The sequence below is a fragment of the Pseudomonas bubulae genome (genome assembly GCF_037023725.1).
GTDB lineage: Bacteria > Pseudomonadota > Gammaproteobacteria > Pseudomonadales > Pseudomonadaceae > Aquipseudomonas > Aquipseudomonas bubulae.
Map to the genome: position 1 here is coordinate 469887 of NZ_CP146077.1, position 112030 is coordinate 581916.

107 protein-coding genes, 2 tRNA genes, 1 other RNA gene and 1 pseudogene (2 of these 111 only partly in view) are annotated in these 112030 nt (G+C 58.9%); 52 read left to right on the forward strand and 59 right to left on the reverse strand.

Going from position 1 to position 112030, the window contains the following annotated elements:
* Nucleotides 1–704, forward strand: partial view of a PepSY-associated TM helix domain-containing protein gene (locus V6L81_RS02125; protein ID WP_338660450.1) — the end only. The gene continues 907 nt to the left of window position 1, outside the view; only the last 704 of its 1611 coding nucleotides appear in the window; the start codon falls outside the window, past its left edge; it ends in the stop codon at nt 702–704.
* Complete coding sequence (locus V6L81_RS02130; protein WP_095031414.1) at nt 701–1024, forward strand: DUF3325 domain-containing protein; 324 nt, start codon at nt 701–703, stop codon at nt 1022–1024. Before V6L81_RS02125 ends, V6L81_RS02130 begins: the two co-directional genes overlap by 4 nt.
* Nucleotides 1025–1030: 6 nt before the next feature.
* Here the strand turns inward: V6L81_RS02130 and V6L81_RS02135 are convergent, their stop codons facing one another.
* From V6L81_RS02135 to V6L81_RS02150, 4 genes are all read right to left on the reverse strand, one after another.
* Nucleotides 1031–1339, reverse strand: a complete 309-nt coding sequence (locus tag V6L81_RS02135) for an XRE family transcriptional regulator (RefSeq protein WP_095017778.1) — start codon at nt 1337–1339, stop codon at nt 1031–1033.
* On the reverse strand, nt 1332–1697 hold the full coding sequence (locus V6L81_RS02140; protein ID WP_153327163.1) for a type II toxin-antitoxin system RelE/ParE family toxin: 366 nt from the start codon (nt 1695–1697) through the stop codon (nt 1332–1334). The genes V6L81_RS02135 and V6L81_RS02140 overlap by 8 nt, the downstream gene beginning before the upstream one ends.
* A 215-nt stretch (nt 1698–1912) precedes the next feature.
* The gene (locus V6L81_RS02145; RefSeq protein ID WP_095000747.1) at nt 1913–3196 is read right to left on the reverse strand and encodes an OprD family porin; all 1284 of its coding nucleotides are present in this window, start codon (nt 3194–3196) and stop codon (nt 1913–1915) included.
* A 250-nt stretch (nt 3197–3446) separates the two neighbouring features.
* Entirely contained in the window at nt 3447–4142 is a 696-nt protein-coding gene (locus V6L81_RS02150) for a DsbA family protein (RefSeq protein ID WP_095024211.1), read from the reverse strand.
* 257 nt (nt 4143–4399) lie between these two features.
* On the opposite strand from V6L81_RS02150, the gene V6L81_RS02155 reads away from it, so the two are divergent.
* On the forward strand, nt 4400–6478 hold the full coding sequence (locus V6L81_RS02155) for a TonB-dependent siderophore receptor (protein WP_338660451.1): 2079 nt from the start codon (nt 4400–4402) through the stop codon (nt 6476–6478).
* A 105-nt stretch (nt 6479–6583) separates the two neighbouring features.
* On the opposite strand, the gene aguA is transcribed toward V6L81_RS02155, so the two are convergent.
* On the reverse strand, nt 6584–7690 hold the full coding sequence (aguA, locus tag V6L81_RS02160; RefSeq protein WP_130872325.1) for an agmatine deiminase: 1107 nt from the start codon (nt 7688–7690) through the stop codon (nt 6584–6586).
* A 284-nt stretch (nt 7691–7974) separates the two neighbouring features.
* Between aguA and rfbB the strand changes: the two genes are divergently transcribed.
* The 5 genes from rfbB (at nt 7975) to V6L81_RS02185 (ending at nt 13764) form a co-directional block, all read left to right on the forward strand.
* The gene (gene rfbB / locus V6L81_RS02165; protein WP_095000743.1) at nt 7975–9057 is read left to right on the forward strand and encodes a dTDP-glucose 4,6-dehydratase; all 1083 of its coding nucleotides are present in this window, start codon (nt 7975–7977) and stop codon (nt 9055–9057) included.
* Nucleotides 9058–9074: 17 nt separating this feature from the next.
* Nucleotides 9075–9947: a dTDP-4-dehydrorhamnose reductase gene (gene rfbD, locus V6L81_RS02170; protein WP_095020201.1), complete on the forward strand. Its 873-nt coding sequence runs from the start codon at nt 9075–9077 to the stop codon at nt 9945–9947.
* A gap of 146 nt (nt 9948–10093) precedes the next feature.
* Nucleotides 10094–11908 (forward strand): cache domain-containing protein, encoded by a 1815-nt coding sequence (locus tag V6L81_RS02175; protein WP_095017781.1) that lies wholly within the window; start codon nt 10094–10096, stop codon nt 11906–11908.
* Nucleotides 11905–13296 carry a sigma-54 dependent transcriptional regulator gene (locus V6L81_RS02180; protein WP_095000741.1) on the forward strand — a complete coding sequence of 464 codons (1392 nt, stop codon included), beginning with the start codon at nt 11905–11907 and terminating at the stop codon, nt 13294–13296. Before V6L81_RS02175 ends, V6L81_RS02180 begins: the two co-directional genes overlap by 4 nt.
* Nucleotides 13297–13308: 12 nt before the next feature.
* Nucleotides 13309–13764 (forward strand): thioesterase domain-containing protein, encoded by a 456-nt coding sequence (locus V6L81_RS02185; RefSeq protein WP_095017782.1) that lies wholly within the window; start codon nt 13309–13311, stop codon nt 13762–13764.
* A gap of 104 nt (nt 13765–13868) precedes the next feature.
* Here the strand turns inward: V6L81_RS02185 and cysQ are convergent, their stop codons facing one another.
* The gene (cysQ, locus tag V6L81_RS02190; protein ID WP_095000739.1) at nt 13869–14696 is read right to left on the reverse strand and encodes a 3'(2'),5'-bisphosphate nucleotidase CysQ; all 828 of its coding nucleotides are present in this window, start codon (nt 14694–14696) and stop codon (nt 13869–13871) included.
* Complete coding sequence (gene nudE / locus V6L81_RS02195; protein ID WP_095000738.1) at nt 14693–15259, reverse strand: ADP compounds hydrolase NudE; 567 nt, start codon at nt 15257–15259, stop codon at nt 14693–14695. Before nudE ends, cysQ begins: the two co-directional genes overlap by 4 nt.
* Before the next feature lie 87 nt (nt 15260–15346).
* Between nudE and yrfG the strand changes: the two genes are divergently transcribed.
* The gene (gene yrfG, locus V6L81_RS02200) at nt 15347–16009 is read left to right on the forward strand and encodes a GMP/IMP nucleotidase (RefSeq protein ID WP_095000737.1); all 663 of its coding nucleotides are present in this window, start codon (nt 15347–15349) and stop codon (nt 16007–16009) included.
* A 76-nt stretch (nt 16010–16085) separates the two neighbouring features.
* Here the strand turns inward: yrfG and lysM are convergent, their stop codons facing one another.
* On the reverse strand, nt 16086–16526 hold the full coding sequence (lysM, locus tag V6L81_RS02205; protein WP_095000736.1) for a peptidoglycan-binding protein LysM: 441 nt from the start codon (nt 16524–16526) through the stop codon (nt 16086–16088).
* A gap of 103 nt (nt 16527–16629) precedes the next feature.
* Between lysM and V6L81_RS02210 the strand changes: the two genes are divergently transcribed.
* The 5 genes from V6L81_RS02210 to V6L81_RS02230 all read left to right on the forward strand — a co-directional run bounded on the left by V6L81_RS02210 (nt 16630) and on the right by V6L81_RS02230 (nt 22760).
* A complete protein-coding gene (locus tag V6L81_RS02210) occupies nt 16630–17517 on the forward strand; it encodes a LysR family transcriptional regulator (RefSeq protein WP_095000735.1) in 888 nt (295 codons plus the stop codon).
* A gap of 94 nt (nt 17518–17611) precedes the next feature.
* Nucleotides 17612–18451 carry a formate dehydrogenase accessory sulfurtransferase FdhD gene (gene fdhD / locus V6L81_RS02215; RefSeq protein WP_095020114.1) on the forward strand — a complete coding sequence of 280 codons (840 nt, stop codon included), beginning with the start codon at nt 17612–17614 and terminating at the stop codon, nt 18449–18451.
* Nucleotides 18448–20796 (forward strand): FdhF/YdeP family oxidoreductase, encoded by a 2349-nt coding sequence (locus tag V6L81_RS02220; protein WP_095031419.1) that lies wholly within the window; start codon nt 18448–18450, stop codon nt 20794–20796. The genes fdhD and V6L81_RS02220 overlap by 4 nt, the downstream gene beginning before the upstream one ends.
* A gap of 326 nt (nt 20797–21122) precedes the next feature.
* Nucleotides 21123–21596: a glycine zipper domain-containing protein gene (locus tag V6L81_RS02225; protein ID WP_095000732.1), complete on the forward strand. Its 474-nt coding sequence runs from the start codon at nt 21123–21125 to the stop codon at nt 21594–21596.
* Nucleotides 21597–21836: 240 nt separating this feature from the next.
* Entirely contained in the window at nt 21837–22760 is a 924-nt protein-coding gene (locus V6L81_RS02230) for a hypothetical protein (protein WP_095000731.1), read from the forward strand.
* A 164-nt stretch (nt 22761–22924) separates the two neighbouring features.
* On the opposite strand, the gene V6L81_RS02235 is transcribed toward V6L81_RS02230, so the two are convergent.
* Nucleotides 22925–23389: an Lrp/AsnC family transcriptional regulator gene (locus V6L81_RS02235; RefSeq protein ID WP_095000730.1), complete on the reverse strand. Its 465-nt coding sequence runs from the start codon at nt 23387–23389 to the stop codon at nt 22925–22927.
* A gap of 127 nt (nt 23390–23516) precedes the next feature.
* Here V6L81_RS02235 and V6L81_RS02240 point away from each other — a divergent pair, with 127 nt between their 5' ends.
* The 6 genes from V6L81_RS02240 to V6L81_RS02265 all read left to right on the forward strand — a co-directional run bounded on the left by V6L81_RS02240 (nt 23517) and on the right by V6L81_RS02265 (nt 28992).
* On the forward strand, nt 23517–23852 hold the full coding sequence (locus V6L81_RS02240; protein ID WP_095000729.1) for a hypothetical protein: 336 nt from the start codon (nt 23517–23519) through the stop codon (nt 23850–23852).
* A gap of 106 nt (nt 23853–23958) precedes the next feature.
* Nucleotides 23959–25728, forward strand: a complete 1770-nt coding sequence (locus V6L81_RS02245) for a GspE/PulE family protein (RefSeq protein ID WP_317757351.1) — start codon at nt 23959–23961, stop codon at nt 25726–25728.
* Between the two features lie 95 nt (nt 25729–25823).
* Nucleotides 25824–26744, forward strand: coding sequence for an SPFH domain-containing protein (locus tag V6L81_RS02250; RefSeq protein ID WP_095000727.1), 921 nt, complete (start codon nt 25824–25826; stop codon nt 26742–26744).
* Between the two features lie 3 nt (nt 26745–26747).
* Nucleotides 26748–27197 carry an NfeD family protein gene (locus V6L81_RS02255; protein ID WP_095017786.1) on the forward strand — a complete coding sequence of 150 codons (450 nt, stop codon included), beginning with the start codon at nt 26748–26750 and terminating at the stop codon, nt 27195–27197.
* A gap of 66 nt (nt 27198–27263) precedes the next feature.
* On the forward strand, nt 27264–27578 hold the full coding sequence (locus V6L81_RS02260) for a DUF2388 domain-containing protein (protein ID WP_095000725.1): 315 nt from the start codon (nt 27264–27266) through the stop codon (nt 27576–27578).
* Nucleotides 27579–27849: 271 nt separating this feature from the next.
* The gene (locus tag V6L81_RS02265) at nt 27850–28992 is read left to right on the forward strand and encodes a DegT/DnrJ/EryC1/StrS aminotransferase family protein (RefSeq protein ID WP_095017787.1); all 1143 of its coding nucleotides are present in this window, start codon (nt 27850–27852) and stop codon (nt 28990–28992) included.
* A gap of 78 nt (nt 28993–29070) precedes the next feature.
* Here the strand turns inward: V6L81_RS02265 and gcvH are convergent, their stop codons facing one another.
* From gcvH to V6L81_RS02305, 8 genes are all read right to left on the reverse strand, one after another.
* Entirely contained in the window at nt 29071–29454 is a 384-nt protein-coding gene (gene gcvH / locus V6L81_RS02270) for a glycine cleavage system protein GcvH (RefSeq protein ID WP_095000723.1), read from the reverse strand.
* A gap of 62 nt (nt 29455–29516) precedes the next feature.
* Nucleotides 29517–30599 (reverse strand): glycine cleavage system aminomethyltransferase GcvT, encoded by a 1083-nt coding sequence (gcvT, locus tag V6L81_RS02275; RefSeq protein ID WP_095000722.1) that lies wholly within the window; start codon nt 30597–30599, stop codon nt 29517–29519.
* 153 nt (nt 30600–30752) lie between these two features.
* On the reverse strand, nt 30753–32369 hold the full coding sequence (locus V6L81_RS02280; protein ID WP_095000721.1) for an iron ABC transporter permease: 1617 nt from the start codon (nt 32367–32369) through the stop codon (nt 30753–30755).
* Between the two features lie 145 nt (nt 32370–32514).
* Entirely contained in the window at nt 32515–33516 is a 1002-nt protein-coding gene (locus V6L81_RS02285; RefSeq protein ID WP_095000720.1) for an extracellular solute-binding protein, read from the reverse strand.
* Between the two features lie 94 nt (nt 33517–33610).
* Nucleotides 33611–34828, reverse strand: a complete 1218-nt coding sequence (locus V6L81_RS02290) for a 2-octaprenyl-3-methyl-6-methoxy-1,4-benzoquinol hydroxylase (protein ID WP_179291770.1) — start codon at nt 34826–34828, stop codon at nt 33611–33613.
* 86 nt (nt 34829–34914) lie between these two features.
* Nucleotides 34915–36102 carry a 2-octaprenyl-6-methoxyphenyl hydroxylase gene (ubiH, locus tag V6L81_RS02295; RefSeq protein WP_095017789.1) on the reverse strand — a complete coding sequence of 396 codons (1188 nt, stop codon included), beginning with the start codon at nt 36100–36102 and terminating at the stop codon, nt 34915–34917.
* Nucleotides 36099–37421, reverse strand: coding sequence for a Xaa-Pro aminopeptidase (pepP, locus tag V6L81_RS02300; protein ID WP_338660452.1), 1323 nt, complete (start codon nt 37419–37421; stop codon nt 36099–36101). The genes ubiH and pepP overlap by 4 nt, the downstream gene beginning before the upstream one ends.
* Before the next feature lie 29 nt (nt 37422–37450).
* Nucleotides 37451–38008: a YecA family protein gene (locus V6L81_RS02305; protein ID WP_095017790.1), complete on the reverse strand. Its 558-nt coding sequence runs from the start codon at nt 38006–38008 to the stop codon at nt 37451–37453.
* A gap of 134 nt (nt 38009–38142) precedes the next feature.
* Between V6L81_RS02305 and V6L81_RS02310 the strand changes: the two genes are divergently transcribed.
* The 4 genes from V6L81_RS02310 (at nt 38143) to V6L81_RS02325 (ending at nt 39566) form a co-directional block, all read left to right on the forward strand.
* Nucleotides 38143–38352 carry a TIGR02449 family protein gene (locus V6L81_RS02310; RefSeq protein WP_095000715.1) on the forward strand — a complete coding sequence of 70 codons (210 nt, stop codon included), beginning with the start codon at nt 38143–38145 and terminating at the stop codon, nt 38350–38352.
* On the forward strand, nt 38349–38666 hold the full coding sequence (locus tag V6L81_RS02315) for a cell division protein ZapA (RefSeq protein ID WP_095038706.1): 318 nt from the start codon (nt 38349–38351) through the stop codon (nt 38664–38666). The genes V6L81_RS02310 and V6L81_RS02315 overlap by 4 nt, the downstream gene beginning before the upstream one ends.
* A 31-nt stretch (nt 38667–38697) precedes the next feature.
* Nucleotides 38698–38875: non-coding RNA, 6S RNA (gene ssrS / locus V6L81_RS02320), on the forward strand.
* An 85-nt stretch (nt 38876–38960) separates the two neighbouring features.
* Nucleotides 38961–39566, forward strand: a complete 606-nt coding sequence (locus tag V6L81_RS02325; RefSeq protein WP_095017791.1) for a 5-formyltetrahydrofolate cyclo-ligase — start codon at nt 38961–38963, stop codon at nt 39564–39566.
* A gap of 43 nt (nt 39567–39609) precedes the next feature.
* Here the strand turns inward: V6L81_RS02325 and V6L81_RS02330 are convergent, their stop codons facing one another.
* Complete coding sequence (locus tag V6L81_RS02330) at nt 39610–39759, reverse strand: hypothetical protein (RefSeq protein WP_095000712.1); 150 nt, start codon at nt 39757–39759, stop codon at nt 39610–39612.
* A gap of 196 nt (nt 39760–39955) precedes the next feature.
* On the opposite strand from V6L81_RS02330, the gene V6L81_RS02335 reads away from it, so the two are divergent.
* From V6L81_RS02335 to V6L81_RS02350, 4 genes are all read left to right on the forward strand, one after another.
* Nucleotides 39956–40405 carry an EVE domain-containing protein gene (locus tag V6L81_RS02335; protein WP_095000711.1) on the forward strand — a complete coding sequence of 150 codons (450 nt, stop codon included), beginning with the start codon at nt 39956–39958 and terminating at the stop codon, nt 40403–40405.
* 246 nt (nt 40406–40651) lie between these two features.
* Complete coding sequence (locus V6L81_RS02340; protein WP_095000710.1) at nt 40652–41617, forward strand: HlyD family secretion protein; 966 nt, start codon at nt 40652–40654, stop codon at nt 41615–41617.
* Nucleotides 41614–44346: a ribosome-associated ATPase/putative transporter RbbA gene (rbbA, locus tag V6L81_RS02345; protein ID WP_338660453.1), complete on the forward strand. Its 2733-nt coding sequence runs from the start codon at nt 41614–41616 to the stop codon at nt 44344–44346. The genes V6L81_RS02340 and rbbA overlap by 4 nt, the downstream gene beginning before the upstream one ends.
* Complete coding sequence (locus V6L81_RS02350; protein WP_095000708.1) at nt 44346–45464, forward strand: ABC transporter permease; 1119 nt, start codon at nt 44346–44348, stop codon at nt 45462–45464. The genes rbbA and V6L81_RS02350 overlap by 1 nt, the downstream gene beginning before the upstream one ends.
* 129 nt (nt 45465–45593) lie before the next feature.
* Here V6L81_RS02350 and V6L81_RS02355 read toward each other — a convergent pair whose 3' ends face one another.
* Nucleotides 45594–45998 carry a flagellar basal body-associated protein FliL gene (locus tag V6L81_RS02355; RefSeq protein WP_095000707.1) on the reverse strand — a complete coding sequence of 135 codons (405 nt, stop codon included), beginning with the start codon at nt 45996–45998 and terminating at the stop codon, nt 45594–45596.
* 62 nt (nt 45999–46060) lie between these two features.
* Nucleotides 46061–46432: a hypothetical protein gene (locus tag V6L81_RS02360; protein WP_338660454.1), complete on the reverse strand. Its 372-nt coding sequence runs from the start codon at nt 46430–46432 to the stop codon at nt 46061–46063.
* Nucleotides 46433–46791: 359 nt separating this feature from the next.
* Here V6L81_RS02360 and glpT point away from each other — a divergent pair, with 359 nt between their 5' ends.
* Nucleotides 46792–48147 carry a glycerol-3-phosphate transporter gene (glpT, locus tag V6L81_RS02365; protein WP_095017794.1) on the forward strand — a complete coding sequence of 452 codons (1356 nt, stop codon included), beginning with the start codon at nt 46792–46794 and terminating at the stop codon, nt 48145–48147.
* On the opposite strand, the gene V6L81_RS02370 is transcribed toward glpT, so the two are convergent.
* Nucleotides 48144–48791 carry a gamma-glutamylcyclotransferase gene (locus V6L81_RS02370; RefSeq protein ID WP_095000704.1) on the reverse strand — a complete coding sequence of 216 codons (648 nt, stop codon included), beginning with the start codon at nt 48789–48791 and terminating at the stop codon, nt 48144–48146. The genes glpT and V6L81_RS02370 overlap by 4 nt on opposite strands.
* Before the next feature lie 314 nt (nt 48792–49105).
* Between V6L81_RS02370 and V6L81_RS02375 the strand changes: the two genes are divergently transcribed.
* A complete protein-coding gene (locus V6L81_RS02375; protein ID WP_338660455.1) occupies nt 49106–49588 on the forward strand; it encodes a sn-glycerol-3-phosphate transporter in 483 nt (160 codons plus the stop codon).
* Here the strand turns inward: V6L81_RS02375 and V6L81_RS02380 are convergent.
* From V6L81_RS02380 to V6L81_RS02405, 6 genes are all read right to left on the reverse strand, one after another.
* Nucleotides 49585–50553 carry a CDP-6-deoxy-delta-3,4-glucoseen reductase gene (locus tag V6L81_RS02380; RefSeq protein ID WP_095000702.1) on the reverse strand — a complete coding sequence of 323 codons (969 nt, stop codon included), beginning with the start codon at nt 50551–50553 and terminating at the stop codon, nt 49585–49587. The genes V6L81_RS02375 and V6L81_RS02380 overlap by 4 nt on opposite strands.
* Complete coding sequence (ubiD, locus tag V6L81_RS02385) at nt 50553–52019, reverse strand: 4-hydroxy-3-polyprenylbenzoate decarboxylase (RefSeq protein WP_095000701.1); 1467 nt, start codon at nt 52017–52019, stop codon at nt 50553–50555. The genes V6L81_RS02380 and ubiD overlap by 1 nt, the downstream gene beginning before the upstream one ends.
* Nucleotides 52020–52088: 69 nt before the next feature.
* A complete protein-coding gene (locus V6L81_RS02390) occupies nt 52089–54083 on the reverse strand; it encodes an acyltransferase family protein (protein ID WP_338660456.1) in 1995 nt (664 codons plus the stop codon).
* Between the two features lie 121 nt (nt 54084–54204).
* Complete coding sequence (rho, locus tag V6L81_RS02395) at nt 54205–55464, reverse strand: transcription termination factor Rho (RefSeq protein WP_016783019.1); 1260 nt, start codon at nt 55462–55464, stop codon at nt 54205–54207.
* A gap of 233 nt (nt 55465–55697) precedes the next feature.
* The gene (gene trxA, locus V6L81_RS02400; RefSeq protein ID WP_016783018.1) at nt 55698–56027 is read right to left on the reverse strand and encodes a thioredoxin TrxA; all 330 of its coding nucleotides are present in this window, start codon (nt 56025–56027) and stop codon (nt 55698–55700) included.
* 120 nt (nt 56028–56147) lie between these two features.
* Nucleotides 56148–56855, reverse strand: a complete 708-nt coding sequence (locus V6L81_RS02405; protein ID WP_095000699.1) for a FadR/GntR family transcriptional regulator — start codon at nt 56853–56855, stop codon at nt 56148–56150.
* 257 nt (nt 56856–57112) lie between these two features.
* Here V6L81_RS02405 and V6L81_RS02410 point away from each other — a divergent pair, with 257 nt between their 5' ends.
* The 5 genes from V6L81_RS02410 to ppx all read left to right on the forward strand — a co-directional run bounded on the left by V6L81_RS02410 (nt 57113) and on the right by ppx (nt 61619).
* Nucleotides 57113–57898 carry a transporter substrate-binding domain-containing protein gene (locus V6L81_RS02410; RefSeq protein ID WP_095000698.1) on the forward strand — a complete coding sequence of 262 codons (786 nt, stop codon included), beginning with the start codon at nt 57113–57115 and terminating at the stop codon, nt 57896–57898.
* A gap of 21 nt (nt 57899–57919) precedes the next feature.
* A complete protein-coding gene (locus V6L81_RS02415) occupies nt 57920–58585 on the forward strand; it encodes an amino acid ABC transporter permease (protein ID WP_338660457.1) in 666 nt (221 codons plus the stop codon).
* Nucleotides 58582–59232, forward strand: a complete 651-nt coding sequence (locus V6L81_RS02420) for an amino acid ABC transporter permease (protein ID WP_169916205.1) — start codon at nt 58582–58584, stop codon at nt 59230–59232. Before V6L81_RS02415 ends, V6L81_RS02420 begins: the two co-directional genes overlap by 4 nt.
* Nucleotides 59219–59944 (forward strand): amino acid ABC transporter ATP-binding protein, encoded by a 726-nt coding sequence (locus tag V6L81_RS02425; protein ID WP_095017798.1) that lies wholly within the window; start codon nt 59219–59221, stop codon nt 59942–59944. The genes V6L81_RS02420 and V6L81_RS02425 overlap by 14 nt, the downstream gene beginning before the upstream one ends.
* A gap of 172 nt (nt 59945–60116) precedes the next feature.
* A complete protein-coding gene (gene ppx / locus V6L81_RS02430) occupies nt 60117–61619 on the forward strand; it encodes an exopolyphosphatase (protein ID WP_095027094.1) in 1503 nt (500 codons plus the stop codon).
* Between the two features lie 61 nt (nt 61620–61680).
* Here the strand turns inward: ppx and ppk1 are convergent, their stop codons facing one another.
* A complete protein-coding gene (gene ppk1, locus V6L81_RS02435; RefSeq protein ID WP_095000693.1) occupies nt 61681–63918 on the reverse strand; it encodes a polyphosphate kinase 1 in 2238 nt (745 codons plus the stop codon).
* A 454-nt stretch (nt 63919–64372) separates the two neighbouring features.
* On the opposite strand from ppk1, the gene V6L81_RS02440 reads away from it, so the two are divergent.
* Nucleotides 64373–64993 carry a DedA family protein gene (locus tag V6L81_RS02440; protein ID WP_086799407.1) on the forward strand — a complete coding sequence of 207 codons (621 nt, stop codon included), beginning with the start codon at nt 64373–64375 and terminating at the stop codon, nt 64991–64993.
* Here the strand turns inward: V6L81_RS02440 and V6L81_RS02445 are convergent.
* Nucleotides 64971–66209: a sterol desaturase family protein gene (locus V6L81_RS02445; RefSeq protein ID WP_150628911.1), complete on the reverse strand. Its 1239-nt coding sequence runs from the start codon at nt 66207–66209 to the stop codon at nt 64971–64973. The genes V6L81_RS02440 and V6L81_RS02445 overlap by 23 nt on opposite strands.
* Before the next feature lie 108 nt (nt 66210–66317).
* On the opposite strand from V6L81_RS02445, the gene elbB reads away from it, so the two are divergent.
* Nucleotides 66318–66983, forward strand: coding sequence for an isoprenoid biosynthesis glyoxalase ElbB (gene elbB, locus V6L81_RS02450; RefSeq protein ID WP_095017800.1), 666 nt, complete (start codon nt 66318–66320; stop codon nt 66981–66983).
* Here elbB and V6L81_RS02455 read toward each other — a convergent pair whose 3' ends face one another.
* Together V6L81_RS02455 and V6L81_RS02460 are read right to left on the reverse strand one after the other, a co-directional pair.
* A complete protein-coding gene (locus V6L81_RS02455) occupies nt 66984–67436 on the reverse strand; it encodes a YaiI/YqxD family protein (protein ID WP_016783011.1) in 453 nt (150 codons plus the stop codon).
* A 53-nt stretch (nt 67437–67489) separates the two neighbouring features.
* A complete protein-coding gene (locus tag V6L81_RS02460; protein WP_315262764.1) occupies nt 67490–69388 on the reverse strand; it encodes a cytochrome c/FTR1 family iron permease in 1899 nt (632 codons plus the stop codon).
* Nucleotides 69389–69760: 372 nt separating this feature from the next.
* On the opposite strand from V6L81_RS02460, the gene V6L81_RS02465 reads away from it, so the two are divergent.
* From V6L81_RS02465 to V6L81_RS02480, 4 genes are read left to right on the forward strand one after another with little or no spacing between them, the layout of a single operon-like run.
* Complete coding sequence (locus tag V6L81_RS02465) at nt 69761–71158, forward strand: COG3014 family protein (protein ID WP_095017802.1); 1398 nt, start codon at nt 69761–69763, stop codon at nt 71156–71158.
* A gap of 10 nt (nt 71159–71168) precedes the next feature.
* On the forward strand, nt 71169–71540 hold the full coding sequence (locus V6L81_RS02470) for a YcfL family protein (RefSeq protein WP_095000688.1): 372 nt from the start codon (nt 71169–71171) through the stop codon (nt 71538–71540).
* A gap of 35 nt (nt 71541–71575) precedes the next feature.
* Nucleotides 71576–72163, forward strand: a complete 588-nt coding sequence (lpoB, locus tag V6L81_RS02475; RefSeq protein WP_095017803.1) for a penicillin-binding protein activator LpoB — start codon at nt 71576–71578, stop codon at nt 72161–72163.
* 3 nt (nt 72164–72166) lie between these two features.
* A complete protein-coding gene (locus V6L81_RS02480) occupies nt 72167–72913 on the forward strand; it encodes a penicillin-binding protein activator LpoB (RefSeq protein WP_095024230.1) in 747 nt (248 codons plus the stop codon).
* A gap of 38 nt (nt 72914–72951) precedes the next feature.
* Here the strand turns inward: V6L81_RS02480 and V6L81_RS02485 are convergent, their stop codons facing one another.
* From V6L81_RS02485 to V6L81_RS02505, 5 genes are all read right to left on the reverse strand, one after another.
* Nucleotides 72952–73836 (reverse strand): LysR family transcriptional regulator, encoded by an 885-nt coding sequence (locus V6L81_RS02485; protein ID WP_095000685.1) that lies wholly within the window; start codon nt 73834–73836, stop codon nt 72952–72954.
* A 10-nt stretch (nt 73837–73846) separates the two neighbouring features.
* A complete protein-coding gene (locus V6L81_RS02490) occupies nt 73847–74536 on the reverse strand; it encodes a cysteine hydrolase family protein (protein WP_232527664.1) in 690 nt (229 codons plus the stop codon).
* Nucleotides 74537–74657: 121 nt separating this feature from the next.
* Nucleotides 74658–75290 (reverse strand): LysE family transporter, encoded by a 633-nt coding sequence (locus V6L81_RS02495; RefSeq protein WP_095000684.1) that lies wholly within the window; start codon nt 75288–75290, stop codon nt 74658–74660.
* A 100-nt stretch (nt 75291–75390) separates the two neighbouring features.
* Nucleotides 75391–75948 (reverse strand): mechanosensitive ion channel family protein, encoded by a 558-nt coding sequence (locus V6L81_RS02500; RefSeq protein WP_095000683.1) that lies wholly within the window; start codon nt 75946–75948, stop codon nt 75391–75393.
* A complete protein-coding gene (locus V6L81_RS02505) occupies nt 75948–77858 on the reverse strand; it encodes an ATP-binding cassette domain-containing protein (RefSeq protein WP_095000682.1) in 1911 nt (636 codons plus the stop codon). The genes V6L81_RS02500 and V6L81_RS02505 overlap by 1 nt, the downstream gene beginning before the upstream one ends.
* A 50-nt stretch (nt 77859–77908) precedes the next feature.
* Between V6L81_RS02505 and V6L81_RS02510 the strand changes: the two genes are divergently transcribed.
* Nucleotides 77909–78373, forward strand: a complete 465-nt coding sequence (locus V6L81_RS02510) for a TIGR02444 family protein (protein WP_338660458.1) — start codon at nt 77909–77911, stop codon at nt 78371–78373.
* Here the strand turns inward: V6L81_RS02510 and V6L81_RS02515 are convergent.
* The gene (locus tag V6L81_RS02515; RefSeq protein WP_095017806.1) at nt 78370–79326 is read right to left on the reverse strand and encodes an AlgP family protein; all 957 of its coding nucleotides are present in this window, start codon (nt 79324–79326) and stop codon (nt 78370–78372) included. The genes V6L81_RS02510 and V6L81_RS02515 overlap by 4 nt on opposite strands.
* Before the next feature lie 248 nt (nt 79327–79574).
* Here V6L81_RS02515 and V6L81_RS02520 point away from each other — a divergent pair, with 248 nt between their 5' ends.
* Nucleotides 79575–80240 (forward strand): FKBP-type peptidyl-prolyl cis-trans isomerase, encoded by a 666-nt coding sequence (locus V6L81_RS02520; protein ID WP_095000678.1) that lies wholly within the window; start codon nt 79575–79577, stop codon nt 80238–80240.
* A 59-nt stretch (nt 80241–80299) separates the two neighbouring features.
* Here V6L81_RS02520 and rsd read toward each other — a convergent pair whose 3' ends face one another.
* The 8 genes and pseudogenes from rsd to V6L81_RS02560 form a co-directional block, all read right to left on the reverse strand.
* Nucleotides 80300–80770: a sigma D regulator gene (rsd, locus tag V6L81_RS02525; RefSeq protein ID WP_095017807.1), complete on the reverse strand. Its 471-nt coding sequence runs from the start codon at nt 80768–80770 to the stop codon at nt 80300–80302.
* A gap of 190 nt (nt 80771–80960) precedes the next feature.
* Nucleotides 80961–81488, reverse strand: a complete 528-nt coding sequence (locus V6L81_RS02530; RefSeq protein WP_095017808.1) for a disulfide bond formation protein B — start codon at nt 81486–81488, stop codon at nt 80961–80963.
* Nucleotides 81489–81708: 220 nt separating this feature from the next.
* Complete coding sequence (locus V6L81_RS02535; protein ID WP_095000675.1) at nt 81709–82950, reverse strand: heme biosynthesis protein HemY; 1242 nt, start codon at nt 82948–82950, stop codon at nt 81709–81711.
* Nucleotides 82947–84074 (reverse strand): uroporphyrinogen-III C-methyltransferase, encoded by a 1128-nt coding sequence (locus V6L81_RS02540; RefSeq protein ID WP_095000674.1) that lies wholly within the window; start codon nt 84072–84074, stop codon nt 82947–82949. The genes V6L81_RS02535 and V6L81_RS02540 overlap by 4 nt, the downstream gene beginning before the upstream one ends.
* Nucleotides 84075–84090: 16 nt before the next feature.
* Nucleotides 84091–84858, reverse strand: coding sequence for a uroporphyrinogen-III synthase (locus tag V6L81_RS02545; protein ID WP_095000673.1), 768 nt, complete (start codon nt 84856–84858; stop codon nt 84091–84093).
* On the reverse strand, nt 84855–85796 hold the full coding sequence (gene hemC / locus V6L81_RS02550) for a hydroxymethylbilane synthase (protein ID WP_095000672.1): 942 nt from the start codon (nt 85794–85796) through the stop codon (nt 84855–84857). Before hemC ends, V6L81_RS02545 begins: the two co-directional genes overlap by 4 nt.
* A gap of 126 nt (nt 85797–85922) precedes the next feature.
* Nucleotides 85923–86669 carry a LytTR family DNA-binding domain-containing protein gene (locus V6L81_RS02555; protein ID WP_095000671.1) on the reverse strand — a complete coding sequence of 249 codons (747 nt, stop codon included), beginning with the start codon at nt 86667–86669 and terminating at the stop codon, nt 85923–85925.
* Nucleotides 86666–86797 (reverse strand): annotated as a pseudogene (locus tag V6L81_RS02560) (sensor histidine kinase); the annotation flags it as partial. The pseudogene V6L81_RS02560 and the gene V6L81_RS02555, both read right to left, overlap by 4 nt.
* Nucleotides 86798–87054: 257 nt before the next feature.
* Here V6L81_RS02560 and argH point away from each other — a divergent pair.
* Nucleotides 87055–88449, forward strand: a complete 1395-nt coding sequence (gene argH, locus V6L81_RS02565) for an argininosuccinate lyase (RefSeq protein WP_095000670.1) — start codon at nt 87055–87057, stop codon at nt 88447–88449.
* Nucleotides 88450–88592: 143 nt separating this feature from the next.
* Here argH and V6L81_RS02570 read toward each other — a convergent pair whose 3' ends face one another.
* Nucleotides 88593–89252, reverse strand: a complete 660-nt coding sequence (locus tag V6L81_RS02570; protein WP_095000669.1) for a glutathione S-transferase family protein — start codon at nt 89250–89252, stop codon at nt 88593–88595.
* A gap of 125 nt (nt 89253–89377) precedes the next feature.
* On the opposite strand from V6L81_RS02570, the gene V6L81_RS02575 reads away from it, so the two are divergent.
* Complete coding sequence (locus V6L81_RS02575) at nt 89378–89662, forward strand: hypothetical protein (RefSeq protein ID WP_016782995.1); 285 nt, start codon at nt 89378–89380, stop codon at nt 89660–89662.
* Nucleotides 89663–89669: 7 nt separating this feature from the next.
* Here V6L81_RS02575 and dibA read toward each other — a convergent pair whose 3' ends face one another.
* Nucleotides 89670–91592 carry a phosphodiesterase DibA gene (dibA, locus tag V6L81_RS02580; RefSeq protein WP_095017810.1) on the reverse strand — a complete coding sequence of 641 codons (1923 nt, stop codon included), beginning with the start codon at nt 91590–91592 and terminating at the stop codon, nt 89670–89672.
* A 149-nt stretch (nt 91593–91741) separates the two neighbouring features.
* On the opposite strand from dibA, the gene desA reads away from it, so the two are divergent.
* On the forward strand, nt 91742–92926 hold the full coding sequence (desA, locus tag V6L81_RS02585) for a delta-9 fatty acid desaturase DesA (protein ID WP_165446538.1): 1185 nt from the start codon (nt 91742–91744) through the stop codon (nt 92924–92926).
* A 79-nt stretch (nt 92927–93005) separates the two neighbouring features.
* Here the strand turns inward: desA and V6L81_RS02590 are convergent, their stop codons facing one another.
* From V6L81_RS02590 to gabD, 3 genes are all read right to left on the reverse strand, one after another.
* Complete coding sequence (locus V6L81_RS02590; protein ID WP_095031433.1) at nt 93006–94247, reverse strand: HDOD domain-containing protein; 1242 nt, start codon at nt 94245–94247, stop codon at nt 93006–93008.
* Between the two features lie 145 nt (nt 94248–94392).
* Nucleotides 94393–95676 carry a 4-aminobutyrate--2-oxoglutarate transaminase gene (gene gabT, locus V6L81_RS02595; protein ID WP_095000665.1) on the reverse strand — a complete coding sequence of 428 codons (1284 nt, stop codon included), beginning with the start codon at nt 95674–95676 and terminating at the stop codon, nt 94393–94395.
* Between the two features lie 177 nt (nt 95677–95853).
* A complete protein-coding gene (gene gabD, locus V6L81_RS02600) occupies nt 95854–97296 on the reverse strand; it encodes an NADP-dependent succinate-semialdehyde dehydrogenase (RefSeq protein WP_338660459.1) in 1443 nt (480 codons plus the stop codon).
* Between the two features lie 347 nt (nt 97297–97643).
* On the opposite strand from gabD, the gene V6L81_RS02605 reads away from it, so the two are divergent.
* The 5 genes from V6L81_RS02605 to V6L81_RS02625 all read left to right on the forward strand — a co-directional run bounded on the left by V6L81_RS02605 (nt 97644) and on the right by V6L81_RS02625 (nt 102327).
* Nucleotides 97644–97720 (forward strand) — tRNA-Arg (locus V6L81_RS02605).
* 184 nt (nt 97721–97904) lie between these two features.
* Nucleotides 97905–97995 (forward strand) — tRNA-Ser (locus tag V6L81_RS02610).
* 306 nt (nt 97996–98301) lie between these two features.
* Nucleotides 98302–98820: an RNA polymerase sigma factor gene (locus tag V6L81_RS02615; RefSeq protein ID WP_095017812.1), complete on the forward strand. Its 519-nt coding sequence runs from the start codon at nt 98302–98304 to the stop codon at nt 98818–98820.
* On the forward strand, nt 98813–99757 hold the full coding sequence (locus V6L81_RS02620; RefSeq protein ID WP_338660460.1) for a FecR family protein: 945 nt from the start codon (nt 98813–98815) through the stop codon (nt 99755–99757). Before V6L81_RS02615 ends, V6L81_RS02620 begins: the two co-directional genes overlap by 8 nt.
* Before the next feature lie 116 nt (nt 99758–99873).
* Nucleotides 99874–102327, forward strand: coding sequence for a TonB-dependent receptor (locus V6L81_RS02625; protein WP_338660461.1), 2454 nt, complete (start codon nt 99874–99876; stop codon nt 102325–102327).
* An 80-nt stretch (nt 102328–102407) separates the two neighbouring features.
* Here the strand turns inward: V6L81_RS02625 and V6L81_RS02630 are convergent, their stop codons facing one another.
* The 9 genes from V6L81_RS02630 to V6L81_RS02670 form a co-directional block, all read right to left on the reverse strand.
* On the reverse strand, nt 102408–103889 hold the full coding sequence (locus V6L81_RS02630; protein WP_095000662.1) for a YdgA family protein: 1482 nt from the start codon (nt 103887–103889) through the stop codon (nt 102408–102410).
* A 129-nt stretch (nt 103890–104018) separates the two neighbouring features.
* Nucleotides 104019–104663: an NADH:ubiquinone oxidoreductase subunit N gene (locus tag V6L81_RS02635; RefSeq protein WP_095000661.1), complete on the reverse strand. Its 645-nt coding sequence runs from the start codon at nt 104661–104663 to the stop codon at nt 104019–104021.
* 106 nt (nt 104664–104769) lie between these two features.
* Nucleotides 104770–106215: an efflux transporter outer membrane subunit gene (locus V6L81_RS02640; RefSeq protein WP_095000660.1), complete on the reverse strand. Its 1446-nt coding sequence runs from the start codon at nt 106213–106215 to the stop codon at nt 104770–104772.
* Nucleotides 106212–107114 carry an HlyD family secretion protein gene (locus tag V6L81_RS02645; protein WP_095000659.1) on the reverse strand — a complete coding sequence of 301 codons (903 nt, stop codon included), beginning with the start codon at nt 107112–107114 and terminating at the stop codon, nt 106212–106214. Before V6L81_RS02645 ends, V6L81_RS02640 begins: the two co-directional genes overlap by 4 nt.
* Complete coding sequence (locus tag V6L81_RS02650) at nt 107111–107320, reverse strand: DUF1656 domain-containing protein (RefSeq protein WP_016782973.1); 210 nt, start codon at nt 107318–107320, stop codon at nt 107111–107113. The genes V6L81_RS02645 and V6L81_RS02650 overlap by 4 nt, the downstream gene beginning before the upstream one ends.
* Complete coding sequence (locus V6L81_RS02655; protein WP_338660462.1) at nt 107317–109404, reverse strand: FUSC family protein; 2088 nt, start codon at nt 109402–109404, stop codon at nt 107317–107319. Before V6L81_RS02655 ends, V6L81_RS02650 begins: the two co-directional genes overlap by 4 nt.
* Nucleotides 109401–109832: a MarR family winged helix-turn-helix transcriptional regulator gene (locus V6L81_RS02660; protein ID WP_016782970.1), complete on the reverse strand. Its 432-nt coding sequence runs from the start codon at nt 109830–109832 to the stop codon at nt 109401–109403. Before V6L81_RS02660 ends, V6L81_RS02655 begins: the two co-directional genes overlap by 4 nt.
* 100 nt (nt 109833–109932) lie before the next feature.
* Nucleotides 109933–110190, reverse strand: coding sequence for a DUF2789 domain-containing protein (locus tag V6L81_RS02665; RefSeq protein ID WP_095000657.1), 258 nt, complete (start codon nt 110188–110190; stop codon nt 109933–109935).
* Nucleotides 110171–111787: a glycosyltransferase family 39 protein gene (locus V6L81_RS02670; protein ID WP_338660463.1), complete on the reverse strand. Its 1617-nt coding sequence runs from the start codon at nt 111785–111787 to the stop codon at nt 110171–110173. Before V6L81_RS02670 ends, V6L81_RS02665 begins: the two co-directional genes overlap by 20 nt.
* Nucleotides 111788–112024: 237 nt before the next feature.
* Between V6L81_RS02670 and V6L81_RS02675 the strand changes: the two genes are divergently transcribed.
* Nucleotides 112025–112030: the 5' portion of a GntR family transcriptional regulator gene (locus V6L81_RS02675; RefSeq protein WP_095017815.1), read on the forward strand. 693 nt of this gene lie beyond the right edge of the window; 6 of the gene's 699 nt are visible here — the first part of the coding sequence; its start codon is at nt 112025–112027; the stop codon falls past the right edge of the window.

The window sequence follows — 112030 nt, forward strand, 5'->3', positions numbered from 1 at the left end:
ACCGGGGCAACAGCGAACGGCTGCGTTTTGACGGTGTGAGTGGTGCTTTGTTGAACAGCCCACCCGCCCCTGCGATCAGCACGCCCAACGCGATCTATAACGTGTTTTCCAGCCTGCACCTGATCCGCTTTGCCGGTGCTCCGCTGCGCTGGTTTTTCTTTATCAGCGGGGTCGTGGGTACGGCAATGATTGCCACCGGGCTGGTGCTATGGGTGGTCATACGCCTGCCGGAACGGCAGAAACTGGGGCGCACACCCATCGGCCATCGTCTGGTCGAGGTGCTCAATGTCGGCACTGTTGCGGGTCTGCCGCTGGCCATTGCCGCCTATTTTTGGGCTAATCGGTTATTACCCGTGGGCATGACCCAGCGCAGCGCCTGGGAAATTCGCAGCTTCTTTATCATCTGGTTGCTGTGCCTGGTTCATCCACTGCTGCGCAGCCACAAACGAGCCTGGCTTGAACAGCTCTGGGTAGCTGCAGGGTTATTTGCAGCCTTGCCGCTGTTCAGTTTCGGTCTTGCACACAGCCATCTGCTGGCCAGCCTTGCACAGGGCCAATGGTTGCTGGCGGGCATGGACCTGACCTTGCTCGCCAGTGCAGCGCTGCTTGGCTACGCGGCCTGGAAACTCAACCGCCATCAACCGCTGCAACGGCCACAGCGCCAACCGCGTACGGTCAACACCCGACAAGAGAGCGCAGCATGATCTGGATATGCCTGGCGTTGAGTTTCAGTGGTTTCAGCGCACTCAGCCTGAGTACCGAGCGCCATCATGGGCAGGTGTTTGCAGACAAAGGCGGCCCGTTCAAGCGCCAGCTATTGCGCCTGCTGGGCTGGCTGCTGCTGGTTGGAGCGGTGATCCCCGGCGTTATCGAACTGGGCCCGTCAGTGGGTATCGCCTTGTGGGCGGCAGTGCTCAGCGTTGCGGCTGGCGGGCTGGTGATATTGCTGACATACCGGCCGCGCCTGATCGTGCCGCTGGCCGTTGCAGGGCCTTCAATGGCATTGGCGGTTTGGGTATTTTAGAACGCGTTATTTGTGCGCGAAGTTTTCTATTTTTACCTGACCATCCGGGAAAGTCGCGATGATTTCCAGCTCGCCACCCATGGCTTGAATGTAATTACGCAACGTACTGATATACATGTCAGTGCGCCGCTCCATTTTGGAAACTGCCGCCTGGTTGATATTCAGCGCTTTGGCCAGTGTCTCCTGGCTCAGCGCCTGAGCTTTGCGCAACTCGTGCAAAGGCATTTCCTGCAAATGCTGATGGTATAAAGCCTGGGTTTGCTCACGCGCCTCTGGGGACATGCGCGCTTCAAGTTCGGCAAATTTTTTAGCCATTTTCCTGGCCCTCTTCAATCAGTGTCTGCAAATGGACTTCGTAGAGAATTTCCGCCAAAGGGACATTCTCTTCATACCATCGGTCGTGACCGGTCTTGTCGCCGCCCGTCAACAGCAAGGCGCAGCGGCGTGGGTCAAAGGCATAAAGCACCCGGTAGGGGCGACCTCCATGCTGCACGCGTAGTTCGCGAAGGTTACCGTAGCGTGCCCCCTTGATATCGCTGCAATGGGGGAAGCGCAGGGCCGGACCGAGCAGCTCTAGCAATTTGACACTGGCCGCCACGCTGACCTGTTCCTTTTCACTGAGCGTTTCCCACCATAGGCCAAATTCGTCGGTGTACTCAACGTTCCATGTCATGCTCAAAATATGCCACCAAAGGAATATAATCTCAAGGGAATAATCTTAAACACTTCCGATAATGGCCAACTAGTTCTCGGTCCAACCCAAGTGTGAGTGATGGTTTCATCCGGATGCGTTCCTCACGCCGCGGTTAATCGCGGCCAAAAAAAACGCCCCGAACCAGTCGGGGCGTTTTTATTCAGATGTCCAACCTGTTCAACAGGTCGGTAGCATCAGAAAATGCTGATCGGGTAATCAACAAATACACGTACTTCGTTGCCGCCCACGTTGTACTCGCTGGCGTTGTTCGATACGCGCAACCACGAGCCACGCAGACGCACGCTCAGGTCTTTGACCGGGCCGCTTTGTACGACGTACTTGGCCTGGTTGAAGATTTCGCGCTCGGTACCACGGCCACGGTCGGAACCGTCGTCGATGTTGGTGCCGCGCACGTAGGCGATGTTGTAGGTCAGACCCGGAATACCAACGGCACCGAAGTCGAAGCCATAACCCAGCTGCCACGAACGTTCGTCCTTGGCATTGAAGTCGGACCAGTAGGAGTTGGCCAGCAGGATGGTGTTGCCACCGTCGCCCACGCCGCCTGCGTTGCGATAGCCGCCGTACGGGTAGCCGATTTCGCCGGTGCTGCTCTGGTACGCCAGGGTCACCGTGTGCGCGCCGAAAGCGTAGGTGCTTGCCAGGCTCCAGATCTTGTTGTCCTGGCCATCAACCTTCAGCACGTCACGGGCGTAGTCTTCTTTTACGTGAGTACGGTAGCCGTTGAAGTCAAACGTCAGGGACTGTTTGTCTTGCAGCGGGATTGCGTAGGTTACGCCCACGTATTGCTTGTTCAGCTCGTCTTCCATCTCGGAGCCGTACAGGGACGCCGACAGGTTGTCGGTGAACTTGTAGCTACCGCCGAACACGTTGATGCTTTTCAAGTCACCGCTGTCGCGTGCTTCAGCACTTTTACGCGACTCTGCAGTGAAGCGACCGACGTTGATTTCCAGACCGTTGATCTCCTTGGAGGTCAACAGGGTACCGGTGAAGCTTTCCGGCATCAGACGCGAGTTGTCATACATCAACACCGGCAGCGCAGGCATTTGATCGCCGTACTTGAGCACAGTGTTGGACACGCGAACCTTCACCGCAGCGCCAGCCTTGGCGATGTCGTCAGCCGCTTTACCGCTGGCGCCCTGCTTGAAGAAATCGATACCGCCCGCGCCGCTGTTGCCGCGACCGCCATCCAGACGCAGTGCGTAGATGCCGAAAGCATCCACACCCACACCTACGGTGCCCTGGGTGAAGCCCGAAGTGAATGTGCCGAGGAAACCCTGGCCCCATTCAGCTTTGTCTTGTTGGTGGTTTTTGTAGTCACGGCTGATGTAGGCGTTGCGCGCCAGTACATTGAGGTGGCTGTCTTCTACAAAACCTTTTGCGTCAGCTTGATCGTTAGCCATAGCCTGGGTAGCACTGAGTACGCCCAGAGCGAGAAGACCTATCCGTTTGTTCAACATATTATTTTCCTTATTTCTGAATAGAAGCGCGCTGTGGGGTTCAAGCTGAAACATTGAGTGGTGGTTGCTTCACATAAACAAAAAGACCCGCACGAAGACTGTGTGCAGGTCTTTCGAAAAGTTGGTGTATGGCTTATCGCCACAGGCGTTGGCAGGGATCCTAGCTGCCGTGAAGGCGAGGTGTCAATTTCGTGAAAAATTTGTTAATTGCCAAGGCTTTTCAAAGCTTTGACCGAAGTGTCAGAAATTGTTACTGACAACCATCCAGGCCACAGGCTGGCGCTGAAACGATTGTGTCTGTACCGGTGACGCCAGCGCACTGGCGCAACCAGGCAGCAAAAGCTTCAGGCTTGCCCAAATACGGCCCAAGGTCGATCACCTGATACTGGCCGGACTGCTCCAGTACAACAGTCGGAAAGCCCTGCCCAGCAACCCGGGACAACAATGCCCGGCTGGCCTTGAAGTGGGCCTGCGTTACATCGCCGCTCATCGCAGCGTAAGCGGCGCGGAATGCATCGACATCCAGGCCCATTTCGGTCGCCACTGCCAGCAATACGTCTTTATCGGCAATCCGCCGCCCTTCTGCGTAATGCGCCGTTTGCAGGCGCCCCAACAGCTCCAGGCCGCGCCCGGCCAATTGTTCGGCAACCAGCACGGCGGTGGTCGGCGGCGCCGAATCGAATACTGCCGTGGTGTCGCGCAGCAAGCCTTCGAAGTACCCCTCGCCAAATGGTTGCCCGGTGCATTGGGCAATGCGCTGGTCATGGGGCATCACGTAATCGCGCAGTTGCGCCGACACAGCTCGGCGATGTGCGCCTGCCATCATCCCGCCACCGTGGGCCACGACCGGCAAAATATCGCGCGCGGCGTCGATCAGCGGCTTGGCGCCATAGCACCAGCCGCACAGGGGGTCGTAGATGTAATGCAGGACAGGTGTAGCGGTCATGTAGGGCTCCGGGTCATCACTAAAACAGAACGCCAGCCTAGTCTTGCAGGGCCAGGGGAAAAACATCGGTATGCCTTTTAGTGTGTTGCGCGAACCGGGCGAATCAGGTGCTGTAAGGGCTGCAGGGCAGAGAAACAAACAGAAACATATTTGCAGGGCGCGCTATTGGTAATTCTTAACATAAGGCAACAAGAACCATTACCATTCACGCCCTAAAAATATAACGCCCCTCTCAACCGCCCGGACACCCCTCAACCATGCTCTCCCCCTGCCGTTTAACACCCTTGAATCTGGGGCTGTGTGCCTTGCTGTACGCCGGATTCAGTAACGCCACCACTGTGCTCCCGGAGCTGTCGATCAGCGCCAGCGAAGCTGAGGCCGATGACCCACGGGTCAAGGATGTCACCACCGCGACTCGCACCTCGACTCCGGCGCGTTATGTGCCGCAAGCCATCGACTCGGTAAAAACCAGCAACGTCCTCGATTACGGCATCAACAGCATCGGCGAAGCCCTGAGCGGGATTCCCAACGTCAGCAGCACTGCCGACACCCGTTTTGACAGCCTGCGCATCCGCGGCTTTGACGCCAGCAACGACTTTTATCTGGACGGTATTCGCGACGACAGCCAATACGTACGCGACCTGCACAATATCGAACGTATTGAAGTGCTCAAGGGCCCGGCGGCCGTGCTGTATGGCCGTGGCAGCCAGGGCGGGATCATCAACCGCGTCAGCAAGATGCCCCAGTCCGGCCGCCAGTCGAGCATTCAGGCCCAGGGCGGCAGCGAGGATTTGCGCAGCCTGTATGCCGACCTTAGCGCTGACCCGAGTGACACCGTGAGCCTGCGCCTGAACATGGGCAACGAAGACAAAAACAGCTTTCGCGATCACGTCAGCGCTAACCGTCAGCTGTTCGCGCCATCGATAAGCTGGCAAATTACCCCCGACCTGAACTGGCTGGTGCAATACGAATACAACCGCTACAACCGTACCCCGGATCGCGGCATTCCGAGCATCGACGGGCGCCCGGCGGATGTCAGCCGTGGCACCACCTACGGCGGGCAAAACGATTTTATCGACGATAAAGTCCAGAACCTGCGCTCGCGCCTCAGCTATGAACTGAGCGACAACTGGCAACTGCGCCATACCCTGGGCGTGTTCAAGCTCGACAGCCAGTTCGAAAACACCTACCTGACCGGCTACGACCCGAAAATCAACAAGGTCAACCGCCAGAGCTGGCAGCAGGACATGACCACCCGCAATATTTTCAACAACCTCGAAATCGAAGGCGGCTTTGACACCTTTGGCCTGGAGCACCGCCTGCTGACCGGGCTGGAACTCGGCAGCCAGCGCCGCGACCCCAAACTCTACAAAGCCGGGGGCGTACCGCCAGTAGATGTGTACAACCCCGATCGTAGCCTGCGCCCGACCGGGCCGATGGTAATTTCCAGCGACAACCACACCGAAGTCGAGAGCCAGGGCCTGTATGTCCAGGACCAGCTTCGCCTCAACGATCAATGGCAGGTACTGGCCGGCTTGCGTTACGACCGCTTTAACGTCGAGACCACCAACCATCTCAGGCCCTTGATCCCGACCGAAGAACGCCAAAGCCACAGCACCAGCCCGCGCCTTGGCGTGGTCTGGACGCCGCTGCAAAACCACTCGTTCTACGCCTCGTGGACCAAGACCTTCTCACCGGTGGGCGGCGGCCTGATCGGCATCACCCCCGGTGCTGCAGGCAACACCAACGACCTGAGTCCGGAGCTGACCAAGCAAAAGGAAATCGGCGTCAAAAGCGACTGGCTGGACGAGCGTCTGAGCACCACCCTGGCGGTGTATGAGCTGGAACTCTACAACCGCCGCACCAAGGACCCGGACGACCCGACCATCACCCTGCTCTCCGGCCTGCAACGCTCACGCGGCATCGAACTGACCGCCAGCGGCAAGCTGGGCGGCAACTGGTACATGCGCGGCGGCGTGGGTGTGCAGGATGCAACGGTGGTCAAGGACAACAACGGGCTTGAGGGCAAACGCATCAATGGCGTGGCCAAGCACAATGGCAGCCTGTTTATTACCTGGAAGCCGGAGATGGGCTGGTACGCCGAAACGGGCCTGACCCTGGTGGGCCAGCGTTATGCCGATAACCAGAACACCGTGGTATTGCCGGGCTACGGGCGCTGGGATGCGTTGGCGGGGTATCGCGAAAAAGACTGGGATGTGAGCGGTGCGCTGACCAACCTGACCGACCGTTACTACTATGCGTCGGCCACCAGCGCCGCGCAGATTATGCCGGGCGAACCGCGCAGCCTGGTGATGACGGGGACGTACAAGTTCTGAATAAGTACTGACCCTGTGGGAGCGGGCTTGCTCGCGATTGAATCACTGCGGTATGTCAGAGAGACCGCAGCGCATTTATCGCGGGCAAGCCCGCTCCCACATCCCTCAGATTTTGTACGGCGCAGGCTGCTGCTGGGTCAGGCAATGGATATTGCCACCACCCAGCAGCAACTCACGACCCGGCACCATCACCACTTCGTGCTGTGGAAAGATCTTTTGCAAGATGGCCTTGGCCTCTGCATCCATAGGGTCATTGAAGCTCGGTGCGATGATGCCACCGTTGACGATCAGAAAGTTCACATAGGAACCGGCCAGACGCTCAGTCGGATTACGGTCCTGGCTGCCAGCCACTTTATCAACACCGTCACACTCTTCCTGGGTCGCGTACATCGGCCCCGGGATCGGCATTTTGTGCACCACAAACGGCCGCCCCTTGGCGTCAGTGCTGGTCGCCAACACCTTCATCGCCGCATGGCAGCGCACGTAGTTAGGGTCACGCTCGTCGTCAGTCCAGGCCAGCAATACCTCACCCGGAGCAACGTAGCAGCAGAAGTTATCCACATGGCCGTCGGTTTCGTCGTTGAACAGGCCGTCCGGCAGCCAGATGATCTTGTCCACAGCCAGATGCGAGCGCAGCACGTCTTCGATTTCTTCACGTGACAGATGCGGGTTGCGGTTGCGGTTCATCAGGCATTCGGCCGTGGTGATCAGCGTGCCTTCACCATCGACGTGGATTGAGCCGCCTTCAAGCACAAAACCTTCGGTGTAGTAACGCGGGCAACGTTCGATTTCCAGTACCTTGCTGCCCACTTGCTGGTCACGGTTCCACGGGAAGTACAAACCACCGTCGAAGCCGCCCCAAGCGTTGAAATCCCAGTTTACGCCGCGCACTTCGCCACTGCGGTTGATCACGAAGGTCGGACCGCTGTCGCGTACCCAGGCATCGTCGCTGGATATTTCGACCACACGAATATTCGGCACATCGAGCTGAGCGCGGGCGTTTTCGTACTGGGCTGCCGACACCCCGACGGTCACCGGTTCAAAACGCGCAATGGCCTTGGCCACAGCCGCGTGCGCCGCCTGGGCCGGCTTGCCGCCCAGGCGCCAGTTGTCCGGACGTTCAGGCCAGATCATCCACGTCTGGGTCTGCGCAGCCCATTCGGCAGGCATGTAAAAGCCGTCAGCGCGCGGCGAACTGTGCAAAGTGGTCATCTGGACTCCTGGAAAACGTCTTGGGTTTTGAGTGCGAAACAAACAGGACAGTGGACGCAGCTCAGCTTTGCGTCAACGGCGAGCACACTTATAGCCGATAAATATCGACAACAAAAACACTTTATAAGTTTCAACGCGTATTTAAACCGTGAATAAACAGATATTAATCTGCATTTTTATCCCTACCGCTATTTTCCCGACAGCTCCCACTTGCACCCCCCGCCGCATCCCCACAAGCTATACCTCATACGTTTAAGTGCCTTCAGGGAATAAGGAATCACCACATGCGCATTTTAGTCACCGGCGGCGCCGGTTTTATTGGTTCAGCGTTGATCCGTCATCTGATCAAAAATACCGGGCATGAAGTGCTCAACCTCGACAAGCTGACCTACGCCGGTAACCTGGAATCGCTGCAAAGCATTGCCACCGATACCCGCTACGAATTCGTGCAGGCCGATATCGTCGATCAGGCAGCGGTCAGCGCGATCATTGCGCGTTTCCAGCCGCAGGCGATCATGCACCTGGCGGCCGAGTCACACGTTGACCGCTCCATCGATGGCCCGTCGGACTTTATCCAGACCAATATCGTCGGTACCTACAGCCTGCTGGAAGCCACCCGCGCTTACTGGTTGACCTTGCCTGAGCCGGAAAAAAGCGCATTTCGCTTCCACCATATTTCCACCGACGAAGTGTATGGCGACCTGCACGGCGTCGACGATCTGTTCACCGAGACTACCCCCTACGCGCCAAGCTCGCCGTACTCGGCCAGCAAGGCAGCGTCCGACCATCTGGTCCGCGCCTGGAACCGTACCTACGGTTTGCCGGTGTTGCTGACCAACTGCTCGAACAACTACGGGCCGTTCCACTTCCCGGAAAAACTGATCCCGCTGGTGATCCTCAACGCCCTCGCCGGCAAACCGCTGCCGGTGTATGGCAATGGCCTGCAAGTGCGTGACTGGCTGTTCGTGGAGGATCACGCCCGCGCCCTGCTGAAAGTCGTGACCGAAGGTGTCGTAGGCGAGACCTACAACATCGGCGGGCATAACGAGCAAAAGAACATCGACGTGGTGCGCAGCATCTGCGCCCTGCTCGAAGAACTGGCGCCCGAGCGTCCGGCGGGCGTCGCGCAGTTTGCCGACCTGATCACCTTCGTCCAGGACCGCCCGGGCCACGACCAGCGCTACGCGATCGACGCCGGCAAAATTGAACGCGAGCTGGGCTGGGTGCCCGAAGAAACTTTCGCAACCGGCCTGCGCAAAACCGTGCAGTGGTACCTGGACCATCTGGAGTGGTGCCAGCGCGTGCAAGACGGCAGCTATCAGGGCCAGCGCCTGGGCTTCACCGAGCCCAGGGACCTGATCGCGTGAATGACCTTAAAACCCCGCTGAAAATCCTTATCAGCGGCAAAACCGGTCAGGTTGCCGTTGAGTTGCAAAAGCACCTTGCCGGTCTGGGCAACCTGATTGTGCTGGGCCGCGATGTACTCGATCTGAGCCAGCCCGAGCAAATCCGTGCCCAGGTGCGGGCGCACAAGCCGGACTTGATCATCATTGCCGCAGCTCACACTGCCGTGGATCAGGCTGAAAGCGAGCCGGAACTGGCCTTTGCCATCAACGCCACCGCACCGGGTGTGTTTGCTGAAGAAGCGGCGGCCCTGGGCATCCCCTTGATTCATTACTCCACCGACTACGTGTTTGATGGCAGCAAACCTGCGCCCTACACCGAAGACGACGCCACCAACCCGCTCGGCGTATACGGCAAAAGCAAGCTGGCGGGAGAACTGGCCATCGCGGCGAGCGGTGCCCGACACTTGATCCTGCGCACCAGTTGGGTGTACTCGACCCATGGTAAAAACTTCCTGCTGACCATGCAGCGCTTGCTGCAAGAACGCCCGGAATTACGCGTAGTGGCTGACCAGATCGGCGCACCGACCTGGGCCGGCACCATAGCCCGAAGCACGCGGGCATTGATCGAGCGCTGGCAAGCCGGTGAAACCGGGGCATGGGGCACCTACCACCTGACTGCTCAGGGTGAAACTTCGTGGTTTGGCTTTACCCAGGCCATCGCCGCGCACCTGAGCGCCCAGGGCAAGGCCTGCGCGACGCTGGAACCCATTCCTGCCAGCGCCTACCCGACACCCGCAGCACGGCCGCAAAACTCACGCCTGGATTGCAGCAAGCTGGCCCGCGAATGGCAAGTCACCCAACCCGAATGGACCGCCGCGCTGAGCGATTGCGTGGCCGAGCAACCACGCTAACGCCAATCCCCTTGTGGGAGCGGGCTTGCTCGCGATGACATCACTGCGGTCTGCCTGACAAACCGCGCCGTTTGCATCGCGAGCAAGCCCGCTCCCACAGGGTTCGTTGGGTATACTGCAACGTATTCTTGCAGCGCAGCTCAACGATGATCACCTCTTCCTCAGTTCCTCGCAGACCCCGCTGGCGTAGCCTGGCCTTATTGGCGCTGTGCCTGGCGCCTTTGCTGTGGCCGCTGCAACACCTGGCCGAGCGCTATTACCGCAGCGAACTGGCCGGGCAAAACCGCCAGACGCTCGACCTGTACGTGGCCAACCTGCTGGGCACGCTGCATCGCTATGAGGTGCTGCCGCAGATTCTGGGCCAGTTGCCTGACCTGCGCGAGCTGCTGGCTGACCCGGAAAGCCCGCAAGCCCTGAGTAAAGCCAATCAGTTGCTCAGTGAAATCACCAGCCAGACCGGCGCTGAAGTCATGTACCTGGTGGATGCTCATGGTGACACTATTGCGACGTCGAACTGGAATAAAAGCGATAGTTTTATCGGACGTAACTTTGCCTTCCGCCCCTATTTCAGCGAAGCGATGCAAGGCAAGCTCGGGCGCTTTTTCGGCCAGGGCACGACCTCCGGAAAACGCGGCTACTACTTTGCCGCACCGGTTGAGGTAGACAACCAAAAGCTTGGCGTACTGGTGGTCAAGGTCGACCTCGACCACACCGAGCGACTCTGGGGCAAAACACCGGAACAACTGTTGCTGACCGACAGCAATGGTGTGGTCATTCTCACTTCGCGCCCTGAATGGCGCTTCAGGTCCACCCGTGATCTGTCTGAGGAAGAACGTCAGGCCATTTTCGCCATTCTCCCCTACCCCACCAGCGACCCCAAGCCCCTGGCGCTCGACCCTAGTGCCTGGCTGGTACAGACACAAACCATCGACGAAACCGGCTGGCAGGCGAACATTCTTGCCCCTCGCACATTGATCGACCGCTCGGTGCGCACCGTGCTGGCCATCGGCGGCGCCACCTTGCTGGTGGTCATGCTGTTGATCGGTTTGATGATGCAGCGTCGGCGTCATTACCTGGATCGCATTGCATTTGAAGCCAAGGCCCGCCGCGAGCTGGAAATGCGTGTGGCAGAGCGCACCAGCGACCTTGAAGGGCTAAACCGGCGTCTGCGTGAAGAGGTACTGGAGCGCGAACATGCGCAACAGGAACTGGTGCGCGCCCAGGACGATCTGGTGCAGGCAGGCAAGCTGTCGGCGCTGGGCACCATGTCGGCCAGCATCAGCCACGAACTCAACCAGCCGCTGGCGGCTATCCGCAGTTATGCCGAAAACGCCGAAGTGTTGCTCGACCACCAACGTATCGACGATGCCCGCGGCAACCTCAAGCTGATCAACGAACTGACCGGCCGCATGTCCTCCATCATTGCCCACCTGCGCGCCTTCGCCCGCCGCGATCGCCACGCACCGGAAAGCGTCGCCCTGCAACCGGCGCTGGACGATGCCCTGGCGTTGCTGGCCAAGCGTCGACGCAGCATGGAAGTCGAACTGATCCGTGACTTGCCCGCCGCCACGCTCTGGGTTGAAGCCGGTGAAACACGCCTGCGTCAGGTACTGGGTAACCTGCTGGCCAACGCCCTCGATGCCTTGACCGAAAAAGGCCCGCCCCGGCGCTTGTGGCTAAGTGCCCAATCCACGCCGGAAGGCGTCACTGTGTACATTCGCGACAACGGCCCGGGTTTTTGCATGGAAGCGCTGGGCCGCGCCGGTGAGCCTTTCTATACCACCAAGACCCGTACTCAGGGGCTGGGCCTGGGGCTGGCCATTTGCGACACACTGATCCGCGCCTTTGGTGGCGAATTGTTGTTCGCCAACCACAAAGAAGGCGGCGCCTTAATTACCTTACGCCTGCGCGCAGGTGCGCCAGGTGTGAGCTTGCAAGCTTCAGAGGACTCCAGGTCATGAGCCAGCCCATCGATCCGCACGTTCAGGTCATCCTGATCGATGATGACCCGCATCTGCGCCAGGCTTTGTATCAGACCCTGGACCTGGCCGGGCTCAAGGTGCTGCCACTGGCCGAAGCCAACGGCCTGGCCGAGCGTATCGGCCGGGACTGGCCGGGTGTGGTAGTCAGCGATATCCGCATGCCGGGCATGGACGGCCTTGAGCTGCTGGCGCAACTGCATGGCCAGGACCCGGAACTGCCGGTGCTGCTGATTACCGGTCACGGCGATGTGCCGCTGGCGGTGCAGGCCATGCGTGCAGGTGCCTATGACTTTCTCGAAAAGCCCTTTGCCAGTGACGCCCTGCTCGACAGCGTGCGTCGTGCTCTGGCCTTGCGCGCTCTGGTTATGGACAACCGCAGCCTGCGCCTGGCTCTGAGCGATCGCCAGTTGCTGAGCTCGCGGCTGGTGGGGGTATCACCGGCCATGTTGCGCTTGCGCGAGCAAATCGGCGCTCTGGCCGCCACCAAGGCCGATGTGCTGATCCTCGGCGAGACCGGCTCGGGCAAAGAAGTGGTTGCACGGGCGCTGCATGATTTATCGGCGCGGCGTAACGGCCCGTTTGTGGCGATCAATGCCGGGGCCCTGGCTGAATCCGTGGTTGAGAGCGAACTGTTCGGGCATGAGCCTGGGGCCTTTACCGGCGCGCAGAAGCGGCGCATTGGCAAGTTCGAGTTCGCCAATGGCGGCACCCTGTTCCTCGACGAAATCGAGAGCATGAGCCTGGACGTGCAGGTCAAATTGCTGCGTTTGCTGCAAGAGCGCGTGGTCGAGCGCCTGGGTGGGAACCAGCTGATCCCGCTGGATATACGGGTGATCGCCGCCACCAAGGAAGACCTGCGCCAGGCCGCCGATCAGGGCCGCTTCCGCGCCGACCTGTATTACCGCCTCAACGTAGCGCCCTTGCGCATCGCCCCCCTGCGTGAGCGGGGTGAAGATGTGCTGATGTTGTTCGATTATTTTGCCGGCGAAGCCAGTGTGCGCCATGACCTGACGCCCAACGTGCTGCAACCGGCGCAGCGGGCTTTATTGTTGCGCCACACCTGGCCTGGCAACGTGCGCGAGCTGCAAAACGTCGCCGAGCGCTTTGCCCTGGGCCTTGAATTGGCTCTGGATAACTCCGCTGAAGGCCAGCCAGCAGCGGGCAATGAAGTAGCTGGCGGCTTGAGCGAGCAGGTCGAGCACTTCGAGAAAAGCCTGATCGCCGCCGAGCTTGAACGCACCCACAGCTCCATGCGCAGCCTGGCCGAAGCACTGGGTGTGCCGCGCAAGACCCTGCACGACAAGCTGCGCAAGCACGGGCTGAACTTCGACAGCGCCAGCCATCCACACCCAGATGAACTTGATTAAAGAGGCCGCAGCATGAACCGCGACAGTCGTTATCTGGAGTCAGTTCTTCATCACGACATCCCGCTGACCCGGGAAATGGGTCTCAAGGTACTGGGCTGGCAAGACCGGCAGTTGCGTCTGCAGTTGCCGCTTGAAGCCAATATCAATCACAAGAGCACCATGTTCGGCGGCAGCCTGTACTGCGGCGCAGTGCTGGCGGGCTGGGGCTGGCTGCATTTGAGCCTGCGCGAAGCGGGAATCGAAGACGGGCATATCGTGATTCAGGAAGGTCATATCAGCTACCCGCTGCCCGTGACCGAGGACGCCATTGCGGTATGTGATGCGCCAGATGATGCGCAATGGAACAGGTTTTTGGCCATGTACAAACGCCACGGCCGCGCGCGGCTGACCCTGGAAACGCGGGTAGTCAATGTTCAGGGCGGGGAAGATGCGGTGAGGTTTAGCGGGCAGTACGTGTTGCACCGCTAACTCGATTTTTGTGGGAACGGGTTTGCTCGCGATGGCCGCGGCGCGGTCTGGCTGAAAGACCGCAGCGTTTGCATCGCGGGCAAGCCCGCTCCCACAGGGGTGGACTAGCGTTGTGCCAGATCCAGCAATTTTTCACGCCACGGCGCCTGCGCCGGCAACGCCAGAAACGACTGATTGAGCAGCGACTCACGGGCCGGATAACTGAACGGTTCACCATCCAGTTGCAGCACCACACCACCAGCTCCTTCCAGCACACCCTGAGCCGCCGCCGTGTCCCACTGCGAAGTCGGCGCCAGGCGCGGATAACAATCAGCCGCTCCTTCAGCCAGCAAACAGAACTTCAAGGAACTGCCCACGCTGACCAACTTCAATTCGCCCAGATGCTCACTCAGACCGGCCAGCAAGTGCTCCTGCTCAGGACTGGAATGGCGGCGGCTGGCGACTACGGTCAACGCCTCACCCGCAGGCGGTGTGTTTCGCACGCTGATGGGCACAGGTTCATCGCCCTCCGCCCGCCAGGCCCCCAGGCCCGCGCCGCCGTAGTAGCAACGACCGCTGGTGGGCATGGATACCACGCCAAACACCACACGACCCTGCTCGATCAACGCAATGTTGACGGTGAACTCTTCACTGCCGCAAATGAATTCCTTGGTGCCATCCAGCGGGTCAACCAACCACCAGCGCGTCCAACCCGCGCGCACGTCTTGCGCGATATTGGCGTCTTCCTCCGACAGTACCGGAATACTCGGGGCCAGCGCGGTGAGGCCATCAAGCAGGATGTGATGGGCGGCCAGATCAGCGGCCGTGACTGGCGAATCATCGGCCTTGGCACTGACTTCAACGCCCGCTCGCCAGAACGGCAAAATCGCGTCGCCAGCGGCATGGGCCAGTTTGATCACGCCTTCAAGCAAAGGATGGGGCAAGACACTCACGGCTGGAATGCTCCACGCTGGGTCAGCAGATCGCGGGCCAGATACAGCGCGGCCAGGGCACGACCTTCGCTGAATTGCGGGTTAAGCACCAGGCTCGACAGCTCACGCAGGTTGACCCGATCAACGCGCATCGGCTCAGGTTCGTCGCCTTCCAGATGTTCTTCGTAAAGATCGGTAGCCAGGACCACCTGAATTTTTTGACTCATATAGCCGGGGGACAGGGACAGCTCGGTCAAATGCTCGAGCTGGCGAGCACCGAAACCGGCCTCCTCCTTGAGCTCTCGTTCAGCCGCAGCCAACACATCTTCGCCCGGCTCGATCAGGCCCTTGGGCAGCGAAACTTCGTATTCATCAGTGCCGCCGCAATATTCTTCAACCAGAATCGCGTGCTCAGCATCGATCATGGCCACAATCATCACTGCGCCATAACCGTTGCCGCGCCCCACCAACCGTTCGTAAGTGCGCTCTACTCCATTGGAGAAGCGCAGTTGCACTTCTTCAACCCGAAACAATCGGCTACTGGCAACAATTTCACGGGCAAGTACGGTGGGTTTTTGGCGCATAGCGGCTCCTCAATATGAACGGGGTACTATACCCCGGCTTTTCCGATTGTCTGTGTCGGAAATTTTTACCTGTGGGAGAAGTTTTGCATGACCGTTTTACCTTGGCGCGACATTGATACCGTGCTGCTCGACATGGACGGCACGCTGCTCGACCTGCACTACGACAACCATTTCTGGCTGGAGCACCTGCCCCAACGCTATGCCGAGCTGCATGGCATCAGCCGGGCGATGGCGGATCTGGAACTGACGCCGCTATTTGAAGGCAACGCGGGCCAGTTGAAATGGTACTGCCTGGATTTCTGGAGCCGCGAGCTGAAGATCCCGGTGCGCGAACTCAAACTCGAAACCGCTCATCTGATTGCCTTGCGCCCCGATGCCGATACTTTTCTGGCAGCCATCAACAAAGCTGGCAAGCGGGTGATCATGATCACCAACGCGCACCGTGATTCGCTGTCGTTGAAAATGGAGCGCATTGAGCTGGCCCCGTATTTCGAGCGACTTATCAGTTCCCACGACTACGGTTATCCCAAGGAAAGCCCGGCGTTCTGGGATGCCCTGCAAGCAGATATCGGTTTTGACCCAGCCCGCAGCCTGTTTATCGACGATACCCTGCCAATTTTGCGCAGTGCCCGTGATTTTGGGGTGGCTCACTTGCTGGCAGTGAAACAGCCCGACAGCCAAAAAGGCCCGAAAGACACTGCAGAATTTGCTGCGCTGGGGGACTATCGCGAGTTGCTGGAAGGGCTGTGAATCTCTGAACCCGTGGGAGCGAGCCTGCTCGCGAAGTGCATTCGCGAGCAGGCTCGCTCCCACAGGGTAAAACGGTTTACTCGGGAATACGCAGCGTCTGGCCCGGATAGATTTTGTTCGGGTCCTTGAGCAACGGTTTGTTGGCTTCGAAAATCTTGTTGTACAGATTGGCGTTGCCGTACACCTGCAGCGAAATTGCGCTCAGGGTGTCGCCCTTTTTCACCACGACAAAACGCGAAGCCACAACAGCCGGGCCGGTCACGGTGATCTTGTCTTCAACACTGGCCACGCCTGCGATATTACCCGCCGCCAGAATGATTTTTTCTTTCTCTTCCTGGGTGGCCACTTCACCGCTGACTGTCACTTTGTCGCCTTCCACGGTAGCGGTGATGTTCGGATTGCCCAAGCCCACTTCCTGTACGTGCTTCTTGAGCTCCTCGCCCGCATTGGCGTTGCCCGGTGTCAGCAGGTCGATCAATTTTTCGCCGGCTTCTTTCACAAAGCTGAAAATACTCATACATCACGCTCCTAGGTTGGAAGATCCAGACTCAAGAGCGTAGACCATCTACGCCATGTGCAAGCGCGCTAGAATCGCCCGCTGAATTGCACCCGGAGCGACGATGGACATCAAACAGCTGAAATTCCTCATTGCCCTCGACGAAACCCGACATTTCGGTCAGGCCGCCGCGCGTTGCCATATCACGCAGCCCACCCTGTCCATGCGTTTGCGCAGCCTTGAACAGGAACTGGACTTGCAACTGGTCAATCGCGGACAGCGCTTCGAAAGCTTTACCGCACCTGGCGAGCGGGTGCTGGCCTGGGCCCGTACCGTGTTGGCCGCCTACGACGGTTTGCAGGCCGAAGCTGCTGCCTGTCGCGGTAACCTGATCGGTACTCTGCGCCTGGGCGTGGTGCCGCTGTCGAGTTTTGACCCCCTGCCGCTGTTGCAGCGTCTGCATCAGGAACATCCCGATCTGCGCTTCGAATTGTCAGCACTGAGCTCGGAACAAATCCTTGAGCAACTGGCCAGCAACCGGCTGGACGTGGGTGTCTCTTATCTTGAACGCCTTGACCAGGAACGTTTTGACTCCCTGGCCCTGGGCGAAACCCGCATGGGCCTGCTATACGACCAGCGGTATTTCAACTTCGGTGACCAGCCGCTTAGCTGGGAGGCGCTGACCAGCTTGCCGCTGGGCCTGCTCAGCAGCGGCATGCACTTTCGCCAGTCCATCGACCACAACTTCCACAGCCGGGGGCTTACGCCACAACCCCTGTTGCAAACCGATGCCGTTCATCAACTGTTACAAGCTGTCCACGGCGGGCTTTGTTGCGCGGTGATGCCCCTTGAGGGCGGGCTGGAAGCCCTGACCGACCACCTGCGCCTGCACCCCATAGAAGATGCACGCACCTTGGCCCGCCTGGGTTTGATCATGCGTCGTGAGGCACCGCGCTCAGCGCTGGCCGAAGCCTGTTTCGCGCTTTATCAGAAATCACCAAGCTCTTCTTGATCGACGCCATCTATCAATAGATCAGCACTAGCGATTAGACGCGACACTGTGTCGCGCCTAGGCTTAGAGCTCAATTGATTGTCGGTACTGCCTTATGAACGCCAAGCGCCCTCTGTGCGCGGCGCCTGCTTCTGTCACGCCCGCGCCTGCTGCCAGCCAGAGCTATGACTACGTCAACCTGGACCACAGTGGTGGTGCGCAAACTGCACTGGCCGAAGAGGTCGCCCTGGCGATTGCCTATAACGGCATCAGTCAGGCCGTGATGCTGGTCACACCCACTGACCTTGAGGACTTTATCGTCGGCTTCAGCCTGGGCAGCGGCATCATTCAAGACGCCAGCGAAATCTACGACCTCAAACTGACCGGTGCAGGGTCTGCCCAATACGCTCAGGTCGAAATCGCCAGCCGGGCGTTCTGGAACCTCAAGCAGCAACGCCGCCAACTGGCCGGCACCAGTGGGTGCGGGCTGTGTGGGGTGGAAGCGGTGGAACAGGCCTTGCCCGATCTCCAGGTATTGCCCGGCGCGCCTTTGCCACCGGCGCAGTGGCTGGAAGGCCTGCGCCAGCGCATCAGCGACTTTCAACCCTTGGGCCAGCACTGCGGCGCCGTACACGCTGCAGTCTATATGGACGGCCAGGGCCAACTGCTGCTGGGTCGTGAAGACATAGGCCGGCACAACGCCCTCGATAAATTGATCGGTGCTCTGGTACGCCAGCAAATCGATCTGACGGGTGGCACAGCAATCGTCACCAGCCGTTGCAGCCTGGAACTGATTCAAAAAGTGCTGCGCGCCGGCATCCAGACCCTGATCAGCCTGTCCTCGCCCACGGGCCTGGCGCTGCAATGGGCGCGGCGGCACAACCTCAACCTTATTCATCTGCCACAAAAAAGCGCGCCCAGGGTCTACAGCCCCGCGCAGGAGAAACAACCGTGAGCACACACCATCAAGCCGACAAAACCCCGACTCCCCGCTACAAGCCCTACAAAGGCCCGGCCGGTGGCTGGGGCGCGCTGATCAGTGTGGCGCAAGCCTGGTTGACCAGCGACAACGCACTGAAAAACCTGCGCATGATGCTCAAAACCAACCAGAACGGCGGCTTCGACTGCCCGGGCTGCGCCTGGGGTGATTCGCCGGAAAGCGGCCTGGTCAAGTTTTGCGAGAACGGCGCCAAGGCAGTGAACTGGGAAGCTACCAAGCGCCGGGTCGATGCGGCGTTTTTCGCCAAGCACAGCGTCAGCGCGCTGCTGGAGCAAAGTGATTACTGGCTCGAATATCAGGGCCGCCTGACCGAGCCCATGAGCTATGACCCGGAAACCGACCGCTACGTCCCCATCAGCTGGGATGCCGCCTTCGCCTTGATCGCCAGGCACTTGCTCAACCTGGCCAGCCCCAACGAAGCCGAGTTCTACACCTCGGGCCGGGCCAGCAACGAAGCGGCGTATTTGTACCAACTGTTTGTGCGCGCGTTTGGCACCAACAACTTCCCGGATTGCTCGAACATGTGCCACGAGGCCAGCGGCGTGGCCCTGGCGCAAAGCATCGGCGTGGGTAAAGGCACCGTGACCTTTGATGATTTCGAGCACGCGGATGCGATTTTTGTATTGGGGCAAAACCCCGGCACCAACCACCCGCGCATGCTCGAACCACTGCGCGAGGCGGTCAAGCGCGGCGCCCAGGTAGTGTGCGTCAACCCGCTCAAGGAGCGCGGGCTGGAACGTTTCCAGCACCCGCAGCATCCGTTGGAAATGCTCACCAACGGCGACCGTCCGACCAACACGGCCTACCTGCGCCCGGCACTGGGCGGCGACATGGCGCTGTTGCGCGGCATGGCCAAGTTCCTCCTGCAGTGGGAGCGCGATGCCCAGGCCGCAGGCGAACCGGCCGTGTTCGATCATGCATTTTTGAATGAGCACACTGCGGGCATTCTCGATTACATCTCCAGCCTCGACGACACCTCGTGGGACCATATCGTGGAGCAATCGGGCCTGACCCTTGTTGATATCGAACGCGCCGCACGCATGTACCTCAAGGGCAAGAACGTAATCATGTGCTGGGCGATGGGCATCACCCAGCATCGTCATTCGGTGCAGACCATCCAGGAAATCGCCAACCTGATGCTGTTGCGCGGCAATATAGGCCGCCCCGGCGCCGGCCTGTGCCCGGTACGCGGCCACAGCAACGTACAGGGCGACCGCACGATGGGCATCAACGAACGTCCGCCGGTGGCCTTCCTCGATTCGTTGGAGCGTCGCTTCCAGTTCAAGGTGCCCCGTGAAAACGGCCACAACGTGGTTGAAGCCATCCACGCCATGCTTGAAGGCCGAGCCAAGGTGTTTATCGGCCTGGGCGGCAACTTCGCCCAGGCCACTCCAGACAGCCCGCGCACCGCACAGGCCCTGCGCAATTGCGCCCTGACTGTACAGATCAGCACCAAGCTCAACCGCAGCCACCTGATGCACGGCAAACAAGCGCTGATCCTGCCATGCCTGGGCCGTACCGATATCGACATTCAGGCAGAAGGCCCGCAAGCGGTGACCGTGGAAGACTCGTTCAGCATGGTCCACGCCTCCAATGGCCAGTTGCAGCCACTGTCCAGGCAGATGCGCTCGGAGCCCGCAATCATTGCCGGCATTGCTGCGGCCACACTGGGCACCCACCCGATTGACTGGAACTGGGTCGTCGCTGACTACCGACGCATTCGCGACTTGATTGCCGACACCATTCCCGGTTTCAAGGACTTCAACACGCGCATCGAACACCCGGGCGGCTTCTATTTGGGCAACTCGGCCGGTGCGCGACAGTGGAACACGCCGTCCGGGCGCGCCAACTTCCGCCCCAACGCACTGCCTCAAGACCTGGTAGATGCCCGCACCCGCGCCACAGGCCGGCTGCCCGACCTGATCTTGCAGTCCATGCGCTCTCACGATCAGTACAACACCACTATCTATGGCCTCGATGACCGCTATCGCGGGGTCAAGGGCCAGCGTGATGTGCTGTTCGTCAACGAAGCCGACATCATCCGCCTGGGCTTCAAGCCGGGGCAGAAGGTCGATATCGTTTCGATCTGGGATGACCGGCACGAGCGCAGGGTGAAAAATTTCACCCTGCTGGCGTTTGATATTCCTGCCGGGCAAGCTGCGGCGTACTACCCGGAGGTCAACCCGCTGGTGCCTCTGGAAAGCACGGGCGATGGCAGCCATACGCCTACGTCCAAGTTCGTGGCGATTTGCCTGGAGGCAGCCAGCCCGTCAACGCTGATCATGGCTAAGGCCAGCTGAGCACTTTTTGTTCGTTTGTGGTGGGAGCGGGCTTGCCCGCGATGGCATCTCCGCGGTTTGACCGTCATCCCGCGGTGCCTGAATCGCGGGCAAGCCCGCTCCCACATTCAAGCAGCGCGCCTCTGAACTGCGGCCACAAAAAAGGCCGTTTTCCTACGAAAACGACCTAACCGAACTAGCTAACAGACCCTCGAAAACAGATTAAGTTCCCTAGTAAAAACAACAACTTATAGAATTGTGTACAACTCGTGCTACTCGTCGGATTTCGATTGTCACCAACCGCTTGCAGCCTCAGGATCGCGCCGTCATCTCTTTGAGGCTCATCCATGAAGCTCACCTCGATTCTCTTGTTGTCCCTTGGCCTGGTCAGTGGCGTAGCCTCGGCCGGTGGCACCACCGAAGCCGGTGTAGGCGGCGCATTAGGCGGGGTTCTTGGCGCCGTTGTTGGCCAACAGCTCGGCGGCTCGACCGGTTCTGCGATTGGTGCAGGTGTGGGTGGTGCGGCAGGTAGTGCCGTAGGTGCCGACAAACGCAGCCGTGGTGAAGCCGCCATTGGCGGCGCACTGGGTGCTGCAGGCGGTAACGTGCTGGGCCGCAGTGTCGGCGGCAGCACAGGCGCACTGGTGGGCTCGGCCGCTGGCGGTGGTGCCGGTGGCGCGCTGGGCAACTATATGGGCAATAAAAGCGACAGCGACGATCGCCGCTATCGTGACCGCGATAACCGTCGCTACTACCGCGACGATCATCGCGGCCGTGGCCACGCGTATGGCCATCGCAAAAACAAGCATCGTCACGACTGATGCGTACAACGGGAGCCGAAAGGCTCCCGTTTTTTTTACCTGCGCCTGCTCCGGGCAAATTGTTTCAATGCATTACGCCCGCCTGTTTTGCCCCTGATCATGCAATCTGCATGCACCGAAAAAACCAACCATTTGCAAGCCATTGAAAGATATGGAATTACCTGCAACACAGGGTTGGCACATCCCCTGCAATTACCTGAATGAACGCTGCACTTCCTACCATTCAGGAGCACAACAACAATGATCGGGACAACTGAACACTATCCCGCAGCCCTGCAAGATTCCTCCGGTCAATCCGGTGTTTCCTGGGCCGCCATCTTTGCCGGCGCCGCCACTGCTGCCGTCCTCTCCCTGCTGCTGCTGATGCTAGGGGCGGGGCTTGGGTTTTCTGCGGTTTCTCCGTGGGCCAATGAAGGGGTGGGCGCCAAAGGCCTGGGTATTACCGCCATCGTCTGGCTGGCCGTTACCCAGATCATTGCTTCCGGCATGGGCGGTTATCTGGCCGGTCGTTTGCGGGTCAAATGGACCAACCTGCATGGCGATGAAGCCTACTTTCGCGACACCGCCCATGGTTTTCTGGCATGGGCCGTGGCCACGCTGGTAACCGCTACCTTGGTTGCAGGCTCGGTCAGCAGCGTGATCGGCAGCGGCGTTCAAGCCGGGGCCAGCGTAGCTTCAGGCGCCGCAACGGCGATCAGCAGTGCAGCCGGCAGTGCCGCAGCCAACAATGGCGACAAAGGTTCGGACTATTTTATCGACAGCCTGTTTCGCGATGACCGCGGCACCGCTGTCAGCGAAGACGCAGCCCATGGCACCGTGGCCCGCATCTTCGCCCACAGCCTGGCCAATGACGGCCAATTGAGCAGTGAAGACCGTACCTACCTGGCCCAAATCATCGCCCAGCGCACCAACCTCAGCCAACCTGAAGCCGAGCAACGGGTCGACCAGGTCTACGCCAAGGCCCATCAGGCTGTTGAAGAAGCCAAGGTAAAAGCCAAGGAAGCCGCTGATACCGCTGCCAAGGTCGCCGCCTGGTCCACCTTGTGGATGTTTATCACACTGCTGATCGGCGCTTTCTTTGCCAGCCTGTGCGCCACCTTTGGCGGCCGTCGCCGGGATGCCGTGACGTATCTGACCCCCACCACCACAACCCCGCTGGTTTAACCCGGGCTATTCGTTGACTGGAGAATAAAATGCGCTCACTTCTGCTGTTTTTCCTCGGTATTCCAATTCCGATCATTATTCTGATTGCGTTGTTTGTTCACTGATAACAGTGCGCAAACCCAGCCGACGGCCTTCCTTGAGAAGGCCGTTTTGTTTTCCGGGATTCAGACCGGCAGGCAGGTGGTGGACTTGATCTCGGACAACGCCACAATCGAATTCACCTCTTGAATGCCCGGCACCATCGACAGTTTCTCAAAGAAAAACCGCTCGTAGGCTTCGATATCAGCCGTCACGATACGCAGCAGAAAATCTACCGCTCCCATCAGCACATAGCATTCCAGCACTTCGGGGAAACCGCGGATCGCGTCAGTAAACTCGGTGAAGTTTGAGCGACCGTGTGCATTGAGTTTGATCTCGGCAAAAATTTGCGTATTGAGGCCGATTTTCTTGCGATCGAGCAAGGTGACCTGGCCACGAATGATGCCCTCGTCCTTCATCTTCTGGATCCGCCGCCAGCAGGGCGATTGCGAAAGCCCCACCTTCTCCGCGATCTGCGCGCTGGACAGCGAAGCGTCCTCTTGCAGCAGCGCCAATATGCGTCGGTCGTAAGCATCCAGCTCGCTTTGCATAAAAATACCCATTAATGAATAAGCTGAGACTTGTTCGAGTCTATTTATCGTCAATTCAAAACATCTTAGATAAAAAAATTCTCCCGCGACGTGTAAATATTTCTCCAGTCTGAACAGGAGCCATTGCATGCCGCATCTTGAAGTCATTACCCACGCCCCTCGCCCCGACGTATGGGCCAGCAATGCAGCCCCTTGCCAGGTGCTTTTCCGTATCCAGGCCGAAGCCGATGCCGACGTGCTGTGCCGGGTGCTCAATCTGTTTGCCCTGCAGCAACTGATCCCGCAGCAAGTGGATGTGGTACGTGACGGGGACACCTTGAGCATTGACATCCGCAGTCACGAACAGAGCTGGCACCGTGCCCGGATCATCGGCGAAAAACTGCGCAGCCTGATCAGCGTCTTCGACATGCAGCTGCAACCCGTGCAGGCCGCCAAGGACCCGGCAATGCAAGCTTGCGGGTAATAGTTCGCAACCATTGGTGGCAGGCGGGCCAACACGGCGCAACTAGGCTTTATCAGGTACATGGCCAGACAAGGACCTGTCTGCGCCGATGCCTCAAGGAGCCGTTATGCGCATCACCCCGTCCCATGACCGGTGGCTGAACCTCAACAATCTGTTATCCGCGCTGTTGGCGCAAAATCGTATCCAGCAAAGCTGCGCCACGCAGGCAATGGTACGCAGTCGCGAAGCGTCCAGTGCCACCCTCCACCCCCTGGTATTTCTTGCGCAGCAACAATTCTGCGATCCCGATCGGGGAGGCAGGATTCTCGATCTTGAAACCCTCACTGCCTGGCTCGCCAACCATGCAGGGCAACCCTACCTGCGCCTTGATCCGCTCAAGGTCGATGTCGCCACCGTGACCGGAGCAATGTCCTTTGCCTTCGCCCAGCGGCATGGAATCATCGCGGTGGCGGCCGATGCCTCAGCCATCACAGTTGCCAACACCCAGCCCTGGGTCAGCAGTTGGGAGGCCGATTTGCGCCAGTCGCTCAAGCGCCCTATCAGACGTGTCATTGCCAACCCCCTGGAAATCCAGCGCCTCAACGTAGAGTTTTTCCAGCTGGCCAAATCGGTCAATGGGGCTGTACTCAACGATCAGAAGACCAGCCCGCCGGCCAATTTCGAACAACTGCTGACCTTGGGCGCAGGCGAGCGGGAACCGGATGCCAACGATGCGCACATCGTCAATATCGTCGACTGGCTGTTTCAGTACGCCTTTGAACAACGCGCCAGCGATGTCCACCTGGAGCCCCGCCGTGAGCAAGGTTGCGTGCGCTTTCGGATCGACGGCGTGCTGCATGATGTTTACCACTTCCCGCCACAGGTAACGATGGCCGTTGTCAGTCGCCTCAAGAGCCTGGGCCGGATGAATGTTGCCGAAAAACGCAAACCCCAGGACGGCCGGATAAAAACCCGCCTGCCCCAGGGTGCTGAAGTGGAACTGAGGCTCGCCACCCTGCCCACCGCCTTTGGCGAAAAAATGGTGATGCGTATTTTTGACCCGCAGGTCCTGCTCAAAGATTTCGACCAGTTGGGCCTCTCCCCGAACGACTTGCAACGCTGGCAGCACATGACCACCCGGCCCAACGGCATTATTTTGATCACCGGCCCCACCGGCTCGGGTAAAACCAGCACCCTGTATGCAACGCTCAAGCAACTGGCCACCCCCAAAATCAACCTGTGCACCCTCGAAGACCCCATCGAAATGATCGAGCCGGCGTTCAATCAAATGCAGGTTCAGACCAACATTGACCTGACCTTCGCCAACGGTGTGCGGGCGCTGCTGCGCCAGGACCCGGATATCATCATGCTCGGTGAGATACGTGATCTGGAAACCGCCGAAGTGGCTATTCAGGCTGCACTCACCGGGCATCTGGTGCTCTCGACCCTGCATACCAACGACGCTCCCGGCGCCATCAGCCGCCTGCAAGAACTCGGGGTTGCCCCCTATCTGATAAAGGCCACATTGCTGGGTGTCATGGCCCAGCGACTGGTCAGAACCTTGTGCCCGGAGTGCAAGACCGAACATCCGCCGGCTCCCGACGAATGGCAGGATTTTGCCCCGGCCTGGGCCGGGGCAGCACCGGACACAATCTGCCGGGCCGTTGGTTGTGCGCAGTGCCGCGAAACCGGTTACACCGGGAGGGTCGGTGTTTACGAAGTCATGGTCATAAGCGAAAAACTCAGGGGGCTGATTGGCCGCGAAACCGACCTCAACGCCATTCGTCGCCAGGCAGGTGCACAAGGAATGCTCAGCCTCAGGCTTGCTGCGGCCCTAAAAGTTGCAGACGGGGTGACCTCACTGCAAGAAGCACTGCGAGTCACCCCGCATGCTTGAGTTGTTTTGACTAAAATCCAGGGAGTTGGACAATTTTCTAGATCGCTACGCTTCACGCTCGTTTGTTTCTTACACCTCAAAAACAAGGAATGGTTATGCAAGTGGGTACTGTGATCCTGTTATTTGTCGCCCTGGCCATTGCCGTGCTCTTTATGGGCTTCAAGGTGGTGCCGCAAGGTTATCAATGGACGGTGGAACGCTTCGGGCGATACACCAATACCCTCAAGCCGGGCCTGAACATCATCATCCCGGTGATGGATCGTATCGGACGCAAGATCAACGTCATGGAAAGCGTGCTGGATATCCCCCCACAAGAAGTGATTACCGCCGATAACGCCACGGTACAAATCGATGCCGTGTGTTTCTTCCAGGTGGTCAACACGGCGCAAGCCGCCTATGAGGTCAACAACCTCGAGCATGCCATTCGCAACCTGCTGCAAACCAACATCCGCACCGTGCTGGGTTCCATGGAGCTGGATGCCATGCTCAGCCAGCGTGACGGCATCAATGAAAAACTGTTGCGCACAGTCGATGAAGCAACGGCACCGTGGGGCATCAAAATCACCCGTATCGAGATCAAGGACATCAGCCCGCCGGCCGACCTGATGGCCGCCATGTCCGGGCAAATGAAAGCCGAGCGTATCAAGCGTGCGCAAATTCTTGAAGCTGAAGGGCTAAGGGCCGCAGCAATCCTCACCGCCGAAGGCAAAAAACAGGCACAGATCCTCGAAGCCGAAGGGGGCCGCCAGGCAGCGTTCCTCGAAGCCGAAGCCCGCGAACGCCAGGCCGAAGCCGAAGCCCGCGCCACACAAGTGGTGTCGGAAGCCATTGCCTCAGGCAACGTGCAGGCGATCAACTATTTTGTTGCACAAAAATATATCGATGCGCTGGGCAAACTGGCTTCTGCCAACAACAGCAAGGTCATCCTCATGCCGCTGGAAGCCAGCCAGGTGATCGGCGCCGTGGGAGGCATCAGCGAAATCGTCAAAGCCACCTTTGATACCAGGAAGGCCTGATACATGTGGGAGTTTCTGCAAGACCTGAACTTCTGGGACTGGCTGGCTCTTGGCACGGTACTGCTGATTCTGGAGGTATTCGGCGCCGGTGGTTATCTGCTGTGGGTGGGCCTTGCTGCCCTGATTGTGGGCGGCTTGACGTTCCTGGCCCCGGAGCTGCCCTGGACACTGCAATTGCCGCTGTTTGGCGTGCTGGCGATCCTCACGGCGGTATTCTGGTGGCGGCGCCAACGTGGCACTGGGGAGAGTGGCGACCAGCCGAACCTCAACCGCCGCGGTCATGAGCTGATCGGTCGTACTTTTATCGTGCAACAGGCGATTGTCGAAGGGCGGGGCAAAATCAAGGTAGGGGACAGCGTATGGATGGCAGTAGGGCCTGACGCTCCGGTGGGAACATCGGTACGCGTAACCGAACAAAACGGAGCCGTGTTGAGCGTAGAAATTGTGCCGTAAGGTTACGGAACTCCTGCGCACTATTGGCAATCAAATACTATAGCTAATCTATCCGGAGTCACCGTCATGCGTCTCAAATATGCTGTTGCCGCTATCGCCTTGCTGTCCCTGCCTGTTGGTTCGGCCATGGCCGACAGCTTCTGGCGTAATGTGCTGTCTTCCGGCGCAACCACCGGGTCCACTTACCTGACCTTCAAAAAAGACCGCAAAGTCATCGCAGCTCAAGATGACGCCGGCAGTTTTGTCGCCAGTAACGGATCAATTCGTGGCCCGTACCTGGAGTCGGCCATGCAACAAGTGCGCGCCGATAACCCGAACCTGAAAGTCAGCGATATGGACCTGGCTAACGCGATTCTGGTTAAAAACGCCACGGCTGAGTAAACACCTCCATCTGTGGATTCTCTGTTGCAGGTCAAGCCTTATTGTGGGAGCGAACCTGCTCGCGAACGACCTTCGCGAGCAGGCTCGCTCCCACAGTTGCAGTTTTCCTGTAGCAGCTGCCGAAAGCAGCTGCTACGCAATACGGCCCTTGCTCATTCAGCCGCCATACAGAATTTTCACCAGCTGTGAGTGATCCTGCGGGTATGATCTTGAGCGCTATGCTGTTGCTCTTTGGTTACTCAAATTCACTCACATCGGACGTCATGCCTCTATGAGCTCGCTGCCTTTCCTGCCGTTTTCCAAACCCACCATTGATGAAGCCACCATTGCTGCCGTGGGCGACGTGTTGCGCTCGGGCTGGATCACCAGCGGGCCCAAGGTGCAGGCATTCGAAGCACAATTGTCCGAGTATTTTGGCGGGCGCCCGGTGCGCACTTTCAACTCCGGCACTTGCACCATGGAAATCGCTCTGCGCATTGCCGGAATCGGTGCTGGCGATGAAGTCATCACCACGCCTATTTCATGGGTCGCTACTGCCAATGTGATTATCGAAGTCGGTGCCACGCCGGTGTTTGCCGATATCGACCCGGTAACCCGCAATATCGATCTTAACAAGCTCGAAGCAGCCATTACCCCGCGCACCAAGGCCATCATTCCGGTGTACCTGTCGGGCCTGCCAGTGGACATGGACGCGCTCTACGCAATTGCCAAAAAGCATAACCTGCGCGTGGTTGAAGATGCGGCCCAGGCCCTGGGCTCCAGCTGGCAAGGTGAGCGCATTGGCGCACGCGGCGATTTCGTTTCTTTCAGTTTTCAGGCCAACAAGAACATCACCTCATCCGAAGGTGGTTGCCTGGTACTGAACAATGAAGAAGAAGCGCGGCTGGCCGAAAAATACCGCCTGCAAGGCGTTACCCGTACCGGTTTCGACGGCCTGGATGTCGACGTGCTGGGTGGCAAGTTCAATATGACCGACATTGCGGCTGCGATTGGTCTGGGCCAGTTCGCCCATATCGAAACCATCACCGCCCATCGTCGGGCGCTGGCCAAGCATTACTTTGAGTGCTTCGGGTCGGATTTTGAAGCGGAATACGGCGCGCAACTGCCGGTGGCGGATTTCAACAACACCAACTGGCATCTGTTCCAGCTCGTGCTGCCTGAGCGCAAGGATGGTCAACCGGCGCGGGCGACCTTTATGAAAGAAATGCAGGCATTGGGCGTGGGCATCGGTTACCACTACCCGCCAATTCACTTGCTCAGCCTGTACCGCGCGCAGGGCTTTAAAGAAGGGATGTTCCCGGTGGCCGAACGTGTCGGGCGCCTGATCGTATCATTGCCGATGTTTACGGCGATGACCAAGGCCGATGTAGAGCGTTCGGTAGCAGCGGTGAAAGCAGTTCTGCAAAACGCCTGACCTCCCTGTGGGAGCGAGCCTGCTCGCGAAGCTTGTTCGCGAGCAGGCTCGCTCCCACAGTTGAGATTCTTTTGCTCGTTACTCGCCGATTGCAGCCTTGTAGCCGGCAGCGTCCAGCAGTTTTTCCAGCTCGGCGGTGTTGCTTGGCTTGAGCTTGAAAATCCAGCTGGTGTACGGCTCGCTGTTCAGCGACTCAGGGCTGTCAGCCAGCGCTTCATTGACGGCAATCACTTCGCCCGACACCGGCGAGTAGATGTCGGAAGCGGCTTTTACCGACTCCACAACACCCGCGGTATCGCCAGCAGCGAATACTTTGCCAACTTCAGCCAGCTCAACAAACACCACATCCCCCAAGGCTTCCTGAGCGTGATCGCTGATGCCTACGGTAACCGTGCCATCTGCTTCCAGACGGGCCCACTCGTGACTTTCAGCAAAGCGCAACTCGGCAGGGATCAGGCTCATATTCAGTGTCCTCAAGTATAAATGTCAGCGGCATGCACTCTGTGCACGCCCGCCAGTAAACGTTAGATCAAGGCTTTGCCAAGACGAACAAAAGTCGGTTTGACTACGCGAACCGGGTACCACTTGCCACGAATCTCAACCTCGGCACGGTCAGCCGTTGCCATCGGAACTCGCGCCAGAGCGATCGATTTGCTTAGCGTGGGAGAGAAACTACCACTGGTGATCTCTCCTTCGCCAACATTGGCGATGCGAACCACCTGATGGGCGCGCAAAACACCCCGCTCTTCAAGCACCAAACCCACCAGTTTGAGCTGCACGCCACCGGCCTTTTCGGCCTCCAGCGCTTCGCGCCCCACGAACTTGCGTGAAGCAGGCTCCCAGGCAATGGTCCAGGCCATATTGGCGCAAAGGGGGGACACCGACAGGTGGATATCCTGCCCGTAGAGGTTCATGCCGGCTTCCAGGCGCAAGGTGTCGCGGGCGCCAAGGCCGATCGGTGAAATACCGGCGCCGACCAGATCGTTGAAAAAAGCCGGGGCCTGATCGGCCGGGAGCACGATTTCAAGGCCGTCTTCGCCGGTGTAGCCGGTGCGGGCAATAAACCAGTCGCCACAGCTCTGCCCTTCAAAGGGCTTGAGCTGCTGGATCAGTTGGGCACGGGCCTGGCTCACCAGCTCGGCGACCTTATGTCGCGCCTGTGGCCCCTGAATGGCCAGCAGGGCCAACTCTGGACGCTCCTGCAGTTGCACGTCATAGCCCTTAAGCTGAGCCTGCATCCAGGCCAGATCCTGATCGCGGGTGGCGGCGTTGACGATCAGCCGGTAACCGCCAGGCATCAGGTAGACGATCATGTCGTCGACCACGCCGCCCTGCTCGTTGAGCATGGCGCTGTACAAGGCGCGACCGGGGGTGTTCAGTCGTTCGACATCGTTGGCCAGCAAATACTGCAACCATTGCTTGGCCTGAAGCCCGGTGATGTCGATCACGGTCATATGCGAGACATCAAAAACCCCACAGTCGCGGCGCACCTCATGGTGCTCCTCAACCTGCGAGCCGTAATGCAAAGGCATATCCCAACCGCCAAAATCGACCATCTTCGCGCCTAGGGCGAGATGCAGGTCATACAGAGGCGTACGCTGTCCCATGGGTTTCTCCTTCCGGGCTTGGCGAAGGTGCGGACAGGCTGCGGAGCATTTCAAGCCAAACAAGCGGCTTTTTTACATCACGCAGAAACCTGGCCTGACAGACAGACCGCACCGAATGCCGCGCATTGTAGCCGCATGCAGGAGGACTGACACCTAACCGATGCGATGGGCCGAGCGTCGAATCAAACCGATGACCGGTAACAAACCGACCAGTACCAGGGTCAAGGCCGGCAGCGAAGCCCGCGCCCACTCACCCTCGCTGGTCATCTCGAAGATGCGTACGGCCAGCGTATCCCAGCCAAACGGGCGCATCAGCAAGGTCGCCGGCATCTCCTTGAGCACATCAACAAACACCAGCAGCGCAGCGCTCAAGGTGCCCGGCAGCAGTAATGGCAGATACACCTTGAAAAACAGTCGCGGGCCACTGACGCCCAAACTGCGGGCGGCTTCGGGCAAAGACGGACGAATCCGCGCCAGGCTGTTTTCCAGCGGCCCATAGGCCACGGCAATAAATCGCACCAGATACGCCAGCAACAGGGCCGACAGGCTGCCCAGCAGCAACGGTTTGCCCGCACCGCCCAGCCACCCCGAAACAGGGATCACCAGTTCGCGGTCCAGATAACTGAACGCCAGCATGATCGACACCGCCAGCACCGAACCCGGCAAGGCATAGCCCAGGTTCGCCAGGCTGACCCCGGCACGGATAGCCGGGGTTGGCGCCTGGCGTCGGGCAAAGGCCAGCACCAGCGCCACGCTGACGGTAATCAGCGCCGCCATTGCCCCCAGATACAGGGTATGCACGATCAAACCGACATAACGCTCGTCCAGATCAAAGCGCCCGCGCTGCCAGAACCACACCACCAGTTGCAACATCGGGATCACGAATGCACAGGCAAACACCAGCAGACACCAGCCACTGGCCAGCCATGCCTTGGGCCCGCTCAGGTGGTAAAGGGCAGTGACCCGTGGTCGCTCGTTGCTGGCACGGCTGGCCCCCCTGGCGCGGCGCTCGCCGTAGAGCACCAGCATGACCACCAGCAACAGCAAACTGGCCAGTTGTGCTGCCGTCGACAGACTGAAAAAACCGTACCAGGTCTTGTAAATAGCCGTGGTGAAGGTGTCGAAGTTGAACACCGACACAGCACCGAAATCAGCCAGGGTTTCCATCAAGGCCAGCGCTACGCCGGCACCAATTGCCGGGCGCGCCATCGGCAATGCCACGCGCCAGAATGCCTGCCACGGGCTTTGCCCCAGCACCCGTGCCGCTTCCATCAGGCCTTTGCCCTGGGCCAGAAACGCCGTGCGCGCCAGCAGGTAGACATAGGGGTAGAACACCAGAATCAGCACGGTGATCACCCCCCCGGTTGAGCGCACCCGAGGCAGCCGCAAGCCCATGCCGAACCACTCGCGCAGCAGGGTCTGTATGGGCCCGGCGAAGTCCAGCAAGCCCACAAACACAAACGCCAGCACATAGGCGGGAATCGCAAACGGCAGCATCAACGCCCAGTCCAGCCAGCGCCTGCCAGGGAACTCACAGAGGCTGGTCAACCAGGCCAGGCTTACGCCCAACAGCGTGACGCCGATGCCCACACCGACGATCAGTGTAAGGGTGTTGCCCAGCAGGCGCGGCATCTGCGTGTCCCACAAGTGGCTCCAGATCTGGGCATCAATGCTTTGCCAGGACAGCAGCAACACGCTCAGCGGCAGCAGCACCAGGGCAGCAATGACAAAAACCAGCGGGTACCAGCGACGTTGGGCAGGATGGGCCACGAAAAACTCTCGGAGGTGGATGGGACGACGTGAAAACAAATGTGGGAGCGGGCTTGCTCGCGATGCAAACACCGCAGTTTCCAATGAAACCCGGCGATGCTATCGCGAGCAAGCCCGCTCCCACAGGTATTACTTCAGATTTTGATCAGTTCCAGCCAGCACGGTCCATCATGCGGATCGCTTCAGCCTGGCGCTTGCCTGCCACTTCAACCGGCAGTGCATCGGCCTTGAAGCTACCCCAGCTCGCCACTTCCGCCGAAGGTGGAACGCTTGGGTTGGCCGGAAATTCCTGGTTTACGCCAGCGAAAATCGATTGGGCTTCAGGGGTGGTCATCCACTCCACCAATGCCTTGGCCGCTTCAGGATGCGGCGCGTACTTGGTCAGGCCAATACCCGACAAGTTGACGTGAACGCCACGATCCGCCTGGTTGGGCCAGAACAGCTTCACCGCCAGATCGGGCTTCTGCTTGTGCAGGCGACCGTAGTAGTAAGTGTTGACGATGCCCACGTCACATTGCCCGGCGTTGATGGCTTCAAGCACGGCGATGTCATCCGAGAACACGTCTGTGGACAGGTTGTTGACCCAGCCCTTGAGGATTTCTTCGGTTTTCTCGGCGCCATTCACTTCGATCATGGTGGCGGTCAGCGACTGGTTGTAAACCTTCTTGGCAGTGCGCAGACACAAGCGACCTTCCCAGTTCTTGTCGGCCAAAGCCTCATAGGTCGACAGTTCTTCTGGTTTAACCCGGTCCGTCGAATAGGCGATAGTCCGTGCGCGCAGGCTCAGACCAGTCCACTCGTGAGAAGAAGAGCGATATTGCGGCGGGATATTTTTGTCGATCACCTCGGAGGTGAACGGTTGCAGGATGCCCATTTGCTCAGCTTGCCAAAGGTTACCGGCATCCACGGTTAGCAACAGATCGGCGGTGGCGTTTTGCCCCTCGGCCTTGATGCGCTGCATCAGCGGCGCTTCCTTGTCGGTGATGAACTTGACCTTGACCCCGGTTTTCGCGGTGTAGGCATCAAATACCGGTTTGATCAGTTCGTCGATACGCGAGGAGTAAACCACCACCTCATCGGCAGCAGAAACACCGCTCGCAAAAACGGTCAGGGCCAGGGCAGTCAGTAGACGCTTGCGTGCCAACATGAGGGGCGGTCTCTCTTAATGCGAATCGGGCGTAAATGGTAGTGAATCACATTTGCCATCTCAACCTAACTCGCCCCGGAGGAGTTACCAGATGTTACGGCCTGGCCAACGGCGGCAGGTCGCCACTCAGGCCCAGTGCCTGACGCACAAACAGGGCCTTGGCCTCGGGCATTTTATCCACCCATTTCAAACCGGTGTTGCGCAACAGGCGGGCGGTCAGGGAGTCGGCCTGGAACAAGCGTTCAAAGCCCTCCATCGCCGCCATCAGCGCCAGGTTGTGGGGCATGCGCCGCCGCTCGAAACGGCTCAGCACACGCACATCCGCCAAACGTTCGCCACGGTCCACCGCGTGCATCAGCACATCGGCCAGCACTGCTGCATCCAGGAAGCCCAGGTTCACGCCCTGCCCGGCCAGCGGGTGGATGGTGTGCGCCGCATCACCGATCAACGCCAGGCCTTCGGCGACATAGCGTTTGGCATGGCGCTGGCGCAGTGGCACGCATACCCGTGGATCGGCACTCAGCACACTGCCAAGACGACCTTCAAAAGCCAGCTCCAGCTCACGACTGAACGCTGCGTCATCCAGCGTCATCAGGTATTGGGCTTGTTCGGGGGTGGTCGACCATACGATCGAGCACCAGTCCTGCTGACCGTCACGCTCGAGCGGCAAGAATGCCAGCGGCCCTTGGTCGGTAAAACGCTGCCAGGCGGTCTGCTGGTGCGGTTCTGCACACCGTACGCTGGTGACGATAGCGTGGTGCTGGTAATCCCACTCACGGGTTTCACAGCCGGTGAGGCGACGTACGGCCGAGTTGGCGCCATCAGCGGCAATCACCAGCGGCGCCCGCAAGGTGCGGCCATCGGCCAGGGTCAGCAGCCAGTCGTCGCCGGAACGGCGCATCTGCTCCAGGCGTGAATTGGCCAGCATTTCAATACAACTGCCCTGCAGGCACTCCAGCAGTGCGTCCTGCACCACACGGTTCTCGACGATATGGCCCAGCACGTCCGCATGCACGCTGGCTGCCGAAAAGTGGATCTGCCCGGTGCCGCTGCCATCCCACACGTGCATATGCGAGTACGGGCTGGCACGGCGGTGGATGATGCCGTCCCAGGCGCCCAGACGCTGCAAAATGCGCTGGCTGGCCGCCGACAGGGCACTGACCCGAGGCTCGAACGGCGCTTCGCTGGCAAACGGCTTGACGCTCAGCGGGCCACCGTCGAGCAGCAGGATTTTCAGCCCGCTGTCCTTGAGCGCCAGCGCCAGTGCGCTTCCGACCATTCCGGCCCCAACAATCAGCAGATCTGCGCGCATTTCCATGCTTTAAGCCTGTCTCGCTAGCGGCGTACGCCGCACCTGAAAAAATGGATCGACACGGGGCAAGCTCGCCCCGGTCGTCATCAACTGTCTGCGCGGGTGCCCAGGCCCATTGCCTGACGGGCAAACCAGCGCTTGGCCGGTGGCAACAGGTCAAGGCCTAGAAGGCCCAGGTTGCGACCAAAGGACACCAGTGGCTGCTCACTGCCAAACACCCGCGTCACCTTGTCGGAGAAGCCGATGGTCAGTTGCTGGTCGAGTTGCTGCGCCTGTTGATAACTCAGCAGGGTGGCGAAATCCCCGGGTTGCTTGTCACTGCCCAACAAGGCATCGGCCAGCGCCCGGGCATCGCGCAGGGACAGGTTGAAACCCTGTCCGGCAATCGGGTGCAGGCTGTGGGCCGCATTGCCCAGCACCGCCAGATGAGGACGTACCTGCTCCTGCGCTTCAATCAGCGTCAAAGGATACAGGTGCCGCGCCCCCACTTGTTTGAGGGTGCCCAGACGATAGCCAAATACGCCCTGCAACTCGCTGAGAAAGCTGCGCTCATCCAGGGCTGCCAGACGCTGCGCGTCCATCCCCAAACGCGTCCACACCAGCGCGCAGCGGTTGTCAGGCAATGGCAGCAAAGCCATCGGGCCTTCTTCGGTAAAACGTTCGAACGCCATGCCAGCATGGGGCTGGCTCGGCGTGATATTGGCTATCAGCGCGCTCTGGTTGTAGGGCTGCTGACGCACATGGATGCCCAGTTTCTCGCGCAACCCCGAACGCCCACCATCAGCCAGGACGGCGAGATCGCAGTCCAGCGTGGTTTCGTCGTTGAGGGTCAGGCGATAGCCATCATCCAGCGGTTGCATGTGGATAACTTCAGCCGGGCAACGCCAGCTGATCACGTCCGGGTCCAGGCTTTTCCACAGGCACTGGCCCAGCCAGGCGTTTTCGACCACATACCCCAGCGCCGGAACACCTTCTTCACTGGCCGACAAGCGAGCCGTCGAGAAGCGCCCGCGATCGGATACATGAATATCCTTGATCGGCTCACCGCGTTCAGCAATAGCCTGCCACAGGCCCAAGTGTTCATAGATCAGCCGGGCACCATAGCTGAGCGCCGAAGAGCGGGCATCGTAGCTTGGCTGATAGGCGTTGCCGGGGGCGAACGGCTCGATCAATACGATTTTCCAGCCACGGGCCCTGGCCCCGGCCTGCAACGCCAGCGCCAGGCTCGCCCCCACCAGACCGCCACCGATAATGGCCAGATTGACGCGGCTCATGCCGCGCCTGCCATCAACGCTTCGATCTCGGCGACAGTTTTTGGCACGTCGCCCGTCAGGATTTCACAGCCATGTTTGGTGACCACTACGTCGTCCTCGATTCGCACGCCGATGCCGCGCCATTTTTTCGCGACATCGAGGTTGCCGGGGCTGATATAGATACCCGGCTCGACGGTCAGGGTCATGCCCGCCTCCAGCACGCGCCACTCACCCTCGACCTTGTATTCACCCACGTCATGCACATCGAGCCCAAGCCAGTGGCCAGCACGGTGCATGTAAAACGGCTTGTAGGCCTCGCTGGCGATCAGTTCGTCAACGTCACCCTGCAATAGCCCCAACTCCACCAGCCCGGCGGTAATTACCCGGACTGTGGCTTCATGGGCCTGATTCCAGTGTTTATCAGGGGCAATTTCGGTAATTGCCGCCTCTTGTGCAGCCAGAACCAGCTCGTAGATCGCTTTCTGTTCCGCTGAAAAACGGCCGTTGACCGGGAACGTACGGCTTATATCGCTGGCGTAGCAGTCGATCTCGCAGCCAGCATCAATCAACACCAGATCGCCGCTTTTGAGCAGTGCATCATTCTCCTGGTAATGCAGGATGCAGCTGTTATCGCCAGAGGCGACGATCGAGCCATAGGCTGGCATTTTTGCCCCGCTTTTACGAAATTCGTAATCCAGCTCTGCCTCCAGGCTGTACTCATGCAAACCGGCGCGGCTGGCCTGCATTGCACGCACATGGGCGCGAGCCGAAATTTGCGCCGCATGGCGCATGACCTTGAGCTCTGCCGCCGATTTATACAGGCGCATGTCATGCATCAGATGATCCAGAGCAACGAATTCGTTGGGCGGCTGGGCACCGAGGCTGGCCTTGGAACGAATCGCGTTGATCCACTCCATCAGATTGCGATCGAATTCGGGATTGCCGCCCATCGCCGAATACACCCGGCTGCGGCCTTCGATCAGGCCCGGCAGGATGTCGTCGATATCGGTGATCGGGAACGCGTCGTCAGCACCGAAGTCGCGAATTGCGCCTTCCTGCCCGGCCCGCAGGCCGTCCCACAATTCACGCTCGGCGTTGCGCTCGCGACAAAACAGCACGTACTCGCCATGTGCCCGGCCCGGAATCAGGACGATCACGGCCGCAGGCTCGGGAAAGCCGCTCAGGTACTGGAAATTGCTGTCCTGGCGGTAAACATGTTCGACATCGCGATTGCGAATGGCCACCGCCGCAGCGGGCAGGATCGCAATGCTGTTGGGCTCCATCTGCGCCATGAGTGCCTTGCGGCGACGTGCGTATTCCGATTTCGGGATATGGATCATGGGCAGACGGTTTCCCTCTTGTCGATCAATCAGTGCAGCGAAGGCTTGGCTGGCGCGGCGTCAGCAGTTTTTTTGGTTTCGGTGAACAGCAACAGCGGCGCGACGCGCAGGTATTCCATCACTTCCATATAGTCGCTTTCGCCGTCTTCAGACTCTTCCAGGGCATCTTGCACCTGAGCGATGGCGGCCAGGTCGCGCAGCACTTCGTTGGCTTCATCGCTCAGCGAATAGGCGCGGCGGGTCAGACCGAAACCGGACAGGAAACCCTGGCACCACTGGCCCAGGGCAGCAGCGCGCTCGGTCAATGGTGCGTCGTCGGTCGGCAGCAACAGCACGACGGTCATGTCGTCACTGGTCAGCTCACCCTTGACCATCTCTTGCAATCCGATCAAGGCATTGCGTACGTTGTCTTGTGGCTCACCAGCCAACAGTTCGGCAGCTTCGACCAGCCAGGCGTCGGCATCGAAACCGGCACCGGCACAGCTGCGACCCAGCAGGTGGCCATGCAGTTCGGCAGGCGAGACGGAGTGGCCGTTGGCGGTCAGCAGGGTTACAAAGGCTTGATACGGGGAATTCTGAATAGGCATGGTCAGCTAGGCGCCAAGCGGCGCTATGTCTAGAATGGAGGGCTTGTATCCTAGCATCGGCAGCCGTGCCAGACCATCGAGGCGTCAACTCGTTTGACAGTCACCGCCCATCAGAAAATACACAGTAGGACACAATGGAAGACACCGACCTGCATGCACTGATGGCTAGACTCGAGTTGCTGATTAGCCGAGTCGAGCAACTTAACCGTCAAAACGCACTCTTAACTGCTCAGGAAAAGACTTGGCGCGAGGAACGCGCGCACCTCATTGAAAAAAACGAAATCGCCAGAAACAAGGTGGAATCGATGATTTCGCGCCTCAAAGCCCTGGAGCAAGACTCATGAGTTCAAGCAGTAGCGTCACCGTGCACATCCTCGATAAAGAGTATTCGATCATGTGCCCCCAGGAAGAACGCAGCAACCTGGTGAGCGCCGCCCGCTACCTGGACGGCAAAATGCGCGAAATTCGCAGCAGCGGCAAAGTCATTGGCGCCGACCGTATCGCCGTAATGGCTGCACTGAATATTACCCATGATCTGCTGCACAAGCAGGAAGTCGCCGAAGTTCAGACCAGCAGCACTACCCGAGAACAGGTACGCGACCTGCTCGATCGCGTTGATCTGGTGCTGGCCACTGATCCGAGCGAACGCCAAAGCTGATTCAAATCGTTACTTTGGGGTATACTCGCGCCACTCCCTGGAGTATTCGCCAGTTAGCGATGTCCCTGAGCCGATTCGCACTACCCTGGAGCTTGCACGTTGGGCCGGTGTGCATGTCCGCTAGACGGAAAGCCTTAAGGTCTACTGCAACTTCCACCTTGAACTTTCGGGTTCAAGGGCCAAGCCGACAGCGGTACGTCGGGGAGCCTGATTTCCTAGCGCAATGCCAGCCAACTGCTGGCATTGGCTTGCACGAGCCACCACCCGGTGTCTCGATCCTGAACAGCACGCCATATGAACGAACCTGCGCCGCCTTCCCGCCCGCAACTTCGCCGAATCCTGCGCAAAGCCCGCCGCGACCTGTCGCCCTGCGAGCAACGCCAGGCAGCCCGTGGCCTGTACCGGCAACTGGCGCAACACCCGCTGTTTCGCCGCGCCAAACACATTTCGCTGTACCTGCCCACTGACGGTGAAATCGATCCGCGCCTGCTCCTGCGCGAAGCTCAGCGTCGGGGCAAAATCACCTACCTGCCGGTTCTCAGTGCCTGGCCGAAAACTAAAATGGTCTTTCAGCGGGTCGCCCCCGGCGAAAAGCTGATCCCCAACCGTTTCCGCATTCTTGAACCCCGTATCAACCGCGCACGCCAACGCAAGGTCTGGGCGCTGGACCTGGTGCTGCTACCACTGGTGGGGTTTGATGCGACGGGGGGACGGCTGGGCATGGGCGGCGGTTTTTATGACCGCAGCCTGGCCTATCAGGCAAGACGCCAAAGCTGGCGCAAGCCGACACTGTTGGGGCTGGCCCACGAATGTCAGAAAGTGGCGTGCCTGGACCAGGCCAGTTGGGATGTCCCTTTGCAGGGCACGGTCTCGGACAGGCAGTGGTACGTCGCCCACTGACAATCAAGGCATCACTGACAAAGCGATGCCCAGGAATCAGTTTTTAGCGTTTGAAGGGTTGTACTTGCTGTTGCGCCAGCTCAATCGGCGCGTCTGTCGAATTTGACCAGAGACTTTGCGCGTAGCCTGTTGTAACCACACCCAAACCGAACAAAATAACCAGCATCCACAGTAAATCCGGTTTGCGTTTCATCGATTGCCCTCCTTCAGGCAAATCAACACGATGACAGCAACGGTTTTTGTTATAGGCCGTGCAGCAGCGTCAAGCTTAAAAGGCGGGCATTTTGCGGCAACACGCACACGCAAGCAAACGCTGACGTCAACCGACTGTCGGTTTAGCCAAATGTTGCCGGACAAAATAATCACAGCATGTTTCTGGAGTATAGAAGATGGCTTATTGGCTGATGAAATCCGAGCCTGACGAATTTTCGATCAAGGATTTGCAAAAGCTCGGCGAAGCTCGCTGGGACGGTGTGCGCAACTATCAGGCGCGCAATTTCATGCGAGCCATGGCGGTGGGTGACCTGTTCTTTTTCTACCACTCCAGTTGCCCCGAGCCAGGGATTGCCGGAGTAGGCCGAATCGTCCAGGCCGCTTATCCGGACCCGACGGCCCTGGACCCTGAAAGTCATTACTTCGACCCCAAGGCCAGCGTCGAGAAAAACCCGTGGAGCGCACTGCAGGTCGCCCATGAGCAGACCTTTCCCCGGGTGATCAAACTCGACTACCTCAAACAGCAAAGCGCTCTGGCCGAAATGCCGCTGGTGCAAAAAGGCAGCCGCCTTTCAGTGATGCCAGTGACGGGCGAGCAATGGGCTGTGGTGATGGGGTTGCTGTAAAGCGGATCGCTGTGGGAGAGGGCTTGGTGTGGGAGCGGGCTTGCTCTCGATTCAGACGGTGTGGTTTATCAGGTGAGCCGCAGCGATCCCATCGCGAGCAAGCCCGCTCCTACAACACTCCGGCTCTGCACCTGACAAGCAGCATCCGATTTTAGCGTCTACGCTCTGGACTTCCTTTGACTGGCATCAAGTCGCAATCGGCTTGAAACCGTCAAACTAGAGCGCTCTGTGACACAGGATGTTGGCATGTCTAGCAATCACCGTATTTCCCATTATTTCGTTATCCCTTTGGCTGTCTTGCTGATCGCAGCAGGCGGGTTCGGTTATTGGAAATCCCAGCACGACCGCCTCCCCGAAGGCATCAGCATGGGCAACGGCCGCCTCGAAGCCACAGAAGTGCAAATCGCAGCAAAAATCCCCGGGCGTCTGGCTGAAGTGCTGGTTGACGAAGGCGACCGGGTAACCCAGGGCCAACTGCTGGCCCGCATGGACACCCGCACCCTGGAAGCCAGTCGTGCGCAAGCTGAAGCCGAAGTGCTGCGCGCCCGCCAGACCCTGGCCGCCAACGAAGCCAACGTGCAACTGCGCCAGAGCGAAAAACTGCTGGCCAGCCAGGAACTCAAGCGCTTTCGCCAACTGTCCCAGCGCGGTTTTGCCAGCGGTCAGCAACTGGATCAGCAACAAGCCCGATTCGACACCAGCAACGCAGCAGTAGTCGCCGCCCAGGCCCAGGTAGCGGCTGCCAAGGCCGCGATTGGTTCATCCCAGGCTCAGGTCGCACAGCTGACCAGCGAAATTGACGACAGCAGCCTGCGCGCACCGATCAACGGCGTGATCCAGCTGCGCCTGGCCGAACCTGGCGAAGTCCTCGGCTCGGGCGGCCGGGTATTTATGATGATCGACCCCGGCGACCAGTACATGAACCTGTACATGCCCGCTTCGGTGGTCGGCAAATTGACTGTGGGTTCTGAGGCACGCATCGTGCTCGACGCCCTGCCAGACCGGGCGCTGCCGGCCAAAATCACTTTTGTCGCAGCCAAATCCCAGTTCACCCCCAAAGAAGTTGAAACCCGCGACGAGCGACAAAAACTGGTATTCCGGGTAAAGCTGCGCCTCACCGACCCGGGTGCCGTGCCCCAGGCCAAACCGGGCATGCCGGGTGCCGGTTATGTGCGAACCGCCGATGTACCATGGCCGGCTAATCTGCAATGAATGATCTGGCGCTAAACGCCAGTGGCATCAGCCACAGGTACGGCAGCCAGCAGGCGCTGCTGGACATCACGTTCAGCCTGCCCAAAGGCACGCGCTGCGGGTTGATCGGCCCTGATGGTGCGGGCAAGTCGAGCCTGCTGGGGCTGATTGCCGGGGTCAAGAAGCTCCAGGAGGGCACCCTTGAGGTGCTCGGCGGCCCGATTGATAACCGCCGGCATCGCAACACCCTGTACCCGCTGATCGCGTTTATGCCCCAGGGCCTGGGTGGCAACCTTTACCCGGAACTGTCGATCAGCGAAAACATCCGCTTTTTCGGCACCCTGTTTGGCCTGTCGAAAGACGACTGCGAGCAACGCATGGCCGAACTGCTCAAGGCCACCGACCTTGAGCGTTTTGCCGAGCGCCCGGCGGGCAAGCTCTCGGGCGGCATGAAACAAAAACTTGGGCTGTGCTGCGCATTGATTCACGAGCCCGACCTGCTGATCCTCGACGAGCCCACCACAGGTGTCGACCCGCTGTCACGCCGACGCTTCTGGGAGCTAGTGGAAGATGTGCGCCGCCAGCGCCCGCAACTGACGCTGCTGGTGGCGACGGCCTACATGGAAGAGGCCGAGCAGTTCGAACACTGCCTGATGCTTGATCGCGGCAAGTTGATTGCCACCGGTCTGAGCCAGGAACTGGCGGCAGTCACCACAACCGGCAAGCTCGACGAGGCCTTCACCCACTATCAGGGTGACAGCGGCCACAGCAGCGAGCCACTGGTGATTCCACCGCGCACCAGCGACAACAGTGATATCGCCATTGAAGCCCACGACCTGACCCTGAGATTCGGCGATTTCACCGCAGTGAACAACGTCAGCTTTGCCATTGGCCGGGGCGAAATTTTTGGCTTTTTGGGCTCTAACGGTTGCGGCAAAACCACCACCATGAAGGTCCTCACCGGGTTGATGCCGGCCACCGAAGGCAGCGCCAAATTGCTGGGCAACCCGGTGAACGCCAAGGATCTGGCCACCCGCAAGCGCGTGGGTTTCATGTCGCAAAGCTTCTCGCTGTACGGCGAGTTGAGCGTGCGCCAAAACCTGGTGCTGCACGCACAACTGTTTGACTTGCCCAAGGCCGAAAGCGAGCCGCGTATCGAAGAATTGATCGAGCGTTTCGATCTCGGCGACGTGGCCACACAACAGTCCGGCGAGTTGCCCCTGGGTTTGCGCCAGCGCCTGTCTCTGGCGGTGGCTGTGCTGCATCGCCCGGAAGTGTTGATCCTCGATGAGCCGACTTCGGGCGTGGACCCGGCCGCCCGCGATGATTTCTGGCGCTTGCTGATCGAGTTGTCCCGCGAGCAAGGGGTGACCATCTTCCTGTCCACACACTTTATGAACGAAGCCCAGCGCTGCGACCGTATCTCGTTGATGCACGCCGGCAAGGTGCTGGCCTGCGACACGCCCGATGCGCTACAACACCAGTTCCAGGGCGATACGCTGGAAGCGGCGTTTGTCACCTGCCTGGAACAGGCCCAGAACGACCAGGACGCCAGCGCGGCCTCTTCTCCCGAGCCTGTCGCCACGCCTGCGGTCAATTCGCCGCCACCGGTCAGCAAAAGGGGTTTCAGCCTGACCCGGCTGATTGCCGTGGCCAGTCGCGAATCCAAAGAGTTGCTGCGCGACAAGGTGCGCATGGCCTTTGCCTTGCTGGGCGCGCTGTTCATGATGGTGATTTTTGGCTACGGCATTTCGCTGGACGTGGAAAACCTCGCCTTCGCCGTCTACGACCAGGATCAGAGCCCGCAAAGCCGCGCCTATCTCGAGGCATTCCGCGGCTCCCGGTATTTCGAAGAACACACGCCGATCCGCAGTGCAGATGAGTTGCACAAACGCCTGCAACGCTCGGAAATAAAAATTGCCCTGGAAATCCCCCCGGGGTTTGGCCGGGATTTGTATGCCGGGCGCCAGCCTACGGTTGCCGCATGGCTTGATGGCGGCATGCCATTTCGCGCCGAAACCAGCCGCAGTTATGTGCAGGCCGTGCATCAGGCCAACCTGGAACAATTGGCCACATTGAGTAGCCAGGCACAAAACCGGCAAGCCTCAGTCAAACTGGAAACCCGTTTCCGCTACAACCAGGATGTGATCAGCGTCAATGCCATCGGCCCCGGCGTGATGGCGCTAATCCTGGCGTTTATCCCGGCCATGCTGACCGCGCTGGGCATTGTGCGAGAAAAAGAGCTGGGCTCCATCACCAACTTCTACGCCACACCCCTGACACGCCTTGAATTCCTGCTGGGCAAACAGGCGCCTTATCTGGCGGTGAGCCTGGTCAACCTGGCGTTGCTGGTGGCCATGAACCGCTGGCTGTTTGGCGTACCGTTCAAGGGCAGCGGCTTGACCCTGGCGCTGGGCGGGCTGCTGTATGTACTGTCGACCACCAGCATGGGCCTGCTGATTTCCGCCTTCACCCGCACCCAGATCGCCGCGATCCTGGGCACCATGATCATCACCAGCCTGCCGACCATTCAGTTTTCCGGGTTGCTGGTGCCGCGCTCCTCACTCGAAGGAGCCTCGGCGGTAATGGGCATGCTGTTCCCGGCCGGGCATTTCCTTGATATCGCAGTAGGCACCTTCACCAAAGCGCTCGACCTGCGCCAACTGTGGCCGCAATGCCTGGCATTGTTCGGCTTTTTTGTGGCGTTTACCGGGTTGAGCCTGATCATGCTCAAGAAGCAGGAGGTTTGATGCACAAGTTCTCGCACATCCTGCGCCTTGGCCTTAAAGAACTGACCAGCCTGCGCCATGACAGCGTGCTGCTGATGTTCTTGCTCTATGCCTTTACCGTGGCGATTTATATGCCAGCATCGAGCTCGATCATCGGCGTGCACAACGCCAGCGTTGCCATCATTGATGAAGACCATAGCCCTCTGTCACGCAAGCTCAGTGAGTCGCTGCTGCCCCCGGAGTTCAAAACCCCACAAGCCTTGCCTTATGACCAGCTCGATCAGGCCATGGATAACGGCCAATACACCTTTGTGATCAATGTACCGGCCAACTTCCAGGCCGACTTGCTGGCAGGCCGCCAACCCGGCCTGCAGGTCAACGTCGATGCCACCGCCATGAGTCAGGCCTTTATGGGCGCAGGGTATATCGGGCAGATTTTCCAGCGTGAGCTGCTCAACTATGCCGGCCAGGGTGACGCAGCGGCGAAAGCCCCGGCGTTGATCTCCAGCCGGGCATTGTTCAACGCCAATCTGGAAGGCGGATGGTTTTTGGCGGTGATCCAGATCGTTAACAACATTACCATCCTGGCCATTGTGCTGACGGGCACCGCGTTGCTGCGCGAGCGCGAACACGGCACCCTCGACCACTTGCTGGTACTGCCGCTGACGGCGCTGGAAATCATGCTGGCAAAAATCTGGAGCAACATGCTGGTGGTGGTGCTGTGCACCTGGGTGTCGCTGGAAGTCATCGTGAAATGGGCGCTGGGCGTGCCACTGTCGGGGTCGCTGACCCTGTTTTTGCTGGTTACCGCGCTGTACTTGTTTGCCAGTACCGCACTGGGGATATTCCTTGCGACCCTGGCCCGCTCAACACCGCAGTTCGGTTTGCTGGCCATCCCGGTGATCATCCCGATGCTCTTGCTCTCGGGCGGCAGTACGCCGCTGGACAGCATGCCTGTGTGGTTGCAATGGGTGATGCAGTGCTCGCCGTCGACCCACTTTGTAAGCCTGAGCGCAGCGATACTGTTTCGCGGTGCGGGTGTGAACGTAGTGTGGCCAGACTTGCTGGCCCTGGCCGGCATCGGCCTGGTGTTCTTCGCCATTGCCCTGGCGCGGTTTCGCAAGAGTCTGGCGTCGTAACCACGGGCACGGGTTATGTGGGAGCGGGCTTGCTCGCGACAGCTTCACCTCGACGTATCTGAAGTACCGAGGCGCTTGCATCGCGAGCAGGCCTGCTCCCACACAAAAGCCAAGCCCGTAGCTGCGCCTTTACTGAACGATCAAATTGTTGAACAACAGATCGTCCACCATCGGCTTGCCGGTTTCATCGCTCATCACCTGCCGGATCTGCTTCAAGGCTTCCTGGCGCAGCTTCTCCTTGGCCTCGACACTGCCCAGGGTTTCGCTGGTCTGCTGGGTAAACAACCCCACCAGTTGATTACGAATCAATGGGTCATTGGCTTTGACCGCCCTGGCTGCATCGGCACCCGTCACGCGCAAGGAAATATCAGCCTTGTACACCTTGAGCCTTGAACTGCCATCCAGACCGTAGTTACCCACAAATGGCGGGCTCAGACTGATGTAGCTGACCTTGTCGCCACCTTCCTGCGCCTCTTCCCCGACCGCCGCCATCGGCAAAGCCAGGGCCAGCATCAACATGATCCACGCTTTCACAATTCGCTCCTTCATTCGGTGTGGAGGCAAGCATACGGGGCTGCTTGAGGGCCTATCTAGCGTTATCGGCCAGCGGGTGACTTACTTGTGCCTCTGGTTGCCATCAGCAGTTTCTGAACGCTCGCGGGCAACATGTCCACAAATGGACGACTGCCTATGCGCCGGCAGGTCTTGACCACCTTTTCCACATCCCTCGATAGCTCGTACATGGCAGTCGATAGCTGGTCGCGTGAATACAGCCCGTCCTCAAACCCTTCAATCAACCGGTTGCGGGTTTGCCTGAACAGCGTCAACTCAGCCAGAGGCAGGTCGACCCCGCGACGCATATAGCCCCTGATTTCCCGGTTTAACTTCAGGCAGGTGACACTGTTGATATCTGGCGCAGGTTCGCCAGCCCACGCAGTAAACGCCACAAACCCCAGCACAAGCTTCATAGCCTTCCCCCGGCGGCGCACCCCCATAGGGCTGCAAAGGGGAAATTCTATTGATGTGCAGGCCAATAGCTCAGTCCTGGAGCTCCGATTCCAGCGTGGGATTGTTCCTATTGAACTTGCATTTAAACCCTACGAAAACATTTGTTGCCGCTGTATTCGCCGAGCCTGTGGATAGTTTTCAGATAGACCCGAGCAGCGAAGCCAGCCTGCTTAGGGTTTTATACCCAGGCGACATGTTCATAAGCGAAAATCGCATGTGGGATTTTTCCTTCAGCTCTAAAGGGCAAGGCCTGTCATTTTCAGTAACGAAAATGTAACGTTCGGCACCGCCGATATAACAAGAAATTTGGAGCTCTTGAATGTTTGCTTTTTTCCGACCTGCCGTACACCAGGCGCCTCTGCCTGAAGAAAAAATAGACAGCACTTACCGACGACTGCGCTGGCAAATCTTTGCCGGTATCTTTTTTGGCTATGCGGGTTACTACCTGCTGCGCAAAAACTTCTCTCTGGCCATGCCCTACTTGATCGATGAGGGCTACACCCGAGGTCAACTGGGTGTCGCAATGTCAGCGATTGCCATTGCCTACGGCTTATCCAAGTTCCTCATGGGGCTGGTGTCCGACCGCTCTAACCCGCGCTTCTTTTTACCCTTTGGCTTGATGATCTCAGCGGGAGTGATGTTCATTTTCGGTTTCGCACCTTGGGCAACATCCAGTGTGACCATGATGTTCATTTTGCTGTTTATCAACGGCTGGGCGCAGGGCATGGGTTGGCCGCCCAGTGGCCGTACCATGGTGCACTGGTGGTCGCAGAAGGAACGCGGCGGTGTGGTATCGGTGTGGAACGTGGCCCACAACGTGGGCGGTGGTCTGATCGGCCCGCTGTTTTTACTGGGTATGGCCTGGTTCAACGACTGGCACGCGGCCTTCTATGTACCTGCCACGGTGGCGCTGCTGGTGGCGCTGTTTGCGTTTGTCACCATGCGCGACACCCCACAGTCCGTTGGTTTGCCGCCGATCGAGCAGTACAAGAATGATTACCCGGCGGGTTACGACGCCAGCCATGAAGACGAATTCAGCGCCAAAGAGATCTTCGTCAAATACGTGCTGCGTAACAAAATGCTCTGGTATATCGCCCTGGCCAACGTGTTCGTCTACCTGCTGCGCTACGGCGTGCTGGACTGGGCGCCGACCTATCTGAAGGAAGCCAAGCACTTCACGGTGGACACCACGTCGTGGGCTTACTTCTTCTACGAGTGGGCGGGAATTCCGGGCACGCTGCTGTGCGGCTGGATGTCGGACAAGATTTTCCGCGGCAATCGCGGGCTGACCGGCATTGTCTTTATGTCGCTGGTGACCGTCGCAACCCTGGTTTACTGGCTTAACCCGCCAGGCAACCCGACCGTGGACATGATCGCGCTGTTTTCAATCGGCTTCCTGATTTACGGGCCGGTAATGCTGATCGGTTTGCAGGCACTGGAACTGGCACCGAAGAAAGCCGCAGGTACTGCCGCAGGCTTTACAGGGCTGTTCGGCTACCTGGGTGGCTCGGTGGCGGCCAGTGCGGCCATGGGCTATCTGGTTGACCACTTCGGTTGGGATGGCGGCTTTGTGCTGCTGATCAGCGCGTGCCTGCTGGCCATCGCATTCATGATCCCGACGCTGCGCCACAAGAACCAGGCCAGCGAAGAACGTGCGGTAACCGCTCCCGCTTAAGGCGCAATCGGTACGCAGCGCTTGAGCCGCGCCTCCAGGTTTCGATCTGGCATGGCGTGGCTGCGCAGGGCACTTACGGTCTGCTCGACATAATCGCGAGTAGTGCCGTAGCGCCCGCTGGCGTTGGCCAACACCTGGCTCAACACGTCATCCGGCAGGTTGCCCGCATAGCTGGGCAAATGCCGCTCCAGCACAAAGCCCAGGGCCTGCACCTGGCTGCCATCGTCCAGTCTGCACGTCAGCCAGTGCGGGCGATACGAGGGCACCGGCATTTCGCGAAGCCACAAGGCATGCAGTGAGGCGTCCAGGTTTTCTTCTGGCAAGCGATAGGCAAAGCCACTGCACGACCCCCCTCGATCCAGACCAAAAACCAGACCTGGCCACTGCGGTGTGCCGCGATGCTCGTGAGACCACAGATACAGCCCGCGATGGTAGCCATGCACCCGCCCACGCACGCGCTCGACCGCCGTGCACTCAGGGCGCCAGATCAATGAACCATAAGCAAATAACCAGACCGGCCCGCCCTGATGGCGCGCCATGGTGCTGTGCACGGAGTTGAGCAGTTGCTCTGGAGTCAACGGTGCCCCGAGATCAAGCTGCGGGGGGTAGATCGAGTTTAAACCTGCAGATTCAATAACAGTCATAACGGGGAAATGGATCCTGCAAACATGACGTAACAGAAACTAATCCACCAATCTTATATCACTGCACACTCAATGATCTGACCAACCGGACAGGCTGCTGACAGGCGCGAAACAGGATAATCAAGCCAGCGACTCAAACCAGGCGAGAATCCGTTACGCGCCAAATAAGCGCAAACACCCAATAAGAAAAAGAAAATTCCTACAAGCATATATGACATTGCTTAGGTACTGCCTACACCAATTAAAACAGGATAGGTACCTCTGGCTAGCTGTGCACCCTACGCACACTTCAAATAACCACCAGAAGGTGCAAAATGCGAAAAAAAGCTCTCTGCTGCTGTCTACTGATACTCGCATACGCCGGCACAACCCTGGCGCAAGACAATACAACACAGGACGACAAAGGGTTCTGGTACCTGCAAACCAGCGTATATACCCGACACTTTTCACCTGACTCCGAGCACAACAACAATCAGGATTTGATTGGTATTGAACGCAATGAAGCTTCGGGGCTGGTCTATGGAGTGGCCACCTTTCGCAACTCATTCAGCCAGCGATCGTTTTACACCTACGCGGGCAAACGCTTTGATAGCGACACTTATCCTGTTTACTTGAAGTTGACGGGCGGCCTGCTGCAAGGTTACCGCGGCGAGTACAAGAACAAGATTCCCCTCAATCGCTTCGGCGTTGCGCCGGTGATCATTCCCTCAGTCGGCGCCCACTACGGCCCGGTAGCCGCCGAGCTGGTGTTGCTCGGCTTCAATGCCGCCATGATTACCACTGGCGTGCGGTTTTAAGGTCGTGGGCAGTAGGCAAACACGTCGGCACGCATCTGGTGCGCGTCCATGCCGGCAGCTACCAACGCGTCAAGGGTGCCGTAGATCATCGCCGGCGAACCGCTGGCATATACATGCACACTGGCCAGATCGCTGATGTCTTCGCACACGGCTTCATGCAGCATGCCGCAGCGCCCTTCCCAACCACACAAATCACTCACTACCTTATGCAGGAACAGGTTGGGGGTTTTCTCCCATTCGGCCCATTCATCCAGGGTGTAGAAGTCTTCCGGGCGACGCACGCCCCAGTACAAATGCACCGGATGCTTGAAACCCTTGGCACGGCAATGTTCGATCAGGCTGTGCATTTGCGCCATGCCGGTGCCCGCAGCGATCAGCACCAACGGCCCGTCCGGCAATTCAGACAAGTGCGTGTCACCAAACGGCAGCTCCAGGCGAACCATCCTGTTGCGCTGCAATTGCTCGATCAGCTTGCGGGCGCTGTCTTCACGCACCAGTACATGCAACTCCAGGTCGCGCCCCGAGTGCGGTGCGCTGGCCAGCGAGAATGCCGACTTGTCCCCGTTTTCACGCTCCAGCATCACGTATTGCCCGGCGTGATAACGCGGCGGCTTGCCCGCAGGTGCGCGCAAGCGCACCCGCCACACATCGCCACCCATATCGACACACTCGGTCAACTGACACGCCAGGCTACGCACCGGTAATTCTCCCAACGCAAGCACGCCATCCCACAACACCACACAGTCTTCAAGCGGGGCCGCCAGGCAGGTATAAAACTCGCCATGATCACGCACGTCTCCCGCCTGCTCGACCTGGCCTTCAACCAGCAAGGCCGCACACACGTGGCAATTACCATTGCGACAGCTCTGCGGGCATTCATAGCCCAGACGCTGCGCCGCATCCAGAATTCGCTCGCCAGGCAAGGTTTCCAGTACCGCACCTGAAGGCTGCAAGGTTACACGCATCAATCTATTCCTAATTGATTCCAGATGTCATCGATGCGGCGAGTGACCGCCTCATCCTTGACGATGACCCGACCCCATTCACGGGTGGTTTCACCCGGCCATTTGTTGGTTGCATCCAGGCCCATCTTCGAACCCAGGCCGGAAACCGGTGAGGCAAAGTCGAGATAGTCGATTGGCGTGTTGTCGATCATTACCGTGTCGCGCTTGGGGTCCATACGCGTGGTAATGGCCCAGATGACGTCGTTCCAGTCGCGGGCATTGATGTCGTCGTCAGTCACGATAACGAATTTGGTGTACATGAACTGGCGCAAAAACGACCACACACCCAGCATTACGCGCTTGGCGTGCCCCGGATACTGCTTTTTCATGGTCACGATGGCCATGCGGTACGAGCAGCCTTCGGGCGGCAAGTAGAAGTCGGTGATTTCAGGGAACTGCTTTTGCAGGATCGGTACAAACACTTCGTTGAGCGCCACGCCCAAAATTGCCGGCTCATCCGGTGGACGGCCGGTGTAGGTGCTGTGATAGATCGGTTTGACCCGATGAGTGATGCGCTCGACAGTAAACACCGGGAAGCTGTCCACTTCGTTGTAGTAACCGGTGTGGTCGCCGTACGGGCCTTCGGGCGCCATCTCGCCAGGGTGGATCACGCCTTCAAGGATGATCTCGGCAGTGGCCGGCACTTGCAGGTCGTTGCCGCGGCACTTCACCAGTTCGGTACGATTGCCCCGCAGCAAGCCGGCAAAAGCGTATTCCGACAGGCTGTCGGGCACCGGGGTCACGGCGCCAAGAATGGTCGCCGGGTCTGCGCCCAGGGCCACGGATACCGGGAATGGCTGGCCGGGGTGTTTTTCGCACCAGTCACGGTAGTCCAGTGCACCGCCTCGGTGGCTCAACCAGCGCATGATGACCTTGTTGCGGCCAATCACCTGCTGACGATAGATACCGAGATTCTGCCGGTCCTTGTTAGGGCCTTTGGTCACGGTCAGGCCCCAGGTAATCAGGGGCGCCACGTCGCCAGGCCAGCAATGCTGCACCGGCAGCATGGCGAGGTCTACGTCATCCCCCTCAATGACCACTTCCTGGCACACCGCGTCCTTGACGACTTTCGGCGCCATGGCAATGATCTTGCGGAAGATCGGCAACTTGGACCACGCATCCTTCAGACCTTTAGGCGGCTCGGGCTCCTTGAGGAACGCCAGCAGCTTGCCGATTTCCCGCAGCTCGCTGACAGACTCGGCGCCCATGCCCATTGCCACGCGCTCTGGCGTGCCGAACAAATTGCCGAGCACCGGAATCGTGTGGCCAGTCGGGTTTTCGAACAGCAAAGCCGGGCCTTTGGCACGCAGCGTGCGGTCGCAGATTTCAGTCATCTCCAGGACTGGAGAAACGGGAATCTGGATGCGTTTCAATTCTCCGCGCTGCTCTAGCTGCTGCACGAAATCCCGAAGATCCTTGAATTTCATTGACGGTGGCACCCCTAAAATAGGCGTACATCCTACCTGCTATGCCGGCCGCTGGCAGCTTATCGCTGCTCAGCGGGCGGTATTGGCCTGCTCCGGGGCACGCAACGCCAGATCATCGAACAGCGGGGCCAATGCCGGGAGAACCAGGCGAGCGCCGATTTCGGACAAGTGATTGTCATCGGTATACAACGAATGACCGTCCTGTTCGGCCCGGCACAACCCCGAGGCATCACACAACTGCGGGGTCGGGTCCAGTACCTGCACATTGGAATCAGCAGCCGCGATATCGGCAAACAGCCGGTTGATAAACGCTTTTTGCCTGAGGTGGTCTTCAACCGGCATGCCGACATCGGCGGTTGGCTGGTGCAGCATCGCCAGGCGGCTCAGGCGGTACGGCGGATTGAACGGTTGCAACGGCGCCTCCTTCATCAGCCATACGCGGTACCCGGCCTTGCGCAGTTGCTCGACCTTCGCCCGCAAGCCATCGGCCAACCGTTGTTCGGCGACCGCGCGGTCATAGTGGCCATTGCCATCGCGCAACGCATGGCCGTGATCGCCCTTGGCATCGCCATACAAGTACAGGCTCCAGCGGGCTACCAGCAGGATGTCGCGCACTGGCTCGGTCGCCAGGGTGCGCTCAACACGACGATTGTAATCGGCGCACCGCGTACCGTGCTCCAGCCCCTCAAGCGGCAGGCAACCGGCCGAACTGGCCAACATCACATTGACGCCATGCTGGCGAGCGCTTTCTTCTAGTGCCGGGATCAGGGCCGTGGCGTGGCTGTCGCCCCACACCAGCAACTGAGCCGGCGCGGCGGGAGATTGTCCGTAACGGCAGAACGGCGTGTCGGCCGGGCTCTTGTCATCAGTGATGCAGGCCATCAGCTCAGGTCGCCATTCGCTGGCCCGCGCATATTGCAACGCCTGCTCGGACAAACGCGACGGCAGGCCATCGGTCCAGCGCAGCGCCTGGCCGGCGATACCCAACACCAGAATGCCCAAGCCCGCCGCGACGAGAATCTGACGACGGCCAGCCAATATTCGACGCTCACGAAACGGCGTTTCGACAAAACGCCAGGACAGATAGCCGAGGATCAACGTCAGCGCAATCAACCCGCCCGTCAGCACGGGACCAAACTCCTCCGCGCCGGCATAACTGCCAAACACGAAAACCGGCCAGTGCCATAAATACCAGGAATAGGAAATCAGCCCGAGCCCGACCATTAGCCGTGTGCTCAACACACGCCCGACCCAGGTGCTCTGATGCTCATTGGCCCAGATCAGGGCCACCACGCCCAGCACGGGCAGCAACGCCGCGGCACCCGGGAACGGTGTGCTGTTGTCATAGCCGAACACGGCAACAAGAATCAGCCCCATGCCCAACAGGCTGATAGCTTGCGCTGCCGCCGGGGTCAGGCGCTTCTGGCTGGCAGGCGCAATCGCCAGCATGGCACCGGCCAGCAGTTCCCATGCCCGCATCGGCAACAGGAAAAACGCTTTCTCGGGATGCTGGGCCACGGCCCAGACGCTGAGCCCGAACGACACCAGCAACAGGCTGAACAAAGCCAGCCGCCAGTGCTTGAAGCGGCTGGACAGCAGGGTCAGCAGCAAGGGAAAGACAATATAGAACTGTTCCTCAACCGCCAGCGACCAGGTATGCAGCAGCGGTTTTAGATCGCTGGCTGCATCGAAATAGCCCTCCTGGCGCATAAACAGCAGGTTGGAAACGAACATCACCTGGTAGCGCACCGAACGCCCCAGCTCTTCGTAGTCCTTGGGTGCCATCAGGAACCAGCCCACAGCCAGCACGGCGGCCATCATCACGAACAAGGCCGGCAGGATTCGCCGCGCGCGACGGGCCCAAAACTCGACAAAACTGAAGCGTGCCGCCTCACGCTGGCGCCAGATGATCGAGGTAATCAAATAACCGGAAATGACGAAGAACACATCGACGCCAACGAATCCGCCTGAAAAACCCGGCACACCAAAGTGGAACAGTACTACGGCAATCACGGCAACAGCTCGCAGGCCATCAATGTCCCTGCGATAAACAAGAGAAGTCATATACGCTCAATTTCGCTAATACATTGTTTTTATTGACCGAAGTTAAGCACAAACCTTCCTTTTTTTTGGCATAAAAAAAGGCGCCCTCGCGGGGCGCCTGATTTTTGTGCGAGAAACCGTGTTACTTGCGTTTCATCGACAAGAAGAACTCATCGTTGGTCTTGGTCTGCTTAAGCTTGTCGACCAGGAACTCGATGGCTGCAACTTCGTCCATCGGGTGCAACAGCTTGCGCAGGATCCACATGCGTTGCAACTCGTCGTCTGCAGTCAGCAACTCTTCACGGCGGGTACCGGAGCGGTTGATGTTGATCGCAGGGAAGACGCGTTTTTCAGCGATCTTGCGGTCCAGAGGCAGTTCCATGTTGCCAGTGCCTTTGAACTCTTCGTAGATCACTTCATCCATCTTCGAGCCGGTTTCAACCAGCGCGGTAGCGATGATGGTCAGCGAGCCGCCTTCTTCGATGTTACGCGCAGCACCGAAGAAACGCTTTGGCTTCTCAAGGGCGTGAGCATCGACACCACCGGTCAGTACCTTGCCGGAGCTCGGGATAACGGTGTTGTAGGCACGGGCCAGACGGGTGATGGAGTCGAGCAGGATCACCACGTCCTTTTTGTGTTCGACCAGGCGCTTGGCCTTCTCGATCACCATTTCGGCAACCTGCACGTGGCGGGTTGGTGGCTCGTCGAAGGTGGAAGCAACCACTTCGCCGCGAACGGTACGCTGCATTTCGGTTACTTCTTCAGGGCGCTCGTCGATCAACAGAACGATCAAGTGCACTTCAGGATTGTTACGCGAAATGTTCGACGCGATGTTCTGCAGCATGATGGTCTTGCCCGCTTTTGGCGGAGCAACGATCAGACCACGCTGACCTTTACCGATCGGAGCACAGAGGTCGATCACGCGACCGGTCAGATCTTCGGTGGAACCGTTACCGATTTCCATCTTCATGCGTACGGTCGGGAACAACGGGGTCAAGTTCTCGAAGAGAATCTTGTTTTTCGCGTTCTCGGGACGATCGTAGTTGATCGTGTCGACTTTCAGCAGTGCGAAGTAACGCTCGCCTTCTTTTGGCGGGCGGATTTTACCGACGATGGTGTCGCCGGTGCGCAAGTTGAAGCGTCGAATCTGGCTAGGCGAGACGTAGATATCGTCAGGGCCTGCCAGGTACGAGGCGTCAGCGGAGCGAAGGAAGCCGAAGCCGTCCTGGAGAATCTCCAGCACGCCATCACCGGAGATTTCCTCGCCGCTTTTCGCGTGCTTTTTGAGCAGGGAGAAAATCACGTCCTGCTTGCGCGAACGGGCCATATTTTCTATGCCCATCTGTTCGGCCAATTCGAGCAGTTCGGTAATCGGCTTTTGCTTGAGTTCAGTCAGGTTCATATAGGAATGACGTAATCATTTATGGGGAGGGAAATTAAGCTTTGGGCTTAATGAGGCCGCGCCGCAGAGAAGGCGACAGGATCGCGTACTAATTCGATAAGGAGTGCGTCGGCGACGGCTTGCAGGGGGCAATGGAGAAACCAGTGCGGGGCCGAATGTACCACTTGAGTTTCATAGCGTCTAGTCCTTGAGCCATGAAAAAGCCCCGCATTTAGCGGGGCTTTTATCGACGCTTAGATATTGGCGTCGAGGAATGCAGCCAACTGCGACTTCGACAGCGCACCGACCTTGGTGGCTTCAACGTTGCCGTTCTTGAACAGCATCAGCGTAGGAATACCGCGTACGCCGTGCTTGGCCGGGGTTTCCTGGTTTTCATCAATGTTCAGCTTGGCAACAGTCAGCTTGCCTTTGTAAGTCTCTGCGATCTCGTCCAGAACCGGCGCGATCATTTTGCAAGGGCCACACCATTCAGCCCAGTAGTCGACCAGTACAGCGCCTTCAGCCTTGAGAACATCGGCCTCAAAGCTAGCGTCGGTGACGTGTTTAATAAGATCGCTGCTCATGGAAGTCTCCGTGGTTGTAAGCAAAAACGTAGCACATCATAGCTGTCATCACCGCGTTCAGGAAGGTGAGGGACGATTGACTCTCACTATAGTGGTGCATGAGTGCAGATATCGCCCGTTTCAGGAGCCGTCGGGGGTGACGAAGGCGATCCCGGTTCGCGAGGCAGCCTGGCGAATGTGCTCGCTCATGGCCTTTTGTGCAGGGCCGCTGGCATGACGGGCCAGGGCCCGGAGGATTTTGCGGTGCTCCTGCCAGGTTTCCATGGCCCGCTCCGGGCGGATAAACGGCAGCTTCTGGCTTTCCAGAAAAATATCGCCACGGGTGATCAGCATAGTGGCCATTGCCTGATTGCCACTGGCACGCAGGATCAGTTGATGGAACTCGAAGTCCAGCTGCGCGGCACGCTCAAAATCCCCGGCGCGTAACTCATGGCGCATTGCCTCGACATTGTCCTGCAACACATCCAGTTCGTCGCGGGTCAAGCGCACCGCCGCCAGCCCCGCAGCGAAACCTTCCAGTGCGTATCGCAGCTGGAAAATATCCTGCGGGCAGGCCTGGGCTGCATAGGGCCAGTCCGTAACCGGAACAACCGGGACATCTGCTTGCGCGGCCTGCACATACACGCCTTTACCCGGCTGCACACTGATCACGCCCAGGGCACTGAGCGAAGATAACGCCTCGCGCAGCGATGCCCGGCTGACCCCCAACTGCACCGCCAGCTCGCGCTGCGACGGCAAGGCATCTCCCGGCGCAAAAGCGTTTTCGGCGATCAATTTACGAATGGCCAGCAATGCCACTTCGGGTACGGCCCGTGCGCTTGAATTCATCACAACTCGGCTTGATCGGCTCAGGAAAGGCGTAGTTGTAAAGCTATTGCCAACGCTCGGCAAGTCACGCCCCAAGCCGGTTCAAGCCCTGTGAGAAACGCCCGATAGAGGTGCAAAAAACGTCATCACTGTTCAGACCAGTCAGACCGCCGCATGCCTTTTGAAATCAGCCCTGGCGGTCATAAAAGCCCTGTTGGCATGGCCTGTGCTCTGGCTCAACGGCGCACACCACCGCGCGCCCTTTCCGGAGAATTGCCATGACCCAGCGTTACAGCGCCTTGATTTGCGCCTTGTTCGCCAGCCTGATGCTGAGCCAGGCCCCGGCCCACGCCAGTGACCTCGATGAGGTGATGGCACGCGGCACCCTCAAGGTCGCAGTCCCCCAGGATTTTCCGCCCTTCGGCTCGGTCGGCCCGGACATGCAGCCTCGCGGGCTGGATATCGACACCGCCAAATTGCTGGCCGATCAGCTCAAGGTCAAACTTGAACTGACGCCCGTAAACAGCACCAACCGTGTGCCCTATCTGACCACCGGCAAAGTCGATGTAGTGATTTCCAGCTTGGGCAAAAACCCGGATCGTGAAAAAGTCATCGATTTTTCCCACGCTTATGCGCCGTTCTACCTTGGCGTATTTGGCCCGCCAGACGCGCAGATCAAGACCCTGGATGACCTCAAGGGTAAAACCATCAGCGTGACCCGTGGCGCCATCGAAGACATCGAACTGACCAACGTGGCGCCAGCCGGCGTGACCATCAAACGCTTCGAAGACAACAACTCGACCATCGCCGCGTATCTGGCAGGCCAGGTGGACCTGATCGCCAGCGGCAACGTGGTGATGGTCGCCATCAGCGAACGCAACCCCAAGCGCATCCCGGCCATGAAACTCAAGCTCAAGGATTCACCGGTCTACGTCGGCGTGAACAAGGGCCAGCCCGAGTTGCTGGACAAGGTGAACCAGATTCTGGCCACGGCCAAGGCTGACGGCAGCCTGGAAAAAAACGCGCTGCAATGGCTTAAAGAGCCGCTGCCAGCTGACCTCTGACACTTTGCGACGGGGTCAATCATGGCTTATCAGTTCGACTTTTTACCGGTGCTGCAAAACAGCGACCTGTTATTACGCGGCGCCCTGTTTACCCTTGAACTGACAGCGATCGGCACAGTATTCGGCGTCAGCCTGGGGATTGTCGGCGCCGTGGTCCGGACGTGGAATATTCGACCTTTCGCTGCGTTGTTCGGGTTGTATGTCGAGTTGATCCGCAACACGCCGTTTCTGGTGCAGCTATTTTTTATCTTTTTCGGCTTGCCGGGCCTGGGTGTGCATATCAGCGAGTGGCAGGCCGCGGTGCTGGCGATGGTGATCAACCTGGGTGCCTATTCCACGGAAATTATCCGCGCAGGTATTCAGGCGATCCCCAAAGGCCAGCTGGAAGCAGCATCGGCACTGGCCATGAGCCGATTCGAGGCGTTCCGCCATGTGGTCCTGCAACCGGCGCTGGCCAAGGTTTGGCCAGCTCTGAGCAGCCAGATCATCATCGTGATGCTCGGCTCGGCGGTCTGCTCGCAAATTGCCACTGAAGAGCTGAGCTTTTTTGCCAATTTCATTCAGTCACGCAATTTTCGCAGCTTCGAAACCTACGTCCTGACCACCCTGATTTACCTGTGCATGGCCTTGTTGATCCGCCAGTTACTGAACTGGTTCGGCCGCCGCTACCTGAGCAGGAGTCGCTGATGGATTTCACGTTCTGGGACATCGTGCGTAACTTGCTGACGGGTTTGCAGTGGACAGTCGCCCTGTCTCTTGTTGCGTTTATCGGCGGCGGCTTTATCGGCTTGCTGGTGTTGCTGATGCGCATTTCCAAAAGCCGCTTCGCCCGCACTCTGGCGCGCGGTTATATAGAGCTGTTCCAGGGTACGCCCCTGCTGATGCAGCTGTTTTTGATCTTCTTTGGCATTGCCCTGCTGGGCATCGATATTTCGCCGTGGATGGCCGCGGCCCTGGCGCTGACATTGTTCACCAGTGCCTACCTGGCCGAGATCTGGCGCGGCTGCGTCGAGTCGATTGCCCACGGCCAGTGGGAGGCCTCGGCCAGCCTGGCACTCAGCCCGCTGGAGCAATTGCGCTACGTGATCCTGCCGCAAGCCTTGCGGGTCGCCATCGCGCCGACCGTCGGCTTTTCGGTGCAGGTCATCAAAGGCACTGCCGTGACCTCGATTATTGGATTCACCGAATTGACCAAGACCGGCAGCATGCTGGCCAATGCCACCTTCGAGCCTTTCATGGTCTATGGCCTGGTGGCTCTGGGTTACTTCCTCTTGTGCTACCCCCTGTCGCTCAGTGCGCGCTATCTGGAAAGGAGACTGCATGCCTCTGCTTAGAATTACCGCCCTGCATAAATACTACGGCGACCACCACGTGCTCAAAGGCATCGACCTGACGGTCGAACAGGGCCAGGTGGTCGCTATCATTGGCCGCAGCGGCTCGGGCAAGAGTACCTTGCTCAGAACCCTGAACGGGCTGGAGTCCATTAACGACGGGGTGATTGAGGTCGATGACGAATACCTGGATGCCGCCCGCGCAGACTTGCGAAGCCTGCGCCAGAAGGTCGGCATGGTGTTTCAGCAGTTCAATCTGTTCCCGCACCTGAGCGTGGGCGAAAACGTCATGCTGGCCCCGCAAGTGGTGCAAAAGGTGCCCAAAGCCAAGGCCGCCGAACTGGCGCGCCAGATGCTGGAACGGGTGGGGCTGGGCGACAAGTTCGACGCCTTCCCGGAGCGCCTGTCGGGCGGTCAACAGCAGCGGGTGGCGATTGCCCGGGCTTTGGCCATGTCACCCAAGGTGCTGTTGTGTGATGAGATCACTTCGGCCCTCGACCCGGAGCTGGTCAATGAAGTGCTCAGCGTGGTGCGCCAATTGGCCCGTGAAGGCATGACGCTGATCATGGTCACCCACGAGATGCGTTTTGCCCGTGAAGTTGGCGACAAACTGGTGTTTATGCACCAGGGCAAGGTGCATGAAGTGGGTGACCCCAAAGTGCTGTTCGCCAACCCGCAAACCCCGGAACTGGCGAATTTCATCGGAACGTTGTAGTCACTGACGAGGTACGAGGCTACGGGAATCGTAGAGCCTGAAAACACGAGGCCTCGGATAACAGCTAACCTCATTGCTTTCGTGCTCCACATCAAGGCAGGTGATATCACGCGTTGGCGCGAGCCTTTGATCGTGGCACGATGGCCGGGTTATCGACCGAGACCCCTCAACCATGCCCCAATCCCAAGCAAGGAATCCGTCCCTGATCGCCGCCATTGATCTGGGTTCTAACAGCTTTCACATGGTGGTGGCCAAGGCCCAGAACGGCGAAATCCGCATACTTGAGCGTCTTGGTGACAAGGTGCAGTTAGCTGCCGGCATCGACGAAGAACGCAAGCTCAGCGAAGAATCCATGCAGCGCGGGCTCGATTGCCTCAAGCGTTTCGCCCAACTGATCAACGGTATGCCGTTGGGTGCCGTGCGTATTGTGGGAACCAACGCATTGCGCGAGGCGCGCAACCGCAACGAGTTTATCGTGCGTGCCGAAGAGATCCTGGGTCACACCGTTGAAGTGATTTCCGGTCGTGAAGAAGCGCGCCTGATCTACCTGGGTGTGTCCCACACCCTCGCCGACACGCCGGGCAAACGCCTGGTGGCCGACATCGGCGGCGGCAGTACCGAGTTCATCATTGGCCAGCGTTTTGAGCCCCTGCTACGCGAAAGCCTGCAAATGGGCTGCGTCAGCTTTACCCAGCGCTATTTCCGCGACGGCAAGATCACCCCGGCACGCTACGCCCAGGCCTACACGGCTGCGCGTCTCGAAATCATGAGCATCGAGCACGCCCTGCACCGCCTGACCTGGGATGAGGCCATCGGCTCTTCGGGTACCATTCGGGCCATTGGCCTGGCGCTCAAGGCGGGCGGTCATGGTAACGGCGAAGTAAACGCCGAAGGCCTGTCCTGGCTCAAGCGCAAGCTGTTCAAGCTGGGCGACGCGGACAAGATCGACTTCGAAGGCATCAAGCCCGACCGTCGCGCCATCTTCCCGGCCGGGCTGGCGATTCTTGAAGCAATCTTCGACGCCCTTGAACTGCAACGTATGGATCACTGTGACGGCGCCCTGCGCGAAGGCGTGCTGTACGACCTTCTGGGCCGCCATCACCACGAAGACGTGCGTGAGCGCACCCTCAGCTCGCTGATGGACCGTTACCATGTCGATCGCGAGCAAGCGGCACGGGTTGAACGCAAGGCGCTGCGCGCCTTCGATCAAGTGGCCAAGTCGTGGGACCTCAAGGACGGTGTATGGCGTGAACTGCTGAGCTGGGCGGCCAAGGTGCATGAAGTCGGGCTGGACATTGCCCACTATCATTACCACAAGCACGGCGCCTACTTGATAGAGCACTCCGACCTGGCTGGTTTCTCACGCGAAGACCAGCAAATGCTCGCGCTGCTGGTGCGCGGCCATCGTCGCAACATTCCTAAAGACAAGTTCGCCGAATTTGGCGAAGACGGCATCAAGCTGATTCGCCTGTGCGTGCTGTTGCGCTTTGCGATCCTGTTCTACCACATCCGTGGTAACCAGGAAGCCTCGCAGGTGAAGCTGCGCGCCGAGGGCGATCACCTGGACGTCATCTTCCCCGACGGCTGGCTGGAACAGAACCCGCTGACCCAGGCTGACTTCGAACAAGAAGCGCAATGGCTGACCCGGGTCGGAATTGTGCTGACGGTTTCCTGACCGGGCACAACTCAAACCAACTGTGGGAGCGAGCAGGCTCGCTCCCACAGTCGTTACAGCGTTATACCGATGGCCCGGTACTCACGGCCAGTACCGGCAGGCTCAGACGCTCAAGCAGCGTGGCTTGCGCACTGCGCGGGTTCTGGTTGCCCGTTGGCGTATTGCGGATATACCGCCCGTCCGACTGAAGGCTCCAGCTGTGGGTGTTGTCCGTCAGATAGCACTCAAGCTCCTTCTTGACCCGCAGAATCAGCTTTTTACCCTCGACCGGGAAGCACGTCTCAACACGCTTATCGAGATTGCGCTCCATCCAATCGGCACTCGACAGGAACATCTGCTCCTCGCCGCCATTGAGGAAGTAGAACACCCGTGTGTGCTCCAGGAAGCGCCCGATGATCGAACGCACATGAATATTGTGCGAAACGCCGGCAATCCCGGGACGCAGGCAGCACATCCCGCGTACCACCAGATCAATACGCACGCCGGACTGACTGGCCTTGTACAGCGCACGGATGATTTTCGGATCGGTCAGCGAGTTGAACTTGGCGATGATATGCGCCGGTTTGCCTTCAACAGCGAACTGGGTCTCACGGGCAATCATGTCCAGCATGCCCTTTTTCAAAGTGAAAGGCGCATGCAGCAGTTTTTTCATGCGCAGCGTCTTGCCCATGCCGATCAACTGGCTGAACAACTTGCCGACGTCTTCACACAGCGCGTCGTCGGAGGTCAGCAAGCTGTAGTCGGTGTAAAGCTTGGCGTTGCCGGCGTGGTAGTTGCCGGTACCCAGATGCGCGTAACGCACGATCTCCCCCGCCTCACGGCGCAGAATCAGCATCATCTTGGCGTGGGTCTTGAAACCGACTACGCCATAGATCACCACCGCACCGGCAGCTTGCAGGCGACTGGCCAGTTGCAGGTTGGACTCTTCGTCAAAGCGCGCACGCAACTCGATCACCGCGGTCACTTCTTTACCGTTACGCGCCGCATCAACCAGCGCATCAACGATTTCCGAGTTGGCGCCGCTGCGGTACAGGGTCTGGCGTACGGCCAGCACATGCGGATCCTTGGCAGCCTGGCGAAGCAAGTCGACGACCGGAGTAAACGACTCAAACGGGTGCAGCAGCAAGATGTCCTGTTTGCTGACCACGCTAAAAATGTTCTCGCTGTTCTGCAACAGCTTGGGAATCGCCGGGGTAAACGGCGTGTATTGCAGCTCAGGGTGGCTGTCGAGGCTGGTGATGCTGAAAAGGCGTGTCAGGTTGACCGGACCATTGACCTGATACAACTCGGTCTCATGCAGGCTGAACTGCTTGAGCAGGTAGTCGGACAGATGCTTGGGGCATGTGTCGGCCACTTCCAGGCGTACGGCATCGCCGTATCGACGCGAGAACAACTCGCCACGCAGCGCACGGGCCAGGTCTTCAACATCTTCGGTATCAACCGCCAGATCGGCGTTACGGGTCAGGCGGAACTGGTAGCAGCCTTTCACCTTCATGCCTTGAAACAGGTCATCGGCGTGGGCGTGAATCATCGACGACAGGAACACATAGTTGTCGCCTGCCCCACCCACGTCTTCAGGCAGTTTGATCACGCGTGGCAACAGACGCGGTGCCGGGATGATCGCCAGGCCTGAATCACGACCAAAGGCATCGATGCCTTCCAGCTCGACGATAAAGTTCAGGCTCTTGTTCACCAGCAACGGGAACGGGTGCGTCGGGTCCAGGCCAATCGGCGTGATGATCGGCGCGATTTCGTCGCGGAAGAACTTGCGTACCCACGCCTTGATCTTGGTGTTCCAGTGCCGGCGACGGATAAAGCGCACCTGATGCTTTTCAAGCTCGGGCAACAGAATGTCGTTGAGGATCGCGTACTGGCGATCCACATGGCCGTGGACCAGTTCGCTGATACGGGCCAGCGCCTGATGCGGCTGCAAGCCATCGGCACCGGCCTGCTCACGGGCGAAGGTGATTTGTTTTTTCAGGCCTGCGACACGAATTTCGAAAAACTCATCCAGGTTGCTGGAGAAAATCAGCAGAAACTTCAAGCGTTCAAGCAGCGGATAGGACTCATCCAGCGCTTGTTCCAATACGCGAATGTTGAACTGTAATTGCGACAACTCACGATGGATGTACAGGCTGCTGTCATCAAGGCCAGGAACGGCAATCGCCGGATGCACCGCCGCGTGCGACTCGGCCGCAGCAGGCGCATGGGCTTGCTGTTCAGGCGGGGTTTCAGGGACTGGCTCAACAATCGGCTGAGCTTCAGTGGCAACGATTTCAGCAAGTCCTTCGGTATTCATTGAATGTTCCTGTAAGAGCGGGTTTGACTCTCGTAACAGTTAAGCGACACCAGCAGTCAAGTTGTCAGAATGCCATCAACGCCTGTGGGTTTAAACCGCTCCCGGGCGCTTTATGCGGGCCAGAGACTGGTTAGAGGCCGATTTGTCGAAATTGTTTCCTGATCAACCGACGCAGACACTGCGGGAGCGGACTTGCTCGCGATTCAAACACCGCAGAGTTTCAGATTGACTGAGTCAACCCCATCGCAGTCAAGCCAGCTCCCACAGGTTCGAAGCAATAATCACCTGCGCGCATGGTTATAACGCTTCGCCATGAACACTAGATGACAACGCTAATGATGTAGGTCAAATACACATGATTTGTAGGACTTGTTAACGCAAAGTCACATTTCGATACTTTCCCGAACGTCCCTTAAGGCGTAGGCTGCGCGTTCATTTCGCCAGCATCCAGACAATGCTCCAACAATTTCTTCAAGAATTCGGCTACTTCGCCCTGTTTCTAGGGACGTTCTTTGAAGGTGAGACCATTCTGGTTCTCGCAGGCTTCTTGGCGTTCCGCGGATACATGGACCTCAAACTGGTCATGATCGTGGCATTCCTCGGCAGTTATGCCGGAGATCAGCTGTGGTACTTCCTGGGGCGCAAGCACGGCCGCAAACTGTTGGCGCGCAAACCGCGCTGGCAACTTATGGGCGACAAGGCGCTGGAGCACATTCGCAGGCACCCGGATATCTGGGTCCTGAGTTTCCGCTTCGTCTACGGCCTGCGTACCGTCATGCCCGTGGCAATCGGCCTGTCAGGCTACCCTCCGGGCCGCTATTTGCTGCTCAACGGTATTGGTGCGGCTATCTGGGCCATTGCCCTGGCTACCGCCGCCTATCACTTTGGCGCCGTGCTCGAAGGCTTGCTGGGCAACGTCAAGAAATATGAGCTGTGGGTGCTCGGTGCCTTGCTCCTGATCGGCCTGTGCCTGTGGGCCCGACGCCGCTTCAAGAATGCACGCCTGGCCAGACAGACCGCTCTTGAAGAGAAAAACAAGAGCAACGCCGAAGTCAGCAACCCGCCAGCCGAGTGATACGGTTTCTGCACACGTAGAGCCCCATCACGCTCAACAGTGTGTAACTGGACAGGCCGACCCAGCCCAATGCGCTGGCCGGCCACAGACCGGCCACAGGGGCCAGCCAGACCAGTGGCAGGTTGAGCGCCAGGCGCAGCCACTCAAGTTTCAGCGCCCAGGGCCGGTTCTCCAGACCTGCCCCCAGCACAAACAGCCCCAACGCCATATACCCCCAGCCCAGCATCAGCGCCTGGGGCGACAACGTCTCGCCCAGATTCAGCAAATAACTGCCCAGCGCCAGATAAACTGCAAATTGCGCCGCGATATACACCTGTTGGCGCCGCGCCAGTGGCACCTCGAATTTTACAAACCGGCTCAGGTCCGGCTTGTTTATCGGGTACTTCGCCGCTACATCCGCCGGACGCCAGCCCGTGGGCATAAACCAGATCCGCAGCTTGTCCCGCCAGCGCTCGGTGCGCTGCGCATCAGCCAGCAACTGGCCATAGAACTGCCAGTTGGCCCACAGCGGATTCCAGCTTTGCAGCGGCGTGGTCACGCCGAAAATCACCGGTTCGGCGTCGTCTTCTTCCTGAAAAGTGCCGAACAAACGGTCCCAGACAATGAACACTCCACCGTAATTGCGATCCATATACAGAGCATTCTGCGCATGGTGAGCCCGATGATTGGAAGGTGTCACAAACAACCACTCGAACCAGCCCAGCTTGGGCACATGGCGGGTATGGACCCAGAACTGATAGAGCAGGTTGACGGTGGCCACGGTGACAAATACCGGCAGCGGCACACCCAGCACCGCCATTGGCAGGTAAAAGACCCAACCAAGCACAAACCCGGTGCTGGTTTGGCGCAGGGCGGTGGACAGGTTGTAGTCTTCGCTCTGATGATGCACCGAATGCGCGGCCCAGAGCACGTTGCGCTCATGCCCCAGGCGGTGGTGCCAGTAGTAGCAAAAATCGTAGAAGACAAACGCAAACAGCCACACCCACAGGCTGTCTTCGGGCAATTGCAGCAGCGCCAGATATTTCAGTGCCAGCGCGTAGGTGATCAGCCCCACGCCTTTGGTCAGCAAACCGGTGGTGGTCGACAGCACACCGGCGCTCAGGCTGCTGATAGTGTCAGCCAGGCGATAGGTGTGCATTGCGCGCCAGCGGTCGGCCAGCAGCTCGACAGCAATCAGCACAAAGAAAAACGGTACGGCATACAGAATCAGCTTCATGGCACACCCCGAGCGGTATTCCATCAAGCGTAGGCGCACTTGCTGCGAAACCCTATGGCATCAAGCGCCAAATCAGGCGACATTAATGCCATGAACAAGGAGATCGACATGACCACTAAAAAAGTTGCCGTGATTCTTTCCGGCTGCGGCGTCTATGACGGCGCCGAGATCCACGAAAGCGTGATCACCCTGCTACGCCTGGACCAGCGCGGCGCCAAAGTACAGTGCTTTGCCCCCGACATTGCACAACTGCATGTCATCAACCACCTGACCGGCGAGCCAATGCCCGAGTCACGCAACGTACTGGTGGAGTCAGCGCGGATTGCCCGGGGCGAGATCAAGGATGTTCGTGAGGCCAAGGTCGAGGATTTTGACGCCCTGATCATACCGGGCGGGTTTGGTGCCGCCAAAAACCTCTCCAGCTTTGCCACCGATGGTGCTGCGTGCTCGGTTCAGGCTGATGTGCTGAGCCTGGCCGAAGCCTTTGCCGAAGCTGGCAAACCGATTGGCCTGATGTGCATCTCACCTGCCATTGCCGCCAAGATTTATGGCCCAGGCGTGATCTGCACCATCGGCACCGACGCAGATACCGCTGCAGCCGTCACCAAAATGGGTGGCACCCACCAAGAGTGTGAAGTGTCGGAAATTGTCGAGGACAAGGCCCGCAAGCTGGTCAGCACCCCGGCCTATATGCTCGCCAAATCCATCAGCGAAGCAGCGTCAGGGATCAACAAGATGGTTGACCGCGTGCTTGAGCTGACGCAAAAAAACTGATCAACCCCGTGCCAGCCGGGTCAGGATACGGTCCAGGGCATTGGCGAACGCCTGCTTGTCGCGTTCGCCATAGGCACCCTGCCCGCCGCTGACCTGGCCTTGCTCGCGCAGATCGGTAAACAGATTACGCACCGCCAGGCGCTCGCCCATGTTTTGCGGGTCAAACTCCTTGCCGCGCGGGTCCAGCGCGGCAACGCCCTTTTTGACCAGCCGGTCGGCCAACGGCACATCGCTGCAAATCACCAGTTCGCCGGGCACGGCGTGCTCCACCAGATAATCATCCGCCGCATCCGGGCCGCTGGGCACCACAATCAGTTTGACCAGGGCGTAGGTCGGTTTGATCTGGCTCTGCCCTGCCACCAGCACCACCTCAAACTGACGCTTGAGAGCGAACTTGATGACCTGATCCTTTGCCGCCTTGGGGCAGGCGTCTGCGTCGATCCAGACACGCATAGAGAATTACTCCTGAGTGTTGCCGCTCCCACTGAGGGGAGGTGTATAAGGATTTAAGAAGCCTGCACCCGACGCTTTTCCGCCAGTTTGCTTCGGCCGTACAACACGATAATTGCCAAAATGGCTACGGCCTGCGCACTCAGCGAGTACGCATCTGCATGAATACCCAGCCAGTCGAAGTCGAAGAACGCGACAGGCCGCGTGCCAAAGATGCCCGCCTCTTGCAGCGCTTTCACGCCATGCCCGGCGAATACCACCGACAGGGCGCAGAGCAAAGCCGCGTTGATGCTGAAAAACAGCGCCAATGGCAATTTGGCCGAGCCACGCAGGATGATCCACGCCAGGCCCATCAGCAAGACCAGTGCCGTGGCGCCGCCCGCCAGTACCGCGTTGTGGCCCGCCGGGCCGGCTTGCAGCCACAGGGTTTCGTAGAACAGGATCACTTCGAACAGTTCGCGGTACACCGAAAAGAACGCCAGTATCGCGAAGCCAAAACGACCGCCACCGCTGACCAGGCTGCTTTTGATGTAATCCTGCCACGCGGCGGCGTGACGACGGTCGTGCATCCATACGCCCAGCCACAGCACCATGACGCTGGCGAACAGCGCAGTACAACCTTCCAGCAGTTCACGCTGGGCACCGCTGACGTCAATCACATAGGCCGCCAGCGCCCAGGTCGCCAGTCCGGCCACCAGGGCCAGACCCCAGCCGACGTTGACACTGCGCACCGCCGATTGCTGGCCGGTATTGCGCAGGAAAGCCAGAATCGCGGCCAGCACCAGAATTGCTTCCAGGCCTTCACGCAGCAAAATCAGCAGGCCGGAGATATAGCTCAAAGTCCAGCTCAGGCCATCGCTGCCCAGCAGCCCGGCAGATTCCTTGAGCAAGACTTTGGCCGCTTCCAGTCGCTGCTCGACCTGCTCGATCGGCAAGCCGTCCTGCAGCGATTGCCGATAGGCCATCAGGGCTTTTTCAGTGTTTTTGCGCACATTGGCGTCAACGTTATCCAGCGAGCTTTCAACGAGTTCAAAACCTTCCAGATAAGCCGCCACCGACAGGTCGTAGGCTTGCTCACGGTCACCGGTGCGGTAAGCCGCAAGGCTTTTATCCAGGGTGGCGCTGGTGTAGTCGAGCAGCTGCGCCGGGCCGCGTTTGACTTGCGGCGGCTGCGCCCGCTGGGCACGGAACGTTGCGGTCGCCTCGGGGCCTTCAGCCGCCAGCACTTCATTCGGGGTTTGACGGGCAAGGTCCGCCAGGTTGTAGGTTTTGTCTGCCTTGCTGGCACTCGGGTCGGCACTCAGCCCGGCGATGTAGGTGGCCAGGTCCCAGCGCTGACGCTCGTCCAGCTGATCAGCAAACGAAGGCATATCGGTGCCTTCAACCCCCAGGCCAAGGGTGTTGTAGATCGCGTAGAGGCTCAGCCGGTCCAGGCGCTGCGCGTCACGCAGGTTCGCAGGCGGCGGCGTCATACCGACACTGGCAGGGCCGTCACCGGCGCCGGTTTCACCGTGGCACACCGAGCAATGCTGGGCATAAAAGGGTGCGCCACGGGTAGGGTCAGGGGTAATGGCGGGGGCCTGGCTGACCTCGTAGGCCACCGCCAGTTTGGCACCCAACTGACGTGCTTCATGCGCAACGGCGGTGCCGTCTACACGCTGTTCGATGGCGCTTTGCAGGGCGTTCACGCCTTGCAGCAGCTCCTCACGCTCAGGGCGTTGCGGCAAGTCCGCGAGCAGGCCTTTGAGCACGGCCAGAAACTCGAGTTGCTCGCGGTATTCGGTCTCATCAATAACCTTGCCGTTTTCAACTGTAGGCGGATAGTCAGCACCAATGTAGTCAATCAGGTGCAGCGCTTGTGAGGCGCCTTCCGGGGTGTTGGCAGAGGCAACAAGGCTGCACAACGCGAGCACGGGCAACAATAGCCATGCCAAAAAACGCGAGCGGGAGGTCATCGATCAATCCGGATGGAAATGAGAAGTAACATATTGTTTACCGTTACTGGCCGCCGACTCAAGGCCCTCGTATGCGATCGCGCCGTAAATCAGCGAATTGCAATTCTGCGATTGAACTGGCTAAACATAGCGAGCCTTGCAGATTGATAGCCCCTTTATTGCAAGTGCTTGTGGGTTAACTATCGCCACAAATGTAGGCAATTTCCCAAAGTGATTAAACACAGCCATCACGCCCTGATTAAGGCTACTTCCCCTCCGCCGACGCTGCTAAAAATACCGATCCTTCACCACAACTGATCACCCGTACTCGGGCCCGGTCTCTGCGGTATCGACAAGTATTTATGGTTTAGACGCCCGGGGACACTCATACCCATGACCGCTCGCGCCCTTAACGCTCTCATTTTGAGCGTGCTCACCTTACTGACTGGATGCTCGGTATTTCGTAGTTATGACAGCGAACTGCAAGCCACCAACCAGCAGTTGTCGGCTGGCAATGTCGATGGCGCACTGGTCCTGCTCGAACAAAACAACAGCAGCCAGAACAAAGACCTTCTCTACTACCTGGAAAAAGGCGAGTTATTGCGCGCAAAGGGCGACCTTGCTGCAAGCCAGAAGGCATGGCGCAACGCTGACAAATTGATATATGCCTGGGAGGAGTCGGTCAGGCTCGATACCGCCAGGTACCTCGCACAGTTCTCCAGTTTTCTGGTCAACGACAAAGTCCGCCGCTATGAAGGCCATGACTACGAGAAAGTCTGGTTGAGTACGCAAATGGCTCTGAATCTGTTGAACCTTAACGATTTCGAAGGTGCCCGCACGGAAATCAAAAAAACCCATGAACGCGAAGCCCTGATCACTGAACTTCGGGACAAGGAATACTTGAAACGTGAGCAGGAAGCAGAACGCAGGGGAGTACGGGCCCGGCTCAAGGATTTGCGTGGCTACCCGCTGGAAAGTCTTGATGCACCCGACGTACTGGAGCTGAAAAATAGTTATCAGAGCGCCTTTAGTCATTATTTGGCGGGCTTTGTTTACGAGGCTTTGGGAGAACGAAGCCTTGCCGCACCAGGCTATCGAAAGGCCGCAGAACTGCGCCCCAACACACCTCTGATCGAGCAAAACCTGCTGAACCTGGACAAACCAGAGGCCCGCAGCGATGAAAGCGAAGTTCTGATAGTGCTGCAAAATGGCTTTGCACCGGCGCGAGACTCAATACGTCTCCCACTGCCATTAACCATCAGCAACAACCTCGTCATTACGCCGCTGTCATTTCCGGTGATCAGGCCTTACACCCCCAATACGCCCCTCACCCATGTCGTCGTCAACGGCCAGCTTCATCCCCTCACCTTGCTTAACACCACCACGACCATGTCGCGTCGCGCCCTGCGCGATGAACTGCCGTGGATCCTCCTGCGTAGCAGCGCGCGGGCTGTCACTCGAGGCGTCGCACAAAAACAACTCAATGACGACAACCCGCTGGCCGGCCTGCTTCTGGGAGTTGCTTCGACTGTTCTGGAAGACGCGGATACGCGCACCTGGCGCACCCTGGCAGACAACACATATGTGGTGCGTTTACGCCTCAACCGTGGTGAGCATCAAATTAGTCTGCCCGACATCCCGGGCAGTACGCCGATACGCATAAGGGCCGAACGCGGCTATCAGGTCATCACGATACGCACGATCGGTAATCGCGTTTTCCACCATGCCGCCGCTGGCAGTACTACACCCGTCACCCCCCCGCTGGCTTTCATAAGCCGACAAAAACCCTGAGGAACCCACGATGCGATATTTGCTCTCGGGCGCTCTGGCGCTGTTTTTACTGATCGGCTGCGCCACACCGTCACCTCCACAACCCAACAGTGCAGCAAGCAAGATTACGGTCATGGGCAAGTTCAAACATATCTCTGCCGGAGCGATCCGCGTAGCGCGTGTAAATGGCTTCATGACCGTAAACGCCCAGATGACCAACACCAGCCGCCACAACCGAATGGTTTATTACCGCTTTACCTGGCTGGGCAAGGACGGTTTTCCCGTTGCCAATGAAGAAGGCTGGAAAACCATCACCCTGTACGCCAAACAAAACACTTTTATTCCTGCTATTGCACCAGTGCCCCAGGCCAGGGATTTCCGTTTGGAAGTGAAAACGCCCTGAACCCATAACTTTTGTCACTCCTGGAGAGCTATTCCATGCTTGCACGCACTTCATTACTCGCCCTTATGCTGATTCTGATCAGCGGGTGTTCCAACACTTCGCCAGTCATCGGCGGCAAAAACATAGCTTATGGCGACACCAAGGCTGTGGAACTGATCACCAATGAATTTGGCTCGACTGACCTGCAGATGATCGCCGAAAGCATGACACGCTCCCTTGCGCAGTCCGGCATTCTTCAGGGAAGACCGGTGGTGCAGGTCTACGATGTGAAAAACAAAACCAGCGAGTACATCGACACCCGCCAGATAACAACGTCGATAAAAACCCAACTGATGAAAACTGGCACCGTTCGTTTTGCGAGCGACAACACCGACATGCAAAGCCAGGTCGACCAACTTCAGTTGCAAAACCAAAGCGGCCTGTACAAAAAAACGACGATCAGCAAGACCGGTAACATGATCGCAGCCAAATACCGCCTCGAAGGCTCCATTACCTCGATTGTGAAGCGCAGCAAGGACTTCAAAGATGTTTTCTACACATTCAACCTGCAACTGGTCGATCTCGAAAGCGGCCTGGCGGAATGGATGGACGACAAAGAAATCCGCAAAACAACGGAGCGCTAAGCGATGCGTATCTGGATATGCGTTATCAGCCTGCTCTGTATCTGGGAAGTTCAAGCTGCCCCCAAAATAGCCGTGACCGACCTGGCTTATGAGACCCGCGTACAGCAATACGTCCAGTCAACCACTGCACGTAACCGTTTTCAGTCCGGCCCGTACAACGCCAATGGCTCGGCGAGCTACCAAACGTACGAGAACCGCAACAGCTACATCCAGCAAAACGAGTTGCGCAATTTCAGTGGCGATATCAAAGGAAAGATTCTCAAATCCGGGTTGTTCCGACTGGTGCAGGCCACGCCTTACAAAGCCAGCGACAAAACGGATGTTTATGACGTCATCAAGCGCATAAAGGCCGGTCATTTCAAAGGCGCCGACTACGTTCTGTTTGGCACGGTGTCTGACATTGATTTCACCCGGGACCTCAACGCACTGGCCAATACCAGGAGTTATTCGGCGATACTGGGGTTGACGCTGGTTGCTGACTTCAGCCTGATCAACACCCGTACCCTTGAGGTCACCTCAGCATTCACTGCCATGGGTAAAGGGGAGGACATCAAACTGACAAACCGCCACGATCTCAGAGTGTCCCTTAACCGGCCCCAGGTTATACGCGACGTAGCCGCAACCCTTGGCGAGGACGTGGTACGGCAACTACAAGAGCAACTGACAGGCATTGCACCTCAGCCGCCAAAGAGCGCGCCAGCACCACTCAACAGACTACCCGAGGATGAAGCTGCGGTGATTCTGCGCTGAGCCCTGAGCACAAGCCAGTTGTCGCTCAACAGCCGAGATCAGACCGACGTGTAATGCTGAGCCATGAACTCGACAAAAACACGCACTTTGGGGGCCAGAAGGCGGGCGTGCGGATAGAGGGCAAAGTAATGACGCTGGCCTGCGTTGTAGTCGGGAAGAATCTGTACCAACTGGCCGCTTTGCAAGTTCTGTTGCACCGTCGCCCGTGTGAACGCGGCAATGCCCAGACCGGCCAACGCGGCGCTGTGGAGGGAGGTAATGGTGTCGGTTTTGAAACGTCCGTTGAGCGCCACCACCACGGTATCAGCCCGCGCCGAATTCAACCGCCACTCATTGCTCCCCGTAAAACCGAGTAACTGATGGGTAGCCAGCTCGTCGACCTGGCGTGGCAAGCCTTGGCGACTGACATAACCGGGTGCAGCCACCAGAATCAGATCGGATACGGTCAGTTTCTTGGCCACCAGCGAGGAGTCTTCCAGGGGGCCGCTGATGCGCAGTGCAAGGTCGAAGCGCTCAGCCACCAGATCAACAAAACGGTCCTCGCAGGACAGGTCTACCCGGATCTTGGGGTAGCGTTGCTGGAACCCGGGCAACCAATTGCCCAACTCCAGCGTCCCGATCACCAAAGGCACGCTGATACGCAGAGTCCCTGACGGTTCGCTGCCATCGTCGGCAACAGCCAACGCCGCTTGGTCGAGCCGCTGCAAAATGTCGAGGCAGGCCGCGTGATAGCGCTCCCCTGCCTCAGTCAGGCTCAAGTGCCGGGTTGTGCGGTTGATCAACCGCACACCGAGTTGTGCCTCCAGATGCTGTAAATGCCGGGACAATGTCGAAGACGTGGTTTCCCATTGCTCGGCTGCTGCCGAAAATCCACGATTCTCGACGATGCAGCAAAACGCCCGCATGGCCAGCAACTGATTCATCGATTGAGCTTCACTTTAGAGGCAATTTAACGATCTGCGCCGTAGTCATGACGTCGCCAAAGGTGTCTTCGACTGAAGCCAGGGCTGCGCGGTGCAGGCTATTTGCATCAATGCTCGAGCCGTCTGCCCGGGTAATACTGCGGGTAGCGGAAGCATCAGATGCTACCACGACCTGGTACCCCAGCGGCGCAGCGTCCCGAGCGCCGCCGGCCACGCAGGCATGGGTCATCAGGCCGGCAATAATTACCGTCTTGATGCCTTTTTCCTTCAGCAGGCGGTCCAGTTCAGTGCTGCCAAAAACGCTCACGGTGGTTTTTTGCAACACCGTATCACCCGCGCGAGGCAGCATCTGCGGGTGGAATTTCACACCTTCGCCGTCCAGCGCAAAAACCGCTGAGCCCGCCGGGGCGATATGCTGAATCTGATAAACCGGAATCCTGGCCTTGTCCGCGAATGCAATAAGCTCGCGAGCCTTGTTGAGTGCCTTCTGGCCGTCCGGGATCGGCAACCGGCCGGTGAAGTACTCCTGCTGAAAATCAATCACCAGTAAAGCCGTAGAGGCCGGGTCAAGACGATCAATCGGAACAGCGCCAGACATGGCACGGATAGTGGGGTTGGGATTGACGGCAGGCTCAGCCGCGATGGCTGAAGTTGCCGCCAGACTCAGACAGGCGAGCAATGAGGACAGTAGTTTGGGCATTGTAAAAGTCATATGAACCTCTGGTTTGGAATGATGCAACGGAGGGTAAAAGTCTAAAAAGACCGATACCTCGCAACAACGCCAGGGCGCGCATATGACTTATGCGCTTTTTGCACAGATTTCAGTTTGTAGCGCGATGCAACGTCGCCAGAAAACCCGCCGCGCCAACAAACAGACCGGCAAAGGTGCGGTTCATCCGGCGCTGTTGTTGCGGCGTACGCAGCAGACGCAGGACCTTGGACGCCAACCCTGTGTAACCGGCCATGACGATCAGGTCGACGCAGATCATGGTCACGCCCAACGTCAGGTATTGGGACACCAGCGGCGCTGCCGGGTTTACGAACTGCGGCAGCACCGCGAGCATGAACACCAGCGCCTTGGGGTTGCTGACGTTGACCAGAAAGCCGCGAAATACGAGAGCCAGCGGCTTGCCGATGGGACGCACGGCGGCGTCATCGCTCAGATCAGCCGGCAGGGCACGCCACTGTTTGACGGCGAGGTAAACAAGGTAAGCCACGCCGAACCATTTGATGGCATAGAAAGCGGTAGACGAGGCTGCAAGGATGGCGCCGACACCGGCTGCGACAATGGCGATTTGCAACGCCAGGCCCAGTTGCAGGCCCAGGGCATTCCAGTAACCGCGCCAGAAACCATACTGCAGACCGCACGACATCGAAGCAATCGCGCCAGCGCCGGGGGACAGGCTGATCACCCAACAGGCAGCAAAAAAGGCCAACCACGTTTCCAACGACATCGCACACCTCGGACAAGATCTGTAACAAGTCCCTTAAGCTAATGCGTTGGTTGAAAATTGACCACAAATTTCTGAGGGTAGTTTTGACTCTGCGGGAGCGTTACAGGTCGCTTTCTCGCCAGCGGCGTACCGAGCGCTGGAAGAACAGACTGTTGGGGACTTGCACCATGCTGCTACCACTACCCGATTCAGCGGGTTCTATCAGCGTGGTGTAAAGCAGATTGATGGCCACCACACGACCTTTGACGCCGGGCTTGTCCAGCGTGTCGAGCAACTCCACCACGTCGCCAATGCGAAACGGCCCCACGGTAAAGATCAACACTGCACACAGCAGATTGGAAAGCACGCTCCACATGGCGAAGAAGGCAATTGCCGCCACCGCCACAAAGCCCGACAGCGCCGTCCACAACACGGTGGCCGAAACCCCCAGACGCTCCAGCACGACGATCACTGCGCTGCCCATGATGAACCAGCGCAAGCCGCCGCGCAGCGGCATCATCAGCTGTGGCGGGAACGGATAACGCTCGCCCAGCCGCGTCAGGAAGCGCGCCACGACACGTTGGGAGAAGTAACCCGCCAACAGAATCAGCAAAATCTGCACACCGATCCACAGCGGTGCGATCAGTTCGGCGGGCACTGGCAAGTGCAGGGCTTCCATCAGGACAGGGCTTCCAGTTCTGCTTGCATGGACTCAAGCAATTCCAGCGCTTCCATCCACCGCTCTTCCAGCTGGCTTTCGAGCACTTTGAGCTTGGCCTGTTCCGCCAGCAGATCACGCAATTCATCTTTGCGCGCAGCTTCGTAAACGGCACTGTCGCCCAGGCTGGTTTCGATTTTCGCCAGCTTTTCGTTGACCTTGCCCAGCTCGCTCTCAAGCTTGTCAGCTTCGCGTTTATGCGGTGCCAGCTGCTGACGCAACGCTGCAGCGGCCTGACGTTGAGCCTTTTTATCGGTCTTGTCAGGGTTGACCAGCGTGGTGCTGACCGGCGCATTGCGCAAACGGTAGTCGGCCAGCCAGCGCGCGTAGTCTTCGAGGTCGCCGTCAAATTCCTGAACCTTGCCATCGGCAACCAGCAGGAACTCATCCGTAGTGCTCTTGAGCAGATGGCGATCGTGGGACACCACCAGCACCGCGCCGCTGAACTCTTGCAGAGCCATGGTCAGCGCCAGACGCATTTCCAGATCGAGGTGGTTGGTCGGTTCGTCGAGCAGCAACAGATTCGGGCGGCCCCAGGCTATCAATGCCAGCGCCAGGCGGGCTTTTTCGCCACCGGAGAAGTTCAGTACCGGCTCGTCGATCCGCGCACCCCGGAAGTCGAAACCACCGAGGAAGTCGCGCAGGGTCTGTTCGCGCTCGGTCGGCGCCAGACGCTGCATATGCAGCAACGGGCTGGCCTTGGAATCCAGTGAGTCGAGCTGATGTTGGGCAAAATAGCCAACCACCAGATTCTCGCCACGGGCCAACCGACCCGACAGTGGCTCCAACTCGCCTGCGAGGTTTTTGATCAGGGTCGACTTACCCGCGCCGTTTGGCCCGAGCAAGCCAATACGGGCGCCCGGAACCAGTTGCAGCTTGACCTTCTCGAGGATGGTTTTGTCGCCATAACCCAGGCGCGCATCGGACAAGTCGAGCAACGGGCTGGAGAGCTTGACCGCTTCGCGGAACACGAAGTCGAACGGCGAATCCACATGGGCCGCGCTCAGCTCTTCCATACGCTCAAGGGCCTTGATCCGGCTCTGCGCCTGACGGGCCTTGGTGGCCTGGGCCTTGAAGCGGGCGATATAGCTTTCCATATGCGCACGTTGCGCCTGTTGCTTTTCGTAGGCCTGTTGCTGCTGGGCCAGACGTTCGGCACGGGCACGCTCAAATGCGCTGTAACCACCGCGATAGAGGGTGATTTTGCGCTGATCGACGTGGGCAATGTTGTCGACCACGGCATCCAGGAAGTCCCGATCGTGAGAGATCAGCAGCAAGGTGCCAGGGTAATTCTTGAGGAAGTCTTCAAGCCAGAGAATGGCGTCGAGATCCAGGTGGTTGGTCGGTTCATCGAGCAACAAAAGATCCGACGGGCACATCAGGGCCTGAGCCAGGTTCAGGCGCATCCGCCAGCCACCGGAAAAATCGGCAACCGGGCGATCCATCTGTTCGTTGGTAAAGCCCAGTCCGGCGAGCATTTTGCGCGCCCGTGCATCGGCGGTGTAGCCGTCGGCGCTGTCCAGCTCGGAGTGCAGGCGCGCTTGCGCAGCACCGTCCTCGTCAGCTTCGGCCCTGGCCAGATCGGCCTGCACCTGGCGCAATCGCTGGTCGCCATCGAGCACATAGTCGATCGCAATGCGGTCGAGGGTGTCGATTTCCTGGCGCATATGGGCGATCCGCCAGTCGGCCGGGAGCAGACAATCCCCGGAATCAGGCGTCAACTCACCCAGCAGCAAGGCGAACAAAGTGGATTTACCGGCGCCATTGGCGCCGACCAGACCGGCTTTGTGGCCGGCGTGCAGGGTCAGCTCGGCGTCTTCTAGCAGACGTTGCGGGCCACGCTGTAAAGTCAGGTTCTGAAGTCGGATCATAATGGCGGCGGAGTCTACCAGCTTCCCTCTCAACTGGCGCGAATTGCACTATGCAGACTGACCTGTGGAATTACTGTTTGAACCTCTATGCCCGACCTGGGGTGGAGCAGGCCTTCCTGCAATTGCAGGACCAGGGTGTGGATGTGTGTGTGCTGCTGTGTGCAGCCTGGCTTGAGGAGCGCGGCGTGGCCTTCGACAAGGCGCGCCTTGGGCAACTGAATGCCTGTGCCGGACCCTGGCAGCACGAAGTGGTTCAGCCGTTGCGACAACTGCGAACACGCTGGCGCGAAGCAGCCGCGCACGACGATGCACTGGCGACGCTGCGCGTGCAGGTCAAGGCATTGGAGCTGGAGGCCGAACGGATGTTGTTGCGGCGCCTGGAATCCGTGACTCAGGGCTGGTCGAAAACGCAATCGCAGGATACCTGCGCCTGGCTGCAGAAGATGGCGGTCGATGCCGGTCACCCTGATTGCGACGCGCTGCATACGCTGCGCGTCGCAATCAATCGCGCTTAAGAAGCGCTGGCTGGGGTCGTAGCCGAGTTTGTAGCGGTTACCGGAGTTGACGCCGGGGTTGTAGCGGGTGCCGCGGCGGCGGACGTCACGGCGGGCTTGGCCGGAGCCGTGGCCGGTTTGGCAGCTGCTGGCCTTCTTGCGGCAGGCTTGGCTGCTGCAGGTTTAGCCGCTGCGGGTTTTGCCGCAGGCTTGGCCGCTGCAGGTTTGGCCGTTGCGGGTTTTGCCGCAGGCTTGGCCGTTGCGGGCTTGGCCGCTGCGGTTTTAGCGGCAGGTTTGGCCGCTGCAGGTTTAGCAGCAGGTTTGGCCGCCGCTTTTACCGGGGCTTTTGCTGGTACTGGTTTGGCTGCTGCGGGTTTGGCGGTCGGTTTTGCCGCAGCCGTTTTGGACACTGCCGGCTTGGCCGCTACGGTTTTTGCAGCAACTGGCTTGGTCGCAGGCTTAGCCGCCGCTACTTTGCCGGCAGGCTTGGCGGCTGCTTTGGCCGGAGCTTTGGCCGGAGCCTTGGCAACCCCTTTGGCAGCCGGTTTTTTCGCTGCCGCTGCAGGCTTGGCATCGCGACTCGACAAAGCCTTGCCAACAGCCTCTTTGACTCGACCGATACCTTGGGCCAACTTCAGGCTTTCTTGAGCATCACGTTTGAGTTGCAGAATATAAGTGCGCGTTTCGCTTTGACGGTCTTTGAGTGAGTCGAGCAGTTGCTCGAGCTCTTTGACCCCAGACTTGGCCTTGGCCTGAGCCTTGGATTTTCCGGCGTTGGCGGCGTCTTGCAGTTTTGCACGTGACTTGTGCAGTTTTTCCTGCGCTTTACCGCGCTGCTTTTCAAGCTTGGCGAGCAGTTTCTCAGCATCAGCCAACGCTTGGGAGCAAGCGTTTTCCAAATGCTCAAGCAGACTGCCTGAGAGCTGTTGGAGCAAGTGCAACGGCGTATTTACGGGCTTCTTATTGGCCGACATGGTTTACCTCCTGGCTGAAGTGAGTGCGGCTCATACTAGACCTCTGCAACTACCGCCGCTAGGGCATGTTGACACTAAGGATAGCTGCACGTTGCATGACGTCGAAAAACTTGTGCTGGATCAATCTTTAACGGCCAAGCCAGCTAAATTCAAAGAGTGCCCAAACGTCTTTTAGCCCCTTCGAATTAAAACATCGGTGCCGCTCGGGCGCTGGCATAATCGCTCGCACATCACGCCGGAGAACCCCCATGCCGCGTTACATGTTTTGGATGTTGTTGTGCCTTGCGCCTGTGGCTGACGCAGCCCCCTCTCCCTCCCCCGACGACGCCCGCGATCTGGCCTACAGCATGGGCGCCAGCCTGGGCGAACGCTTGCGCCAGGAAGTCCCCGAGCTTCAAATCCAGGCACTGATCGAGGGCCTGCACACCGCCTACCAAGGCAAACCGCTGGCCCTGACAGATGAGCGCATCGGCCAGATTCTGGCGCAGCATCAGGCTCAAACAGATCCCGGGCAGGCCTCGTCAGGCATCAACGCCGCCCTGAGCGCTGAAGAAGTTTTTTTGCTGGTCGAAAAACAGCAACCCCAGGCTCGCGAGCTGGCCGACGGCATCATCCTGACCGAACTAAAACCCGGCAAAGGCGCCAAGCCCGGCCCACAGGATTCGGTGTATGTGAGCTATGTGGGCCTACTGCCCGATGGCACCGTGTTCGACCACAGCACCCAACCACAATGGTTTCGCCTGGGCAGCGTTATCGCCGGCTGGCGCAGTGCATTGGTACAGATGCCGGTGGGTGCGAAATGGCGGCTGGCGATACCTTCAAGCCAAGCTTACGGCACCCAGGGGGCCGGGGATCTGATTGCCCCCAATACACCACTGGTGTTTGAAATCGAACTGTTCGCTACCCGAAAGTAACCGTCCCGGAAATAAAAAACGGCGCGCCATTGCGCACCGTTTTTTAAATGAATTGTTGCTTAAGCCTGAGCGGCTTCTTTCTGCTTGTGCGCGCTGTGCAGCACTTCGATCAAGCAGTCTTCAAGCTCAAAACGCTCATCAAGCAGAGCGCCCAAAACCTTGATCTCTTCTGCCAGCTTGTCACAGTCAGGGCGATGGGCCTTACCATCACAATGATCGTTGAAAGCCAGGGCGGCCTCCGTAATCACGTTGATACGCGGGTAGATGGTCTCTGCCAGGGCAAGCCCGCGCTCGTCATTGAAGGCCTTGGCCTCCTGATTGAGCTGCTCGTAAATCTCGAAATGGCCTGCGGACACATAGTCGACCAGCAGCTGGCAAAACTCTTTTTGAGGCCCGCGTTTGGGATTGTTTTGCTGCTCCAGCAGAGCCGCATAAGCCTTCACAAGTTTACGGCGCTCAAGCAACCAGCGGTCTACCAGTTGGTGGACGCCGTTGAATCGTTCCTGAGCACTCTCGCATCTTTCGAGCATGATGATCTCTCTTCCCTTGTGGGCCCATGCCACCCGACATCAGCCAGGCCTGTGTGAACCAAAACCTGCACGATTGCACGGGCATTGGGCGGCATAACTCCGTGATACGTGCGGGCCAGATTATGCCCGCTTGCCAACTGCTTCAAGGTACCCACGAGAGAAAATTCATACAAGTGTTTAATCCCAAGTGCTACTTCACGTCGCAGTCACGGGGTAATTTGTCCCTGGCAATCGAGCGACTGATCTGAAAGATGGCAAGAACAAGCAGCCCGATAAAGGCCAGCAAGCTCAACTCGGGAATGCTCAAGTCAAAGATGGTCCAGTGAATATGTGTGCAGTCCTCACTGCCACGATAAATCATCGAAATGATTTCACTCGGCGACATGTCGCGCCAGATGCACGCCAGCTCTGGCTGACAGAGCATCAGTTGATCTGGCGCCAGCTCTTGCAGCCATACCTGCCTCAAGGCACTCGCCGCGCCACCCAGCGCGAACAACATGGAGGCAAGGGAGTAACACAACATGCCAAAACCTTTGGGGCCATGGGCAAAAGCCACCAGGTTGACGAGGCAGAAATCCAGCAAGAAAAAACGCTGAACCTGACATAGCGAACAAGGCTTGAGCCCGGGCCCGTACTCGAGATAAAAAGTGCCGCCCATTACCAAGGCGCCTACTACAAAGGCTAAAAAGAAAATAAAACGTGAAGCTGCCAAGAACATGGCTTTTCCATGACAAAAGAGACAGTTGGTTACGGTAGATGAAAGCCATTAGCCCTTTCAAGGTGACCCTAAGCGGATAGTTCTCGAAGAAACCAAGGAAACCCCAACAGAAACACTAAGCCTTTAGAACAAATCATGTAGGAAAAGGCAGATTGCCCCTCGCTCGCTCAATACTGCAGGCAGCCCCACGTGTGCCGAAACACACGCCAGGCTGGCCTCTTCACAGGGTCGTGGCAGTGACTGGCAAGGGGGATGCGAGCAAACGCTCATCCAGCAAATTCAGCCCTTCCTGAAAAAGCTGATTACTGCGCCCCGTATCTCCCAACTGGGCCAGCAGTCGTGCCAGCTCGGCACAGGTTTCGGGGTTGCGCTCCACCTTGAGGCTGCTTTCAAGGTAATCCCGCGCTTTGCCCCACAAGCTGTTTTGCAGGCACAGGCGACCCAGGGTCAACAGCAGGCTGGCATCGCCGGGATGGCTCTTGAGCCAGCCTTCGGCGGCCTGCAACTGCTTCACCGGGTCACTGCCACGCAGCAGGCCATAGAGGCGCACAAGATGGCTGTCATAACTGCGCTTGAGCGCCCCGCGCAAGACTTCTTCGGCTTCAGTTTGCGCGCCCAGCTGGCGCAATTGCTCGGCATAGGCCAGCACGAGCGCGGGCTCCTGGCGCTGGGCCGAGGTAAGCTGTTGCCAGGCGCGTTGAAGTGACTGCAACCCCGCCTCGCCTTCGCTTTCACGCTGGGCCGCCAGGCTCAGATTCTGCCCCCAGGCCCGTCGCTCCAGCTCGGCCAGCTCCTTGGGCGGCAATACCTTGTCCTTGCGCAGCTCTGGCAACAGGCGGATCAACGCCGTCCAGTCGCCACGCTGCTGGTGCAGACGCTGCAGCTGGCGCAACACCTGAACATTGTGTGGATGGCGCTCGTGCATGGCCTGCAAGGTCACCAGCGCGCCCTCGGTGTCAGCACGGTCCACCTGCAACTGGGCATGGCTCAGGGCAATGGCCAGTTCGGCCTGAGGCTGGCGTTCCAGCGCTCGCTCCAGCAGGTTGTCGCTTTCTTCGTAGTGCCCCTGCTCGTTGGCCGCTCGTGCAGCCCCCAGGTAGTAGAGCAATGGCTGCGGCTCGGCTTCGGCGGCACGGGCCAGATGCTTCTGTGCGCTGGCCCAGCGGCCCTCGGCAAGGTCCATCTGGCCTTGCTCGATGGCGATCTGCACTCGACGGCTGCGGTTGCGCCGCGACCACGGGTTGACCAGCCCTGTAGAAGCCGTCACCAGCTCCACCAGCAGCTTGACTCCCCACACCAGCAGCCACAGGACGGCCAGCAGCGCGAGCGTTGCCCAGACACTGGATTCGTAACGGAAATTTTTATAGGCGATCAGCACATAGCCCGCATCTTCAGCAATTGCCAGGCCGATGCAGGCCGCAGCTGCAATCAACAAGAACACAATCACGTAGAAGCGCTTCATGGAAGTGCCTCCTGCGCCGGGCTGGCAGCCGCTTTGACCGGCTCTTGCGCACGCACATGCCGACGCTCAAGGTAGGCCTGTACCGCGCTCAAGGCAGCCGCAAGGTCCGGGGTTTTTACCGTAACCGGCTGCTTGCCGAGTTCAATCACTTGCTCGAGGATTTTTTTGCTCTGCGGGTTATCCGCATTGAAGTTGCCCTTGAGCACATCTTGCGCCTGCGCCAGGGCCTGGGTGTAAACCGACTCCTGGCCATTGAGCGCCGCCCACTGGGCTTGCTCCAGCGCCAGGCTCAAGGCCAGGCGAACCTGGGTCAGGCTTTGGCCAGCCAACAGGGGGCGCACATTTTTGTCGGCATTGAAGTCGATGCGGATGTAGTGCGAGATCTCCTCCCACCACCGGGACCAACGGCTCGCGCCATCGCCATCAGCGGTGAGGCTGGCCAGCGAGTCACCCTGGTTCTGATAGGCCGGGGCCAGCGCACTGAGTTGCGCCACTTGATCACGCAAGGCCGCCAACTGCAAAAACAGTCCGGTGCGGTCCGGCTGCTCAACACTGCGCAATGCAGTCAGGCTTTTGGCCAGTTGCTCACGAGCGGCGAATGAACCCGGATCGTTCTGCTCGCGCAAAATCGCGTCCGCGCCCTGTACCAGTGCCTGGGCGCTGGTGACGTCTTGCAGGGCCGACAAGCGCAAGGTGGCAAGACGCAACAAGTGCTCGGCCTCGGCCAGGCGCCAGTCTTTGCGGCTTTCGCCCAGCACGGTTTCCAGGCGCTGGTTCAGGCGCTGCTGATCGCCTTGCAGCTGCACGACCAATTGGCGCTGATTATCCAGTTCACTGGCCGAAGGCAGTTGGTTGAGCCGCGCCAGCAGCTTCTGCTCGCCCTGCTTGATCGAAAGCGTTTGCGCGGCCAGGGCCGGTACGTCGCTCAACTGCTCTGCGGTGGCAGCTTGCAGTTGACGCACCTGCCATACCCCCCAGCCGCCGACAGCAACACCGGCGGCGCCGAGCAACAGGGCGAAAACCGCCAGGCCATTGCCTCGACCCTGTGGTGCAGGTTCGGTTTTTTTAGCCGGCGCTTCTGGCGCGGGCTGCACGTGTTCTTTGGACAAGACTGTTTCGCTCACGAATCCATCCTTTGCATTAGAAAGCAGGTGCGGGATGCTCCCGCAGCGCCGCCAGCAAAGCCGTGGCGCTTGCACCACGACAATCCACAACATGTTGCGCCCCGGCGCTGCGAGCCAGCTCAGCAACCCGCGGGCTTGGAACAAACAACGGCAGGCACCCAAGCATGGGCCAGGAATCGCCTGCCATCTGCCGTAAATGTTCAAAACCCTGCCCACTGCTGACCACCAGCGCGTTCAGGCGTTCCACTTCAACCCGCCGGGACAGGGTTGCAGGCGGGTATGACGGCAGTACGCGGCGGTAGACTTCAAGGTAGTCGACCTGCGCGCCAATGCTGCGCAGACGATCCGCGAGCAACTCGCGACCACCCTCCCCACGCAGGATCAACACGCTGGGCTGATCCCCCCCCACTGCAGACTTGAACTCGGGCATCGCCAGCAGCGCCTCGCTGTCATCACCCCGTTGAGGGTAGCTAACATCGAGGCCGTAATCGGCGAGAATCTGCGCCGTCGCGGCGCCAACGCTGAACCACTTCTGCCGGGGCGCATGCGGCCAGTACTGGCTGACCAGCTCAAGCCCCAGGCGCGCCGCAGGCTTGCTGACCACAATCACTGCGCAATACCGGTCAAGACCCGCAATCAGCGCACGCTGAGCATCAGTCATAGTCAACGGGCTGATCGCCAGCAGTGGCAAGCTGCTGCTATATATCCCGGCAGCCGCCAGCTCAGCGGCCAGCGCGGCCGATTCCTCGGCTGGCCGGGTCAGCAGCAAGCGCCAGCCTGTCACTCGTGACCTGCCTCACCATAAACGGCTTTGAGAATATCCCCAGCCCCTTGGGCCAGCAGAGCCTCAGCCACTTGCACACCCAACTCACTGGCGTGTGCACGCGGCGCACGGGCGTCGGCACTGAGCAACACACCGCCACTCGGCTCGCCGACCAGGCCGCGCAGCCAGATTTGCTCGCCTTCAAGCACGGCATAACAGGCAATCGGCACTTGGCAGCCACCGTTGAGATGCTTGTTCAGCGCACGCTCGGCCGTAACGCGCACCGCCGTATCGGCGTGATGCAAAGGCGTCAGCAGGGCATGGATTTCGGGATCTGCGCTGCGGCATTCGATACCCACTGCGCCTTGGCCACCGGCTGGCAAGCTGTCTTCGATGCTGATGGGTGATGTGATGCGCTGTTCAAAACCGAGGCGAATCAGGCCGGCAGCCGCGAGGATAATGGCGTCGTATTCACCTGCATCGAGCTTGGCCAGACGGGTATTGACGTTGCCACGCAGAAAGCGGATTTGCAGGTCCGGACGGCGAGTCAGCAACTGGGCCTGACGGCGCAGGCTCGACGTACCGACAATGCTGCCCTGAGGCAAATCGTCGAGGCTGGCATAGGTGTTGGAAACGAAGGCGTCACGCGGATCTTCGCGCTCGCAAATGCAAAACAGACCCAGGCCTTCAGGGAAGTCCATCGGTACGTCTTTCATGGAGTGCACGGCGATGTCTGCTTCGTTTTCGAGCAGGGCTGTTTCCAGCTCCTTGACGAAGAGCCCCTTGCCGCCAATTTTCGACAGCGGCGAGTCCAGCAGCTTGTCACCACGGCTGACCATGGGCACCAGCGTCACCAAAATACCGGGGTGAGCCTGCTCTAAACGGGCTTTAACGTATTCGGCCTGCCAAAGAGCCAGGGCGCTTTTACGGGTAGCGATGCGGATTTCGCGAGAGGACATGGATCAATCCGTACTGAAAAGATACGGCTGATAATAACAGCTCAGCCAAAACAGCTTTGACTTGTATCAGAAAGTCCTCGGCCTCCCTGGCCCAAAAACGGCGTATCCACGCCTTTTGAGCACGAATTACAGTTGCTGCATCATCTTGCGAACACCCGCCACATGCCTGCGGCTCACAATCAGCGCATCCCCGTTCAGGCCGCGCAGGAACAGCTGGAAATGCCCAAGGGGCGTGCGTTGCAAGCGCTCGATGCGGTCTCGGGCCACCAGTGCATTACGGTGAATACGCACAAAGCGTTCACCAAACTCGTCTTCGAGTGCCTTGAGCGGCTCGTCGAGCAGAACTTCACCGCCAGCGTGACGCAATGTCACGTATTTGTGGTCAGCGATAAAGTAGATCACCTGGTCGATAGGGATCAGCTCAATGCCTTTTCGGGTTCTGGCACTGATATGACTGCGTGGGCCACTGCCGGTTTGCGCGGCAGGCCGGGTGAGTGCAGCCAGCTGGATGCGGTTGGGCCGGTGCGCCTCTTTCAGGGCAGCACGCAGGGCATCTGCGGTGACCGGCTTGAGCACATAGCTGACACCGCTCTCTTGCAGGGCCTGTACGGAAAACTCGTCAGGCGCCACGCAAAACACCACCGAAGGCGGTAGCTCGCGCTCGCACAATTTGGCTGCAACCTGCAACCCGTCGAGGCCTGGCAGGCGGATATCGAGCAAAACGACATCCGGTTTCAGGCTTTCGATCAGGTTAAGTGCCTCTTCGCCATTAGTGGCGCCAGGCTCCAGCAACGTATAGCCCCCGAGCGTGCTGAGCAAATGGCTCAAATGCTCGCGGGCCAGGGTTTCGTCATCAACGATCAGGACATTCATATAGCGCTGTATTCCTGCGTGAGTCTCGCACAAGGATAGCGTAGACAGGTGATGTGACGACTGTCACGGCGATCCACGCTAAGACTAGCGCGAAGGCCAAAAAGTGCCGCAAACCTCACAGCAATATTCACCTGCCTCGATTGCTCGATTTAATACCGGATACGTCTGGCAATCTACAAAGACCTGCTATGACTGATCCATACGACCAACTGTAGACGGTTGCCAAGGCGAAAGTATTCAAACGATACATTTCCTTTCGGAAATTTATTTATACCGCACTTCACACAAAAACCTGCCGAGCTGCGTCAACGCCATGAATGGCAACCCTGTTATGATTCGCGGTAATTATTTGTGTAACTCCCCTCAGCCGATTACGAGCGAATCCATGAGCACCGACAAGACCAATCAGTCCTGGGGCGGCCGCTTCAGTGAACCCGTCGACGCCTTCGTTGCGCGTTTCACCGCCTCCGTCACTTTCGACCAGCGCCTTTATCGCCATGACATCATGGGCTCCGTGGCTCACGCCACGATGCTGGCCAAGGTCGGCGTGCTGACCGATGCCGAACGCGACAGCATCATCGACGGCCTCAAAACCATCCAGAGCGAAATCGAAGCCGGTACGTTTGACTGGCGCATCGATCTGGAAGACGTGCACATGAACATCGAGGCGCGTCTGACCGACCGCATCGGCGTGACCGGCAAAAAACTGCACACCGGCCGTAGCCGTAATGACCAGGTTGCGACCGATATCCGCCTGTGGCTACGTGACGAAATCGATCTGATCCTGGCCGAGATCACCCGCCTGCAAAAAGGCCTGCTGGAACAGGCAGAGCGTGAAGCCGAGACCATCATGCCCGGCTTTACCCACCTGCAGACCGCACAGCCGGTAACATTTGGTCACCATATGCTGGCCTGGTTCGAGATGCTCAGCCGCGATTACGAGCGCCTGGTCGACTGCCGCAAGCGCACCAACCGCATGCCTCTGGGCAGCGCCGCACTGGCGGGCACCACCTACCCGATCGACCGCGAATTCACCGCACAACTGCTGGGCTTTGACGCCGTGGGCGGCAACTCGCTGGACAACGTCTCCGATCGCGATTTCGCCATCGAATTCTGCGCCGCCGCCAGCATCGCGATGATGCACTTGTCGCGCTTCTCCGAAGAGCTGGTGCTATGGACCAGCGCGCAATTCCAGTTTATCGACCTGCCCGACCGCTTCTGCACCGGCAGCTCGATCATGCCGCAAAAGAAAAACCCCGACGTGCCGGAATTGGTACGTGGCAAAAGCGGCCGTGTATTCGGTGCGCTGATGGGCCTGCTGACCCTGATGAAAGGCCAGCCATTGGCCTACAACAAGGATAACCAGGAAGACAAGGAACCCCTGTTCGACGCCGCCGACACCTTGCGCGACTCGCTGCGCGCCTTTGCCGACATGATCCCGGCGATCAAGCCCAAGCACGCGATCATGCGTGAAGCGGCGCTGCGTGGTTTCTCCACCGCGACCGATCTGGCCGACTACCTGGTGCGCCGTGGCCTGCCGTTCCGTGACTGCCACGAAATCGTCGGCCACGCTGTGAAGTACGGCGTTGAAACCGGCAAGGACCTGGCGGAAATGAGCCTCGAAGAACTGCGTCAGTTCAGCGATCAGATCGAAGACGATGTGTTTGCCGTACTGACCCTTGAAGGTTCGGTCAATGCCCGTGATCACATCGGCGGCACTGCGCCGGCGCAGGTGAAAGCGGCAGTAGTTCGCGGCAAGGCGCTGCTGGCCAGCCGTTAAACCTCAAAGCGGCGCCCCTGTGGGAGCGAGCCTGCTGGCGAAAGGTGTTATGGATAACGCGTTTTGCTGGATAAACGCGATGTTCTTGAGACCTTCGCGAGCAGGCTCGCTCCCACAATAGGGGGCGACACCCTGTGTACTGGTTATTTCTTGCTGCTGATCCACGCCAGAAACTGCGGCATGGCGGCGTCCTTGTCCGCGGCGATTTTCTGCACGTGCGGGTTTTGCTGCAGACGCTCCAGCAATGCCTTGGCACCCGGCATGTCGGCCAGCAGGTCGAGACCAAACACCTTGTGTGCGACGCCACAGGCCAGATCAACGCTGAAGGCGAAGTAGATATCCGCCACGCTCAGGGTCTCGCCCGCGACATAAGGCGCGAACTTGCCGTGACGGCCCAGGGAGGCGATACCGTCGAGCAGCTCGGTGCGGGCCTTTTCCTTGATCGCGTCGGGCACTTGCATGCCGAAAAACGCCTCGGGGTAACAGGCGCGGGCAGGCAACTCGATATACAGCTCGATTTCCTTGGCCAGTGCCAACACCTGCGCACGCTCAAACGGATCCACTGGTAGCAGCCTGAGGCCCGATTGGGTTTGCTCGATATATTCCAGGATCACGCTGGTTTCGTTGATAAAACCTTGTTCAACGCCCAGTGCCGGGACTTTGCCGCGGGGGCTGATGGCCAGCGCCTCAGGGGTCTTGCCAGCGAAAAACGGCACTTCTTCAAAGGGCACGCCCTTTTCCAGCAGCGCCAGCTTGACCATGTTGTAGTAGTTGCTGACTGCGAATCCATAAAGCTTGAGCATTACAAAGCCTCCAGGCCGTGTTGGGGTTGGCAGCAGCTGTTATAGAGCTTCGCCATCAGGCTGGCTAGCAGCATCAGCATCCTGAATACCGTTAGACTGCCAACCTTTACCCAAGGAGCCTGCCCATGAGCGAGCCAACCGATATCGACAACGAAGAAGAAGAGTTCGCCGAATCCACCCTGATTCAGGCGATTGAAAACCAGATTGAAAGCGACAACCCGCCTGCTGCCAAAGCCACGTTCAACAAACTGACCCTGGTCGGCTACGAGCGCGACGATATTCTGCAGATGATGGCCCATGTGTTGGCCGTGGAGATTGACGCGATCCTCGAAGAAGATCGCGCCTTTAACACTGAGTGGTACGAAGCCGCACTGCGCGCGCTGCCGACCCTGCCGCCAGAAAAGGACTAAGCCCGGTTCAGGGGCGAATTGCCGGCGCCCGCTGCCAGTCCAGATCCTTGGCAGGCATCGGACGCCCAAACCAGTAGCCCTGGCCCAGGTTGCAGTCAAGGTCGAGCAGGAACTGCGCCTGCTCAACCTGCTCTATCCCTTCGGCATGTACCTCCAGGCCCATGCTTTGACCCAGTGCGATAACCGCTCGCACGATCGCCACATCATCATTGTCCCCAGGCAAGCCGGCGACAAAGCCCTGATCGATTTTCAGCTTCTGCACAGGCAGGCGCTTGAGTCGAAGCAAAGATGAAAAACCGGTGCCGAAATCATCGATGGCCAGGCGCAAACCCAGCACCCGCAGACGATGCATCTGCTCCAGGGCCACTTGCGAGTTGTCCATCACCGCACTTTCGGTCACTTCAAGCTCCAGCAAGGCCGGATCCAGCCCGGTGTCTGCCAGTACCGTTGAAACCAGCGAAAACAGCTCGGGACGGGCAAACAGTCGGCTGGAAATATTCACCGCCACAAACGACAGTTCCACACCTGCAGCCTGCCACTGAACCATCTGCCAACAGGCTTGTTCCAGCACCCAGGCGTCAATCTCGGCGATCAACCCGGTACGTTCCGCGATCGGGATAAACTCACCCGGTGACAACAGCCCCCGCAGCGGGTGCTCCCAGCGCACCAGTGCTTCAACGCCAATCAGGCGGCTGGTTTTAAGGTTGTGCACCGGCTGGTAGTACACGCGCAGCTCGTGCTGCTCCAGGGCGCGGCGCAGATCGCTGGCCACCTCAACCCGGTATTGGGCATGGGCCGTCAGCTCCTCGGTGTACAAGGCATAACCCTCGCGTCCCGAACTTTTGGCCTTGAACAAAGCCGAGTCGGCATTGCGCAGCAATTGCTCGGCGTTCAGAGCATCGCCGGGGAACACGCTGATGCCGACGCTGGCGCTGATAAACAGTTGATGCCTGTCGACATCGAACGGGCCTTTCATGACCTCCAGCACCTGCTGCGCAAGCCCGGCGGCCTGGCTTGCGTGCTCACAGCTGTCGACCAGCACGGCGAACTCATCACCGCCCAGCCGGGCCACGGTAAAGCCTTTGCCGAACACCCTGAGCAAACGCTCGGCCACCGCCTTGAGCAGCAGGTCACCGACGTTGTGGCCCAGGCTGTCATTGATGATCTTGAAGTGATCGAGGTCGATCATCAGCAGAGCACAGCCGGTCTGGTGGCGTTGCGCAGAAGCCAGCGCCTGCTCGGTGCGGTCGGTGAACAGCAGACGGTTGGGCAGGTCAGTCAAGGGATCATGGTGAACCAGACGTGCGAGCTCGGTCTGGGAGTTCTTGATCGCGGAGATATCCGAAAAAACCGCGACATAGTGACTGACCTGGCCCTTGTCATCGGTAATCGAGCGCACGGTCTGCCACTGCGGGTAGACCTCGCCGCTTTTGCGCCGGTTCCAGATTTCGCCGTGCCACTCGCCGCGCTCATCGATCGTCTTGAACATTGCCTGATAAAACGCGGGGCCGTGGCGACCCGACTTGAACATGTTCGGGCGTCGGCCAAGCACCTCTTCGGCCGGGTAGCCGGTTATTTCAACCAAGGCACGGTTGACGTGAACGATCACCCCGCGGCTGTCGCTGACCAGCACCCCTTCACGGGTGCAGTCAAACACCACCGCTGCCTGACGCAAGCGCTCCCTATCCTGAAGCTGGCGCTTCAGACCGGGGTTCATCCCCAAAAAATCGAACAAACGGGCCCGGGCGAAAAAAATCAGTACGGCGCTGAACAGGGCAAAAACATAGCCATTTACCTGCTGCCACCGCACCAACTGTGCTGAATCATCGAAATAACTGTTCAATAAATGATCAGTCACCAGCAGCCAGAAAACCGCTAGCAGCCCGTATAACAGGGCCGTACGCAAGGCATCGCGAGAAGAAACAGACATAAGAAAGTTAATGCGCCTACAAAAAAGTGGGAATTATAGTGTAAGAAACATCCGGGCACTCTTATCTGAAAGGCCGACTGGTTTTATCTGGCTGCATGGTGATAATGCGTGTTGCAGTTTTTTTCATCTTCCCGAGGGCCAAACAGCCTATGTGGTACAACGGTTTTCTCGACTTGTCAGCCTGGCAACTGGTGGCAGTCACTCTGTTGATGACCCACGTGACCATTATCGGTGTCACGGTTTATCTACACCGCTACTCAGCCCACCGCTCGCTTGAGCTCAATGGTGGCCTGAAACACTTTTTCCGCTTCTGGCTGTGGCTGACCACCGCGCAGAATACCCGTGAGTGGACAGCCATCCACCGCAAGCACCACGCCAAATGCGAAACCGTCGATGACCCGCACAGCCCGGTTATCAAAGGGTTATCGACCGTTTTGCGAAAAGGTGCAGAGCTGTATCGTGAAGAAGCGCAAAATCCTGAAACATTGCGTATTTATGGCAAAAACTGCCCTGAAGACTGGATTGAGCGAAACCTTTATTCGCGTTACAAAATGCTCGGCGTGGCGCTCATGCTGGTCATCGACCTGTTGCTGTTCGGTGCTATCGGCCTGACTATCTGGGCCATCCAGATGATGTGGATCCCGGTGTGGGCGGCAGGTGTGGTCAACGGTTTGGGTCACGCGGTGGGTTATCGCAACTTCGAATGCCGCGACGCAGCCACCAATCTGGTGCCTTGGGGCATCATCATTGGCGGTGAGGAGCTGCACAACAACCACCACACCTACCCCAACTCGGCCAAGATGTCGGTCAAGAAGTGGGAGTTCGACCTGGGTTGGGCCTGGATCAAGGTCTTCAGCTTTTTGCGCCTGGCCAAGGTTCAGCGTGTTGCGCCTATCGCCCACCGGGTGGAAGGCAAGGGCAATCTGGATATGGACACCGCCATGGCGATCCTCAACAACCGTTTCCAGATCATGGCCCAGTACCGCAAGCTGGTGATTGCACCGCTGGTGCAACAAGAGCTGGCCAAGGTCGATCATTCGGTGCGTCATCAGTTCCGCCGCGCCAAGCGTCTGCTGTCGCGCGAAACCAGCCTGCTTGAAGACCGCCACCATCAGCGTATTGAAAAGATGCTGGAGCATAGCCACTCACTGAAAGTGATTTACGAGAAGCGGCTGGCCCTGCAACAGATCTGGGTCAAAACCAGCACCAACGGTCACGACATGCTGGCGGCGATCAAGGAATGGGTTCACGAGGCAGAAGCCAGCGGGATCCAGTCGCTGCGCGACTTTGCCCACCAGCTCAAGACCTACTCGCTGCGCCCTGCAGCGGTTTAAGAGCAAGCGCCCTCACCCCACCCCTCTCCCGGAGGGAGAGGGGGCTGATCTTCAATGTGACGAAAATCCGCTTTTGCCTTTAGTCCCCTCTCCCTCCGGGAGAGGGTGAGGGGCTCTTGATCAACTGCGAAAGCTGCGACATACCCACCCGCAACAAGCGCGCCGTCTTCCCGCCGGCCACCTCGGCAATCCCCTCTTCCGACTCCAGATTGGCCACTTGCGCCGCCAGGTTCATCACCAGCGCTTCTCGCGAGTACACCCCGCCACCCAGGTGATACATCGCCGCAATCAACTCCCGCAGCTCCAGCGGCAATCGCCAGCGCGTGCGCAAGGCTGAACCATAGGCTGCGCCAAACTCGGCCAGAGAGGCATCAATAGCCTGGGTATCCAGCTCCCCACCCGCCTGGCGCCACTCCTGCAAGCAACGCACCAAGGCCAGATCACCCAGGCAGTGCAACAACCCGGCGCAGAAACAACGCTCCTGATCCAGATTCAACATGCCTGCCAATGTGCGGCCATAGTCTGCCGCACGCTGGGACAACGCCCAGTAACGCTCGGCGTAGTCCGCCAGGCAAGGATCGCTCAACTGCGCGCTGTACTTGAGAGTAAGCCCCTGGACCAGGTTCACGCTTTGCGCAGGCCCCAGCCGCTGCATGGCTTGCGCAAGGGTCTGGGCCGGGCTCACAAGGTGCTGCGCCGCACTGTTGGCGGCCGCAATCAGCACCGCCGTAATTTGTGGATCGGTGCGTACTTGCTGCTCAAGCCGTGCCAGGTCCACCCCTTCAGGCGTGAGGCTGCCCTTGAGCGCCGATTGCGCATCCACTCTTAGCGGCGCGCCATCGGAAGACGCGCGGCGCTGCTCCAGAAAACGCTTGAGGGTCATGCCTGGCGCCAGTGCCGGTACGTCACACGAAATCTCTTGCCCCGCCGAGAGCAGCAGGCTCTTGAGGCGCCTGGTCAGGCCGGCAATATCCAAGGGTGTGGTCAGATAAGCCGTTGGCGCCAGCGGCAAGGCTTCGCGCACACTGGCGCTGTCATTACGTGCACTCAACAAAATAAATGGCTGCGCTGCAACCGCGCGGCGTTGGCGCACAGTGCGCAACAGATCCAGACCACCTACACCCGGCAGCTCACGGTCAGCAATCACCAGGCCATAAGTTTTCCTGCCCAACTGCGCAAGCGCCTGCTGACCGTCGCCACAGACATCCAGTTGAGCGTCGCAACGTACCGTCAGCACCACTTGCTTGAGCAAATCCCGAGTCCAGGGATCGGCCTCGGCAATCAATACAGTGGGTGCTGCCATTAAATCTACAACCGTCATCCAGTTTGCTCCCCGTGCGATACAGGCACCTTAGTCAAAGGGCGCACGCGGATACAGGCCAAAACACCCAAATAGACGCTTCAGACGCAAAAAAACCGCCGAAGCGGTTTTTTTGTCTATCAGGTCACACCGTCAGGTGCGCAGCTCACGCCAGTTCAGCGAAGCACTCCTCGATGATGGCCAGACCTTTGTCCAATTGCTCGTTAGGCGAGGTCAGCGGTACCAGTACGCGCAGGACGTTGCCGTAAGTGCCGCACGACAGCAGGATCAGACCCTTGTCGCGAGCCTTGGCAACCACTTGTGCCACTGCCGTCGGATTTGGCTTGTGCGAATCGCCGCCTTCGAACAGCTCGACCGCGATCATCGCGCCCAACGCACGCACATCACCGATCACCGGGTGCTTGGCCTGGATAGCCTTGAGGCCGGTTACCAGGCGCTCGCCGACTTCCTTGCAACGGTCCAGCAGATGCTCTTCTTCAAACACATCCAGTACCGCCAGCGCTGCTGCGCAAGCAATCGGGCTACCGGCATAGGTGCCGCCCAGACCGCCTGGAGCGATGGCGTCCATGTACTCGGCCTTGCCGCACACACCGGCCAGCGGGAAGCCGCCAGCGATGGACTTGGCGAAAGTGGTCAGGTCGGCCGTTACGCCCATCTGTTCCATAGCGAAGAACGTGCCGGTACGGCCAGCGCCGGTTTGCACTTCATCCGCGATCAGCAGGATGCCGTGCTTGTCGCACAGCTCGCGCAGACGGGCCATGAACGCTTTCGGCGCCACATAGAAACCACCTTCGCCCTGTACCGGCTCGATGATGATGGCAGCGATGTCTTTAGGCTCGGCGTCGTTCTTGAAAATGCGCTCGATGCTGGCGATGGAGTCATCCACGCTCACGCCATGCAGTTCGCACGGGTACAGCGCGCGGAAGATACCGCCTGGCATCAGACCCATGCCTGCCGAGTACGGTACGACTTTCCCGGTCAGGCCCAGGGTCATCATGGTACGGCCATGGTATGCGCCAGTGAAGGCGATCACGCCGGCACGGCCAGTTGCGGCACGAGCGATTTTCACGGCGTTTTCAACGGCTTCGGAACCGGTGGTGACCAACAGGGTTTTCTTGTCGAAATTGCCCGGGACCTTGGCGTTGATCTTTTCGCACAGCTCGACGTAAGGCTCGTAAGCCAGTACCTGGAAGCAGGTGTGGGTCAGCTTGGTCAGTTGCTCTTGAACGGCGGCAATGATTTTCGGGTGCAGGTGACCGGTGTTCAGTACCGCGATACCGCCGGCGAAGTCGATGAACTCGCGGCCTTCAACGTCGGTAACGGTGGCGTTAATCGCCGATTCGGCGAAAATCGGGTGGATCTGGCCAACACCGCGCGGAACAGCGGCTTCACGGCGTTTCATCAGGGATGCGTTGGTCTTGTTGCTCATGGTGTTCCTCATTCGCCGCTGATCAAGCAGCGTGGTTCAAGGCTGACGCGCCAGGCAGACACCCATGCCAGCATGCGATGATCGACTGGCATGGCGCTCCCGGCCACAAAAATTAACAGTTTGAAACGCAGGGGAAGCATCGCTCTCGTGCCCCCTCTGCTTGAACCACCCGCCGGGTTAGATGCCCAGGCAGAGATATTTGATTTCCAGGTAGTCTTCGATGCCGTACTTGGAGCCTTCACGGCCCAGGCCAGAAGCCTTGATCCCGCCAAACGGCGCGACTTCGTTGGAGATCAGGCCAGTGTTGACGCCCACCATGCCGTACTCCAGGGCTTCAGCCACACGGAATACACGGCTCAGGTCGCGGGCATAGAAGTACGACGCCAGGCCGAACTCCGTATCGTTGGCCATCGCGATCACTTCAGCTTCGTCCTTGAAACGGAACAGCGGCGCCAGCGGGCCGAAGGTTTCTTCCTTCGCCACAGCGGCGTTTTTCGGCACGTTCACCAAAATGGTCGGCTCGAAGAAGCTGCCTTCCAGGCTGTTGCCGCCGGTCAGCAGGGTCGCGCCCTTGCTCAGTGCGTCAGCGATGTGCTCCTTGACCTTGGCCACGGCCTTGTCATCGATCAGGGGGCCTGTGGTGGTGCCTTCGTTCAGACCATTGCCGATCTTGAGCTTGGCCACCGCTACTTTCAGTTTTTCTGCGAATGCGTCGTAGACCGAGTCCTGAATGTACAGGCGGTTGGCACATACGCAGGTCTGACCGTTGTTGCGGTATTTGGAGATGATCGCGCCTTCTACGGCTTTATCCAGGTCCGCATCGTCGAACACGATAAAAGGTGCGTTGCCGCCCAGCTCCAGCGACACTTTCTTGATGTCCTTGGCGCATTCGGCCATCAACTGGCGACCGATTTCGGTCGAGCCGGTGAAGGACAGCTTGCGCACGATCGGGTTGCTGGTCAGCTCGCCACCGATATCGCCGGCACTGCCGGTTACAACGCTCAACACGCCTTTAGGGATGCCGGCACGGTGTGCCAGCTCAACCAGGGCCAGGGCCGAGAACGGGGTTTGCGAAGCTGGCTTGATCACCATGGTGCAACCGGCGGCCAGGGCCGGGCCGGCTTTACGGGTGATCATGGCTGCCGGGAAGTTCCACGGGGTAATAGCAGCGGTCACGCCGATCGGTTGTTTGATCACGATCAGACGTTTGTCCGGCTGGTGGCCCGGGATCACGTCGCCATAAATACGCTTGGCTTCTTCAGCAAACCACTCGATAAACGAAGCAGCGTAAACGATTTCGCCCTTGGCTTCGGCCAGTGGCTTGCCCTGCTCCAGGGTCATCAGGCGGCCGAGGTCGTCCTGGTTTTCGATCAGCAGCTCAAACCAGCGACGCAGCTTGGTTGCACGCTCTTTGGCGGTCAGGGCACGCCAGGCTGGCAACGCTTTGTCTGCGGCTTCAATGGCACGACGGGTTTCAACCGCGCCCATCTTTGGCACTGTGCCGATGATTTCACCGGTAGCCGGGTTGTTGACCTTGATGGTCTGGCCACCGTCCGCATCAACCCAGGCACCATCGATATAGGCTTGCTGGCGGAACAACTGTGCGTCTTTGAGCTGCATGTGGGCTTTCCTTAACAGCACCGCGCAGGCGCGGAGCGAATTATTAAAGTAGAAAGGCGCCGTGGAAGGCTGCCGTCAGGAAGTCATTCACTGCCAAAGTATCTAAATGACGCACAAAGAACATGCCGTGCGATTCAGCACCCAGACAAGAGCGTTTGAAATCTCAAACGAATCCTAGGGATAAAGGGGGTAAAGGACAATAGCCTGTTCGAAAAAAAGAACAAGCTGCCAGACTTCACCGTTTTATCGCCCGGCCCCCATTAATAGCCCATAACGCGTAAGGAAACACCTCACGAATCAGCGGCATGGACGACTGACACGCAGATGAGTATGATGGCGGCCGCGTCGCACCAGTAGCTCAGCTGGATAGAGTACTGCCCTCCGAAGGCAGGGGTCGTGGGTTCGAATCCCGCCTGGTGCACCATTCTTTTTCCCTTGCTCAAGGGAATCGCGTCAAAACCCTGTAACCAACAGCATTTTGCCTCCCACCGAGAACCCGGTGAGCGATCGCACGCCTGTTTTTTGAGCTTTTCTGCGCAAAACGCAGATCCGGTTAAATTTTCTATGGGCAACTGACGAAAGGCTGGTTACTATACGCGGCGTTTCGCGGAGAGCTGGCCGAGTGGCCGAAGGCGCTCCCCTGCTAAGGGAGTACACCTCAAAAGGGTGTCGGGGGTTCGAATCCCCCGTTCTCCGCCATTATTTGTGGCACCTGAATGCGTTCCCTTGTTCAAGGGAACCGCGTTTTCCCCCCTACCCAATCAAACCCGATGTGCACCTGCGCAAGGTTTTGTCGCGTCCGCAGAAAACTGTGGGAGCGGGCTTGCTCTCGACTCAAGCGGCGCGGTCGTCCTGCCAGACCGCATTGATGCCATCGCGGGCAAGCCACACTCCCACAAGACTTGTCGACCGCTATAACTCAATGCTCACCCCAGCAAGAGTCGTTGCGCCATCGGGTTCAATCGTTAATGATACGGCTTCTCATTAACGCCTGAGCCCTGCTCCATGCCCTCGCCTTCACCCTCCAGCCTGCTGGCCAGTTTTCAGGAGCACTACGACGATCTGTTGTCGTTCCTGACCCGGCGCCTGCGTGACCGGCATCGGGCAGCGGATGTGGCGCAGGAAACCTGGATCAAGCTGGCAAAAATCGACCCCGAGGCGGTCACGGTACTTAATGACCGGCACTTTATTTTCAAGGTGGCGGGCAACCTGGCCATCGATGCCTTGCGCGTGGATCAGCGCCAGACACGCAACCTGAGCGGCGAACCGCCTTCACTGCAAATCGCTGATCCGGGGCTGCCGCCCGAAGGTCTGCTGCTGGCCACCGAGCGCATCGGCATTCTGGATGAGGCGCTGCAACAACTGTCGCCCAATGCCCGCCAGGCGTTACTGCTGAGTCGCATCGACGGCATGACCCAAGCCCAGATCGCCGTCGAACTGGGCGTGTCGCCAAGTATGGTGGCAAAATACATTGGCCAGGCCTTGCGCCACTGCCGTGACTGGCTAAAAGACAACCATGCCTGAGCGTGCCGTGATGCCTTCAACGCCCTCCCCTGACGATCTCGACGATCAGGCCATCGACTGGCAGACCCTGCTGCACTCGGGCGAAGCCAGCGCACGCCAGCGCCTGGACTATCAGCGCTGGCAACAGTTGAGCCCGGCGCACAAAACCGCGGCCCAAGAGGCCGAAGCGCTATGGGCGGATATCGGTCTGACCGAAAGCGCCGAGCAACATCGCGCAAGACCGCGCCGCCGGGCTTATCGCTGGGCCAACGGGCTGGCGGCGGGGTTGGTACTGGCCGTACTCGGGTATGGCGCTACGGACTATGTACCAAGCTGGTCCGACACTCATCACACCGGGGTCGGTCAGCGCCAGCAATGGCTGTTGAGCGATGGCACGCGTGTCACGTTGAACAGCGCCACGGCGTTGTCGGTCGACTTCACGGGCAATCAACGTAGCGTCATCTTGCGCAAGGGCGAAGCCCTGTTCGAGTTGGCCGATGACCCGTCGCGCCCCTTTATCGTCCAGGCCGGGCAAGACCGGGTGGCGGCTAAAAACGGGGCCTTCAGCGTGCGCCGCGATGCAGTTCAGACCCGTGTACTGGTCGCCTCGGGCGCGGTGCAAGTGCAGCACCAGACGCAAACCCTGGAGCTGCAACCCAACCAGCAGGCACTGTATCAACCAGGCCAGGCTGTCGCCGAGCGCCAGCAGGTTGATGCCAATGCCCTCACCGCCTGGCACCGCGGCAAGCTGATCTTCAACCGCAAACCCCTGCAGGACGTACTCGCCGAACTGGAGCGCTATCAATACGGCCGTATCGTGCTGCCCGATGCAACACTCGGCGCCATGCAGATCAGCGGCGTGTTCGACCTCAACGATCCACAGAACCTGCTGCATACCCTGGAACAGCGTTACGGCCTCAACATCACCTACCTGCCCTTTGTGGCGTGGGTGCACTGAAAATAATTTCGCACAGGCACTGCAAGATCCTGTCGGGCATATCGTCGTAGTAAGACCAGGAACGAATCCGTTCCCATTCGCGATATAAAAAACCTCGAACAAGGATCAAAAACGCAATGGTCGAGCACGTCAAGAAGCCGCGTGGCGCACACCTGAACGAACAGCGACTGCGCCAGGTATTCGTAGCCACAGCCTTGCTGGCCAGCCTGGGAGGCCCGCTGCAAGCCAGTGCCCAGACCGCAACTGCGGCCACGCCCGGCACGTCCCAGCACACCCGCCAGGTCAGCGTGGACGTCAGGGCCCAGGACCTCGATCAGGCGCTCACCCAGTTTGCCGATCAAGCCGATTTGCACCTGCTGTTTACCTCAGCCGAAGTCGCCGGCTTGCACAGCCAGGCGCTGCGGGGGGAGATGAGTGTTGAACAGGCCCTGCAATCGCTACTCAAAGACAGCGGTCTGGTCTGGCAATTCAGCGATGCCCGCACCGTCATCTTGGGTAAACCTCAAGCCCCCGCTCAGAGCCTGCAACTCAAGGCCCTGGAAGTCAGCGTCGGCGCCCGTACCAGCACCTCCATCAGTGAAATCCCGGGCACCGTGTGGGTGGTCGACCAGGTGCAGTTGCAGGAGCAACTGGACACTGGTGTCACCCTCAAGGAAGCCATCGGCAAACTGGTGCCGGGGCTCGACCTGGCGCCCGAAGGGCGCAGCAACTACGGCCAGAACATGCGCGGGCGCAACGTGCTGGTGATGATCGACGGCGTCAGCCAGAACAGCTCGCGAGAGCTGTCGCGCCAGTTCGACAGCATCTCGCCGTTCAACGTAGAGCGGATCGAAGTGCTGTCCGGCGCCAGCGCGCTGTACGGTGGTGGCGCCACAGGCGGGATCATCAATATCGTGACCAAAAAGGGCACCCCCGGCCCCGCGCAATTCGAAACAGAGCTGTCCGCCACCAGCGGTTTCAACAACAGCGACGACCTCTCCAGCCGCATTTCACAATCCGTCAGCGGGGGCACTGATCGGGTCTATGGCCGCCTGGGGATTTCCGGTGAACAGAACGAAGCCTTTTACGATGGTAAAGGCGATCAGGTATTTATCGACAACACCCAGACCGACCTGCAATACAACCGCACCCTGGACCTGATGGGCAGCCTGGCAATCAAGCTCGATGACGTACAGGACCTGGACTTGCTGGCCCAGTACTATGATTCGGGGAACAACGGCAGCGTCGGGATTTACTTCCCCAACCTGCACGACAAAGCACCGTCCAATCTCGAAGACGCCGAAATCCGCAGCGGCTACGACACCGACCTGGAGCCGCGTTCCAAGCGCCTGCTGTTCAACGCCAACTATCACCACGCCGACCTGCTGGGCCTGGACTTCTACTTGCAGGGCTCGTACCGCAAGGAAGACAACAATTTCTATCCGTTCCCGTACTACAACGCCGGTAAACCGCAGGGTTCCAAGGGCGTGTACTTCGCCGCTTCGCAGCAGAACTTCGAAGTCACCAGCCTCAAGGCGCTGTTTGCCAAACAATGGGACAGCCTGAAGCTGACCTATGGCGTAGACCTCGACCGCGAGCGCTTCAATGCCGAACAAAGCGTGTTCGATTCGGCTATCTCTTCCGAAAGCGGCGGCCTGGACCTGGTCACCCAAAGCAAGTCCCCGCGCTACCCAAGTTACCGGGTTGATGGGCATTCGGCCTACGCCCAGCTTGACTGGAAACTTACCGATGCCCTGACCCTGTCTGGCGGCGCGCGGCGCCAGCAAATGGACGTCGATGTCGGTGTGTTCAAGGGCATTGCCGGTGGCAGCAACGACTACGCGGTCAACCTGTTCAACCTGGGCGCCATTTATGACTTCAAGAATGGCCATCAAACCTGGGTCAACTACAGCGAAGGCTTTGATTTGCCGGACCCGGCCAAGTACTACGGCAAGGCGGGGCTGAGCGTCAAAGACAACCCGTTGGCCGGGATCAAGAGCCGTCAGGTCGAAACCGGCTGGCGCTTTGCCGATGTGGATTGGGACGCGCAGGCGGCGATCTATTACATCTGGTCTGACAAGGTCATCACCACGGACGCTGCCACGCTGACGATTGATGTAACCGACAAGAAGAGCCGTGATTTTGGCTTTGAAGGCGCGCTGACCCGTCACTTCAATAACGGTTGGGACGCAGGCGGCACCTTGCATCTGGTACGTTCAGAGGAAGAGGACGCGCAAGGCGACTGGATGAAGCGTGACGCCCGGTATGCGTCATTGTCCAAATCCACCGCGTTTGTTGGCTGGCACGGTGATGGGCGCAATGTGCGCTTGCAGGGTAACCATGCCTTTACGCTTAAAGACGATTCCGACCACAAGATCAGCGGTTACACCACGTTCGACTTGATGGGCAGCCAGGAGACTGAATTCGGCACGTTCAGCGCCGGCATCCAGAACCTGCTGGACAAGGAGTACAGCACGGTCTGGGGCCAGCGTGCGGCGCTGTTCTACTCGCCGACCTACGGCCCGGAGTATCTGTATGACTATCAGGGCCGTGGCCGCACATACACCATGACCTGGTCATTGGCTTATTGAACAGAGCAAGACAGTGGGAGCGAGCCTGCTCGCGAAGATCGTTCGCGAGCAGGCTCGCTCCCACAGTTTAAGTCGCGGCTTTACTGGCTGGCCACACCACCAAAGCGGGTACTCATCGCAGTGATGAAGTCTTCAAGGCTCATTTTCTGGCCATTGAGATCCACCTGGCCATCAGCGTAATTGAGCGAAGCCAGGATGTTGTTGCCCTCCACTTTGGCCAGCCCGGTTTGCACCGCCATCACGCCTGCCATCTCGCTGTTCATGCTGGCCATCTTGGCAATGGCTTGCGGATCGGTCTGGCCAACCAACTGTGCCTGCACCGCTGACAAATCAGCAATCATCGGCTTGGACAGCAACAGCTTGGCATCCAGCGCGGTCAGCATCTGCTTGGTAACGTCAACTGGCGGCTGCTCAAATGAGGTCGGCTTGGCCAGCCCCATGACAACGTTGAGCTGGCTTTCACCATTGGCGGTCTTGATCGTGAATTTCTCCAACGCCAGTTGCGGTTTGGCAGCCAGAATTTTTTCAACCTGAAGCTGCATCTGCACTTGCTCCGCCGGGGTCAGCGGGGTTTGCGGCAGGGTACCGTCGGCCTGAGGCTGGAACTTGTTCTGATAAATCTGCAGCAGCGCCTGCATGGCCGGGATATCCAGGCTGCTGGCAGTCAGTACCATTTGCGCACTGCCCACCGGCTTGCCATCCAGGGTGATATCACCGACGTTATAGGCCAGACGCCCGGACATCAGGTTGCCATTGGCGGAAGCAGAATCCGTGTACTCGAAGTTCTTGAGTTTGATCACCGATTGCTTGACGCCATAAGTCAGCTGACCTTCGCTCAGCGCCATCACGTTCTGCCCAAGATAGAAGCCAAAGTCGGTCTTCTTCAGGTCACTGGCCAGGGTCAGGCCGTTGAGCTCGACCGTTACCGGCGGGTTCTCAATCGTGATCGCATTGAGCTTGAGGTGGTCCATATAGCCTTTGGCCTTGAGGTTCTGGCCATCAGCATCGGTCTGGGCTTGCATGGTCATGCCCGAGAAGCTGAAGGTGGAGTGCTCGTCCAGCTGGGTCTCCAGTGCCATCAGCTCCATATGACCGTCAACCGAGCGGTCGTAACCCAGGGTGACCTGACCTTTGAGCGGAGCCTGATCCTTGGTTGCGGCAAACCACTTTTCGGTAAATGGGGTTTTTTCCAGCGAGTAATTGCTGACCGCCATCACTGGCATCCACTTGAACGTCTTGATACGCGACCACGGCAATGGACCATGCTCGATATTATCGACAAACAGCAATTCCACCGGCTTCGCATCCGGGCCCGCCTTGTCGTCCTGGATCTTCAGGCGATAGTGCGCGGTGCTGCTGTAGAGGTTGCGCTCAATGGAAACCAGCTCAATAGTGCCGTGAGTGGTGGTGCCTTGCAGTTGCTTGGCCAGCTCCTGGTTGGTCTGCTCGATCGAGGTCTGCAACACACCCTCGATTTTGCTGCCGGTATACCACGCGCCAGCGGTATTCAGCGCCCCGGCGACAACAACGATCCCTACCAGCACACCTAATGGTTTATTCATCAATTGACCCGTTCAATGTCCGTTATGTTGAAAGTAAAGCGGTCTTTGCCAAGCCCTTCATGGGCCGAAAAGTGCTAGCAGATTAACACTGGCAGCAGATCAGACGCTCCTCCAACGTGATACCTGGCTTTATGCAGGTTGGGCGTAACGCTGGTCAATTTCGTCGAGCTGGTGGTCGAAACTCTTGAGACTGGCACTCCAGGTGTACACCAGCACTTCCAGATCATGGTCGATGCATGTTTCTCCTACAGAATTAAAAGAAACGTCCGAGTAATCCAGCTGATAACGCTCACGCGCCATCGCTGCCGCGACATTCGAGAGCTCACGCGCAGTGTCGAGCCATTGGCGCTCTTCGGATGGCAGGGCCTTGTCGAGTTTCAGGCATTGGGTCTTGAGGGCTTCGAGGCTTTTTTCCAGCGGGGTGCCGGTAAGTTCGCCCATAAACTCCTGGAAGGTCCGGCCCGGTTGCCAGTAACTGCCCCAGAAATAGCGGTCAAATACCGTCTCTACCCGCCGCAGGGCAACCTTGGTGTCCCAGATCAGGACGCGGGTCTGGCCCTGGTTGATCTGGCGTTTTTTGATCTGCCGGGTTTGCACCGAGGCGCAGGCCACCACCACTATGGCCAGAACGGCAATCAACGCACTCGCGCTATCGAGAAAGATCATTGCCTTGTCGATCTGGTGCGCCAGCATGATGCCGTAGAAGTAGGTCGCCGAAAGCAGCACCACGGCTGCCACTGCACACCAGAAGCCGGGAGCATAAGGGTTTTTCATTATTAGTATCCCCATCAGGCATGGTCTGCACGATGAGGAGGGCTACAGACCGCAAACGCCCTGAACCATCGTTCTGATACCGATAATTCAGAGCATAGCAACGCTGTCAGGGTTTGGCGTTTGTCGCCGCTTGCGTTCGTCCACTTTCCCAGCCCCCACCCAAGGCCAGGAACAGATCGATCTGACTCATGGCAACCTGGGTGTTGGCCGCCGACAATTGCGCGCGCATGTCAGTGTAGGTGCGGGTTGCCTGCAGATCGGCCAGGAATGACTCGCGCCCCGCCTGGAAGAACTGATGGGTCTGGTCGGCCGCCGTTTTGGCCGACAACTCGGCCTCTGCCAGGGCATCACGGCGCTGCAGCAACGCCGTGTATTGCACCAGGCTGGTCTGGGTTTCACGGATGGCATTGAGCACCACACCGTCAAACTTGGCCAAAGCGCCTTGAGTCACCGCCTCGGCCTCACGAATTCGGGCTCGCGAGCCATTGGTCGGAATCGTCCAGCTCAGCATCGGGCCGAAGCCCCAGCGGTTAGTAGGGGCCGTGCCCAGGTTGTCGATAATCCCCACTGTGCCAATGCTGGCACCGATGCTGATGTCCGGGTACAGCGAACCTGTGGCCACACCGATTTCGGCGGTGGCGGCGGCCAGATGGCGTTCGGCCTGACGAACGTCGGGACGGCGTTTAAGCAGTGCTGCACCGTCCCCCACGGGCAGCAATTGCGCGATATGCGGCAGCTCGGCGCAGGTAGCCACACCGGCGGGCAGTTGATCCAGCGGCCTGGCCAGCAACATCGACAAACGGAACAGGCCGGACTGGCGCAATGCTTCGTAACGGGGCAATTCTGCGCGCAACGATTTGAACTGGGTTTCAGAACGGGTGACCTGGGTTTCATCACCGCGACCCGCATCACGCAGGCGCTGGGTCAGGCTGGTACTTTGCGCTTGCAGCTTGAGGGACTCTTCTGCGATGTGGTGTTCCTCATTGGCTGCGCACACTTGGGTGTACGCCCGCACCACATCCGCCACCAGAGTGATGCGCGCGGTGTCGGCGGCAGCCTGAGTCGCGTCGGCGTTGGCCTGTGCCGCTTCGATCCCGCGCTGCAAAGTGCCCCACAAGTCGAACTGGTATGAAGTGCTGATACCCAGATCACCGACATTGGCTACCGGCACCTTGTCCGCCAGCAGGAACGCTTCACCGGACTCCTGCAGGCGCTGGGCGCCCGCTTTCACAGAACCACTCCAGCCACCGGCCGACTGTGCCTGCTCAACCTGGGCCCGCGCCCGCGACAGGTTCGCCGCAGCGACCCGCAGATCAGTGTTGGAGGCCAGCGCCTGGCGCACCAGTTCATTGAGCCTGGGGTCCTCATAGAGCTTCCACCAGTCAACTGGAACCGGGGCGGACACCACGTTGGCGCCCTCGCCAGCCAGTTGGCCCTGCAAGTCCGGGCGCTGCATGGCCGCGTCTTTGGGCAATTGGTAATCAGGGCCAAGCAGTTGGCAACCGGACAGCAGCAGCCCAAGTCCTACGGCTGCCAGGCGAACGGCTTTCATTGCGCGCGCTCCGGGGCAGGCTGGGCTTTGGCCGAATCTTCGATGATGGACACGGTCGCGGTGCGCCCGGCAATCATGCGAAAGTCTTCAGGCACGTCGTCAAACACGATGCGTACCGGAATCCGTTGCGCCAATCGCACCCAGCTGAACGCAGGGTTGACGTTGGGCAGCAGGTTCTGGCCACTGGTGCGGTCACGGTCTTCGATGCCCGCCACAATGCTTTCAACATGCCCGCGCAAACGTGCGTTATCACCAATGACACGGATATCGACGCTTTGGCCGACATGGATGCCATCGAGTTTGGTTTCTTCAAAATAGCCGTCGATATGGAACGAGCTGCTGTCGACGATCGACAAGACCGGCCGCCCCGCCGTGACGAACTCATTGACCCGTGGAGCCCGGTCGTTGACGTAACCATCGACGGGGCTGCGCACCACCGTACGATCCAGATTGAGCTGGGCGCTGTCCACGGCCACTTGGGCCTCAATCAGTGCGGCCTGGGCGCGCATTTCACGGGACTGGCTTTCTTCGAGCTGTTCGCGGGCGACCAGGTTGCCCAGGCCTTTGTTACGGCGGCTCTCACGTTGGGCCTGGGCCAGGGTCTCCTTGCGATCGGCCACGGTGGCTTCGGCCTGACGCAGCGCCAGCTTGAAGCGCTCCTGGTCGATGACAAACAACACCTGATCACGGCTGACGGGCTGGTTGTCACGCACATCCACCTGCTTGATCAGGCCCGACACGTCGGGGGCGATTTGCACGATGTCGGCGCGAATGTGGGCGTCACGGGTCCAGGGAGCAAACATGTAGTACATGGTCATGCGCCAGACCACGACGCAGGCAAACGTCACCACCAATAAGGTGAGAACGACACGGCCCAGGGTCAGTAAAGGTTTTTTCATGTCATCAGATATCGACTGAACGAATCCACAACGCCGAGTAACAGAGCGTAGAGACCGACGTTGAACAAAGCCCGGTGCCAGACCAGGCGGTAAAAGTGCACACGGGTGAGTAACCCGTGAACCACCAGAAACAACAAGTAGGTGATGCCCATCAGTACCAGGAGCGTGGGCAGGAAAACCCCGCTGATATCTACGTCACCGATCATAGCGGCGCTCCCTCAATGTGGGCCTGGGGATGTGGCCGGTCGTCGTTGTCGACAATAAATTCGACACCGGGCAGCAACGCCAGACGCAGGCCGCTGAGGGCGTGCAACAGATGCACTCGTGCCTCGCCTTCGGCTTGCAGGTCATTGGCGTTGAGGGCGCGACGCGTGCGGTCCATGGTCATTTGCAGGCCCATTGGCATTGGCAGGCGCTCACCCGCCTTGAGGCAGGCACAAAAGTAGTCACCCACATCACTGACCACCTGGCGCAGCAACAGTTGCGGCCCGCCCGTAACCCTGGGTGCGTAGGCCAGCAGATCGAGCAGGTTGAGGGCCACCCGCAGGTCACGCAAGGCGCTGCCGGTGTCCTGCCCGGTCAGGGCCAGACGCGGCAAGTGCTGCATCAGGCGGTCGAGCATTTGCGCGCCCATTTGCCGGTGTTCGGCCAGGGTGGCGGGCTGGGTCAGGCTGACAATGTCACGCCAGCTGAAGCGGGTCAGGCGTTTGGCCGCCAGTTCGGCACCGAACGGGCGCGCGACCAGGGTCCAGACGAAGGCAAACAGCAGGCCAACGGGGCCGGCCAGGTTGGCGTTCATAAACACCATGAAGTCCGCGTCGTAGGCACCCTGGATACTGATAAACGAGGCGGTGTTGACGATAGTCAGCAAGGTGCCCAGGTAAAAGCGCGGTTGCACGGTCAGGGTGCCGACGCAGATAAACGGCACGGCAAACGCCAGCACCAGCATCGGGAAGTCATGCAGGTTGGGCAGGATCACAAACAGGTAGAGGCTGGCAAACAGCACCGACAGCGAGGTCCAGAAAAAGAACCGGTAGATCTGTGGCGCCGGATCGTCCATCGCGGCAAAAAAGCTGCAGGCCACGGCGGCCAGAATCACCGCACTGGCGCCGTCAGTCCAGCCGAGCAGAATCCACAACACCGAGGCGACGACAATCGCGGTGACGGTAGAGAACGCTGAATAAAGCATCAGCCCGCGATCCAGGAACGGCGTCAGGCGACCCAGGCGCCAATGCCGATAGACCGCACGCCAGACATCCTGGTTACCGGTCGAGATGGCCTCTTGCAGGCTGCGGCAGTCTTGCCACAGGTCGATCCACTCACCCAGCCGGTACAGCACGTTGGAGAGCACCAGTTGGCGCCGATCATCCAGAGCGGCGGCGCTGGGCTGCAACGCTTCAAGTTCATGGCGCAATGCTTGCCACTGCTGGATCGAGGCGCCCTCACGGGTGCGCTCAAGCCATGCCTGGGCGTGGTCGAGCAATGGCGTGACCTTGTCGAGCAGCTCAGGAGCGCGACGCTCCAGCGCATAGAGTGCATCGTCCAGGGCATCGACCACCGGCAGCAGGTGGATCATGCGTCCACGCAGCTCTTTGGTGTTGCGCACGGTCTGCGGGTGCGCGCCCTCATGGGGCAACTGGCCAATCATCATTTCAAGGCTGTTGAACGTCGCCACCATTGATGAACGCAGGCCACTGGCTTTGCTGGGTTCGACATCGCGGGCCAGAAAGTGCTTGCTGTAATTGCTCGCATCGGCAAACCACTTGGCCGCCGCGTCGATAAATACCGGCGTCAGGCGCCGAGGCCAGAACATGCTGCCTACGACCGCCGCGCAGACGATACCGAGCATGATTTCTTCAGTACGCGAAACGGCGATGTCGAACACATTCAGCGGGTTATCCACAATCGGCAGGGCGATCATGGGCATGGTGTAGCCGGCGAGCATGAACACGTAGCTGTTGGCGGTGCGCAGGTGCAGCGACAGGAACAACAAAATGCCCGTCCAGAGGGCAATCACCAGCACCAGCAAGAACGGTGTCTGGACAAACAGCGGCACAAAAAATACCGCTGCAGCAGCGCCTATCAGCGTGCCCAGGGCTCGGTACACGGCCTTGGAGCTGGTGGGCCCGACAAAGGGGCTGGAGACGATATAGACCGTAGCCATGGCCCAGTAAGGGCGAGGCATTTCCATCAGCAAGGCGATATACAGCGCGATCATCGACGCGGCGAAGGTACGTACCCCGTAGAACCAGTCGCGGGCAGGCGGCATGCTGCTGAAAAAACCGTTCAAGAGGCAGCCCCGTCAGGCAGTTGTCCGGCAGCTTCGAAGGCTTTGATCACACGCAACGCAGCTTCCTGGTCAGCCACTGGAATATCGGCCAGAGCGGCCCTTCTCAGTTGTACAAGCTGAGCTTCAATCGATTGCACCAGAGCACGCCCGGTGTCGGTCAGGCTCAGGGTTTTGGCGCGGCGGTCACTGGCATCTTCACAGCGGCGCACATAGCCAGCCTTGCACAGTTGATCGAGCAAGCGCACCAGCGACGGGCTTTCCATCCCGGCAGCGTGGGCCACGGTGACTTGCCGCACACCCTCACCCAGGCGGCCGATGATCAGCAGCGGCATGGCGCAGGCTTCGGAAATACCATAGTTGACCAGCGTGGCCTGGCAGACGCGACGCCAATGGCGAGTCGCAACCACCATGCCGGTGCTGATGCTCATTTGCAGTGGATCGAGAGTGTCAGGCAAGAGGCGTCACATAATGTTAGTTTGCTAACTATTAATATTGCGCGGCCAGATGAGCACAGTCAAGTGTTGCTATTTATTTCTTAGGGCCCGTGACAGGTTTTTGCCGCAGCATCAGATTCAATTGGTCGACAACTTCAGCCCAGTCAGCGTCTTCAAGATGCTCCTCACGCAAAAAAGCCGCTTGGGCGGGCGTCCAGAAAAAAGCATCTTCAAGCTTGAGGTCAGGCTTGAGTGGCGAGTGGGTGGTGACAAACTTTTCGATATCTTCCGGGCTGGACGGCAGGCCCAGCTGCTTGAACAAGGATGGCAGGCTATGGGTTGGCTTTTGCATCGAGTTGACTCCATTCAGGTTCAGAGCCGCATTTGGCGGCAACGCAGGTCAAATATAGACGAGCCTGAGTGTCATCGACGGCCAGGTCCTGTGCTTTGCGCCAATCCATGGGAATTGCACTGAAGTCGTCGGGCTGCAGTTTGCTGCTGATCAGCCAGATACGACCCGGGCCTGGGGGCATATCGCTCAGGCGATCGACATAGATACTTGTGCCGTGGCCATTTACCAGCGTGCCAAAGCCATAGTCATTCGGGCGCCCTGAAGTGCCATCTTCCAGGGGCGGCGTATAGAGCATCGGTTGAAATCCGGTCTTGTTGTAATAGACAAAGCTGAAGTACCAGAACAGGTCACTGACGACGATCCGGTCACCGGGCTTGAACTGCTGGTTAACGTGCTCCACCAGACGATCAAAATGATCGGCATCGCTGCTGAAGTTGCTGCGCAAGCCCGTCACTTCGGCGCCAATGAACAGTGTCAGCAGCGCTATGGCCAGCGCCCGCTTGCGCTTGAACAGTTGATCGACTGCAATCGCCACAAGCAGCGGTAAACCCAACGCGGCAAACATCACATAGCGTTCGATAAACAGAGGCGAGATAAAGGATACGGCGTAAATGGCCAGGATCGGCAGCAGGGTGTAGATCACGATCAACGTGATGAATTTATGCGGGCTTGAATCGCGTACAGCCATTCCTGCGACACCGCCAAGCAGTGCCAGCGGTGCCAGCCAGAACAACGGCCAGGGCAGGTTGTCGCCTTCATCCTGTATCAACAGCTGCCACGTCATGGCGGGCAAGGAGCGGGCATCGACTGCAGGCTCCCACCCCACATCACCGCCACTCTTGAGTTCATCCATATGTTGCAGCAAATCCACCAACCCCGGCAGCCAGGGCAGGAACAACAGCACAATGGCAACGTTAACCAGCCACCAGGCCGGGCGCCTGATCAGCCAGCCGCTGCTGCGGCCACTTAGCAACAGGTACAGCCAATGGGCCATTACACAAAACGCTGTGAAGTAATGGGTGTAAAAAGCAGCCGCCATCAGCACGGTGTAGAGCACCGGGTAGCGATACTTATGCGGGGCCTTGACCCAGTACACCAGCGCGATTGTGGCAGCTATCAGCCACAACCCCATCAGTGAATACATCCTCACTTCCTGGCTGTAGCGCACGGCGGTAGGCAATAACGCCAGCAGCAGGCCCGCCAGCAATGCAGCCCGCGGGGTGGCCACCAGCCGTACCAGCCAGATACCGAAAAATACCGTGGCAATGCCGGGCAGGACACTCAGGGAACGAATCGAGACCAGGCTGTCACCAAACAGCGCTATCCAGCCGTGCAACAGCATGAAATACAACGGAGGGTGAACATCGTGCGCAGCATGAAACCAGATCCCCGACAGCGGGTAGTCGCTCAGCATCAGGCTGGAGCCTTCGTCGCACCAGATCGCCGAGGCGGTGAAACCGTAAAAGCGTACTCCTGCGGCCAGCAGCAAAATACACCACAGCCACGGCTGACGAATCAGGCTGGAAAAAACGTTAGAGGGCTGTAACAGGAGTTCAAACCGTTGCTCACCCACATCGTTGTTGCTGAGTACGCCCATCCCTCACCTGCTGTGCATTGGTGCTGCAAATCGGGCAGCTCTAACTTCGGCGATTGTAGGGCACAGCCCATAACAAAAGGGAGGGCACCCGCCAAGAAAGATAGTGGCCCCATGCAATCTCTTATCCCGCAGTCACGCTAAACTATGCGTAACAAGGTTTGACAGCAATCAGGTCAGTACCTAACTTGAATTGGATCCAAACAAGTATGCCGGTTCGTCGGCACAGGTAGTCGCAACGTGGCC

What these genes read in the sequence shown, in the direction of transcription:
- V6L81_RS02140 (WP_153327163.1), bottom strand. Translation starts at nt 1,697, where the DNA reads ATGACATGGAACGTTGAGTACACCGACGAATTTGGCCTATGGTGGGAA.
- yrfG (WP_095000737.1), top strand. Translation starts at nt 15,347, where the DNA reads ATGACCGTTTTACCTTGGCGCGACATTGATACCGTGCTGCTCGACATG.
- V6L81_RS02645 (WP_095000659.1), bottom strand. Translation starts at nt 107,114, where the DNA reads ATGAAAAAACCTTTACTGACCCTGGGCCGTGTCGTTCTCACCTTATTG.
- V6L81_RS02135 (WP_095017778.1), bottom strand. Translation starts at nt 1,339, where the DNA reads ATGGCTAAAAAATTTGCCGAACTTGAAGCGCGCATGTCCCCAGAGGCG.
- rho (WP_016783019.1), bottom strand. Translation starts at nt 55,464, where the DNA reads ATGAACCTGACTGAACTCAAGCAAAAGCCGATTACCGAACTGCTCGAA.
- V6L81_RS02505 (WP_095000682.1), bottom strand. Translation starts at nt 77,858, where the DNA reads ATGATCCGACTTCAGAACCTGACTTTACAGCGTGGCCCGCAACGTCTG.
- V6L81_RS02555 (WP_095000671.1), bottom strand. Translation starts at nt 86,669, where the DNA reads ATGAATGTCCTGATCGTTGATGACGAAACCCTGGCCCGCGAGCATTTG.
- gcvT (WP_095000722.1), bottom strand. Translation starts at nt 30,599, where the DNA reads ATGGGACAGCGTACGCCTCTGTATGACCTGCATCTCGCCCTAGGCGCG.
- V6L81_RS02445 (WP_150628911.1), bottom strand. Translation starts at nt 66,209, where the DNA reads ATGAAGCTGATTCTGTATGCCGTACCGTTTTTCTTTGTGCTGATTGCT.
- V6L81_RS02255 (WP_095017786.1), top strand. Translation starts at nt 26,748, where the DNA reads ATGTGGGAGTTTCTGCAAGACCTGAACTTCTGGGACTGGCTGGCTCTT.
- V6L81_RS02410 (WP_095000698.1), top strand. Translation starts at nt 57,113, where the DNA reads ATGACCCAGCGTTACAGCGCCTTGATTTGCGCCTTGTTCGCCAGCCTG.
- V6L81_RS02260 (WP_095000725.1), top strand. Translation starts at nt 27,264, where the DNA reads ATGCGTCTCAAATATGCTGTTGCCGCTATCGCCTTGCTGTCCCTGCCT.
- V6L81_RS02230 (WP_095000731.1), top strand. Translation starts at nt 21,837, where the DNA reads ATGATCGGGACAACTGAACACTATCCCGCAGCCCTGCAAGATTCCTCC.
- gabT (WP_095000665.1), bottom strand. Translation starts at nt 95,676, where the DNA reads ATGAGCAACAAGACCAACGCATCCCTGATGAAACGCCGTGAAGCCGCT.
- V6L81_RS02390 (WP_338660456.1), bottom strand. Translation starts at nt 54,083, where the DNA reads ATGACTTCTCTTGTTTATCGCAGGGACATTGATGGCCTGCGAGCTGTT.
- V6L81_RS02235 (WP_095000730.1), bottom strand. Translation starts at nt 23,389, where the DNA reads ATGCAAAGCGAGCTGGATGCTTACGACCGACGCATATTGGCGCTGCTG.
- V6L81_RS02340 (WP_095000710.1), top strand. Translation starts at nt 40,652, where the DNA reads ATGTCTAGCAATCACCGTATTTCCCATTATTTCGTTATCCCTTTGGCT.
- V6L81_RS02250 (WP_095000727.1), top strand. Translation starts at nt 25,824, where the DNA reads ATGCAAGTGGGTACTGTGATCCTGTTATTTGTCGCCCTGGCCATTGCC.
- fdhD (WP_095020114.1), top strand. Translation starts at nt 17,612, where the DNA reads ATGAACGCCAAGCGCCCTCTGTGCGCGGCGCCTGCTTCTGTCACGCCC.
- V6L81_RS02285 (WP_095000720.1), bottom strand. Translation starts at nt 33,516, where the DNA reads ATGTTGGCACGCAAGCGTCTACTGACTGCCCTGGCCCTGACCGTTTTT.
- V6L81_RS02440 (WP_086799407.1), top strand. Translation starts at nt 64,373, where the DNA reads ATGCTCCAACAATTTCTTCAAGAATTCGGCTACTTCGCCCTGTTTCTA.
- V6L81_RS02515 (WP_095017806.1), bottom strand. Translation starts at nt 79,326, where the DNA reads ATGTCGGCCAATAAGAAGCCCGTAAATACGCCGTTGCACTTGCTCCAA.
- V6L81_RS02335 (WP_095000711.1), top strand. Translation starts at nt 39,956, where the DNA reads ATGGCTTATTGGCTGATGAAATCCGAGCCTGACGAATTTTCGATCAAG.
- nudE (WP_095000738.1), bottom strand. Translation starts at nt 15,259, where the DNA reads ATGCGCCAAAAACCCACCGTACTTGCCCGTGAAATTGTTGCCAGTAGC.
- V6L81_RS02535 (WP_095000675.1), bottom strand. Translation starts at nt 82,950, where the DNA reads ATGAAGCGCTTCTACGTGATTGTGTTCTTGTTGATTGCAGCTGCGGCC.
- V6L81_RS02225 (WP_095000732.1), top strand. Translation starts at nt 21,123, where the DNA reads ATGAAGCTCACCTCGATTCTCTTGTTGTCCCTTGGCCTGGTCAGTGGC.
- V6L81_RS02490 (WP_232527664.1), bottom strand. Translation starts at nt 74,536, where the DNA reads ATGCCCAAACTACTGTCCTCATTGCTCGCCTGTCTGAGTCTGGCGGCA.
- ubiH (WP_095017789.1), bottom strand. Translation starts at nt 36,102, where the DNA reads ATGAGCCGCGTCAATCTGGCCATTATCGGTGGCGGTCTGGTGGGGGCG.
- V6L81_RS02290 (WP_179291770.1), bottom strand. Translation starts at nt 34,828, where the DNA reads ATGCGCGCAGATCTGCTGATTGTTGGGGCCGGAATGGTCGGAAGCGCA.
- V6L81_RS02425 (WP_095017798.1), top strand. Translation starts at nt 59,219, where the DNA reads ATGCCTCTGCTTAGAATTACCGCCCTGCATAAATACTACGGCGACCAC.
- V6L81_RS02150 (WP_095024211.1), bottom strand. Translation starts at nt 4,142, where the DNA reads ATGACCGCTACACCTGTCCTGCATTACATCTACGACCCCCTGTGCGGC.
- glpT (WP_095017794.1), top strand. Translation starts at nt 46,792, where the DNA reads ATGTTTGCTTTTTTCCGACCTGCCGTACACCAGGCGCCTCTGCCTGAA.
- V6L81_RS02325 (WP_095017791.1), top strand. Translation starts at nt 38,961, where the DNA reads ATGAACGAACCTGCGCCGCCTTCCCGCCCGCAACTTCGCCGAATCCTG.
- V6L81_RS02130 (WP_095031414.1), top strand. Translation starts at nt 701, where the DNA reads ATGATCTGGATATGCCTGGCGTTGAGTTTCAGTGGTTTCAGCGCACTC.
- V6L81_RS02415 (WP_338660457.1), top strand. Translation starts at nt 57,920, where the DNA reads ATGGCTTATCAGTTCGACTTTTTACCGGTGCTGCAAAACAGCGACCTG.
- rbbA (WP_338660453.1), top strand. Translation starts at nt 41,614, where the DNA reads ATGAATGATCTGGCGCTAAACGCCAGTGGCATCAGCCACAGGTACGGC.
- V6L81_RS02620 (WP_338660460.1), top strand. Translation starts at nt 98,813, where the DNA reads ATGCCTGAGCGTGCCGTGATGCCTTCAACGCCCTCCCCTGACGATCTC.
- desA (WP_165446538.1), top strand. Translation starts at nt 91,742, where the DNA reads ATGTGGTACAACGGTTTTCTCGACTTGTCAGCCTGGCAACTGGTGGCA.
- V6L81_RS02465 (WP_095017802.1), top strand. Translation starts at nt 69,761, where the DNA reads ATGACCGCTCGCGCCCTTAACGCTCTCATTTTGAGCGTGCTCACCTTA.
- V6L81_RS02630 (WP_095000662.1), bottom strand. Translation starts at nt 103,889, where the DNA reads ATGAATAAACCATTAGGTGTGCTGGTAGGGATCGTTGTTGTCGCCGGG.
- V6L81_RS02210 (WP_095000735.1), top strand. Translation starts at nt 16,630, where the DNA reads ATGGACATCAAACAGCTGAAATTCCTCATTGCCCTCGACGAAACCCGA.
- V6L81_RS02575 (WP_016782995.1), top strand. Translation starts at nt 89,378, where the DNA reads ATGAGCGAGCCAACCGATATCGACAACGAAGAAGAAGAGTTCGCCGAA.
- rfbB (WP_095000743.1), top strand. Translation starts at nt 7,975, where the DNA reads ATGCGCATTTTAGTCACCGGCGGCGCCGGTTTTATTGGTTCAGCGTTG.
- V6L81_RS02650 (WP_016782973.1), bottom strand. Translation starts at nt 107,320, where the DNA reads ATGATCGGTGACGTAGATATCAGCGGGGTTTTCCTGCCCACGCTCCTG.
- trxA (WP_016783018.1), bottom strand. Translation starts at nt 56,027, where the DNA reads ATGAGCAGCGATCTTATTAAACACGTCACCGACGCTAGCTTTGAGGCC.
- hemC (WP_095000672.1), bottom strand. Translation starts at nt 85,796, where the DNA reads ATGTCCTCTCGCGAAATCCGCATCGCTACCCGTAAAAGCGCCCTGGCT.
- aguA (WP_130872325.1), bottom strand. Translation starts at nt 7,690, where the DNA reads ATGACCACTTTGCACAGTTCGCCGCGCGCTGACGGCTTTTACATGCCT.
- V6L81_RS02625 (WP_338660461.1), top strand. Translation starts at nt 99,874, where the DNA reads ATGGTCGAGCACGTCAAGAAGCCGCGTGGCGCACACCTGAACGAACAG.
- V6L81_RS02155 (WP_338660451.1), top strand. Translation starts at nt 4,400, where the DNA reads ATGCTCTCCCCCTGCCGTTTAACACCCTTGAATCTGGGGCTGTGTGCC.
- V6L81_RS02635 (WP_095000661.1), bottom strand. Translation starts at nt 104,663, where the DNA reads ATGAAAAACCCTTATGCTCCCGGCTTCTGGTGTGCAGTGGCAGCCGTG.
- V6L81_RS02265 (WP_095017787.1), top strand. Translation starts at nt 27,850, where the DNA reads ATGAGCTCGCTGCCTTTCCTGCCGTTTTCCAAACCCACCATTGATGAA.
- V6L81_RS02405 (WP_095000699.1), bottom strand. Translation starts at nt 56,855, where the DNA reads ATGAATTCAAGCGCACGGGCCGTACCCGAAGTGGCATTGCTGGCCATT.
- argH (WP_095000670.1), top strand. Translation starts at nt 87,055, where the DNA reads ATGAGCACCGACAAGACCAATCAGTCCTGGGGCGGCCGCTTCAGTGAA.
- pepP (WP_338660452.1), bottom strand. Translation starts at nt 37,421, where the DNA reads ATGATCCATATCCCGAAATCGGAATACGCACGTCGCCGCAAGGCACTC.
- ppk1 (WP_095000693.1), bottom strand. Translation starts at nt 63,918, where the DNA reads ATGAATACCGAAGGACTTGCTGAAATCGTTGCCACTGAAGCTCAGCCG.
- V6L81_RS02500 (WP_095000683.1), bottom strand. Translation starts at nt 75,948, where the DNA reads ATGGAAGCCCTGCACTTGCCAGTGCCCGCCGAACTGATCGCACCGCTG.
- ppx (WP_095027094.1), top strand. Translation starts at nt 60,117, where the DNA reads ATGCCCCAATCCCAAGCAAGGAATCCGTCCCTGATCGCCGCCATTGAT.
- V6L81_RS02180 (WP_095000741.1), top strand. Translation starts at nt 11,905, where the DNA reads ATGAGCCAGCCCATCGATCCGCACGTTCAGGTCATCCTGATCGATGAT.
- V6L81_RS02640 (WP_095000660.1), bottom strand. Translation starts at nt 106,215, where the DNA reads ATGAAAGCCGTTCGCCTGGCAGCCGTAGGACTTGGGCTGCTGCTGTCC.
- lpoB (WP_095017803.1), top strand. Translation starts at nt 71,576, where the DNA reads ATGCTTGCACGCACTTCATTACTCGCCCTTATGCTGATTCTGATCAGC.
- V6L81_RS02240 (WP_095000729.1), top strand. Translation starts at nt 23,517, where the DNA reads ATGCCGCATCTTGAAGTCATTACCCACGCCCCTCGCCCCGACGTATGG.
- ubiD (WP_095000701.1), bottom strand. Translation starts at nt 52,019, where the DNA reads ATGAAATTCAAGGATCTTCGGGATTTCGTGCAGCAGCTAGAGCAGCGC.
- V6L81_RS02470 (WP_095000688.1), top strand. Translation starts at nt 71,169, where the DNA reads ATGCGATATTTGCTCTCGGGCGCTCTGGCGCTGTTTTTACTGATCGGC.
- V6L81_RS02495 (WP_095000684.1), bottom strand. Translation starts at nt 75,290, where the DNA reads ATGTCGTTGGAAACGTGGTTGGCCTTTTTTGCTGCCTGTTGGGTGATC.
- V6L81_RS02175 (WP_095017781.1), top strand. Translation starts at nt 10,094, where the DNA reads ATGATCACCTCTTCCTCAGTTCCTCGCAGACCCCGCTGGCGTAGCCTG.
- V6L81_RS02660 (WP_016782970.1), bottom strand. Translation starts at nt 109,832, where the DNA reads ATGAGCATCAGCACCGGCATGGTGGTTGCGACTCGCCATTGGCGTCGC.
- V6L81_RS02665 (WP_095000657.1), bottom strand. Translation starts at nt 110,190, where the DNA reads ATGCAAAAGCCAACCCATAGCCTGCCATCCTTGTTCAAGCAGCTGGGC.
- V6L81_RS02670 (WP_338660463.1), bottom strand. Translation starts at nt 111,787, where the DNA reads ATGGGCGTACTCAGCAACAACGATGTGGGTGAGCAACGGTTTGAACTC.
- V6L81_RS02615 (WP_095017812.1), top strand. Translation starts at nt 98,302, where the DNA reads ATGCCCTCGCCTTCACCCTCCAGCCTGCTGGCCAGTTTTCAGGAGCAC.
- lysM (WP_095000736.1), bottom strand. Translation starts at nt 16,526, where the DNA reads ATGAGTATTTTCAGCTTTGTGAAAGAAGCCGGCGAAAAATTGATCGAC.
- V6L81_RS02310 (WP_095000715.1), top strand. Translation starts at nt 38,143, where the DNA reads ATGGAAGACACCGACCTGCATGCACTGATGGCTAGACTCGAGTTGCTG.
- gcvH (WP_095000723.1), bottom strand. Translation starts at nt 29,454, where the DNA reads ATGAGCCTGATCCCTGCCGAGTTGCGCTTTGCTGAAAGTCACGAGTGG.
- V6L81_RS02370 (WP_095000704.1), bottom strand. Translation starts at nt 48,791, where the DNA reads ATGACTGTTATTGAATCTGCAGGTTTAAACTCGATCTACCCCCCGCAG.
- dibA (WP_095017810.1), bottom strand. Translation starts at nt 91,592, where the DNA reads ATGTCTGTTTCTTCTCGCGATGCCTTGCGTACGGCCCTGTTATACGGG.
- V6L81_RS02455 (WP_016783011.1), bottom strand. Translation starts at nt 67,436, where the DNA reads ATGCGTGTCTGGATCGACGCAGACGCCTGCCCCAAGGCGGCAAAGGAT.
- V6L81_RS02330 (WP_095000712.1), bottom strand. Translation starts at nt 39,759, where the DNA reads ATGAAACGCAAACCGGATTTACTGTGGATGCTGGTTATTTTGTTCGGT.
- V6L81_RS02485 (WP_095000685.1), bottom strand. Translation starts at nt 73,836, where the DNA reads ATGAATCAGTTGCTGGCCATGCGGGCGTTTTGCTGCATCGTCGAGAAT.
- V6L81_RS02460 (WP_315262764.1), bottom strand. Translation starts at nt 69,388, where the DNA reads ATGACCTCCCGCTCGCGTTTTTTGGCATGGCTATTGTTGCCCGTGCTC.
- V6L81_RS02185 (WP_095017782.1), top strand. Translation starts at nt 13,309, where the DNA reads ATGAACCGCGACAGTCGTTATCTGGAGTCAGTTCTTCATCACGACATC.
- V6L81_RS02350 (WP_095000708.1), top strand. Translation starts at nt 44,346, where the DNA reads ATGCACAAGTTCTCGCACATCCTGCGCCTTGGCCTTAAAGAACTGACC.
- V6L81_RS02245 (WP_317757351.1), top strand. Translation starts at nt 23,959, where the DNA reads ATGCGCATCACCCCGTCCCATGACCGGTGGCTGAACCTCAACAATCTG.
- V6L81_RS02360 (WP_338660454.1), bottom strand. Translation starts at nt 46,432, where the DNA reads ATGAAGCTTGTGCTGGGGTTTGTGGCGTTTACTGCGTGGGCTGGCGAA.
- V6L81_RS02380 (WP_095000702.1), bottom strand. Translation starts at nt 50,553, where the DNA reads ATGCGTGTAACCTTGCAGCCTTCAGGTGCGGTACTGGAAACCTTGCCT.
- V6L81_RS02520 (WP_095000678.1), top strand. Translation starts at nt 79,575, where the DNA reads ATGCCGCGTTACATGTTTTGGATGTTGTTGTGCCTTGCGCCTGTGGCT.
- elbB (WP_095017800.1), top strand. Translation starts at nt 66,318, where the DNA reads ATGACCACTAAAAAAGTTGCCGTGATTCTTTCCGGCTGCGGCGTCTAT.
- V6L81_RS02480 (WP_095024230.1), top strand. Translation starts at nt 72,167, where the DNA reads ATGCGTATCTGGATATGCGTTATCAGCCTGCTCTGTATCTGGGAAGTT.
- V6L81_RS02510 (WP_338660458.1), top strand. Translation starts at nt 77,909, where the DNA reads ATGCAGACTGACCTGTGGAATTACTGTTTGAACCTCTATGCCCGACCT.
- V6L81_RS02590 (WP_095031433.1), bottom strand. Translation starts at nt 94,247, where the DNA reads ATGACGGTTGTAGATTTAATGGCAGCACCCACTGTATTGATTGCCGAG.
- V6L81_RS02315 (WP_095038706.1), top strand. Translation starts at nt 38,349, where the DNA reads ATGAGTTCAAGCAGTAGCGTCACCGTGCACATCCTCGATAAAGAGTAT.
- rsd (WP_095017807.1), bottom strand. Translation starts at nt 80,770, where the DNA reads ATGCTCGAAAGATGCGAGAGTGCTCAGGAACGATTCAACGGCGTCCAC.
- V6L81_RS02375 (WP_338660455.1), top strand. Translation starts at nt 49,106, where the DNA reads ATGCGAAAAAAAGCTCTCTGCTGCTGTCTACTGATACTCGCATACGCC.
- V6L81_RS02570 (WP_095000669.1), bottom strand. Translation starts at nt 89,252, where the DNA reads ATGCTCAAGCTTTATGGATTCGCAGTCAGCAACTACTACAACATGGTC.
- V6L81_RS02530 (WP_095017808.1), bottom strand. Translation starts at nt 81,488, where the DNA reads ATGTTCTTGGCAGCTTCACGTTTTATTTTCTTTTTAGCCTTTGTAGTA.
- V6L81_RS02145 (WP_095000747.1), bottom strand. Translation starts at nt 3,196, where the DNA reads ATGTTGAACAAACGGATAGGTCTTCTCGCTCTGGGCGTACTCAGTGCT.
- V6L81_RS02305 (WP_095017790.1), bottom strand. Translation starts at nt 38,008, where the DNA reads ATGCCTATTCAGAATTCCCCGTATCAAGCCTTTGTAACCCTGCTGACC.
- gabD (WP_338660459.1), bottom strand. Translation starts at nt 97,296, where the DNA reads ATGCAGCTCAAAGACGCACAGTTGTTCCGCCAGCAAGCCTATATCGAT.